This is a genomic window from Streptomyces sp. NPDC051214 (genome assembly GCF_040682375.1).
In the GTDB taxonomy this organism is placed as follows: Bacteria; Actinomycetota; Actinomycetes; order Streptomycetales; family Streptomycetaceae; genus Streptomyces.
The window spans coordinates 286,596-401,540 of the sequence record NZ_JBFBAT010000007.1; the positions used below are offsets into that span (position 1 = coordinate 286,596).

96 protein-coding genes (1 of these 96 cut by a window edge) are annotated in these 114,945 nt (G+C 71.3%); 42 read left to right on the forward strand and 54 right to left on the reverse strand.

Features of this window, described 5'->3' with window-relative positions; all coding sequences use genetic code 11:
- Positions 1-647, forward strand: partial view of a VCBS repeat-containing protein gene (locus AB0M70_RS20375; protein WP_365821358.1) — the 3' portion only. The gene continues 754 nt to the left of window position 1, outside the view; the window shows 647 of its 1,401 coding nt (coding positions 755-1,401); the start codon falls outside the window, past its left edge; the stop codon is at positions 645-647.
- A gap of 12 nt (positions 648-659) precedes the next feature.
- Here the strand turns inward: AB0M70_RS20375 and AB0M70_RS20380 are convergent, their stop codons facing one another.
- Genes AB0M70_RS20380 through AB0M70_RS20390 form a run of 3 tightly spaced genes read right to left on the reverse strand, consistent with a single transcriptional unit; the run spans position 660 to position 4,793 of the window.
- Positions 660-3,287, reverse strand: coding sequence for a bifunctional FO biosynthesis protein CofGH (locus AB0M70_RS20380; RefSeq protein ID WP_365821359.1), 2,628 nt, complete (start codon positions 3,285-3,287; stop codon positions 660-662).
- A gap of 42 nt (positions 3,288-3,329) precedes the next feature.
- Positions 3,330-4,214 (reverse strand): LLM class F420-dependent oxidoreductase, encoded by an 885-nt coding sequence (locus AB0M70_RS20385; RefSeq protein ID WP_365821360.1) that lies wholly within the window; start codon positions 4,212-4,214, stop codon positions 3,330-3,332.
- A gap of 39 nt (positions 4,215-4,253) precedes the next feature.
- On the reverse strand, positions 4,254-4,793 hold the full coding sequence (locus AB0M70_RS20390; RefSeq protein ID WP_365821361.1) for a hypothetical protein: 540 nt from the start codon (positions 4,791-4,793) through the stop codon (positions 4,254-4,256).
- Between the two features lie 133 nt (positions 4,794-4,926).
- Here AB0M70_RS20390 and AB0M70_RS20395 point away from each other — a divergent pair, with 133 nt between their 5' ends.
- From AB0M70_RS20395 to AB0M70_RS20410, 4 genes are all read left to right on the forward strand, one after another.
- Complete coding sequence (locus AB0M70_RS20395; RefSeq protein WP_365821362.1) at positions 4,927-5,343, forward strand: ankyrin repeat domain-containing protein; 417 nt, start codon at positions 4,927-4,929, stop codon at positions 5,341-5,343.
- A gap of 79 nt (positions 5,344-5,422) precedes the next feature.
- Positions 5,423-5,782: a hypothetical protein gene (locus AB0M70_RS20400; protein ID WP_365821363.1), complete on the forward strand. Its 360-nt coding sequence runs from the start codon at positions 5,423-5,425 to the stop codon at positions 5,780-5,782.
- 108 nt (positions 5,783-5,890) lie between these two features.
- Entirely contained in the window at positions 5,891-7,432 is a 1,542-nt protein-coding gene (locus AB0M70_RS20405; protein WP_365821364.1) for a CehA/McbA family metallohydrolase, read from the forward strand.
- A 117-nt stretch (positions 7,433-7,549) separates the two neighbouring features.
- Positions 7,550-8,383 (forward strand): hypothetical protein, encoded by an 834-nt coding sequence (locus AB0M70_RS20410; protein WP_365821365.1) that lies wholly within the window; start codon positions 7,550-7,552, stop codon positions 8,381-8,383.
- Between the two features lie 3 nt (positions 8,384-8,386).
- Here the strand turns inward: AB0M70_RS20410 and AB0M70_RS20415 are convergent, their stop codons facing one another.
- From AB0M70_RS20415 to AB0M70_RS20445, 7 genes are all read right to left on the reverse strand, one after another.
- The gene (locus tag AB0M70_RS20415) at positions 8,387-9,946 is read right to left on the reverse strand and encodes an APC family permease (protein WP_365821366.1); all 1,560 of its coding nucleotides are present in this window, start codon (positions 9,944-9,946) and stop codon (positions 8,387-8,389) included.
- A 240-nt stretch (positions 9,947-10,186) separates the two neighbouring features.
- A complete protein-coding gene (locus AB0M70_RS20420) occupies positions 10,187-11,680 on the reverse strand; it encodes an aldehyde dehydrogenase family protein (RefSeq protein WP_365821367.1) in 1,494 nt (497 codons plus the stop codon).
- Positions 11,677-13,416: a D-aminoacylase gene (locus AB0M70_RS20425; RefSeq protein WP_365821368.1), complete on the reverse strand. Its 1,740-nt coding sequence runs from the start codon at positions 13,414-13,416 to the stop codon at positions 11,677-11,679. Before AB0M70_RS20425 ends, AB0M70_RS20420 begins: the two co-directional genes overlap by 4 nt.
- 141 nt (positions 13,417-13,557) lie before the next feature.
- Positions 13,558-14,685 carry an LLM class flavin-dependent oxidoreductase gene (locus tag AB0M70_RS20430; RefSeq protein ID WP_363211823.1) on the reverse strand — a complete coding sequence of 376 codons (1,128 nt, stop codon included), beginning with the start codon at positions 14,683-14,685 and terminating at the stop codon, positions 13,558-13,560.
- 148 nt (positions 14,686-14,833) lie between these two features.
- Positions 14,834-15,619 carry a glucose 1-dehydrogenase gene (locus AB0M70_RS20435; RefSeq protein WP_365821369.1) on the reverse strand — a complete coding sequence of 262 codons (786 nt, stop codon included), beginning with the start codon at positions 15,617-15,619 and terminating at the stop codon, positions 14,834-14,836.
- A gap of 26 nt (positions 15,620-15,645) precedes the next feature.
- On the reverse strand, positions 15,646-16,605 hold the full coding sequence (locus tag AB0M70_RS20440) for an LLM class F420-dependent oxidoreductase (protein WP_365821370.1): 960 nt from the start codon (positions 16,603-16,605) through the stop codon (positions 15,646-15,648).
- Positions 16,606-16,827: 222 nt separating this feature from the next.
- Positions 16,828-18,060, reverse strand: coding sequence for an amidohydrolase family protein (locus AB0M70_RS20445; RefSeq protein ID WP_365821557.1), 1,233 nt, complete (start codon positions 18,058-18,060; stop codon positions 16,828-16,830).
- Positions 18,061-18,390: 330 nt separating this feature from the next.
- Here AB0M70_RS20445 and AB0M70_RS20450 point away from each other — a divergent pair, with 330 nt between their 5' ends.
- Positions 18,391-21,342 carry a BTAD domain-containing putative transcriptional regulator gene (locus tag AB0M70_RS20450; RefSeq protein ID WP_365821371.1) on the forward strand — a complete coding sequence of 984 codons (2,952 nt, stop codon included), beginning with the start codon at positions 18,391-18,393 and terminating at the stop codon, positions 21,340-21,342.
- Positions 21,343-21,548: 206 nt separating this feature from the next.
- Positions 21,549-21,725, forward strand: coding sequence for a sigma-like protein (locus AB0M70_RS20455; RefSeq protein ID WP_365821372.1), 177 nt, complete (start codon positions 21,549-21,551; stop codon positions 21,723-21,725).
- A gap of 1,506 nt (positions 21,726-23,231) precedes the next feature.
- On the opposite strand, the gene AB0M70_RS20460 is transcribed toward AB0M70_RS20455, so the two are convergent.
- On the reverse strand, positions 23,232-23,981 hold the full coding sequence (locus tag AB0M70_RS20460; RefSeq protein WP_365821373.1) for a hypothetical protein: 750 nt from the start codon (positions 23,979-23,981) through the stop codon (positions 23,232-23,234).
- A gap of 447 nt (positions 23,982-24,428) precedes the next feature.
- On the opposite strand from AB0M70_RS20460, the gene AB0M70_RS20465 reads away from it, so the two are divergent.
- Together AB0M70_RS20465 and AB0M70_RS20470 are read left to right on the forward strand one after the other, a co-directional pair.
- Positions 24,429-25,061 carry a DJ-1/PfpI family protein gene (locus tag AB0M70_RS20465; RefSeq protein ID WP_365821374.1) on the forward strand — a complete coding sequence of 211 codons (633 nt, stop codon included), beginning with the start codon at positions 24,429-24,431 and terminating at the stop codon, positions 25,059-25,061.
- Positions 25,062-25,144: 83 nt separating this feature from the next.
- A complete protein-coding gene (locus AB0M70_RS20470) occupies positions 25,145-25,825 on the forward strand; it encodes a hypothetical protein (protein WP_365821375.1) in 681 nt (226 codons plus the stop codon).
- 22 nt (positions 25,826-25,847) lie between these two features.
- On the opposite strand, the gene AB0M70_RS20475 is transcribed toward AB0M70_RS20470, so the two are convergent.
- Positions 25,848-26,846 (reverse strand): alpha/beta hydrolase, encoded by a 999-nt coding sequence (locus AB0M70_RS20475; protein ID WP_365821376.1) that lies wholly within the window; start codon positions 26,844-26,846, stop codon positions 25,848-25,850.
- 291 nt (positions 26,847-27,137) lie between these two features.
- Here AB0M70_RS20475 and AB0M70_RS20480 point away from each other — a divergent pair, with 291 nt between their 5' ends.
- On the forward strand, positions 27,138-27,518 hold the full coding sequence (locus AB0M70_RS20480) for a VOC family protein (RefSeq protein WP_365821377.1): 381 nt from the start codon (positions 27,138-27,140) through the stop codon (positions 27,516-27,518).
- 20 nt (positions 27,519-27,538) lie between these two features.
- Here the strand turns inward: AB0M70_RS20480 and AB0M70_RS20485 are convergent, their stop codons facing one another.
- On the reverse strand, positions 27,539-29,137 hold the full coding sequence (locus AB0M70_RS20485) for a FadD3 family acyl-CoA ligase (RefSeq protein ID WP_365821378.1): 1,599 nt from the start codon (positions 29,135-29,137) through the stop codon (positions 27,539-27,541).
- 138 nt (positions 29,138-29,275) lie between these two features.
- On the opposite strand from AB0M70_RS20485, the gene AB0M70_RS20490 reads away from it, so the two are divergent.
- The 3 genes from AB0M70_RS20490 (at position 29,276) to AB0M70_RS20500 (ending at position 31,727) form a co-directional block, all read left to right on the forward strand.
- Positions 29,276-30,427, forward strand: coding sequence for a lipid-transfer protein (locus AB0M70_RS20490; RefSeq protein WP_365821379.1), 1,152 nt, complete (start codon positions 29,276-29,278; stop codon positions 30,425-30,427).
- 83 nt (positions 30,428-30,510) lie between these two features.
- Positions 30,511-30,960 (forward strand): OB-fold domain-containing protein, encoded by a 450-nt coding sequence (locus AB0M70_RS20495; protein ID WP_365821380.1) that lies wholly within the window; start codon positions 30,511-30,513, stop codon positions 30,958-30,960.
- The gene (locus tag AB0M70_RS20500) at positions 30,957-31,727 is read left to right on the forward strand and encodes an enoyl-CoA hydratase/isomerase family protein (RefSeq protein ID WP_365821381.1); all 771 of its coding nucleotides are present in this window, start codon (positions 30,957-30,959) and stop codon (positions 31,725-31,727) included. Before AB0M70_RS20495 ends, AB0M70_RS20500 begins: the two co-directional genes overlap by 4 nt.
- Before the next feature lie 131 nt (positions 31,728-31,858).
- Here AB0M70_RS20500 and AB0M70_RS20505 read toward each other — a convergent pair whose 3' ends face one another.
- Entirely contained in the window at positions 31,859-34,216 is a 2,358-nt protein-coding gene (locus AB0M70_RS20505) for a PQQ-binding-like beta-propeller repeat protein (protein WP_365821382.1), read from the reverse strand.
- 384 nt (positions 34,217-34,600) lie between these two features.
- On the opposite strand from AB0M70_RS20505, the gene AB0M70_RS20510 reads away from it, so the two are divergent.
- A complete protein-coding gene (locus tag AB0M70_RS20510) occupies positions 34,601-35,248 on the forward strand; it encodes a TetR family transcriptional regulator (RefSeq protein ID WP_365821383.1) in 648 nt (215 codons plus the stop codon).
- Between the two features lie 168 nt (positions 35,249-35,416).
- Here the strand turns inward: AB0M70_RS20510 and AB0M70_RS20515 are convergent, their stop codons facing one another.
- Both AB0M70_RS20515 and AB0M70_RS20520 read right to left on the reverse strand, forming a co-directional pair.
- Positions 35,417-35,908 carry a nitroreductase family deazaflavin-dependent oxidoreductase gene (locus tag AB0M70_RS20515; protein WP_365821384.1) on the reverse strand — a complete coding sequence of 164 codons (492 nt, stop codon included), beginning with the start codon at positions 35,906-35,908 and terminating at the stop codon, positions 35,417-35,419.
- A 29-nt stretch (positions 35,909-35,937) separates the two neighbouring features.
- A complete protein-coding gene (locus AB0M70_RS20520; protein ID WP_365821385.1) occupies positions 35,938-37,197 on the reverse strand; it encodes an acyl-CoA dehydrogenase family protein in 1,260 nt (419 codons plus the stop codon).
- 276 nt (positions 37,198-37,473) lie between these two features.
- Here AB0M70_RS20520 and AB0M70_RS20525 point away from each other — a divergent pair, with 276 nt between their 5' ends.
- Positions 37,474-38,616, forward strand: a complete 1,143-nt coding sequence (locus AB0M70_RS20525; protein WP_365821386.1) for an acetyl-CoA acetyltransferase — start codon at positions 37,474-37,476, stop codon at positions 38,614-38,616.
- Between the two features lie 36 nt (positions 38,617-38,652).
- Here the strand turns inward: AB0M70_RS20525 and AB0M70_RS20530 are convergent, their stop codons facing one another.
- Positions 38,653-38,883 (reverse strand): hypothetical protein, encoded by a 231-nt coding sequence (locus AB0M70_RS20530; protein ID WP_363211843.1) that lies wholly within the window; start codon positions 38,881-38,883, stop codon positions 38,653-38,655.
- 252 nt (positions 38,884-39,135) lie between these two features.
- Here AB0M70_RS20530 and AB0M70_RS20535 point away from each other — a divergent pair, with 252 nt between their 5' ends.
- Entirely contained in the window at positions 39,136-39,876 is a 741-nt protein-coding gene (locus AB0M70_RS20535; protein ID WP_365821387.1) for a pyridoxal 5'-phosphate synthase, read from the forward strand.
- A gap of 2,163 nt (positions 39,877-42,039) precedes the next feature.
- On the opposite strand, the gene AB0M70_RS20540 is transcribed toward AB0M70_RS20535, so the two are convergent.
- From AB0M70_RS20540 to AB0M70_RS20550, 3 genes are all read right to left on the reverse strand, one after another.
- Positions 42,040-42,972 carry a GNAT family N-acetyltransferase gene (locus AB0M70_RS20540; RefSeq protein ID WP_365821388.1) on the reverse strand — a complete coding sequence of 311 codons (933 nt, stop codon included), beginning with the start codon at positions 42,970-42,972 and terminating at the stop codon, positions 42,040-42,042.
- Positions 42,973-43,126: 154 nt separating this feature from the next.
- Positions 43,127-43,669, reverse strand: a complete 543-nt coding sequence (locus AB0M70_RS20545) for a Zn-ribbon domain-containing OB-fold protein (protein ID WP_365821389.1) — start codon at positions 43,667-43,669, stop codon at positions 43,127-43,129.
- A gap of 149 nt (positions 43,670-43,818) precedes the next feature.
- Positions 43,819-44,271, reverse strand: coding sequence for a DoxX family membrane protein (locus AB0M70_RS20550; RefSeq protein WP_365821390.1), 453 nt, complete (start codon positions 44,269-44,271; stop codon positions 43,819-43,821).
- Between the two features lie 398 nt (positions 44,272-44,669).
- Between AB0M70_RS20550 and AB0M70_RS20555 the strand changes: the two genes are divergently transcribed.
- The 4 genes from AB0M70_RS20555 to AB0M70_RS20570 all read left to right on the forward strand — a co-directional run bounded on the left by AB0M70_RS20555 (position 44,670) and on the right by AB0M70_RS20570 (position 50,317).
- On the forward strand, positions 44,670-45,833 hold the full coding sequence (locus tag AB0M70_RS20555) for an NAD(P)/FAD-dependent oxidoreductase (protein ID WP_365821391.1): 1,164 nt from the start codon (positions 44,670-44,672) through the stop codon (positions 45,831-45,833).
- Between the two features lie 468 nt (positions 45,834-46,301).
- Positions 46,302-48,527: an acetate--CoA ligase family protein gene (locus AB0M70_RS20560; RefSeq protein WP_365821392.1), complete on the forward strand. Its 2,226-nt coding sequence runs from the start codon at positions 46,302-46,304 to the stop codon at positions 48,525-48,527.
- 85 nt (positions 48,528-48,612) lie between these two features.
- Positions 48,613-49,542, forward strand: coding sequence for an enoyl-CoA hydratase-related protein (locus AB0M70_RS20565; protein ID WP_365821393.1), 930 nt, complete (start codon positions 48,613-48,615; stop codon positions 49,540-49,542).
- A gap of 163 nt (positions 49,543-49,705) precedes the next feature.
- Positions 49,706-50,317 carry a flavin reductase family protein gene (locus AB0M70_RS20570; protein ID WP_365821394.1) on the forward strand — a complete coding sequence of 204 codons (612 nt, stop codon included), beginning with the start codon at positions 49,706-49,708 and terminating at the stop codon, positions 50,315-50,317.
- Positions 50,318-50,348: 31 nt separating this feature from the next.
- Here the strand turns inward: AB0M70_RS20570 and AB0M70_RS20575 are convergent, their stop codons facing one another.
- Positions 50,349-51,689 carry an MFS transporter gene (locus AB0M70_RS20575; protein ID WP_365821395.1) on the reverse strand — a complete coding sequence of 447 codons (1,341 nt, stop codon included), beginning with the start codon at positions 51,687-51,689 and terminating at the stop codon, positions 50,349-50,351.
- A 59-nt stretch (positions 51,690-51,748) separates the two neighbouring features.
- On the opposite strand from AB0M70_RS20575, the gene AB0M70_RS20580 reads away from it, so the two are divergent.
- Entirely contained in the window at positions 51,749-52,774 is a 1,026-nt protein-coding gene (locus tag AB0M70_RS20580; RefSeq protein WP_365821396.1) for a helix-turn-helix domain-containing protein, read from the forward strand.
- A gap of 144 nt (positions 52,775-52,918) precedes the next feature.
- On the opposite strand, the gene AB0M70_RS20585 is transcribed toward AB0M70_RS20580, so the two are convergent.
- Genes AB0M70_RS20585 through AB0M70_RS20595 form a run of 3 tightly spaced genes read right to left on the reverse strand, consistent with a single transcriptional unit; the run spans position 52,919 to position 56,210 of the window.
- Positions 52,919-53,989: a Zn-dependent alcohol dehydrogenase gene (locus tag AB0M70_RS20585; RefSeq protein WP_365821397.1), complete on the reverse strand. Its 1,071-nt coding sequence runs from the start codon at positions 53,987-53,989 to the stop codon at positions 52,919-52,921.
- A complete protein-coding gene (locus tag AB0M70_RS20590; RefSeq protein ID WP_365821398.1) occupies positions 53,986-55,290 on the reverse strand; it encodes an acyl-CoA dehydrogenase family protein in 1,305 nt (434 codons plus the stop codon). The genes AB0M70_RS20585 and AB0M70_RS20590 overlap by 4 nt, the downstream gene beginning before the upstream one ends.
- 8 nt (positions 55,291-55,298) lie before the next feature.
- The gene (locus AB0M70_RS20595; RefSeq protein WP_365821399.1) at positions 55,299-56,210 is read right to left on the reverse strand and encodes an SDR family NAD(P)-dependent oxidoreductase; all 912 of its coding nucleotides are present in this window, start codon (positions 56,208-56,210) and stop codon (positions 55,299-55,301) included.
- A gap of 159 nt (positions 56,211-56,369) precedes the next feature.
- Here AB0M70_RS20595 and AB0M70_RS20600 point away from each other — a divergent pair, with 159 nt between their 5' ends.
- Positions 56,370-57,290: a cyclase family protein gene (locus tag AB0M70_RS20600; RefSeq protein ID WP_365821558.1), complete on the forward strand. Its 921-nt coding sequence runs from the start codon at positions 56,370-56,372 to the stop codon at positions 57,288-57,290.
- Between the two features lie 393 nt (positions 57,291-57,683).
- Here AB0M70_RS20600 and AB0M70_RS20605 read toward each other — a convergent pair whose 3' ends face one another.
- From AB0M70_RS20605 to AB0M70_RS20620, 4 genes are all read right to left on the reverse strand, one after another.
- Entirely contained in the window at positions 57,684-58,187 is a 504-nt protein-coding gene (locus AB0M70_RS20605) for an ATP-binding protein (protein WP_365821400.1), read from the reverse strand.
- 442 nt (positions 58,188-58,629) lie between these two features.
- Complete coding sequence (locus tag AB0M70_RS20610; RefSeq protein ID WP_365821401.1) at positions 58,630-59,520, reverse strand: acyl-CoA dehydrogenase family protein; 891 nt, start codon at positions 59,518-59,520, stop codon at positions 58,630-58,632.
- An 8-nt stretch (positions 59,521-59,528) separates the two neighbouring features.
- The gene (locus tag AB0M70_RS20615; RefSeq protein ID WP_365821402.1) at positions 59,529-60,695 is read right to left on the reverse strand and encodes an acyl-CoA dehydrogenase; all 1,167 of its coding nucleotides are present in this window, start codon (positions 60,693-60,695) and stop codon (positions 59,529-59,531) included.
- A 1-nt stretch (position 60,696) separates the two neighbouring features.
- Positions 60,697-61,926: an amidohydrolase family protein gene (locus AB0M70_RS20620; RefSeq protein WP_365821403.1), complete on the reverse strand. Its 1,230-nt coding sequence runs from the start codon at positions 61,924-61,926 to the stop codon at positions 60,697-60,699.
- 173 nt (positions 61,927-62,099) lie between these two features.
- Between AB0M70_RS20620 and AB0M70_RS20625 the strand changes: the two genes are divergently transcribed.
- Entirely contained in the window at positions 62,100-63,680 is a 1,581-nt protein-coding gene (locus AB0M70_RS20625) for an AMP-binding protein (RefSeq protein ID WP_365821404.1), read from the forward strand.
- Between the two features lie 39 nt (positions 63,681-63,719).
- Here AB0M70_RS20625 and AB0M70_RS20630 read toward each other — a convergent pair whose 3' ends face one another.
- Positions 63,720-64,232 (reverse strand): EF-hand domain-containing protein, encoded by a 513-nt coding sequence (locus AB0M70_RS20630; RefSeq protein ID WP_365821405.1) that lies wholly within the window; start codon positions 64,230-64,232, stop codon positions 63,720-63,722.
- 268 nt (positions 64,233-64,500) lie between these two features.
- Between AB0M70_RS20630 and AB0M70_RS20635 the strand changes: the two genes are divergently transcribed.
- On the forward strand, positions 64,501-65,208 hold the full coding sequence (locus AB0M70_RS20635) for an ABC transporter ATP-binding protein (protein ID WP_365821406.1): 708 nt from the start codon (positions 64,501-64,503) through the stop codon (positions 65,206-65,208).
- On the forward strand, positions 65,205-67,478 hold the full coding sequence (locus AB0M70_RS20640; RefSeq protein ID WP_365821407.1) for an ABC transporter permease: 2,274 nt from the start codon (positions 65,205-65,207) through the stop codon (positions 67,476-67,478). Before AB0M70_RS20635 ends, AB0M70_RS20640 begins: the two co-directional genes overlap by 4 nt.
- A 2-nt stretch (positions 67,479-67,480) precedes the next feature.
- Here the strand turns inward: AB0M70_RS20640 and AB0M70_RS20645 are convergent, their stop codons facing one another.
- Positions 67,481-67,855: an STAS domain-containing protein gene (locus tag AB0M70_RS20645; protein ID WP_361832242.1), complete on the reverse strand. Its 375-nt coding sequence runs from the start codon at positions 67,853-67,855 to the stop codon at positions 67,481-67,483.
- A 247-nt stretch (positions 67,856-68,102) separates the two neighbouring features.
- Between AB0M70_RS20645 and AB0M70_RS20650 the strand changes: the two genes are divergently transcribed.
- Positions 68,103-68,702 carry a sigma-70 family RNA polymerase sigma factor gene (locus AB0M70_RS20650; protein WP_365821408.1) on the forward strand — a complete coding sequence of 200 codons (600 nt, stop codon included), beginning with the start codon at positions 68,103-68,105 and terminating at the stop codon, positions 68,700-68,702.
- Positions 68,699-70,030, forward strand: a complete 1,332-nt coding sequence (locus AB0M70_RS20655; RefSeq protein ID WP_365821409.1) for an MDMPI N domain containing protein — start codon at positions 68,699-68,701, stop codon at positions 70,028-70,030. The genes AB0M70_RS20650 and AB0M70_RS20655 overlap by 4 nt, the downstream gene beginning before the upstream one ends.
- Positions 70,031-70,066: 36 nt before the next feature.
- Here AB0M70_RS20655 and purU read toward each other — a convergent pair whose 3' ends face one another.
- Both purU and AB0M70_RS20665 read right to left on the reverse strand, forming a co-directional pair.
- Positions 70,067-70,939 (reverse strand): formyltetrahydrofolate deformylase, encoded by an 873-nt coding sequence (gene purU / locus AB0M70_RS20660; protein ID WP_365821410.1) that lies wholly within the window; start codon positions 70,937-70,939, stop codon positions 70,067-70,069.
- A 115-nt stretch (positions 70,940-71,054) separates the two neighbouring features.
- Positions 71,055-71,558, reverse strand: a complete 504-nt coding sequence (locus AB0M70_RS20665; protein ID WP_365821411.1) for a hypothetical protein — start codon at positions 71,556-71,558, stop codon at positions 71,055-71,057.
- 111 nt (positions 71,559-71,669) lie between these two features.
- Here AB0M70_RS20665 and AB0M70_RS20670 point away from each other — a divergent pair, with 111 nt between their 5' ends.
- Positions 71,670-72,950: an ABC transporter substrate-binding protein gene (locus AB0M70_RS20670; protein ID WP_365821412.1), complete on the forward strand. Its 1,281-nt coding sequence runs from the start codon at positions 71,670-71,672 to the stop codon at positions 72,948-72,950.
- A gap of 4 nt (positions 72,951-72,954) precedes the next feature.
- Here the strand turns inward: AB0M70_RS20670 and AB0M70_RS20675 are convergent, their stop codons facing one another.
- Positions 72,955-74,580 carry a hypothetical protein gene (locus AB0M70_RS20675; RefSeq protein WP_365821413.1) on the reverse strand — a complete coding sequence of 542 codons (1,626 nt, stop codon included), beginning with the start codon at positions 74,578-74,580 and terminating at the stop codon, positions 72,955-72,957.
- Here AB0M70_RS20675 and AB0M70_RS20680 point away from each other — a divergent pair, their 5' ends adjacent.
- Positions 74,581-75,753 (forward strand): hypothetical protein, encoded by a 1,173-nt coding sequence (locus tag AB0M70_RS20680; protein WP_365821414.1) that lies wholly within the window; start codon positions 74,581-74,583, stop codon positions 75,751-75,753.
- Here the strand turns inward: AB0M70_RS20680 and AB0M70_RS20685 are convergent.
- Complete coding sequence (locus AB0M70_RS20685; RefSeq protein ID WP_365821415.1) at positions 75,693-77,081, reverse strand: transcriptional regulator; 1,389 nt, start codon at positions 77,079-77,081, stop codon at positions 75,693-75,695. The genes AB0M70_RS20680 and AB0M70_RS20685 overlap by 61 nt on opposite strands.
- A gap of 298 nt (positions 77,082-77,379) precedes the next feature.
- Here AB0M70_RS20685 and AB0M70_RS20690 point away from each other — a divergent pair, with 298 nt between their 5' ends.
- The 4 genes from AB0M70_RS20690 (at position 77,380) to AB0M70_RS20705 (ending at position 82,396) form a co-directional block, all read left to right on the forward strand.
- Positions 77,380-78,027: a bifunctional DNA primase/polymerase gene (locus AB0M70_RS20690; protein WP_365821416.1), complete on the forward strand. Its 648-nt coding sequence runs from the start codon at positions 77,380-77,382 to the stop codon at positions 78,025-78,027.
- 121 nt (positions 78,028-78,148) lie between these two features.
- Entirely contained in the window at positions 78,149-78,949 is an 801-nt protein-coding gene (locus tag AB0M70_RS20695; RefSeq protein ID WP_365821417.1) for an ABC transporter ATP-binding protein, read from the forward strand.
- Positions 78,946-80,553 (forward strand): transporter, encoded by a 1,608-nt coding sequence (locus AB0M70_RS20700; RefSeq protein ID WP_365821418.1) that lies wholly within the window; start codon positions 78,946-78,948, stop codon positions 80,551-80,553. The genes AB0M70_RS20695 and AB0M70_RS20700 overlap by 4 nt, the downstream gene beginning before the upstream one ends.
- 457 nt (positions 80,554-81,010) lie before the next feature.
- Positions 81,011-82,396: a PAS domain-containing protein gene (locus AB0M70_RS20705; protein WP_365821419.1), complete on the forward strand. Its 1,386-nt coding sequence runs from the start codon at positions 81,011-81,013 to the stop codon at positions 82,394-82,396.
- A gap of 274 nt (positions 82,397-82,670) precedes the next feature.
- Here AB0M70_RS20705 and AB0M70_RS20710 read toward each other — a convergent pair whose 3' ends face one another.
- Genes AB0M70_RS20710 through AB0M70_RS20725 form a run of 4 tightly spaced genes read right to left on the reverse strand, consistent with a single transcriptional unit; the run spans position 82,671 to position 86,189 of the window.
- On the reverse strand, positions 82,671-83,909 hold the full coding sequence (locus tag AB0M70_RS20710) for an ABC transporter permease (RefSeq protein WP_365821420.1): 1,239 nt from the start codon (positions 83,907-83,909) through the stop codon (positions 82,671-82,673).
- Positions 83,906-84,607 carry an ABC transporter ATP-binding protein gene (locus tag AB0M70_RS20715; RefSeq protein WP_365821421.1) on the reverse strand — a complete coding sequence of 234 codons (702 nt, stop codon included), beginning with the start codon at positions 84,605-84,607 and terminating at the stop codon, positions 83,906-83,908. Before AB0M70_RS20715 ends, AB0M70_RS20710 begins: the two co-directional genes overlap by 4 nt.
- Positions 84,604-85,671, reverse strand: a complete 1,068-nt coding sequence (locus AB0M70_RS20720; RefSeq protein WP_365821422.1) for a peptidoglycan-binding protein — start codon at positions 85,669-85,671, stop codon at positions 84,604-84,606. The genes AB0M70_RS20715 and AB0M70_RS20720 overlap by 4 nt, the downstream gene beginning before the upstream one ends.
- Complete coding sequence (locus AB0M70_RS20725; protein WP_365821423.1) at positions 85,668-86,189, reverse strand: hypothetical protein; 522 nt, start codon at positions 86,187-86,189, stop codon at positions 85,668-85,670. Before AB0M70_RS20725 ends, AB0M70_RS20720 begins: the two co-directional genes overlap by 4 nt.
- A gap of 143 nt (positions 86,190-86,332) precedes the next feature.
- On the opposite strand from AB0M70_RS20725, the gene AB0M70_RS20730 reads away from it, so the two are divergent.
- Both AB0M70_RS20730 and AB0M70_RS20735 read left to right on the forward strand, forming a co-directional pair.
- Positions 86,333-87,001 (forward strand): response regulator transcription factor, encoded by a 669-nt coding sequence (locus tag AB0M70_RS20730; RefSeq protein ID WP_363211881.1) that lies wholly within the window; start codon positions 86,333-86,335, stop codon positions 86,999-87,001.
- A 110-nt stretch (positions 87,002-87,111) separates the two neighbouring features.
- Positions 87,112-88,314: an ATP-binding protein gene (locus tag AB0M70_RS20735; protein WP_365821424.1), complete on the forward strand. Its 1,203-nt coding sequence runs from the start codon at positions 87,112-87,114 to the stop codon at positions 88,312-88,314.
- A gap of 1 nt (position 88,315) precedes the next feature.
- Here the strand turns inward: AB0M70_RS20735 and AB0M70_RS20740 are convergent, their stop codons facing one another.
- The gene (locus AB0M70_RS20740; RefSeq protein WP_365821425.1) at positions 88,316-89,080 is read right to left on the reverse strand and encodes an SIS domain-containing protein; all 765 of its coding nucleotides are present in this window, start codon (positions 89,078-89,080) and stop codon (positions 88,316-88,318) included.
- Positions 89,081-89,358: 278 nt separating this feature from the next.
- Between AB0M70_RS20740 and AB0M70_RS20745 the strand changes: the two genes are divergently transcribed.
- Together AB0M70_RS20745 and AB0M70_RS20750 are read left to right on the forward strand one after the other, a co-directional pair.
- Positions 89,359-90,051 (forward strand): metal-dependent transcriptional regulator, encoded by a 693-nt coding sequence (locus tag AB0M70_RS20745; RefSeq protein ID WP_361832210.1) that lies wholly within the window; start codon positions 89,359-89,361, stop codon positions 90,049-90,051.
- Between the two features lie 587 nt (positions 90,052-90,638).
- Entirely contained in the window at positions 90,639-91,523 is an 885-nt protein-coding gene (locus tag AB0M70_RS20750) for an alpha/beta hydrolase (protein WP_365821426.1), read from the forward strand.
- Between the two features lie 27 nt (positions 91,524-91,550).
- Here the strand turns inward: AB0M70_RS20750 and pdxH are convergent, their stop codons facing one another.
- On the reverse strand, positions 91,551-92,225 hold the full coding sequence (pdxH, locus tag AB0M70_RS20755; protein WP_365821427.1) for a pyridoxamine 5'-phosphate oxidase: 675 nt from the start codon (positions 92,223-92,225) through the stop codon (positions 91,551-91,553).
- 375 nt (positions 92,226-92,600) lie between these two features.
- Between pdxH and AB0M70_RS20760 the strand changes: the two genes are divergently transcribed.
- Entirely contained in the window at positions 92,601-93,701 is a 1,101-nt protein-coding gene (locus AB0M70_RS20760; protein ID WP_365821428.1) for a citrate synthase 2, read from the forward strand.
- 89 nt (positions 93,702-93,790) lie between these two features.
- On the opposite strand, the gene AB0M70_RS20765 is transcribed toward AB0M70_RS20760, so the two are convergent.
- The 10 genes from AB0M70_RS20765 to AB0M70_RS20810 all read right to left on the reverse strand — a co-directional run bounded on the left by AB0M70_RS20765 (position 93,791) and on the right by AB0M70_RS20810 (position 105,057).
- The gene (locus AB0M70_RS20765) at positions 93,791-94,399 is read right to left on the reverse strand and encodes a TetR/AcrR family transcriptional regulator (protein ID WP_365821429.1); all 609 of its coding nucleotides are present in this window, start codon (positions 94,397-94,399) and stop codon (positions 93,791-93,793) included.
- On the reverse strand, positions 94,387-95,121 hold the full coding sequence (locus AB0M70_RS20770) for an enoyl-CoA hydratase family protein (protein WP_365821430.1): 735 nt from the start codon (positions 95,119-95,121) through the stop codon (positions 94,387-94,389). Before AB0M70_RS20770 ends, AB0M70_RS20765 begins: the two co-directional genes overlap by 13 nt.
- Positions 95,122-95,150: 29 nt before the next feature.
- Positions 95,151-96,329 carry an acyl-CoA dehydrogenase family protein gene (locus AB0M70_RS20775; protein WP_365821431.1) on the reverse strand — a complete coding sequence of 393 codons (1,179 nt, stop codon included), beginning with the start codon at positions 96,327-96,329 and terminating at the stop codon, positions 95,151-95,153.
- Entirely contained in the window at positions 96,326-98,266 is a 1,941-nt protein-coding gene (locus tag AB0M70_RS20780) for a biotin carboxylase N-terminal domain-containing protein (RefSeq protein WP_365821432.1), read from the reverse strand. Before AB0M70_RS20780 ends, AB0M70_RS20775 begins: the two co-directional genes overlap by 4 nt.
- A gap of 7 nt (positions 98,267-98,273) precedes the next feature.
- Positions 98,274-99,881, reverse strand: coding sequence for a carboxyl transferase domain-containing protein (locus AB0M70_RS20785; protein ID WP_365821433.1), 1,608 nt, complete (start codon positions 99,879-99,881; stop codon positions 98,274-98,276).
- Positions 99,878-101,701 (reverse strand): acyclic terpene utilization AtuA family protein, encoded by a 1,824-nt coding sequence (locus AB0M70_RS20790; protein WP_365821434.1) that lies wholly within the window; start codon positions 101,699-101,701, stop codon positions 99,878-99,880. The genes AB0M70_RS20785 and AB0M70_RS20790 overlap by 4 nt, the downstream gene beginning before the upstream one ends.
- Positions 101,698-102,495: a TIGR03084 family metal-binding protein gene (locus AB0M70_RS20795; protein ID WP_365821435.1), complete on the reverse strand. Its 798-nt coding sequence runs from the start codon at positions 102,493-102,495 to the stop codon at positions 101,698-101,700. Before AB0M70_RS20795 ends, AB0M70_RS20790 begins: the two co-directional genes overlap by 4 nt.
- Before the next feature lie 76 nt (positions 102,496-102,571).
- Positions 102,572-103,561: an EamA family transporter gene (locus tag AB0M70_RS20800; protein WP_365821436.1), complete on the reverse strand. Its 990-nt coding sequence runs from the start codon at positions 103,559-103,561 to the stop codon at positions 102,572-102,574.
- Positions 103,562-103,735: 174 nt separating this feature from the next.
- Positions 103,736-104,515, reverse strand: coding sequence for a GntR family transcriptional regulator (locus AB0M70_RS20805; protein ID WP_365821437.1), 780 nt, complete (start codon positions 104,513-104,515; stop codon positions 103,736-103,738).
- A complete protein-coding gene (locus AB0M70_RS20810) occupies positions 104,512-105,057 on the reverse strand; it encodes a UTRA domain-containing protein (protein ID WP_365821438.1) in 546 nt (181 codons plus the stop codon). The genes AB0M70_RS20805 and AB0M70_RS20810 overlap by 4 nt, the downstream gene beginning before the upstream one ends.
- Positions 105,058-105,222: 165 nt before the next feature.
- Here AB0M70_RS20810 and AB0M70_RS20815 point away from each other — a divergent pair, with 165 nt between their 5' ends.
- Positions 105,223-105,633: an ATP-binding protein gene (locus AB0M70_RS20815; RefSeq protein WP_365821439.1), complete on the forward strand. Its 411-nt coding sequence runs from the start codon at positions 105,223-105,225 to the stop codon at positions 105,631-105,633.
- A 127-nt stretch (positions 105,634-105,760) separates the two neighbouring features.
- Positions 105,761-106,804: a hypothetical protein gene (locus AB0M70_RS20820; RefSeq protein ID WP_365821440.1), complete on the forward strand. Its 1,044-nt coding sequence runs from the start codon at positions 105,761-105,763 to the stop codon at positions 106,802-106,804.
- Between the two features lie 207 nt (positions 106,805-107,011).
- Here the strand turns inward: AB0M70_RS20820 and AB0M70_RS20825 are convergent, their stop codons facing one another.
- Positions 107,012-109,831, reverse strand: a complete 2,820-nt coding sequence (locus AB0M70_RS20825) for an FAD-binding and (Fe-S)-binding domain-containing protein (RefSeq protein ID WP_365821441.1) — start codon at positions 109,829-109,831, stop codon at positions 107,012-107,014.
- A 97-nt stretch (positions 109,832-109,928) separates the two neighbouring features.
- Between AB0M70_RS20825 and serC the strand changes: the two genes are divergently transcribed.
- The gene (serC, locus tag AB0M70_RS20830) at positions 109,929-111,047 is read left to right on the forward strand and encodes a phosphoserine transaminase (protein WP_365821442.1); all 1,119 of its coding nucleotides are present in this window, start codon (positions 109,929-109,931) and stop codon (positions 111,045-111,047) included.
- 79 nt (positions 111,048-111,126) lie between these two features.
- On the opposite strand, the gene AB0M70_RS20835 is transcribed toward serC, so the two are convergent.
- The gene (locus AB0M70_RS20835; RefSeq protein WP_365821443.1) at positions 111,127-111,972 is read right to left on the reverse strand and encodes an ABC transporter permease; all 846 of its coding nucleotides are present in this window, start codon (positions 111,970-111,972) and stop codon (positions 111,127-111,129) included.
- Positions 111,969-112,994 (reverse strand): ATP-binding cassette domain-containing protein, encoded by a 1,026-nt coding sequence (locus tag AB0M70_RS20840; RefSeq protein ID WP_365821444.1) that lies wholly within the window; start codon positions 112,992-112,994, stop codon positions 111,969-111,971. The genes AB0M70_RS20835 and AB0M70_RS20840 overlap by 4 nt, the downstream gene beginning before the upstream one ends.
- Positions 112,995-113,125: 131 nt before the next feature.
- On the opposite strand from AB0M70_RS20840, the gene AB0M70_RS20845 reads away from it, so the two are divergent.
- Positions 113,126-113,920 carry a TetR/AcrR family transcriptional regulator gene (locus AB0M70_RS20845; RefSeq protein WP_365821445.1) on the forward strand — a complete coding sequence of 265 codons (795 nt, stop codon included), beginning with the start codon at positions 113,126-113,128 and terminating at the stop codon, positions 113,918-113,920.
- An 11-nt stretch (positions 113,921-113,931) separates the two neighbouring features.
- Here the strand turns inward: AB0M70_RS20845 and AB0M70_RS20850 are convergent, their stop codons facing one another.
- Positions 113,932-114,921, reverse strand: a complete 990-nt coding sequence (locus AB0M70_RS20850) for a WD40 repeat domain-containing protein (RefSeq protein WP_365821446.1) — start codon at positions 114,919-114,921, stop codon at positions 113,932-113,934.
- Between the last annotated feature and the right edge of the window lie 24 nt (positions 114,922-114,945).

The window sequence follows — 114,945 nt, forward strand, 5'->3', positions numbered from 1 at the left end:
TCATCGCCGACGTGGACAAGGACGGCTACGGCGACCTCGTGGCCCGCGAGGTCGACGAGGTGTCCGAGATGCAGGTCTACGACGCCGGCGCCGTCCGGGTCGTCTACGGCTCCGCGTCCGGCTTCTCCAACCGCACCGCGAAGATCACGCAGGACACGGCCGGCGTCCCCGGCGTGGGCGAGCAGGGCGACCCCGACCTGAACGACAGGGGCGACCAGTTCGGCTACTCGCTCTCCGCGGGCGACGTCACCGGCGACGGCTACCCGGACATCGCGGTCGGCGTGCCCGGCGAGGACGTCGACTCCGCCGGGGACACGGGCGCCGTCGTCCTCCTCAAGGGCGGCGCGAACGGCCTGACCGGCACCGGCGCCCAGGCCTTCAACCAGAGCACGGCCGCCGTCCCCGGCGTCTCGGAGGGGAACGACAACTTCGGTGAGGAGGTCAAGCTCGCCGACGTGAACAAGGACGGCCTCGCCGACCTGACCGTGGGCGTGCCGCAGGAGGACGGCACGACCAAGGACTCCGGCGCCGCCTGGCTGTTCCGCGGCGCGAAGACCGGCCTGACGACGACCGGCATCACGTCGTTCAGCCCGTCCTCGCTGGGCACCCCGGAGGCCGGCGCCTACTTCGGCGCCGACATCTCCTGACCCCCTAGGGGGCTACTCCAGCACCGGAAGCAACTCCGGGAGGTGGCCGTCCGAAGCGGCGGCCGCCTCCTGGCGCTCCACCGGCACCTCTCCGTACAGCGTGGTGCGCGGTTTCGCCGGGCGCCCCGCCTCCTCCGCGATCGCGACGAGATCCTTCACCGAGCGGTACGAGCCGTAACTGGAGCCCGCCATCCGGGAGATGGTCTCCTCCATCAGCGTGCCGCCCAGGTCGTTCGCGCCCGAGCGCAGCATCTCCGCCGCCCCCTCCGTGCCCAGCTTCACCCAACTGGTCTGGATGTTCGGGATGTACGGGTGGAGCAGCAGCCGCGCCATCGCCACCACCGCGCGGTTGTCGCGGGTGGTCGGCCCCGGCCGTGCGATGCCCGCCAGATAGACCGGCGCGTTCGTGTGGATGAAGGGCAGCGTCACGAACTCCGTGAAGCCCTCCACGCCCTTGGCCAGCGCGTCCCGCTGCATCCCGGCCAGCGTGCGGAAGTGCCCGAGCCAGTGCCTGGGCTGGTCCACGTGCCCGTACATCATCGTCGACGAGGAACGGATGCCCAGCTCGTGGGCCGTGCTCACGACCTCGATCCACGTCGCCGTCGGCAGCTTGCCCTTCGTCAGGACCCAGCGCACCTCGTCGTCGAGGATCTCCGCGGCCGTCCCGGGGATCGAGTCCAGGCCCGCTTCCTTCGCGGCGCTGAGCCAGTCCCGTATCGAAAGGCCGGTCCTGGTCGCGCCGTTCACGACCTCCATCGGCGAGAACGCGTGCACGTGCATGCCCGGCACGCGCTCCTTCACGGCCCGCGCGATGTCGAAGTACGCCGATCCGGGCAGGTCCGGGTGGATGCCGCCCTGCATGCACACCTCGGTGGCACCGACCTCCCACGCCTGCTGGGCCCGGTCGGCGACCTGGTCCAGGGAGAGCGTGTAGGCGTCGGCGTCCGTGCGGCGCTGGGCGAACGCGCAGAAGCGGCAGCCGGTGTAACAGACGTTCGTGAAGTTGATGTTGCGCGTGACGATGTACGTGACGTCGTCGCCGACCACGGACTTGCGCAAGTCGTCCGCGATGCCGCACAGCGCGTCCAGGGCGGGCCCGTCCGCGTGCAGCAGCGCGAGCGCCTGCTCGTCCGTCAGGCGCGTCGGGTCGTCGGCTGCCGTCTTCAGGGCCGCCCGTACGTCTCCGTCGATGCGCGAGGGGACCATGCCGGGCGCGGCCTGCTCCCGCAGGGCCTCCCAGTCGCCGTACACCTCGTCGAAGTCGTCGCGCCGGTCCGACGTGCGGCCCGTCGTGTCGATCGTGCGGTGCAGGTCCGTGCGCCCGGACGAGGCGACGTAGCCCTCGTCGGGCTCCTGCCAGGGCAGGCCGCTCGGCCGGGCGTCGGGGTTCGCGAGGCCCGTCTCCGGGTCGACGAGGGCGCGCACGTGCGGCAGGAGGCGCGGGTCGAGCCAGGGCTCGCCGCGCTCGATGAACTCCGGGTAGATCGTGAGGCGTTCACGCAGCTCGAAGCCCGCGTCGGCGGTCCTGGACGCCAGCTCGTCGATGTGCGGCCAGGGGCGCTCGGGGTTCACGTGGTCGGGCGTGAGGGGCGAGACGCCGCCCCAGTCGTCGATGCCCGCGCCGATCAGGAGGGCGTACTCGGCGTCCACCAGGTTCGGCGGCGCCTGGATGCGGGCGCTCGGGCCCAGGATGTGCCGCGCCACCGCGATGCACGCGGCGAGCTCCTCCAGCTCGGCGTCCGGCATGCCGCGCATCGCCGTGTCCGGCTTCGCGCGGAAGTTCTGCACGATGACTTCCTGGATGCCATGGTACGAACGCTGCGTCGAGCGCAGGCGGAAGAGCGCGTCCGCCCGCTCCTCGTACGACTCGCCGATGCCGATGAGGACACCGGTGGTGAAGGGGACGTTCGAGCGGCCCGCGTCCTCCAGGACCCGCAGCCTGACCGCGGGCTCCTTGTCGGGCGAGCCGTGGTGCGGGCCGCCCGGCTCGCTCCACAGCCGGGTCGCCGTCGTCTCCAGCATCATGCCCATGGACGGCGCGACGGGCTTGAGCCGCTGCAGGTCGGTCCAGGTCATGACGCCCGGGTTGAGGTGCGGGAGCAGGCCCGTCTCCTCCAGGACACGGATCGCCATCGCGCGGACGTACGCGAGGGTGTCGTCGTACCCCTCCGCCTCCAGCCACTCGCGGGCCTCGGGCCACCGGTCCTCGGGCCGGTCGCCGAGCGTGAACAGGGCCTCCTTGCAACCCATCTCGGCGCCGCGCCGGGCGATGTCGACGACCTCGTCCGGCGAGAGGAACATGCCGTGGCCCTCGCGCCGCAGCTTGCCGGGGACGGTCACGAACGTGCAGTAGTGGCACTTGTCCCTGCACAGCCGCGTCAGCGGGATGAAGACCTTCTTCGAGTACGTGATGACGCCGGGCCGCCCGGCCGCGGCGAGGCCCGCGTCACGCACCCGCGCGGCGGACGCGGCGAGGTCCTTCAGGTCGTCGCCGCGCGCCTGGAGCAGCACGGCGGCCTCGGCGGTGTCGAGCGCGACGCCGTCCCTGGCGCGTTTGAGCGCGCGACGCATGGCGTTCGCGGTGGGCCGTGTCGGCGTCGGCCCCTGGGGTGCTTTGTCCTGCGGCGCGCTGTTGGTCATCCTCCGAGCATACGAGCGACCGCTCGGAGAAACAGCTACAGGTCAGTGCGGGTTGGCGGGGGCGGGTGTGAGGTGCACGTATCGCTGGAACCCGTCGAGCGCGCGCAGCACCTCCGCCTCTCCGCGCGCCGGGAGCTGCACGATGACCTCGTCCACGCCGAGCTCCGCGTAGTGGGCGAGCTTGCCCTCGGTCGGCTCGACGGCGGACAGCGCCACATACAGGTCGGCGGGGTCGCGGCCCGCGTCCGCCCAGGCGGTGCGGAGTCCGGGGAGCGCGTCGCGCAGACCGCCGCCGCCGATGGGCAGCCAGCCGTCGGCGTACTCCGCGATGTGCGCGAACAGCTTGGGCCCGGCGGCCCCTCCGATGAGGGTGCGGGGGCCGTACAGCGCGCCGTCCTTCCGCGTGCGGGGAGCGCGCACCGGCTTCGGGTGCGCCTCACTGGCACGCACCCTCCCGAACTCCCCTTCGTACGCCGTCGGGTGCTCGGCCCACAGGGCCCGCATGACCGCCATCCGGTCCCGCACGAGGGCGCGCCGCGTGCGCCACTCGACGCCGTGGTCGGCGGCCTCCTCCTTGTTCCAGCCGTATCCGATGCCGAGGGTGAACCGGCCGCCGGAGAGATGGTCCAGGGTGGCGATCTGCTTGGCGAGGTCGATGGGGTCGTGCTGCCCGACGAGCGTGATGTTCGTGCCGAGCCCAAGGCGTCGCGTGACGGCGGCGGCCTGGGCGAGGGCGACGAACGGGTTCAGCATGCGAGCGCACTCGGGCGGCAGTTCACCGCCGGGGTACGGGGTTTCGCGGGACACCGGGATGTGGGAGTGCTCGGGCAGGTACAGCGCCGCGAAGCCCCGCTGCTCAAGTTCCTGGGCCAGGCGGATCGGCGTGATGGTCTCGTCGGTGAGGTAGAGGGTGGCGGCAACTCGCACGGGAGGGCCTCCTGTTGTCACTGCTGTCGCTGGCGGGGCTCACTTACTAGCCGTCAGCGGCGCAGGAGTCCATGCCGTACCCGCACCTCGCGTCCGCCGCTTGTGGTACGCGACGGTCACCGCGAGGAGCAGCGGAGCCCACAGGAGCAGCGGCGCGTAGCAGACCACCAGGAGCGTCTGCTTGGCCACGCTGTCCGTGACGCCGGGCCCCAGATCCGCGACCGCGGCGTACACGAACCAGCCGGTGATCAGAAACAGCCCGGCGGCCCCGAGCAGCGCCGGCACCACCGCGGCGAGCGGCCGCACCCGGCGCCCACCGAGCAGCGGAACCCACCCCGGCACGACCTCACCCCACCCCCGCACCAGGCCGAGCGTCAGCAGGGCGAGGCACTCGGAGACGACGCTGAGCCCCAGGACGTAGACCATCTCGCCCCAGCCCTCCACCGGCATGTCGGCCACGGGAAGCCCGGCGACCAGGGCAACACGCCACAGCCCCGACGGCAGGGTGGCCAGTGGCACGGCGTGGGCGGCGAGTACGGCCCACCGGGGAACACCGGGCAGAGCGCTCATCTTCAGCATGGACCTCATGCTGGCCGCGACCGCGGCCCCGTCACATCGGCGTACGGTCCGATCACGGGCACCGGTCCTCCGCCGCACGGGGGAGCAGAAAATCCGACCACCTAGCGCGGCTCCCGAACTACCCTGGCGCCCGATGAGCAGAAGACGACGCAAGAAACAGACACAACAGCTGGTCATGGCGGCGCAACTGGGCTGGACCGGGCAGGTCAAGGCCCTGCTGCGGGCCGGGGCGAACCCCAAGGCCCCCGACCCCGACGGCACGACACCGCTGTACGGCGCGTCCGTCCACGGCGCGGCGCCCGTCGTCCGGGCGCTCCTGGAGGCGGGCGCCGACCCCGACGTGGAGAGCGGGCACGGAGACCAGGGGACGCCCCTGTGCGGGGCGGCGTGCTGGGGTCACACCGACGCGGTGCGCGAACTGCTCGCCCATGGAGCGGACCCCAACCTCCGCGAGGACCACGGCACCGGAAACTCCCCGCTGCGCTGGGCGACGCAGGGCTCCCACACGGAAACGGCGGACGTGCTGCGGGCCGCCGGTGCGGGCGCCTAGGCGTGGGGCTCTCGGTGGCCTAGGCTCCGCCTGAACCGGGGTATTCCGGCGAGTTCCGGGGGAATTGGGGGGCTCCATCATGCGACTTCGTCTGGCGACCGTGCTGGTCCTGCTCGGCGCGCTGCTGGGGGGCACGGCTTCTGCCGGGGCCCACGCGGCCGCTCCACGGACCGTGGCGGCCTCGGCCACGGCTGCTGCTTCTTCGGTTGCTTCTTCTTCGGGGGCGTACGCGACATCGGGGGCGTACGCGACCGGGGTCGTCACCGTCCGGACGGACACCAAGGCCGCGGACGAGGCGCAGTCCAAGCCCAAGAAGAAGAAAAAGAAGAAGTCCAAGGGCGGGATCGGGCTGATCATCGGGATCATCGCCGTCATCGCGATCATCATCATCGTCATGGTCGCCGTCCGCCGCGTACGCAAGGCCCGACACCACGGGTGAGCCCGACACCACCCGTAAGTCTGTCAATCGCCTTCCCTTGACGGGAAGTTCACGGCTCAATACCAGGGTTGCCCTGCAGTCCCTTCCGACACCCTGGGGAGCCGACACATGTGCGAGGACGAACACCACCGGGCCAGACCCGCCAACACACCCCTGAACCGGCGCGGTCTGCTCGTGACGGGAGCCGCCGCCGCGCTTACGTTGAACAGCGTGAGCTTCGCGAGCGCCGCAGGGCGTGCATCCGGAAGTGGCGACGAGACCAAGGTGGTGCGCGGCACGCTGCCCACCGGGTCACCCGACTTCGTGTACCTGCCGGTCGAAGTCCCGGACGGCGTACGGGAGATCCACGTCGCGTACACCTACGAGAAGGTCACGGTCCCCGCGGGCACGCAGGGCAACGCACTCGACATCGGCATCTTCGACCAGCGCGGCACCGCGCTCGGCGGCAAGGGCTTCAGGGGCTGGTCGGGCGGCGCCCGCACCGAGTTCTTCATCCGCGCCGACGAGGCGACGCCCGGCTACATCCCGGGCCCGGTCAAGGCGGGCACCTGGAACATCGCGCTCGGCCCGTACACGGTCGCCCCGCAGGGCCTGCCCTACGAGGTGACGATCACCCTCAAGTTCGGGGCGCCCGGCAAGACGCCCAGGCCCACCTACCCCCCGGAGCGGGCGAAGGGGCGGGGCCGCGCCTGGTACCGCGGCGACTGCCACCTGCACTCCTGGCACTCGGACGGCAGGCGCACCCCCGCCGAGATCGCGGCACTCGCGCGCGCCGCCGGCCTCGACTTCATCAACTCCTCCGAGCACAACACCCATTCCGCGCACGCCCATTGGGCCGAGCACGCGGGCGACGACCTCCTGGTGATGCTGGGCGAGGAGATCACCACCCGCAACGGCCACGTGGTCGCCCTCGGCACGGACCCCGGCACGTTCGTCGACTGGCGCTACCGCGCCCGCGACAACCGCTTCGGCAAGTACGCCCGCGAGGTCCGCGACGCGGGCGGCCTCGTCGTCCCCGCCCATCCGCATGCCACCTGCATCGGCTGCAACTGGAAGTTCGGCTTCGGCGAGGCGGACGCGGTGGAGGTGTGGAACGGCGCGTACACCCCGGACGACGAGATCTCCCTCGCCGACTGGGACAGCACGCTGGTCACCGCCGTCCGCGGCCGCAAGCCCTGGATCCCGGCCATGGGCAACAGCGACGCCCACCGCGACCCCGACCCCATCGGCACCCCGCAGACGGTGGTCCTCGCGGACGACCTGACCCGTGAGGCCATCCAGGCGGGCATCCGCGCGGGCCACAGCTACGTGGCCGAGTCCAAGAACGTCTCGCTCAAGTTCACCGCCACCGGCGGCAGGGGCAAGCAGGCGGGCATCGGCGACCGCCTCTACGTCGAGCAGGACGCCCCCGTCACGGTCCGCCTCGACGTCACGGGCGCCCCCGGCTGCACGATCCGCTTCGTCACGGACCAGGGCGTGCTCTTCACGGCCCCCGCGCTCCCCGCCTCCGGGAGCGGCACCGCGGAGTGGCGGACGACGCCTTCGTACGCGGCCTACGTGCGGGCCGAGGTCCGCAAACCCCCGACGGTTCCGACCCTCCCGGGCCCCCTGACGGCCTTCACGAACCCGATCTTCCTGGGCCGCGGCTGAGGACCGTCCGACAGCTGACGCCCCCCCCGGCCCCGCCCCTGACCAGGGGCGGGGCCGTCCTTCGCGGGGCAGGCGCATAGGGTCGGTCGACCACCAGCAACCCTGGAGAGCCGTTCCATGCCGTCCGCCAAGCCCCGCCTCCTGCTCGTCACCGACCTCGCCTACGAGGCACGGGGCCGCCGCTACTGCGACGAGGACATCGCACTCGCCTCCCGCCTGCGCGAGGACTTCGACACGGCGCTGTGCCATCCCCTGGACGCGGCCGCGCTGACGGACTCCTTCGACGCGGTGCTGATCCGCAACAGCGGCCCGGTCCTGCACCATCAGGCGGCGTTCGACGCCTTCCGCGCCCAGGCGCTCGCCTCGGGCACCCGCGTCTACAACCAGCTGACCGGCGGCGCGGACATGGCGGGCAAGCAGTACCTCGTCGATTTCACGGCACAGGGCCACCCGGTGATCCCCACCGTCGACCGCCTCACGGACCTCGAAAAGCTCCCGGACACCGCCGAGTACGTGATCAAGCCCAAGCAGGGCGCGGACTCGATAGGCCTGAAGATCCTGACCCGGGCCGAACTGCCGGAGCACGTCGGCGCCGGGGACACCTTCCTCGTCCAGCCGCGCATCGACTTCACGTACGAGGTGTCGTTCTACTTCATCGACGACACCTTCCAGTACGCCCTGCACGCACCGCACCCCGACAAGCGCTGGGTCCTCGAGCCCTATACCCCGGCCTCGGCCGACCTGGTCTTCGCCCAGCGCTTCATCGACTGGAACACCGTCACCCACGGCATCCAGCGCGTCGACGCCTGCCGCACCCGGTCGGGAGAGCTGCTCCTGGTCGAACTGGAGGACCTCAACCCGTATCTGTCCCTGGACCTCGTCCCCCGGGAACGCCGCGACGCCTTCCTCACGAACCTGAAGGCGTCGCTGCACAAGCTGCTCGCGGGCTGAGGGTCAGTCCGCGACGACCAGCGCCGGAGTGTCCCGCTTCAGGACCTCGCCGCGGAAGAACGCCGGGCTCTTGCGGCCCATCGCCAGCATGATGACCACGCCGAGCAGCAGCAGGCCCACGCCGATCACGAAGACCGAGCCGACGCCGAAGACGGAGGATCCGCTGCCGTAGGCGGGGTTCCACATGTCGACGAGGGTCTTGAAGAAGACCGCGGTCAGCAGGATGCCGCCGAGCACCGGGAAGAAGCCCTTGAAGGCGAAGTCCCGTGCGGACGAGAACAGTTCGCGCCGGAAGTACCAGGCGCAGGCGAAGGCCGTGAGCGCGTAGTAGAAGCAGATCATGAGGCCGAGCGCGTAGATCGTGTCGACCAGGACGTGCTCGGAGACCAGCGTCATGACCGTGTAGAAGACGCCGGTGGCGACCCCCGCGACGATCGTGGCGCGGCCGGGGGTCTTGAACCGGGGGTGCACGCGCGCGTAGGACGGCGGCAGCGCCTCGTACGTCGACATGGCGAGGACCGTGCGGGCCACCGGGATGAACGTGGTCTGCAGGCTCGCGGCGGCCGACGCGAGGACGGCGACGAAGAGCAGGATGCCCAGGCCGTTGCCCATGATGGGCCCGGCGAGCGCGGCGAAGACGTTGTCGGACGTGTCCGGGTTGGCGAGGCCGAGCCCCGTGTCACCGGAGCCGACGGCCATCTGGGCGGCGATGCCGGTGGCGAGGTAGGAGCCGATCAGGACGACCATCGAGATGAGCGCGGCGCGGCCGGGGGTCTTCTCGCTGCCGGTGGTCTCCTCATTGGCGGTCAGGCACGCGTCCCAGCCCCAGAACATGAAGATCGACAGGGAGAGACCGGCCGTGAAGGCGCCGAAGGACTGGACGGAGAACGGGTTCAGCCAGGACCAGGAGAAGTCCATGGACCCGGCGATGTCACCACTGTCGGCCTTGCCCAGGGCCATCACGACGAAGAGCGCGAGGACCACGAGCTGCAGGCCGACCAGGAGGTACTGCACGCCCTTCGTGGCCGTCATCCCCCGGTAGCTGATCGCCGTCGCCGCGGCGATCAGGGCGAGGCACGTGAGGATGTGGACGGCCTTGTTGTCGTCCAGGGCGGCCACGGAGTCGCTGCCCGTGATCTCGCCCGCCAGGAGCCAGAAGTACGAGGTCGCCACACCCGCCAGGTTCGACAGGACGATGATCGTGGCGATGACCAGGCCCCAGCCGCACATCCAGCCGATCCGCGGGCCGAAGGCCTTGACCGTCCAGGTGAAGGACGTGCCGCAGTCCGGCATGGCCTTGTTGAGCTCCCGGTAGGCGAACGCCACCAGGAGCATCGGCAGGAAGCCCGCGAGGAAGACCGCGGGCATGGCGAGGCCGACCTCGCCGGCGGTGGAGCCGAGGGTCGACGTCAGGCAGTAGACGGGGGCGACGGTGGAGATGCCGATGACCGCGCTGCCCATGAGGCCCACGGAGTTCCCGCCGAGGCCTTTGGCGCGCACGCCCCCGTCGGGGGCGCCGCTTACCGTGTCTCCGGCCTGTGGCCGTACGTCCAACTGGGTCATGAACAGGACGTTAAGTCCTGCGGTTTCCATATACGGAGGATGAAGATCCGGATCTTATGGCTTGCAATCGACGGAGCAACCAGGGCAACCGCCATCGATTGAGCCCCCGACAACAGCGCGCACTCATTCATTGCCAGGCAAAAGCCAGACCGTCCGGTATGCGGGAACCGTAGCCCTGTCCGTTTTGCCCCAGTTCTAAAATTTCCCGTGCCGCTTCCCCCGTGTCACATACCGGACGCCTCAGCCCGGCCACACGATCGACTGCAGCTCGCTGTACGCGTGCAGCGCGTACGAGCCCACGTCCCGGCCCACCCCGCTCTTCTTGAACCCGCCGAACGGCGCCTCCATGTTCCGGGCGATCGTGTTCACGCCGACCCCGCCCGCGCGCAGCCGCCGCGCGACCCGGAAGGCGCGCGCCACGTCGCCCGACCAGACGTAGTCGAGAAGGCCGTAGTCGCTGTCGTTGGCCAGCGCGATGCCTTCCTCCTCGTCATCGAAGGGGACCACCACCACGACCGGGCCGAAGATCTCCTCCCGGACCACCCGCATGTCGTTCGTGCAGTCCGCGAGCAGCGTCGGGGCCACGTAGAAACCGCGGTCCAGGCCCGGCCCCGCCGGGCGCTCGCCACCCGCGACGACCCGTGCGCCTTCCTTGCGCCCCAGCTCGACGTACGACTCGATGCGGTCCCGGTGGGCCGCCGAGATCACCGGGCCGACGATCGTCCCCTTCTCCCGGGGGTCCCCCACCTTCATGAAGCCGATGTAGCCGGTCAGCTTCTCGACGAGGGCGTCATGGATCGCGCGGTGCGCGATCACCCGGGTCGGGGCCGTGCAGATCTGCCCGCTGTAGAAGGAGAACGTCGTCCCGATGCCCGCCACCGCCGCGTCCAGGTCCGCGTCCTCGAAGACGAGCGCCGCGCCCTTGCCGCCCAGCTCCATCAGCTGACGCCGCATGTCACGGCCGCACACCTCGGCGATCCGCTGCCCCACCGCCGTCGAGCCGGTGAAGCTCACCATGTCGACATCCCCCGAGTCCACGGCCGCCTCGCCCACCTCGGGCCGCGCGCCGCTCACCACGTTCACCACCCCCGGCGGAGCCCCGGCCTCCTCGAGCGCCGCCGCCATCCGGTACACCGACAGCGGGTCCTGCGGGGCGGGCTTCACCAGGACCGTGTTGCCCATGGCCAGGGCGGGCGCCACCTTGCCCGCCGGGTTGGCCCACGGGTTGTTGTACGAGGTGATGCAGGTGACGACCCCCACCGGCTGGCGGACGGTGAGCGCCCCCACGACGCCCGCCTTCCCCATCGGCCCCGCCTCGTTGATCTGCGGGGGCAGACCCGCCTCGACCGGTTCCAGCGCCCCCTTCGCGTACCTCTGAAAACGCGCCACCGACACCGCGACCTGCATCCCCCGCGCCGTGCCGGTCGTCGCGCCGCTCTCGGCCTGGGCGAGCTCCGCGTACGCGCCCAGGTCGCGCCGCATGATCGACGCGGCGCGGTCCAAAACCGTGGCCCGCTCCTCCGGGGCCGTACGCGACCAGGTGGCGAAGGCCTCACGGGCGGCGCCGGCCGCCGCGTGCACCTGCTCGCGGCTCGCCTCGGGAGCGAGCCCGACCACACCTTCGGTGGCCGGATTGATCACCTCGTAGTGCCCACCGGCGGGTTCGACCCACTCGCCGCCGATGAACAGCCGCTGCTCCTGCGCCCGCTGCCCCTCCGGGGGTCCGCCGCTCACTTGGTGCTCACCGTCCTGGTGTCGCGGCCCGAACGCAGCACCGTGCCCGGGGTCGCACCCGTCACGCGGTCCTCACGGATGGCCTCGACGCCGTTGACCCAGACGGCGTTGATCCCGATGGCCTTGGAGTCCAGGCGCGGACTGTCACCGGGCAGATCGTGCACGAGGGTGGCCTTGCCCGCGTCGATGCGCTCGGGGTCGAAGAGGACGAGGTCGGCGTGGAAGCCCTCCTCGATACGGCCCCTCTCCCGCAGCCCGAAGAGCTGCGCCGGATCATCGGTGAGCATCTTCACCGCCTCCTCGAGGCCCACCAGCTTCCGGCCGCGCAGACAGTCCCCGATGAAGCGGGTCGTGTACGGGGCTCCGCACATGCGGTCCAGGTGCGCGCCCGCGTCGGAGCCGCCCAGCATGACGTCCTCGTGCTGCCAGGTCTCCTGGCGCAGGGCCCACGAGTCGGGGTCGTTGTCGGAGGGCATCGGCCACAGGACCGTGCGCAGGTCATCGTTGGCGCAGATCTCGACGAGGCACTGGAAGGCCTCCTGCCCGCGCTCGGCGGCGATGTCGGCGACGACGCGGCCGGTGAGGCCCTCGTTCTCCTTGGAGTACGTGTCGCCGATGACGTACCGGTCGAAGTGCGCGAGCCGCCTGAAGACCCCGGCCTCCTTGCTGTCGGCGCGCCGCAGCATCTCGCCCCTGACGTCCGGGTCGCGCAGCCTGGCGATGCGCTCGGGCACGGGCAGGCCCAGTACGTCTCCCCAGCCGGGGATCAGGTTCAGGGCGCAGAAGGTGCCGAGCGACATGTTCATGGGGGTGAGGATCGGCATGGTCAGGGCGACGATCCGGCCGCCGGCCTCCCGGGCCCGCTCACTGGCGACCAGCTGGCGTGGCACGCGTTCGGGCACGGCGGCGTCGATGGTGAGGACGTTCCAGTTCAGCGGCCGGCCAGCGGCGGCGCTCATCTCGACGAACAGATCGATCTCGTCGTCGCTGAACTGATCCAGACAGCCCGCGACGATGGCCTCCAGCTGCGTGCCCTCGTGCTCGGCGACGGCCCGGCTCAGCGCGAGCAGCTCGGCGGGCTTCGCGTGCCGGGAGGCGACCGGCTGCCCGTCACCGTCGGAGTGCGTGGACGACTGCGTGGTGGAGAGCCCCCAGGCCCCGGCGTCCATGGCGTCATGGAAGAGCCGCAGCATCGCGTCCAGCTGCTCGCCGGTCGGCTGCCCGCCCACCGCGTCCGCGCCCATGACGTACCGCCGCAGCGCGCAATGCCCCACCATGAACCCGGCGTTGACGGCGACGCGCCCCTCCAGGGCGTCCAGGTACTCGCCGAACGAACTCCACGACCAGGGCGCACCCTCTTCGAGGGCCACCAGGGACATGCCCTCGACCTTCGACATCATCCGCCGCGTGTAATCGGCGTCCTCGGGACGGTCGGGGTGCAAGGGCGCCAGGGTGAACCCGCAGTTGCCGCCCGCGACGGTGGTGACGCCGTGGTTCAGGGAGGGCGTGGCGTACGGGTCCCAGAAGAGCTGGGCGTCGTAGTGCGTATGGGGATCGACGAACCCGGGAGCCAGCACGCGCCCCCGGGCATCTTCACTGGACCGGGCCTCTTCGGCCGCGGCCCCCGGCTCGGCAATGACGGCGATACGCCCGCCCCGGATACCGACGTCGGCGGTGTAGGCGGGGGCGCCGGTTCCGTCGACGACGGTCGCGCCTTTGATGAGGTGATCGAGCATGGCGGGAGAGGTCCCCCTTCGGAGAGCGGGTGGGTGGGCGGGAAACAGCCCGTCCGGCGCTTGAGGACACGCCCGAAGGGCGAAGAGGGGCACCCCGGCCTCCGTCCGGGAGGGGAGGCCGGGGCAGTCAGTGGTGACGGCTCAACCGCCGGAGGCACCCCGCATGCGGGACGTCCGATGCACGGGGTCCGTGTCAATCTTCGGAATCACATGCTCACCGATCAACTTGATCGTGTTCTTCGTGTCCTCGGGCGAAATCCCGATCGGCAGCCCGAAGCTGAGCTGATCCGCCCCCGCCTGCTCCCACCGCTTGCACTGCGTCAGCACCTCGTCCGGGTCGCCGCAGATCATCAGCTCCTCGGCGATGAGCAGCTCGATGATCTCCTCGGTGTACTCGGGGAGCAGCTCGGGCCACTCGGGGATGCCCTCCGGCCGCGGGAAGGTGTCGTGGTACCGGAAGAGCAGCGACTGCAGATAGTTGAGCCCGCCGCTGACGGCGATCTCCACGGCCTTCTTGTGGGTCTCGGCGCAGATCGCGGTGGAGGTCACCATGACGTTGTCGTTGACGAAGTCACCGACCGGCTCGGCGTTCTTCACGGCCGTCTTGTAGGACTCCAGGACCCACTCCATGTCGGAGACCTTCTGCACGCTGAAGCCGAGTACCCCGAGTCCCTTCTTGCCTGCCATCGCATACGAAGGGGGGGACCCGGCGGCGTACCACATGGCCGGGTGCGACTTCCCGTACGGCTTGGGCAGGACCTTGCGGGGCGGCAGCGACCAGTGTTTGCCCTGGAAGCCGACGTACTCGTCCTGGAGCCACATCTTGGGGAACTCGGCGATGGTCTCTTCCCAGAGTTCCTTGGTGTGGTTCATGTCGGTGATGCCCGGCATGAAGCCCAATATCTCGTGCGACCCGGCCCCGCGGCCCGACCCGAACTCGAAGCGCCCCTCGGAGAGGTGGTCGAGCATGGCGACCTTCTCGGCGACCTTGACCGGGTGGTTCACCGGGGCGAGCGGGTTGAAGATCCCGGAGCCGAGGTGGATGCGGTCGGTCGCGTGGGCGAGGTAGCCGAGGAAGACGTCGTTGGCGGAGAGGTGGGAGTACTCCTCCAGGAAGTGGTGCTCGGAGGCCCAGGCGTACTTGAAGCCGGACTTGTCCGCCTGGATGACGTACTCGGTCTCCTCGATGAGCGCCTTGTGCTCTGCTTCGGGGTCGACCTTGGCCCGCTTGGCGGGCACGTATCCCTGTACAAAGAGACCGAATTCCAAGGAGGTTCACCATCCTCGTGAGTATCTTCGAGTGACGAGTTTCTGACGAACCGTCAGATCGTGATGCGTCGACTGTTCCACCGGCCGCGGGGACCGTCAATACCCGCGGACGTCGATACTGACGTCCCGTCAGTTTCAAGTGCCTGCGTCAGACGATGCTGACCCCCGCGAGCCACCCGCCGTCGATGACGAACGGCTGCCCGGTGATGTATGCCGAGTCGCCCCCGGTCAGGAAGAGCGCGAGCGCCGCCACCTCCTCGGGCCTGCCGATCCGCCCGAGCGGCACGAGCTTCTTGTAGAGCTCCGCGACGGCATCGCCCGCCTCGGCGGGGTCGGCGGTCGGGTCGAGCTGCGCGGGATTGGTCATCGGGGTGTCGACCGCCCCCGGGCAGACGGCGTTGACGCGGATGTTCTTGTCCGCGAGCTCCAGCGCGGCGACCCGGGTGAGCCCGAGGATGGCGTGCTTGGTCGCGGCGTACGCGCCGACGTACGCCATGCCCGTCATCGCCGTGTACGAGGCGGTGTTCACGATGGTCCCGCCGCCGGCGGCGGCGATCTCGGGGGCGACGGTGCGGATACCGAGGAAGCAGCCGACCTGATTCACCTGGATGATCTGCTGGAACTCGTCGAGCGGGGTGCTGACGAGTTCGTTGAACCGCAGGATTCCGGCGTTGTTGACGAGGCCGTCGATCTTCCCGAAGGCGCCGTTGGCGGCGGACACGGCCGCTCCCCAGTCGGCCTCCTGGCTGACGTCGAGGTGCACGTACTTGGCGACGTCACCGCCGAGTTCCTTGGCCAGGGCCTCGCCCTGGTCGTCGAGCACGTCACCGATGACGACCCGCGCACCCTCGGCGGCGAAGAGCCGCGCCTCCTGCTCGCCCTGCCCGCGCGCGCCACCGGTGACGATGACGACGCGACCGTCCAGCTTTCCCATACGAGTCTCCTCAGTCGAGCCGTGCGTCAGTTGAGGTGCGGTGCGACGTCGGCGGCGAACGCCGCCATCTGGTCGGTGAGTTCGCTGCGCCCGCGGCTGCGGAAGCGCACCTGGATCTGCTGCACGCCCATCGCGCCGTACGCGCGCAGCGACTCGGCGAGGGCGTCCGGCTTCCCGCTCAGGGTGCGGCGCCCCACGGACCAGCCGGGCTCCCCCACGTACAGGGGCTCGGCGATCGCCCCCACGACGATCGGCTCCTCGACCCCCGCCTCCTCCCGCAGCCGCTTGAGCCGGGCGATCTGCGCGGGCAGCTTGTCGCGCGGGTCGCCCTGCGGCAGCCACCCGTCGCCGCGTACGGCGGCCCGGCGGACGGCGGCGAGCGAGGAGCCGCCCACCCAGATGGGCACGTGTTCCTGCGCCGGGCGCGGCAGCTGACCGAGGCCGCTGAAGCCGTAGCGCTCGCCGTGGTGTTCGGGATACTCCTCGGGGCCGAGAGCGGCCTTCAGCGCGTCGATGCTCTCGTCGAGCACGGGCCCGCGCCGCTCGAAGTCGGCGCCGACGGCATCGAACTCCTCCTCCACGTGCCCGGCCCCGACGCCGAGGATCAGCCGCCCGCCGCTGAGCCGGTCCAGGGTGGCGTACTGCTTGGCGGTGACGAGCGGATGCCGGAGCCCGACGACGGCGACGTGACTCATCAGCCGTACGTTCTCGGTGATCCCGGCGAGGAAGGAGAGCGTGGCCACCGGGTCGTACCAGACGGTGCTCATGGTGTCGGCGAGCCGCCGCGGGATGGCCACGTGATCACATCCGGCGACGTACGTGAAGCCGCCGCGGTCGGCGGCGCGGGCGATCTCGGCGAGGTCATCGGCGGTGGCGTCGGCCTCCCACGCCTCGGCGTAGATGACGCTCTGCGACTGGACCGGGAGCTGCATCCCGTAGACCAGCCGCCCCTGCGGGAAGATATGCGCCAACGCGTTGGCCACCATGAGAACCCGACCCCTCACCTAGATCTGACGGCGCGTCATTTAAGGATGACGGCATTCATCGTCGTAGCTGACGGTGCGTCAGGCAAGGGGTGGGAGGCGGCTGTTCGTCGGGCGGGAGAGCGCGGGCCACTGCCCCCGACGCATGCAGCGGGCCGCTGCCCCAAGGCGTGCGGACGCAGGCCGCCGCCGGTCAGGGAAGCGGCCCACGCGTATCGGCCCCGCCTACGCCCCCGCCCCCGGCCCCGCCCACAGCCCCTCCGCCGTCAGCCCGAGCAGATCGATCGCGTTGCCCCGCACGATGCGGTCCACGACGTCCGGCGCGAGGTGGCCCATCTGGGACTCGCCCACCTCCCGCGACTTCGGCCAGGTCGAGTCGGAGTGCGGGTAGTCGGTCTCGTAGAGCACGTTCCCCACCCCGATCGCGTCGAGGTTCTTCAGCCCGAAGGCGTCGTCGAAGAAGCACCCGTACACGTGCTCGGTGAAGAGCTCGGACGGCGGCCGGTGCACCTTGTCGGCGACCCCGCCCCACCCCCGGTTCTCCTCCCAGACCACGTCCGCGCGCTCAAGGATGTAGGGAATCCACCCGATCTGCCCCTCCGCATACATGATCCTGAGATTCGGGAAGCGCTCGAACTTGCCGCTCATCAGCCAGTCGACCATCGAGAAGCAGCAGTTGGCGAAGGTGATGGTGGACCCGACCGCGGGCGGCGCGTCCGCGGACGTGCTCGGCATCTTGCTGCTGGACCCGATGTGCATGGCGATGACCGTGCCGGTCTCGTCGCACGCGCGCAGGAAGGGGTCCCACTCGTCGGTGTGGATGGAGGGGAGGCCCAGGTGGGGCGGTATCTCGGAGAAGGCGACGGCACGCACCCCGCGTGCGGCGTTGCGCCGGACCTCCGCGGCGGCGAGCTCCGCGTCCCAGAGCGGAATGAGGGTGAGGGGGATCAGCCGGCCCCGCGCCTCGGGCCCGCACCACTCCTCCACCATCCAGTCGTTGTACGCGCGGACACCGAGCAGACCCAGCTCACGATCCTTGGCCTCGGTGAACGTCTGCCCGCAGAAGCGGGGGAACGTGGGGAAGCAGAGGGCGGACTGGACGTGGTTGACGTCCATGTCGGCGAGACGGTCGGGCACGCTGAAGGACCCCGGCCGCATCTGCTCGTAGGTGATGACCTCCAGCTTGATCTCGTCCCTGTCGTACCCCACCGCGGTGTCGAGACGGGTGAGGGGCCGGTGCAGGTCTTCGTAGACCCACCAGTCCCCTATGGGTCCATCGTCCCCTTTCGCCCCCATCACCGGGGCGAACTTACCGCCCATAAAGGTCATTTCCTTCAGGGGCGCCCGGACGACGCGCGGCCCGCTGTCCTGGTACTTCGACGGAAGGCGGTCCCGCCAGACATGCGCGGGCTCAACGGTGTGGTCGTCCACCGAGATGATCCTCGGGAACGTCGGCAAGGTCTCAGTGGTCTCCATGCGCTCCACGGTAGCGCTGATCTGACGACCCGTCAGCTCCCTGTCGGGCACGAGTACGCGAGCTGTCGCCCGGCCCCTGTGTGCGTGGACCCTGTGAGAGCCGTCTCGCACGGCTGACGTATCCGCCATGAACAAGGCAAACTGGCGGGCAGCAAGAATCAGGTAAAGAACGGAACCTGAGAAAGCACAGAAAGTACGGAAGCAACCAAGGCTCAGAAAGCACGGAAAGCACGCACATCGCGGGCAGGGCAGACCCGCGGAGCACTACCAGGCACGGTGACGGCCGGGCACGTCAGGGCAGCAGGGGGAGCGATGGACGGTGTACCGCGAGTACCGGACCAGCGGCGTCCGGCCCCGGGGAACGCCCCCGAGGAACTGAGACCGCACTTCAGCGTGCTCGGCCCCGTACGCGCGTGGCACGGCGCCGAGCAGCTGTCCATGGGCTCACCGCAACAACGCGCGCTCCTCGCGGCGCTCCTGTTGCGCGCCGGCCGCACGGCCACCGCACACGAACTGATCGACGCACTCTGGGGCGACGAACCGCCCTCGCAGGCCCTGGCCGCGGTCCGCACGTACGCGTCCCGGCTCCGCAAGGTCCTGCCCGCGGGAGTCCTGGTCAGCGAGGCGGGCGGGTACGCGATCGCGGTGGCCGAGGGCGCACTCGACCTCTCCCTCGCGGAAGACCTGTCGACGGAAGCAGAGAAAGCACGCAGCGTCGGCGACCTCTGCCAGGCCCGCTCCCTGCTGAACAAGGCACTGAGCCTCTGGGACGGCGAACCCCTCGCCAACGTCCCCGGCCCCTACGCGGAAACGGAACGCACCCGCCTGGAGGAATGGCGCCTCCAACTCCTCGAATCCCGCCTGGACATGGACCTGGAGGTCGGCTGCCACGCGGAGGCCGTCTCCGAACTCACGGCCCTCACCGCGGCACACCCCCTGCGCGAACGCCTGCGCGAACTCCTGATGCTGGCGCTGTACCGCAGCGGACGCCAGGCCGAAGCCCTCGCGGTGTACGCGGACACCCGCCGCCTGCTCGACGACGAACTGGGCGTGGACCCACGCCCCGGCCTCAAGGAACTCCAGCAACGCATCCTCCAGGCGGACCCGGCCCTGACGGAACCCTCCGCGGCAGCCCCCGAACCAGCGGCGACGGTCGTACGCCCCGCCCAGCTCCCCGCGACCGTCCCCGACTTCACCGGCCGCGCATCCTTCGTCGCCGAACTGAGCGACATCCTCTCGGCAGCCGAAGGCCGGGTCATGGCCGTCTCGGCACTCGCGGGCATCGGAGGCGTCGGCAAGACGACCCTCGCCGTCCACGTCGCCCACGTGGCACGAACGTACTTCCCCGACGGCCAGCTGTACGTGGACCTGCAAGGCGCCGGCGCGAGAGCGGCCGAACCGGAAACAGTCCTCGGCGCGTTCCTCCGCGCCCTCGGCACCCCGGACTCCTCGATCCCGGACTCCCTGGAGGAGCGTGCAGCCCTCTACCGCTCGGTCCTCGACGGCCGCCGCGTCCTGGTGGTCCTGGACAACGCACGCGACGCCGCCCAGGTACGCCCCCTGCTCCCGGGCATGGAAGGCTGCGCGGCCCTGGTGACCAGCCGCATCCGCATGGTGGACCTGGCAGGCGCACACCTCGTGGACCTGGACGTCATGTCCCCCGAGGAAGCCCTCCTCCTCTTCACCCGGATCGTCGGCGAGGAACGCGTCACCTCGGAACGCAAGGCCGCACTCGACGTCGTGGCGGCCTGCGGCTTCCTGCCCCTCGCCATCCGCATCGCGGCCTCCCGCCTCGCCGCCCGCCGCACCTGGACGGTCTCCACCCTCGCCGCGAAACTGGCGGACGAACGCCGCCGCCTCGACGAACTCCAAGCAGGCGACCTCGCGGTCAAGGCCACCTTCGAACTCGGCTACGGCCAACTGGAACCCTCCCAGGCACGCGCCTTCCGCCTCCTCGGCCTCGCAGACGGCCCAGACCTCTCCCTGGCAGCAGCAGCAGCCGTCCTCGACCTCCCACTGGAGGAAACAGAAGACCTACTCGAATCCCTGGTCGACACATCCCTGGTCGAATCCGCGGCCCCCGGCCGCTACCGCTACCACGACCTGGTCCGGCTCTACGCGCGTGCGTGCGCAGAACGCGACGAACAACCGCCCAGCGAGAGGGGGGCGGCCATGTCGCGGCTGCTGGACTTCTATCTGGCGACGGCGGCGGGGGTTTATGCGCTGGAGCGGCCGGGGGACCGGACCGTGGACCACCTGGAGGTCACCGAGCGGGTCGGCCTCGACTTCACCGACGGCGCCAAGGCCTTCGACTGGCTGCACGCGGAAGCCTCCTGCATCCTGGCGTGCGTCCAGCACTCGCTCAGCAAGGAGGGCCTGCGACGCGCGGTGGACCTGCTGCTGGCCGCGAAAGACCTCGCGGAATCGGGAGCCATCTCGTACCGGTACGAGATGGCGACGCGCGCCGCATGCGAGGTCGCCGCCTCAGTGGGCGACGCACGCGCCGAAGGTCGCGCAAGGGTGAGCCTGGCCCAAGTCCTCAACAAGGTCGGCCGCTTCGACGACGCCGCCGTCGAACTGGAACGCGCCGCCGCCCTCGCCACGGACTCCGGAGACCCCTGGACCACCGGGAACGCCCTCAACGAGCAGGGAATCATCAACAACTGCATCAACCGGCCCGCGGTGAGCGAAATCCATCTGCGCAAGGCCATCGACGTCTTCCGGGCCGACGGCAACCGCCACAGCGAGGCGAGCGCCCTGTGCAACCTGTCCCGGGCCCTCCTCGCCATGGGACGCACCACCAAGTCGATCGACCTCGCCCAGCAAGGGATCGCCATATACAGCGATCTCGGGGTCACCTTCCGGCTGGCGAACGCGAAGTACGCGCTCGGCCTCGCCCTGAGCGGCGCGGACCGCCGCCCCGAAGCCCTGGACCAGCTGAACGACGCGCTGCAGATCTTCGCCGAGAACCGTCAGCGCCTGTGGGAGGGGACGACGCACTACCGCATCGCCCAGGTGTATCTCGCGGACTGCCATGCGGCGCAGGCGGCCCAGCACTCCGAACAGGCCCTCGCCATCGGGTGCGTCGGCGGCGAGTGGATGCGGGCCAACGTCCTGACCCTGCTGGGAAGGTCTCTCGTGGACCTGGGCCAGGTCGACCGCGCACAGGCCTGCTGGCGCGAAGCACTGGCCATCCACGAGGAAGCGGGCGCGCCGGAAGCCGCTCAGGTGAGGCAGCTCCTCGCTCCGGTCACCGCCGCCTGACCACGCCCGAAGCGGCGTTCATCGAACGTTTATGAGTGGCTGCCACTCTCATGGAGTCGATCCGTCGCGTCGGGGGGCAGACGGGTCGCACGGGCCCTACGGATAAGGTAAGCGGCCCCATACGCCCGTTCGGCGATCCTCGGGGGAGTTGCCGAACGGGCGTATCCGATCCCGAAGCCCCGCCCAGAGCTTAGGAGTTGTCTCATATGAGCGAAATCGACAAGAACACCGGCATCACCACCATGGGCGAGGGCCACACGCCCGCCCCGCCGAAGGACGGCACAGCCACCACGCAGGGCGAGGGCCACACACCCGCCCCGCCGAAGGACGGCACGGCCACCACGCAGGGCGAGGGCCACACGCCCGCCCCGCCGAAGGACTGACCCAAGCCACACATCCCGACGGGGGATCGATCGGCCGCGGCGGCGCGGAGGGGGAGCCGCCGCGGCCGATGCATGTCCGCCGACGGCCCGACCGGCATCCCCACGAGGCAGTGCCCCCCTTGAAGCGGCGCCGAGAGTTGGCTTCCGCGGCACGGCGGGCGTCGCCATGAGGCAGTGCCCACGAAGCGGTGTCGAGTATCCGCTTCCAGGGCACGACGGGCGTCGCCATGAGGCAGTGCCCCACGAAGCGGTGCCGAGTATCCGCTTCCAGGGCACGACGGGCAGGGCCGCCGACGGCGGCGGGGTGACCCGTGCCCAGTTGCAGTGCACCCTGGAGCGGCCGGATCAACCACAAGTGGTGGCCGGCCCGCGACGTCCCGCTCGATGGGAGCGGGTTCGCCGGGTGCGCCGGGAGTGCCGGGACCGCGGAGGTCACCGTGATCACCGGGATCGATGGGATCGCTTGGATCGCGAACACGCTGCTCTACGCCGGTGGCCCCGTCCCGCAACGGGAACGACCCCACCCCGCACAAGGCCGCGCCCACCTCATACGCCACGTAAAGAGCAAGGCACCGAACCACCCGCGCGGGTTGGGGCGAGGGGTGTACGCGCCCGCTTCGCTCCCGCCTCCCTGCCCCAGCCCCGTATCGGACTGACCGCTGAGCTGAGGTGAGTGCGGGCTGGGGGATGGAGTGACTCGCCGCGCACTCACGGCTCACCCACCGGCCCCACTTACCGGGCATTACGGGCGGCTGGGACCTTACTTCGGCCCCGTACGCAAATCTCTCCCACCCCCCCAACCACCCGCACCGGCCCCCCGCGGGATTCCTCTGCAACCCGCCCCTCCCTGACGCCTCCACACCGCCCCCCCCACGCCCCAGCCACCGTGGCAGCCCCCAACCACCCCACCGCCCGAACACCCACGCGCCACCCCAACTCCCCGCCCGCCCTGGCCAGCCCCTCCCCCTGACGCCCGCCCCGGAAGAACCAGTCCGCACCCGGCAGCGAGACCCTCGCCGCCACCGGAGCCGAGCCGCTCGGCCAGGCGGCACCATCCCCCCCGTGACGTCCGCCCCGGAAGAACCAGTCCGCACCCGGCAGGAGACCTGGCTCCGCCACCGGCCGCAGCCCTACGCCCCGCCCCGGCCGCCCGGTACACGAAGCCCTTGCGGTGGAGGTGGGGCAGTCAAGGGTGGAGCGCAGCGGAATCGGCGTAGCCGACGCGACGTAGGAGCGCCCTTTACTGGCCCGCCGGAACCGCCACACTCCGGAGCACCGGGCGGCCCCGGCCACCACCCGACCCCGGCACGCCAACGCCCCCGGCCCGTCCTTCGGCCCCCAAGGCTTCCGCCACCACCCGGCCCCCGCTCCACCGAGGCCCCCTCCCCCCTCCCCTCCCTCCCCCACCCCACCCCCGCCAACATCAACCGCCCCCTCGCCTCACCCTCTCCACCCCCAAGCGCGCTCCACCCCCGTACGCTGCCCTCACCCCACCCCACGCACCCCTCACCCCAGCCGCACCCCCGCCCCCACCCGCACCCCCTCCACCGCCGCCCGCACCCTCCCCACAAACGCGTCCGGTGCCGTGAAGACCTCCTCCGCCGCGAAACGGAGGACCGCTCTGACCTCGGGGCAGGACGACAGGTCGTTGTAGCGGGACCGGTCTCGGCGGTGGGCCTCCTTGGTGCCGTGGTAGGCGTAGCCCTCGATCTCGACCACCACGCCCTCCTCGCGGAAGAAGAAGTCCGGGCGCAGGAGGCGGCCCGTCGGCGTCAGAATCCTTGCCTGGGATTCCGGGCGCAGGCCCGCGTCCCGCATCCGGAGCCGGGCCACTGTTTCCGCCGGGGAGCCTGCCTCAGCGTCGGCCAGCGTCAGCCACCGGCGCGCCCTCACCGCCCCCGCCGACCGCGCCACCGGCGGGGAATCCAAGGCCGCGGCCACCGTGTCGAGGCCGCCGATCAGTGGGCCCCGCCACTGACGACCCCCGTAACGGCGGCTGCTCAGCGCCGAGTCGAGGGCCACCACGGCGTCCTCTCGAGGGCCGCGGCGCAACAGATCCGCCAACGTACGCGCGACCGTCGTCACCCGTAGGTCCCCCACCACGGTGATCTCCGCAGGCGGCAGCGGAAGCCAGTGGACGCGCGCCCCCGTCTTGCGGCCGGCGCCCAGCGGGTCGGTGAACTCCAACTCCTCCCGTAGGACTTCGATACCCCACAACCTCGCCGCCGACCGGTGGCTCGCCACCAGTCCCGGCATCGTCAACTGCCCCGCCCAGACACGTAACGTCAGGTCGAGCGCCCGCCCCGGCTCCGCCCAACCACCACCCGGGATACGCGTCCACCCCTCCGCGGCCAAGCTCCTGGACAACGTGCTCCTCGGCCAGCCCGCCTCCCTGGCCCAACAGGTGAGCAGCACCCCCTCCACAGCTAACTCCCGCAGCTCACCCCCCTTCCTCGCACCTCTCGACCCTCCCGGCCCTCTCGAACCCCCCATGGCCTCAGGCTGCCGCACATCGGCCGCGCGCGTTTCAGCCTGTGGATAACCCATCCCATGGGGATAACTGGCCTCATGCGGACGACCGGCCCACTCCACACGCTCTCCATGGCAGTAAAGGTGGGCTGCTCGTCATTGCGGACATTCCCGACCGGCTGAAGACTTGGGCCCACGACCATGACCACAAGCTCAACGAGGAAAGGGACCCCCATGCAGATCGCGATCCTGCTCTACGACAAGTTCACCGTCCTCGACGCGATAGGCCCCTACCAGACCCTCTCCGGGCTCCCCGGCGCCGAAGTCGTCTTCGTCGCCGAGCAGGCCGGGCCCGTTCTCGACGACAACCGCAGTCTCTCCCTCGTCGCCACGAAATCCCTCGCCGAGGTCAGCAGTCCCGACATCGTCGTCGTGCCCGGCAGCCCCGAGCCCGACCTGAGGAACGAGGCCGTGCTCAGCTGGCTGCGCGCCGTCGATGCCGGCACCACCTGGACGACATCCGTCTGCACCGGGTCGCTCATCCTCGCCGCCGCCGGGCTCCTCAAGAGCCGTCGCGCCACCTCCCATTGGCTGGCGCTCGAACAGATCAAGCAGTTCGGGGTCGAATCGACCGGGCAGCGCGTCGTCTTCGACGGGAAGTACGTCACCGGCGCCGGCGTGTCCGCCGGGATCGACATGGGCCTCACCCTCGCCGGGAAGATCGCGGGCGACGAGCACGCGCAGACCGTACAACTCCTCATCGAGTACGACCCCCAGCCGCCGTACGACGCCGGCTCCCCGGAGAAGGCCCCCGCCGCACTGGTCGACAAGTTCCGGGGCCAGGCCGACACCCAGACCGTGTCCTAGCCGTATCCCGAGCGGGCCGTATCCCGAGCGGGCGTATCCCGAGCGGGCCGTGCACGTCCCGCAGTCGTGGCAGAGTCACCGGCATGGTCCGCTCAAGACGCACCTCCGCACACACGCTGGGCAGGGGCACCGCGATGCGGCGCCACCTGCTCGCCCCCGCGTTCGCTCTCCTCGTCTGCACCGCCACCGCCTCGCTCACCGGCTGCGGCGAGCAGCGGCACGGCACCGCGGCGAACCCCTCCACGGCCGGCGCCCCCACCACCATCAGTTCCACCCCTGCCCCGAGCACCCCTGCCCCCACCCCGTCCGCCCCCGGCGCCTCCCCCTACGTAGAACCCGGTGTCGTCGACGGCGCCCCCCACAACGGGGACAACAACGCCTACCGCAGGCCCGGCGACATGTCCGCGGCGAGCGAGGAAGCCGCCGAGGCCGAGGCCGCTCGCATCAGGCCCGTGCTCAAGCGGCTGCACGCGAAGAAGCAGTGGGACGAGGAGAGTGTGCGCGCGGCCCTCACCGGTGAGCTCGGGTACAAGATCGAGAAGTACGACGGCAAGGGCAGGATCCTGAGCGGCGAACTCACCGTCCAGGACATGCGTGCGCGCTACGAGAACGGCGCGTACGTCACTCCCGAAGGGGCCATGATCGGCCTGCGCGTACGCGATGACGCCTGCGTCACCGCCTTCGTGCAGCCGACCAACTACGAGGCGCTGGCCAACGGGCCCTTCATGGAGACCGGTTGCCTCGCTCCCCCCACCGGCCACTGATGCCCCGGGTCGCACATGCGGGTCACGTCGTACCCAGCCCCCGCAGCCACCCCACCAACAGCCGATTCACCTCAAAAGCCCGCTCCTGCTGCAGCCAATGCCCGCACCCCTCCAGGATGTGCGAGGACACCAGGCCCGGCAGCGTCTGGGGGAAAGCCTTGATCGCGTCCGCCAGCCACGTCGTCGACGCGTCCTGGTCGCCGCCGATGAACAGTGACGGCTGGGTGATCGGGGCTCCGTCCCACTCGGCCAGGTCCTCCCAGTCGCGGTCGACGTTGCGGTAGCGGCTGAGGGCTCCGGTCAGGCCGGTCCGCTCGAACTCCTCGGCGTAGAAATCGAGATCGGCCTCGGTGAGCCAGGAAGGCAAGGTAAGGGGCGCCGACAGCTTCCCCTCCGGCGCGAAACGGTCCGACATCCTCCCGCCCCGCGCCACGAAGTGCAGGCCCGGCCCGCCGTCCGGCTTCGGCATCGTGTCCGCCGAGAGCCCCGCGTAGAACCCCGCGAGCCAGCCGCGCACATCGGGCTCGATCTCCGCCTCGGCTCTCCCCTCCTCCTGGAAGTAGCTGACGTAGAACTCCTCGTCGCCCCCGATCATGGCGAACGCGTCCGTGGGGCGGAGGCCGTTGCGGGGTGCGTACGGAACGCTCAGGAGGCCCACCGCCGTGAAGACGTCCGGTTGGAGCAGCGCGGAGTTGGCGGCGATGGTCGAGCCCCAGTCGTGGCCCACGATCGTCGCGGTCTCCTCGCCCAGGGCGCGTACGACGGCGACGTTGTCGGTCACGTGAGCCGTCATCCGGTACGCCTCCACCTCGCGCGGCTTCGACGAGCGTCCGTATCCGCGCACGTCGATCGCCACCGCGCGGTAGCCCGCCTCGGCGAGCACCGGCATCTGGTGGCGCCACGAGTACCAGGACTCGGGGAAGCCGTGGACGAGGAGCACGAGGGGGCCCTCCCCCTGTTCCACCAGGTGAATCCGGCCTCCGGGGACATCGACCAAGCGGTGCTGCGTGGCGTGCGGCATATTTACTCCCATACCTGGATGTAAAAGACGGGGCGTACCGAACATGTACGTACGTACGTCATGATGCCGATGTACGCCACCATGCCGACGCACCTCGTGACACCGACGTACCTCGTGACGCCGACGTACCTCATGATGCTGTCCCCCCACGTCCCCCACCCGCGAGAAACTTTGCCGACCCGGCACATCGGCACATCGGCACATCGGCAAACCGGCACATCGGCAGACCAGCGGTTGGCCCGCCCATAATCCGGTGGACACCCCCCACCCCCCACCCCGATAGTGCCGCCCATGACCTCTCTGGTGCGCCACCTCACCTTCGACTGTTCCGACGCCTACCGTCAGGCCACCTTCTGGGCGGAGGTACTCGGCGGGAAGATCTCCGACGAGGACTTTCCCGGCGACCCCGAAGCCCTGGTCACCGCCGAGGGCATGACGCTGCTCTTCGTGACCGTGCCCGACGCCAAGTCCGTCAAGAACCGGGTGCACGTCGACCTTCAGCCGCAGGACCGCACCCGCGACGAGGAGGTCGAGCGGGTCGTCGGGCTCGGCGCCAAGATAGTGGGCGACCACCGGAAGCCCGACGGGCGCGGCTGGGTCACCCTCACCGACCTGGAGGGCAACGAGTTCTGCGTCGAGCGCAGCGCCGCCGAGCGGAGCTCCGCCGAGTAACGCGCCCCCGTCAACCAGGCCTAACGCGACCGCAGTTCCCTCTTCAGGACCTTCCCGCTCGCGTTCCTCGGCAGCTCGGTGACGAACTCGATTTCCCTGGGGACCTTGTAGTTCGCCATCTCGCGGCGTGACCAGGCGATCAGGTCGTCCGAGGTGAGGACCGCCCCCGGGCGGCGTACCACGTATGCCTTGCCCACTTCGCCGAGGCGCGGGTCGGGTACGCCGATCACCGCCACGTCCGCCACCTGGGGGTGGACGCCGATGAGTTGCTCTATCTCGGCGGGGTAGGCGTTGAAGCCGCCGACGATGAACATGTCCTTGATCCGGTCCGTGATGCGGAGGTTGCCGGCTTCGTCCAGGACGCCGACGTCGCCGGTGCGCAGCCAGCCGTCCGGTGTGACGGTTTTCTTCGTCTCGGCCGGGTCCTCGAAGTAGCCCTGCATGACGTTGTGTCCGCGTACGAGGATTTCTCCGGGGTGGCCCGGTGAGAGTGCCTCGCCTGCGGGGCTCACCACGCGTACCTCTGTGTCCGGGATGGCGCGGCCCGAGGTGGAGGCGATGACGCGTGCGGGGTCTCCTTGGCGGCACATGGTGACGATGCCGCTCGCCTCGGAGAGGCCGTATGCGGTCAGGACGGTGGCGATGTGCAGTTCGGTGCGCAGGCGTTCGACGAGTTGCAGGGGGACCACCGCCGCGCCCGTCACCACGAGGCGCAGGGCGGACAGGTCGTGCTGGTCGCGGGCGGGGTGGTCGAGGAGGGACTGGTGGAGGGTGGGCGGGCCGGGGAGGACGGAGATGCGTTCGGCCGCCACGTTCGCGAGGACGGTGTCCACGTTGAAGACCGGCTGCGGGATCATCGTGGCGCCGCGCATGAGGCAGGCGATGATGCCCGCCTTGTAGCCGAAGGTGTGGAAGAAGGGGTTGACGATGAGGTAGCGGTCGCCTTCTCGCAGGCCCGCGAGTTCGCTCCAGACGTCGTAGCAGCGCAGGGTCTGGGCGTGGGTGATGACGGCGCCCTTGGGGCGGCCTGTGGTGCCCGAGGTGTAGATGATGTCCGAGGGTGTCGCGCCGTCGACGCTTTCCGCGCGTGTTCGTACGTCGCCGCTGGTCACGCCGTCGCCGCTGGCCACGAAGTCCTTCCAGGTGCGGAAGTCCTCGGGGGCGTCGTCGGAGAGGACCACCACTTGTTCGAGGTGCGGGAGGCCGGGCAGCGGGCCGTCTCCCTTGCCCTCCTGGGTGGCGCGGCGCAGTGAGGCGACGTACGACGTGCCGAGGAAGGTGCCTGTCACGAAGAGCAGTTTGGCGCGGCTGCGTCGCAGTACGTAGGACGCTTCCGTGCCCTTGAAGCGGGTGTTGAGGGGGACTAGGACCGCACCGGCCGATACGGCGCCGAGCGCGGAGACGATCCAGTCCAGGGTGTTGGGGGCCCAGACGGCCACTCTGTCCCCGGAATTGACGCCGTTGGCCATGCAGGCGGCGGCGGCCCGCTCCACGCGTCGGCCGAGTTCCGCGTACGTGACGCGGGTGCGGCCCTCGACGACCGCTTCCCGGTCGGCGTACCGCTCGGCGGCCGCCCGGACAAGTCCCGGGATGCTGCCCCACTCCAGGTCGCCGCGCATCGCAAGCCCCTCCGCCGCAGTAGCTGACTATCCGTCAGATTAGCTGTAACCTGACGCGCTGTCAGCAGTCGGGACGACGTATGGCGAAGGCCCGGAGCCTCGCCACTCGCGGAGGTGCCGTTGCCCATGCCGTTGCCCATGGCCTCACTCAAAGACGCTACAGCGATAGTCGGGATCGGACAGACCGCGTTCGCGAAACAACTGGCCGAGGACGAGAAGACGTTGGCGTGCCGGGCGATCGTCGCCGCCCTCGACGACGCGGGCATCGCCCCGTCCGAGGTCGACGCCTTCGCCTCGTACACGATGGAGGAGACGGACGAGGTCGAGGTCGCCAAGGCGATCGGCGCCGGTGACGTGACCTTCTTCAGCAAGGTCGGCTACGGGGGCGGCGGTTCCTGCGCGACCATCGCGCACCTGGCGGCGGCCGTCGCCACCGGACAGGCGAGCGTGGGCGTCGCCTGGCGGTCCCGCAAGCGGGGCAGCGGGCCGCGCCCCTGGAAGAACACCGCGGTCCAACTCCCCACCCCGGGCCAGTGGACGCGCCCCTTCGGCCTGCTGCGGCCCGCGGACGAGATCGGGATGCTGGCCCGCCGCTACATGCACGAGTACGGCGCCACCCGCGACCACCTCTTCAACGTCGCCCTCGCGTGCAGGAACCGGGCCAACCAGAACCCCGCCGCGATGATGTACGAACGCCCGCTCACCCGCGAGATGTACATGTCCTCGCGCTGGATCAGCGAGCCGCTCTGCCTCTTCGACAACTGCCTGGAGACGGACGGCGCGTTGGCGTGCGTCATCGTCTCCGCCGAGCGGGCTCGGGACTGCCGCCAGAAGCCCGTGTACGTCCATTCCGTCGCCCAGGGGCTGCCCGCGCAGCACCACGGGATGGTCAACTACTGGAACGACGACCCGCTCACCGGTCCGGCGTGGACGGCGGCCCGACACCTGTGGAAGCAGGCGGACTTCGCGCCGGAGGACGTGGACGTGGCGCAGATCTACGACGCGTTCACCCCTCTCATCCCGCTGTCCCTGGAGGGGTACGGCTTCTGCGGCCGCGGCGAGGGCGGCGCGTTCACGGAGGGCGGCGCGCTGGAGAGCGGTGGCCGCCTGCCGATCAACACCGGGGGCGGCGGCCTGAGCGAGGCGTACGTCCACGGCTTCAACCTCATCAACGAGGGCGTGAAGCAGCTGCGGGGGACGAGTACGGCTCAGGTGCCGGACGCGGCGACGTGTCTGGTGACGGCCGGCGAAGGAGTCCCGACGTCGGCGGTATTGCTGCGGGCCCCTTAGGGGCGCGAGGAACTGCGCGAGGAACTGCGCGAGGAACTGCGCGAGCAACCACAGCAAACCCGCACCCGGAAGAGGACAACCACATGGCAGACGCGACGACCGAGCCCCTACTGACGCCCACGATCGACACGGACGGCGCCCCTTTCTGGGAGTACGCCGCCCAGGGCGAGCTGAGGATCCAGGCCTGCACCGCCTGCGGCGAGCTCCGCTTCCCGCCCAGGCCCTGCTGCCCCCACTGCCAGTCCTTCGACTCAGAGTGGCGGCGCATGGCCGGGCGGGGCCGCATCTGGTCCTACGTGCGACCGCACCCACCCCTGCTCCCCGGCTACGCGGCACACGCCCCGTACAACGCGATCATCGTCGAGCTGGCCGACGCCCCCCGCATCCGTCTCGTCGGCAACCTCGTGGCCGCCCCGGACGCCCCGCTGGACTCCGTCGAGCCCGAGCGGCTGCGCATCGGCGCGAAGGTGCAGGTCGCGTTCACCGACGTGGGCGGGGTCGCGATGCCCCGCTGGCTCCTGGAGCGGCCATGAGCGTGCGCACGCAGACCGACAAGGACACGGGCGTCGCGGTCGTCACGCTCGACCGCCCCGCACGGCACAACGCCATCGACCTTGAGTCGGCCGAGCAACTCTGCCGCGTCTGGCGGGAGTTCCGCTTCGACGACTCCGTGCGGGCGATCGTCCTGACCGGGGCAGGGGAGAAGGCGTTCTGCACCGGCATCGACCGTGACGCCACCGTCCCGCAGCCCGGCTCCCCCTACTCGATGGACGATCCGCTCCTGACCGTCGGCCCCAAGGCCAACGACCTGTGGAAGCCGGTCATCGCCGCCGTCAACGGCATGGCGTGCGGCGGCGCCTTCTATCTCCTGGGCGAGGCGGAGTTCGTGATCGCCGCCGAGCACGCCACGTTCTTCGACCCGCACACCACCTACGGCATGGTCAGCGCCTACGAGGCGATCCTGATGGCGCAGCGCATGCCGCTCGGCGAGGTCGCCAGGATGTCCCTGATGGGCACGGCCGAACGGATCTCGGCCCGGCGGGCGTACGAGGTGGGCCTGGTCTCCGAACTCGCCGCGCCCGCCGAGCTGTTGACGGCCGCCGTCCGCGCGGCCGAGGTCATCGCCGCGTACCCCACCGAGCCGGTGCAGGGGACCGTACGCGCGCTCTGGGCGGCGAAGGAGACGGCCCGTGCCCAGGCCCTGGCCCAGGCGCCGCACCTCATCGCGCTGGGCAATCTGCCCCCGGAGCGGCAGGCGGGACTCTTCACGGGGCGGGGCAGCGGCTTCCGTACCAGGTAGGCGCCAAAAACCGCCGCCTCGCGCAGTTCACGCGGTCGGCGTAACGTCACGAGTGGACGGCCGCCGTCCGGAGCCCCTTCCAAAGCTGGTGCGACGGCCGTCACGAGGCGACCCCGCGCGCCACCGCGGACTCAGGACCGGGCCGTGCCCGTCCCCCGCTCCGCGTCCAGCGCGTACACGCAGCGGTCCTTGCTGCACGCGTACACGACGCCGTCCCGCACCACCGGTGCCCCGGTGATCTCGCCGCCGGTGGCCAGCTTCCAGCGCAGGCGGCCGTCGTCCGCCTTGAGCGTGTAGAGCAAGTGGTCCGTCGAACCGAAGTGGATCCGCCTGTCCGCCACGACGGGCGTGCCGACGACCTCGCCGCCCGCCTGGAAGCGCCACTTCGGTGTGCCCGTCACCGCGTCCAGGGTGTAGAGCCCCTTGCCGCTGCCCACGTGCACATGGCCGTCGGCGACCAGGACCGGCTCGATCGAGGCCCGGGACTCCGTGGCGATGCGCCACCGGTCACGGCCGTCCGTGGCGTCGAGGGCGTAGACGGTGCCCAGGTAGTCGGCGAGGTACACGCCGCCGCCGGTCACCGCGGGCCCCGGCGCGAACGCGGGCGGACACAGGAACGCGGCGGGCGCCTCGAAGTGCCAGCGGACGTGGCCGCCCGCCACGTCGATGGCGAGGACCCGGGAGCCCGCGGACACGTACACGTACCCGTCCTGGGCGGGCGCGAGGCGCACCGGGACGCCGCCGCAGGAGGCGGCGTCGCCGATGGGGTACGACCAGCGCTCGTCGCCCGTGCGGGCCTCCAGGGCGCGCAGGCGGGCGTTCTGCCAGACGTAGACCGTGCCGTCGTGGACGACGGGCCCGGCCTCGGGGGTCTCGAAGTCGGTCTGGGCCCCGGTGATCTCCCAGAGCTTCTCGCCGTTCGCGGCCTCCCAGGCCTGTACGCCGCCGCCGCGCGTGCCGGTGACGACGGTGCCGCGGTCGGCCTGGAGGGAGTACACCCAGGCGTCGGTGTTCAGGCGCCACAGGTCGGTGCCGTCGGCGCCGTCCAGGGCGTAGAGCGTGGGGCCGTCGGAGGCGTGGATACGTCCGTCGGCGACGCCCATGGACCAGGCGACGTCCCGCGTCTTGAAGCTGCGGCGGCCCGTGCCGACGTCCAGGGCGTGCACCTCGAAGGACGTGACGTACACGAGGTTGCCCGCCACGGCCGGCGTACCCCACACGTCGTTGGACATCCGGAAGCGCCACGGGCGCCACGCGGCCCCCGCGTCCGGCGCGGCGGCGGGGGCGGGCACCACGGGGTCGGCGCCGTTCGCCGCGGCCTTGGACCGCGACCAGGAGGCGGCGAGGCCGGTGTCGGCGGGCACCGCGCCCACGGCGGCACGGGCGTCGGCCACCCGCGGGCCCGGCCCGATCGGCACCTTCGCCCCGGCGAGGTGCACGGGGCCGGCGTCCGGCACGCCTCCGAAGGGCGGCGGCTGCGTGGGCGGGGGCGGCGGCGCGTGCTGCGGAGGGGGCGGTGCGACGGCGGGGGCGCCACCGCGGCCGCCACTGCGCCCGGAGGAGGCGAGCGCGGCCCGCGCGGGCGGACGGCCGCCCCGGCGGGACTCGATCAGGGCCACGGCGCGCTCCGGGAGCCACGCGGATGCGGTGCCGCTGTCGCCGTCCTCGCTCTCGGAGGCGAAGAGGTGCGGGGCGAGCTGGGCCTGGAGGTCGGCGGGGCTGGGCCGCAGCGGGGCCTCCATCTGCATGCACGTCTCGATGAGCGGACGCAGCTCGTCCGGGAGTCCCTCCAGGTCAGGGCCCTCGCGGAGCAGCATGAAAACGGTCTCGACGGGGTTCGCGCCGTGGAAGGGCGCGTGCCCGGTGGCGGCGAAGACGAGCATCGAGCCGAGCGAGAAGACGTCACTGGCGCCGGTGACGCTGCGTGAGTCCTTCGCCTGCTCGGGCGACATGTACGCGGGCGTGCCCACGGCGACGTTCGTCATGGTCAGGCGGGTGTTGGAGACGCCGGACGCGATACCGAAGTCGATCACGCGCGGGCCGTCCTCGACGACGAGGACGTTCGACGGCTTGAGGTCACGGTGGACGAGGCCCGCGCCGTGGATGGACTCCAGGGCCTCGGCGACGCCCGCTGCCAGCCAGCGCACGGCCTGGGTGGGCAGCGGCCCGTGCTCGTTCACTATTTCCTCGAGCGAGGGAGCGGGCACATAGGCGGTGGCCAGCCACGGCACGGCCGCGCGCGGGTCGGCGTCGACGACGGCGGCCGTGTAGAAACCGGACACCGCCCGTGCCGCCTCGACCTCACGCGTGAAGCGGACGCGGAACAGCTGGTCCTCGGCGAGCTCGGTCCTGACCGTCTTGATCGCCACGCGCCGCCCTGACGCGGAGCGCGCGAGGTAGACAAGGCCCATGCCACCGGCTCCGAGCCGGCCGAGCACCTCGAACGGGCCGATCCGCCTCGGATCGTGCTGCGTCAGCTGATCCACCACTTGCCCTGCCACCTCCCCGTACCCGGGCGCCGTATGAGCGGCCCCGTGCAGCGTCTCACCACCGAGCCGCTACGGCGGCACGCACCCTGATTCTTCCTGTCCGGGGCGGTGGTTGCGAACCCGGGGCGGGATCGGGGTGTTGTGGGACAAAGAAGACGCAAGAAGAAGGAGATATGTGAGCGAAACCCGATCCGAACAGTTTTTCGAATGTGTGAGCGATTCAATTTCCGGCCACCGCGTCCGCCGGGAGGGGCGTCCGACCCGGCGCCCATCGACCGCACGACCGGCGCCCGACCGGCGTACGGAATCGCAAGGAATACGGCCCCCAACCCCATTTGCACTCGGCCGAATCGCGCTCCGATCACCCCTCGGTAAGCTGACGGCATGACAGGACAGGTACGTACCGTCGACGGCCGCGTGGCCGGTCGGCGCGGTCAGGCGACGCGTCAGAAGCTGCTCGACTGCCTCAGCGAGATGCTCAGCTCCTCGCCCTACCGGGACGTCAAAGTCATCGACGTCGCCCGGAAGGCGGGGACTTCACCCGCGACCTTCTACCAGTACTTCCCGGACGTCGAGGGCGCCGTCCTGGAGATCGCCGAACAAATGGCCACCGAGGGCGCCGAGTTGACCCAGCTCCTCGACGGCCGCTCCTGGGTCGGCAAGGCGGGGTGGCAGACCGCACAGGAGCTGGTCGACGGCTTCCTCGACTTCTGGCGCAAGAACGACGCGATCCTCCGGGTCGTCGATCTGGGCGCCGCCGAGGGCGACAAACGCTTCTACAAGATCCGCATGAAGATCCTGAACTCGGTCAACAACTCCCTTACGGACACGGTCAAGGAACTCCAGGCCAAGGGCAAGGTCGACAAGGACGTGAACCCGGCGGCGATGGCGGGCTCCCTGGTCGCCATGCTCGCCGCGGTCGCCTCGCATCAGCGGGGTTTCCAGACCTGGGGCGTCAAACAGGCCGAACTGAAGCCTAATCTCGCACTGTTGGTACATCTGGGCGTAACAGGCAAGAAGCCGACGAAGTAGAGCATTCAGCACGACTCCGGCGTCGCGAACGACGCCTCTTCTGACGCTTCGCTTTCCCAAGTCCTGTCACCACAGCGGCGGATCACGGTGTTCCAGTGATCCGCCGCTGTGTTCCCCGGGCACGGGCCGTTGCCCTGATACGCGCCTTCCCCGGGTACGTAACCGCCTCTAGCCCTGACGTCGCTCCAGGCGGAACAGGCGGATCTCCCGCTCCACGCGGGACTGGTACGTCGCGTACGGGGGCCAGAACTTCAGCGCCGCCTCCCAGGCCGCAGCCCGCTCGTCCCCCGCCAACAGCCGCGCCCTGACCGGAATGTCCGCGCCCTGCCAGTTGACGTCGGCATCCGGATGGGCGATGAGGTTGCCGGTCCAGGCGGGATGCCCCGGGCGCCCGAAGTTGGAGCCGATGAGGACCCAACTCCCCGCCTCTTCCGGCATGCAGGCCAGGGGGGTACGCCTGGGGAGCCCGCTCTTGGCCCCGCGCACCGTCAGGATCACCCCCGGCAGCATCTTCGCGCTGAGCAGCACCTTGCCGCGGGTGAGGCGGTGCACCGTGCGGTCCATCGCGGGGATGAAATGCGGGGCGACCTTCGCGAAGGCCCGGGTGGACGAGACCTTTTGCATGAGACGGACGCCGGGGGCCTTCGGGTTGGGGGCCATCGGACCGGGGGTTTTCGCGCCGGGGGCCATCAGACGGCCGCCGTCGGCTGCGGAGGAGTAGGCGACGGCACGGACGCCGTCGGTTGCGAAGGGACAGGCGCCGGCGCGGCCGCCACGGTGAACAGCTCGGCCCGTTCCGCAGCGCGCGCCCGCAGCCTATGCACGGGCCCGAAGAGCAGCTCGTCGCTCGACGCCCGCTTGAAGTACAGATGCGCCTCGTGCTCCCAGGTGAACCCGATGCCGCCGTGCAACTGCACGGCCTCCGACGCGGCGGTCCGCAACGCGTCGAGCGACTGCGCCAGCGCGAGTCCCCCGACCAGCTCGGAGTGCGCCCCCGTGGCCCACGCCGCGTAGTACGCCGCCGACCGGGCGGCCTGCACCTGGACGTACACGTCCGCCAGGCGGTGCTTGACCGCCTGGAAGGAACCGATCGCCCGCCCGAACTGCTCGCGCTGCTTGACGTATTCGACGGTCCGTTCAAGGGCGCGGTCCGCCGCGCCCACGGCCTCGGCGGCGAGCACGGTCGCGGCGACGTCACCGACGGCGGCGAGCGCGCCCGGCACATCGGCGTCGTCGGCGGCGCCGAGCAACTCGGCCTGCACGTCGCGCAGTTCGACGCGCGCCTGCGGCCGGGTCTCGTCGAGGGAGGTCTGCCGGGTGCGCACGAGCCCGGCGGCGCCCTCGCGCACCAGATAGAGGAGCGTACGAGAACGGGCGAAGCCCCCCGTGTGCGCGGCCACGACGAGCAGCCCCGCGCTGTGCCCGTCGAGGACCTGCTCGGCCTGACCGTAGAGGCGCCAGGCCCCGTCGTCCGCGAGCTTGGCCTGCACGCCGCCCGCGCGGCCGCCGCCCGACCAGTCACCGAGGTTGTCGCCGACCAGGCCGAGGGCGGTGTCGAGCCCGGTGCCGGGCACGGCGAGCGCGGCGGTGAGGCCGCCGGTCGCGATGCGCGGCAGGAGCTCCGCGCGCTGTTCTTCGGTGCCGAGGCGCTGGATGAGCGGGGCGACGAGGGCGGCGGTGGCGAAGAGGGGTGAGGGGGTCAGGGCGCGGCCCAGCTCTTCGCTGCCGAGGGCGAGCTCCGCGGAACCGCACCCCACGCCCCCGTACGCCTCGGGGACGGCGATGCCGGGCAGGCCGAGCTGTTCGGCGAGGGCGGACCAGAGGGCGACGTCGTACCCGGCAGGGGTGCGGACCGCGGCTTTCACCTCGTCGGGCCCGCAGCGTTTGGTGACGAGCTCACGAAGGGTGCGGCGAATTTCTTGCTGCTCCGCGGTGAAGGCGGCGTCCATCGGCGGGCTCCTCCCCCGGGTCGCGGCCGTTCCCCTCGGCGCCGTGCACGAGGGCGGGCCGACCCGGATCTGACGGGCCGTCATGCTAGGACGGAGCCCGCCAGATGCACAGGCCCGCGACGCCACGTAACACCTGCCTGCACCCGCTACATCTGATGTACCGTCAGATTCATGCCAACTCCCCTCTCCACAAACCCTGGTGAGACACCGGCCAACCCTCGCAAGTCAAGCAAGCCACCCAAGCCATTCAAGCCATCCAAGTCACGCAAGGTGGCGGTGGTCGGCATATCCCTCTCCGACTGCGGCCGGGTCGACGAGGCCACCGCCTACGCCCTGCACGCGCAGGCGGCCCGCCGAGCATTGGCCGACTCGGGCCTAGGCCGCGAGGTCATCGACGGCATCGCGTCGGCGGGCCTGGGCACGCTCGCCCCGGTCGAGGTCGCCGAGTATCTGGGCCTGAAGCCGCGCTGGGTCGACTCCACCTCCGTCGGCGGAGCCACCTGGGAGGTCATGGCGGGTCACGCGGCGGACGCGATCGCGGCGGGCCGGGCGAACGCCGTGCTCCTGGTCTACGGCTCGACGGCGAGGGCGGACATCAAGGCGAAACGCCGCACGTCGAACCTCTCCTTCGGCGCGCGCGGCCCCCTCCAGTTCGAGGTCCCGTACGGGCACTCCCTGATCTCCAAGTACGCGATGGCGGCGCGCCGCCACATGCACGAGTACGGCACGACGCTCGAACAGCTCGCCTCAGTGGCGGTTCAGGCACGCGCGAACGCGGCGACGAACCCCGACGCGATGTACCGCGCCCCGATCACGGTCGACGAGGTCCTGGGCGGCCCGATGATCGCGGACCCGTTCACGAAACTGCACTGCTGCATACGTTCCGACGGGGGCTGCGCGGTGCTCCTTGCGGCGGAGGAGTACGTGGCCGACTGCGCCTCCACCCCGGTCTGGGTGCTCGGCACGGGTGAGCATGTCTCGCACACGACGATGTCGGAGTGGGAGGACTTCACGGTCTCCCCGGCGGCGGTGAGCGGCCGCCAGGCATTCGAACGGGCCGGGGTGCGCCCCGAGGACGTGGACATCGCCCAGATCTACGACGCCTTCACGTACATGACCCTGGTGACGCTGGAGGACCTGGGGTTCTGCGCGAAGGGTGAGGGCGGCGCGTTCGTGGAGAAGGGCCGCCTGCTGCGGGACGGCGAACTGCCGACGAACACGGACGGCGGCGGCCTCTCGGCCCAGCATCCGGGGATGCGGGGCCTGTTCCTGCTGGTGGAGGCGGTACGCCAACTACGCGGCGAGGCAGGCGCTGCCCGCCAGGTCCGCAAGGCGGGAGGGCGCCTGCCGGAGGTGGCGGTGGCGTCGGGGACGGGCGGCTGGTTCTGCTCGTCGGGGACGGTGGTGCTCGCCCGGTGAGGCCTGCGGGGGCGGCGAGCGCCGCCCCTGGCCCCCCTAGGAGACGTACAGCTTGTAGTAGCCGGTGCCGCCGGGCTTCGGGTCGCACCGGTAGTTGTTGAAGCCCTCACGGACGTACTGCTGCCCGGCGTCGATGCACTTGCTCTGGCTCGAGTAGGTGGCGATGTAGGTCCAGGCCTCGGCCTGAGCCTGCGCACCGGTGGCCCCCAGGCCGACCAGAGCGGCGGCTGCGGCGCCTGTGGTCAGAAGTGCGGCGAGCTTGCGCATGGTGTTCTTCCTTCCCGTGCGGTCAAGGCGGTGGAAGTGACGCAAGGGGATCCTGTTGAAGAAGCGACGGACGCGCAACGCTTTCGCGAGATCGGCGAAGGAAAGTCCAAGTGCGCTTGGATTAAAGGGGGGTTGCCCGCCCGGGCGGGGTGCACCAGCACCCGAGGTGTCACCGGGGGCTCCGCCGTCCACGACGCACACCCACACCCACACACCGACACCCACACACCCACACCCCCGTAGATTCACCGAATGGCCAACACAGACAACCAGCACGCCCCCCAGGCCCACGCCCCCCAGGCCGACGATGCGACCGCCCGTGGCCGGCCCCTACTGCGTACCCTCCGCGTCTGGGACACGGACCTGCCCCCGTTCGACCTGGAGGCAGCCCCTGACCGGCCGCTGCCCCTGTTCTGGCGATGGTTCGTGGACGTGGCCGAGGCGGGGCAGGTGGAGCCGCACACCATGAGCCTGGCGACGGTCGACGAGTCGGGCCGCCCGGACGTACGGACGCTGATGCTGCACGACGCGGACGAGGCCGGCTGGCACTTCGGCTCGCACGCGGGCAGCGCGAAGGGCCGCCAGCTCGCGACGCACCCGGAGGCGGCGCTCGGCTTCTACTGGCCCGCACAGGGCCGCCAGATCCGGGTACGCGGCCACGTCACGGCAGCGAGCCCCGAGGCAAGCCGCGCCGACCTAGCACACCGCTCGACGGGAGCCCTGGCCTCGGCCCTGGTAGGCAGACAGAGCGAAGTCCTCCCGTCATACGACGACTTGATGACCGCAAGCCAGTCAGCCTGGGACCGCGCCCAGTCAGACCCAAACGCCCCAGCCCCGACCTGGACGCTGTACGTCCTCGCCCCAAGGGAGATCGAATTCTTCCAGGGAGACATCCGACGCCGACATGTACGGCTGCGGTACCGGAGGGAGACGGGGACGGGGTCGGGCGGGGCAGGGGATGCGGGGTGGGTGAGGGAGCTGCTTTGGCCGTGAGGACACCTGGCAGGAACTGGCTCGGGGCGGGGGCTGTCGAGGGGGCGTGGCGGGGACATCAGCCCCTTGTTGGGGGGTAGCCGCGGGGTGCGGGCACGGTGAGGGCGGCTGCCGCGAAGGGTGCCGGGCAGGGGCGGCTGTCGCGAGGGGCCCTGCGGTGGCATCAGCTTGCGGTGGACGGCGGCCGCGGGGGGGGGCACCTGCACGTAAATCCCGGCGGGCGGCGCGGCAGGGTGGGATTTTGGTGCGGGCGGCTGTCGCGAGGGGCGCTGGGTGAGCGCGAGCCGGGGGCGAACGGGAGCCACGGGGCCGCCAGCCTCCGGTGGACGGCAGCCGCGGGGTGCGGGCACGGTGAGGGCAGCCATCGCGAAAGGTGCCGGGCGGGTGTGGACGGCTGACGCCAGCGGCACCGGGCGAGCGCAAGCCGGGGGCGAACGGGAGCCGCGAGGACGCCGCGGGGTCATCGGCCCCCAGTGGACGCCAGCCGCGGGGTGCGGGCACGGTGAGGGCGGTTGTCGCAAAAGCTGCCGGGCAAGCATGGGTGGCTGACGTGAGGGGCGCTGCGGTGGCACCAGCTTCCGGTGGCCGGCAGCCGCGGAGGACGGCACGTGCACGTAGATCCCGGCAGGCGGCGCGGCAGGGTGGATGGAAGCTCGGTGCAGGCGGCAGCCGCAAGGGACACCTCGCGACGTCGGACCCCGTCGGACGGCAGCCGCGGAGGGCGGCAACTGCACGTAGATCCCGGCAGGTGGCACGGCGGGGTGGGAGTTTGGTGCGGGCGGCTGTCGCGAGGGGCGCCGCGCGCGTCGCCCGCCGCCGGACGGCACCTGCGCGTCGGCCCCTGGGAAGCCACGGGGTGTGATTTTGGTGCGGGTGGCTGGTGTGAGGGGCGCCGGGTGAGTACGACCCGGGGACGGACGGGAGCCTCGAGGGGCGCCGTGGGGACGTCGGCCCCCGGTGGACGGCAGCCGCGGGGTGCGGGCTCGGTGAGGGCGGCTGCCGCGAAGGGCGCCGGGCAGGTGCGGACGGCTGGCATCAGGGGCGCCGGGTGAGCGCGAGCCGAGGCGGATGGGAACCGCGAGGGACCCCGCGGGGCGTCAGCCTCCGGCGGGCGGCAGCTGCGGGGTAGGAGTTGGGTGCAGGCGGCAGCCGCTAGGGACACCGCGCCACATGAGCCCCTACTGCCCAGCAGCCGCGAAGGGCGGTACATGCAGGTCGGCCCCCGCCTGGCGGCAACCGCTAAGGACGGCACCTGCACGTCGACTACGGCATGCGGCAGCCGCAGGGCAGGAGTTCGGTGCAGGCGCAGCCGCGAAGGCCCCGTGAGGGCGCCACCCCTAGTGGGCGGCAGCCGCGAAAGCGGGTACCTGCACATCGATCCCAGCATGCGGGCGGCAGGGCCGGAGATCGGTGCGGGCCCGGCGACTGCCGTGAGGGGCGCTACTGGGACACGCCCCCCTGCCGAACGGCGACCGCGCAGGGGGCCACGCACCCGTCCGCCCCGGCCGACGGCAGGGTGGGAGCTCGGTGCGGGCGACTGGCGCAGGTGCACCACGTGCACGGCAGCCCCGGTCGGACGACGAACGCGCAGGGCGGCACGCGCCACACCCATCCCGCCACACGCCAGCCACTGAGCGGGGCTCGGCGCGGACAGCAACCGCAAAAGCCGCCGCGCGCACGTGGCCCCTGCCCGACGGCACCCACGTAAGGCACGTCGACCCCGCCACACGGCAGCCGCAGAGTGGGAGCTTCGGTGCGGACGGGAGACATGAGGGGCGCCGGTGGGACGTCGGGCCCAGGCGCGCGGCATCCGCCGCACCTGCTCGTCAGGCACACGGCAGCCATGGGAGCTTGGTGCAGGCGGCCGCCGCGAGGGACGCCTCGCGCACGTCGGGCCCCCTCGGACGGCATCCGAGGAGGGCCGCAACTGCACGTAAATCCCGGCAGGTGGCGCGGCGGGGTGGGAGTTTGGTGCGGGTGGCTGTCGCGAGGGGCGCCGTGAGGATGTCGCCCCCTGCCGGATGGCTACCACGAAACGCGCGGCAGGCCGCAGGGTGGGAGTGGGTGCGGGCGGCTGCCGCGAGGGGCCTTGGGTGTGCGGCGGACCCTGCAGGGCGGTAGTTGTGGAAGGTGTCCGGCAGGGGGTGTGGTCGTGGGTCGGGGTTAGTGCGTGAAGGTGTATTGGGTGAAGTCTTGGAGCGGGCGGTAGCCGAGGCGTTGGTACAGCGCGTTGCTTGTGGGGTTGTCGGCGTCGGTGAAGAGCAGCACCTCGTCCGCGCCCGCCGCCAACGCCGCACGGCTCACCTCGGCGGTGACCGCGCCCGCGTAGCCGCGTCCCCGCAGGTGGGCCGGGGTGTAGACCGGGGCGACCCGGACCTGGCCCGCGACCCGGCGGGTGTTGCCCGCCATGGCGGCAGGGGTGCCGTCGGGCGTCTCCCAGAGGGTGACGCCCCCGTAGGCGATCCGGGCATCGGCCCACTCGCCGGCGCCCATCGCCCCCTTCTCCCCGAGTGCCTCGTGGAACTCCCCGTGCCAGCGCATGAGCAACTCCCGGTCCGTGTCGGTGGCGACACGCGCGCCACCTGCCGGAGCGGGCTCGGGTGGGGTCAAGGTGCCGAGCCGGTACAGCCGCTGGGGGTAGTTGACGGTGGCGGTGGCCTTCGTCCGCCGCTCCCAGGCCGCCGCGAACCTGGCTGCCGTGGCGCTCTCCGCTCCCACCCCGGCCGGTTCGAAACCCGCGTCCGCGAGCACCCCGGCGAGCTCTTCAGCAGCGGCCTCGTCAGGGAGCGGGCTCAGGGCGAGCAAGTGCGGCGGGGTCCACAGGAACGCCCCGGTCACCTTGCCGGCCATGGCTGGGTTGGCTGGCTTCGGCGGCTTGGCTGGCCTGCTTGCCTCGCCGGGCCCGGCGTCCGTGTGGATTCCGAAGAGCGGGGCCTTCTCCCCGTACACATGCAGCCCGCGCACCCGCAGCGTGTCGCTGACGCTGAGCAGCGCGGTGTGCAAGGCGGGCGCCGAGTGCAGGAAGGCCGCCGCGCGGGAGAGGAACTCGTCGAGGTCAGAGGTCAACTGCCAGCCGGCGTACGGAGAGAAAGCCATGGGCCATGATCCCCCGCACCGCTCCGTCGGCAGAAACGATTTACGGAGCGTGGGGAGGAGCGGGGTATGGGGTGCGGTGCCGGGTATGGGGTGCGACGCGGGGTGCGGTATGGAGTGCGGTTCGGCGTACGGGGGCACTCAGCATCCCGCCGCCTCACACCCCCCGCCGGAACACCGGCACCGTAATCCCCTCGGCGCCCTCGACGCTCCCCTCCTCCCGCCCCGACCCACGGAACGCGACCTCAAGCGGCATCCCGATCCGCAGCTCGCCCTCCTCGCAGTCCACGATCTCCGTCATCATGCGCGGGCCCTCGGCGAGGTCGACGACGGCGGCCACGTACGGGACGCGGGAGCCGAACGGCGGCAGGTCGTTCCGGTGCACCACGGACCAGGTGTAGAGCGTCGCGGCGCCGCTCGCCCGCTCCCAGGTGACGTCCTCGCTCCAGCAGTACGGGCAGAACTCCCGCGGATAGTGGTGCGCCTTGCCGCAGCCGCCGCAGCGGCGGATCAGGAACTGCCCGTCGGCCGCCGCGTCCCAGTAGGGGCGGGTGAACGCGTCGGGCTCGGGGAGGTCGAAGCGCGGGGCCGGGGCCGGAGCTGGGGCGGGAGCTGAGCCTGGGGCTGGGGCTGTGCCTGCGGCTGGAGCTGGGGCCGGGGACGAGGACGTGCCCGAGGACGAGGACGAGCCCGGGGACAAGCCCGAGGCCGAGGACGCGCCCGGAGACGAGGACGAGCCCGGCGACGACCCCGGGGCTCGGGCCGACGACGAACCCGCGGACGAACCCGAGGACGAGCCCGGTGGCGAACCCGGCGACGAGCCCGACCACGACCCCAGCGACCCGCCGCTCACAGAAACAACCCCAACGCCTCGTCCACCGACCACGCCTGCCACGACATCGCGAACAGCGCGACGAGCGAGATCAGCGCCATCATCGCGTTCTGCCCCTGCTCGGCCCAGTCGTGGATCATGAGGACGAGGTAGAGGAGATTGAGCAGCAGGCCGCCGACCAGCGCTATGGGGGTCAGGAAGCCGACGATCAGGCCGAGCCCCAGGGCGAGTTCGGCGTACACGACCACGTACGCCATGGTCTTGGGGCGCGGCGCGACCACCGTCGAGAAGCCGCTGCGGACCGCGTTCCACTTGTGCTTCTGCGCCACATCCGCCGCCCAGGCGATCCCCGTACCCCGCTCGAACCAGCCCTTCTTGTCCTTGTGCCGCCAGCTCTCCAACCACCACAGGCCGAGGCCTATACGCAGCACGGCCAGCCATTCGGCACCGGTGAGCCAGATCGTGTCCATACGGCGGCTTCTCCTAATCCGGTTTCAGGTTTCCGGGTTCCGGGTTCCGGTATTCGGCATTCGGCATTCGGCATTCGGCATCTGATATTCAGTCGCCGGTACGGGCCCGGAGCGGGGCACCAGCACGCAACCCCAACCCCCGCTAACGGCACGGCTACCCGAGCACCCGCCATCCCTGACGACCCATCAACCCACCCACACCTGACGGTACGTCAGTTCAGCGCATGCCCGCCGCCTGCGCAAGGGGCGTACGCAAGAGGGCGTACGTCACGCGGGCCCGCCGACGTGCCGCGCGACCCATGGACGCAGGGCGCGCCGCGCATACCCGTGATCAATTCGCAACCGGTTTGGGGCTTGACCGTCCCCCATCAAGTGACCACGTGATTACTCTCAGATTCATGGCCGACACCACTCCCCCACAAGCGCCACAACAAGACCGCCCTGTGTACGTCGTCGGCGGCGGACCCGGCGGGCTCTCCGTCGCGGCCGCGCTGCGTGCCCGCGGCGTACGCGCGGTCGTGCTCGAGAAGTCCGACCGGGTCGGCGCCTCTTGGCGCGGGCACTACGACCGCCTGCACCTGCACACCACACGCCGCCTCTCCGCCCTGCCCGGCCTCGCGATACCCCGCTCCTTCGGACGCTGGGTGTCACGTGACAACGTCCTGCGCTACCTGGAGAAGTACGCGGAGTTCCACCAGCTGGAGATCGTCACCGGCGTCGAGGTGTCCCGCCTGGAGCGCTCCGCCGACGGCCACGGCTGGCTGCTGCACGCCACCGGCGGCCGCGAGCTGACCGGCAGCGCGGTGGTGATCGCCACCGGGTACAACCACACGCCCCACGTACCGGACTGGCCCGGCCGCGACACGTACGCGGGCGAGCTCGTGCACGCGAGTGCCTACCGCGAGCCCAGCCCCTACGCCGGCAAGGACGTCCTGGTCGTGGGCGTCGGCAACACCGGCGCCGAGATCGCCGTCGACCTCGTCGCGGGCGGCGCGGCCCGCGTCCGTCTCGCGGTGCGCACCGCCCCGCACATCATCCGCCGCTCCACGGCTGGTTGGCCCGCCCAGCGCACCGGAATCCTGTGCCGCAGGCTGCCCGTCCGCCTCGTGGACCGGCTCGCGGGGCCGATCGCGAACGTGAGCGTCCCCGACCTGTCCGCGAAGGGTCTGCCCCGCCCGGACACGGGCCTGTACTCACGCGTGAAGCAGGGCGCGATCCCGGTCCAGGACGTGGGTCTGATCGACGCGGTGCGCAAGGGCAAGGTCGAACCGGTCGCGGCGCTCGACTCCTTCGAGGACGGCAAGGTCGTCCTTGCCGACGGAACGCGGATCGGCCCCGATGCGGTCATCGCGGCCACGGGCTACCGCCGCGCCCTCGAACCGCTCCTCGGCGACCTCGCCGTACTCGACGAGAAGGGCGCCCCGCTGGTCCGCGGCGCCCGTACGTCCAAGTCGGCCCCCCAGCTGTACTTCACCGGCTTCACGAACCCCATCAGCGGAATGCTCCGCGAGATGGCCCTGGACGCAGAGAAGATCGCAAAGGCAATCGCAAGGACCGCCTGAGGCAAGGTGGGGGGCCTGAGGCCAGGTAGGGGGCCTGAGGCCCCGCAAGGGGCGCGGGGAACTGCGCGCCCAGCCCCTACGGCGCCGCAGACACCCGGCTGACACCTCGCGCCCCACAGGGGCGCGAGGAACTGCGCGCCCAGCCAAAACCAGCCCTCCCCAACCGCTCCCTAACCACTCCCCAACCCCGCACCAACCCCATAACCCCCACCAACCCCACAACCCCCCACATAACCCCCAATGGCCGGTACTCCCCCCTCCCAGCACCCCCACCCCCGGAGGGGGAGTAACCCCCCAGCCCACCTGGGTAGGCCTGCACCTGCATACCCGGGTGCACCTGGGAACCGCCAAAGGGCCGCCCCCACTCTTTGCATGCAGCCCTGTTCCTGACACAGCGTCAGTTCAGTAATCTGACTATGCGTCAGTTGCACTGCACTGCATTGCTGTCACACAGGAGCGGGCGGACCGATGCTTGGATCGACTTACGGCACCTTCACCACCGACCCCCGCCGCGCGCGTGTTGTGGCCTGCGGCGAAGCCCCGGCACCCGCCGTCCACGGACACGCCGGCACGGCGGACGACCTGGACGTCAGCGGGCGCCCCCTGCACGCCGACATACCGGATCTGGACCGGTTCTTCCGGCCCGAGTCCGTCGCCGTCGTCGGCGCGTCGGACGCCGAGGGGCGGCCGAACACCGGCATCACGCGCCAGCTCATGGACTGGGCCGAGCGGTGCGGCGCACGGCTGCATCCCGTGCATCCCACCCGTCAGACCGTTTTCGGCACCCCCTGTTTTCCGTCCGTCGCGGACCTGCCGGAGCAGGTGGATCTGGCCGTACTCCTCGTCAGTGACCCCCTTCCGGTGATCGAAGAACTCGCCGAGTCCAAGGTGAAGTTCGCCGTCGCCTTCGCCTCCGGCTTCGCGGAGACCGGTGAGGAGGGCGCGGCCGCCCAGGCCCGCCTGGCCGCCGCCGTGGAACGCTCGGGCCTGCGGCTGCTCGGGCCCAACACCAACCTCAACGCCTTCGAGAAGTTCCGCGACGACCTCGAGGGCCCCGCCATCGCCCTGATCACCCAGTCCGGCCACCAGGGGCGCCCCGTCTTCACGATGCAGGAGATCGGCGTACGCCTCTCGCACTGGGCGCCCACCGGGAACGAAGCCGATCTGGAGACCTCCGACTTCATCTCCTACTTCGCCGAACGCCCCGAGGTCGGGGCCATCGCCTGTTACGTCGAGGGGCTCAAGGACGGCCGCTCCTTCCTGCTCGCCGCCGATCGCGCCGCCCAGCGCGGCGTACCCGTCGTCGCGGTCAAGGTGGGCCGCACCGAGACCGGCGCCCGCATGGCCGCCTCACATACCGGCAAGCTCACCGGCGCCGACACGGTCGTCGACGCTGCGATGCGGCAGTACGGCGTGATCCGGGTGGACGGTCTCGACGAACTCCAGGACACCTCCGCCCTGTTGGCGCGCGCGAGGCCTCCCCAGGCCGAGGGGGTCGTCGTGTATTCGATCTCGGGCGGCACGGGCGCGCACTTCTCGGACCTGGCGACCGAGGCGGGGCTGCGGCTTCCGCCGCTCTCGGACGCCAAGCAGGCGGAGCTGCACCAGTGGATACCCGACTACCTGAACGTCGCCAACCCCGTCGACAACGGCGGCCATCCGGTGGGCGACTGGCGCGGCCGGAAGATCATCGACGCGATCCTGGACGATCCGGAGGTGGGGGTGCTGATCTGCCCCATCACCGGCCCCTTCCCGCCGATGAGCGACAAGCTGGCGCAGGACCTGGTGGACGCGGCGGAGCAGACGGACAAGCTGGTATGCGTGGTGTGGGGCTCGCCCGTCGGCACCGAGGAGGCCTACCGCACGACGCTCCTCGGCTCGTCGCGCGTCGCCACCTTCCGTACCTTCGCCAACTGCATCACGGCGGTGCGGGCCTATCTCGACCACCACCGCTTCACGACCCGCTACCGCTCCCCCTTCGCCGAGGCCCCGCGCACGGCCTCGCCGTCCTTCCGCAAGGCCCAGGCCCTGATGCGGTCCGGCCAGCAGTTGAGCGAGCACGCGGCGAAGCAGTTGCTGCGCGCGTACGGGATTCGCGTACCGCGCGAGCAGTTGGTGACCAGTGCGGCGGCGGCCGTACGGGCGGCGGGGCTCGTCGGCTACCCGGTGGTGATGAAGGCGTCCGGGGCGCGGCTCGCCCACAAGAGCGACCTGGGCCTGGTGAAGGTCGGGCTGACCTCGGCGAGCCAGGTGCGGGACGCCTATCGGGATCTGACCGACATCGCCCGCTACGAGGGCATCGCGCTTGACGGCGTGCTGGTCTGCCAGATGGTGGAGCGGGGCGTCGAGATGGTGGTGGGCGTGACCCAGGACGAGCTGTTCGGGCCGACGGTGACCGTCGGGCTCGGGGGTGTGCTGGTCGAGGTGCTGCGGGACGTGGCCGTGCGCGTGCCGCCCTTCGGGGAGGACCAGGCCCTCGCGATGCTTTCCGAGCTGCGCGGGCGGCCCTTGCTCGACGGGGTGCGCGGAGGGCCGCCGGTCGATGTGGATGCGCTCGTCGAGGTGGTGCTGCGGGTCCAGCGGATGGCTCTTGAGCTGGGCGACGAGTTGGCGGAGCTGGACATCAACCCCTTGATGGTGTTGCCACGGGGGCAAGGGGCGGTCGCCTTGGACGCCTTGGCCGTCTGCCGGTGAGGGAGCCCTCGCGGCACCGCTTCGCGGCGCGTCCCTCCCACCTGCCCGCCTGAACACCCCGCAGCGAAATGGAGTACGCAGCCCCATGACACCCCCCTCCCCCGAAAACGAACCCGAAACTGAAACTGAAAACGAAAACGAAACTGAAAACGCAGCCGGAACTTCTCCGACCCATCCGGCCCATCCGACCCATCCGACCCATCCGACCGCCTCAACCGATCCCCTCGACTCATTGGTACTCCACGCCACTGACAACGGCGTCTCGTGGATCACGCTCAACCGGCCCGAAGCCATGAACGCCGTCACCTGGGACCAGCGCGAACGCGTCATCTCACTCCTCGCGGACGCCTCCGCCGACCCCCGCGTCCGCGCCGTCGTCATCACCGCAACCGGCAAGGGATTCTGCGCGGGCGCGGACCTGCGCGGGGCTCCCGGCGGGGGCGCCGAGCGCGTGCCCGGCGACGTGGCCCGCGTGATCAGGCTGGGCGCCCAGCGCCTGATCGCCGCCGTCCTGGACTGCGAGAAGCCGGTCATCGCGGCGGTCAACGGAACCGCCGCCGGCATCGGCGCGCATCTCGCGTTCGCCTGCGATCTCGTCATCGCTGCCGAACAGGCCAAGTTCATCGAGGTGTTCGTGCGCCGGGGCCTGGTGCCCGACGGTGGCGGCGCCTATCTCCTCCCTCGCCTCATCGGCCCGCAGCGGGCCAAGGAGCTGATGTTCTTCGGGGACTCCGTGCCGGCCGCGGACGCCGAACGGCTCGGCCTCGTCAATCGCGTCGTACCGGCGGACGAACTGGAGAAGACGGCCCGCACCTGGGCGGAACGCCTCGCGACCGGACCGACCCGCGCCATCGCCATGACCAAGCAACTGGTCAACGCTTCCCTCGAATCGGACCGCGCGACCGCCTTCGCGGCGGAGGCCGCGGCCCAGGAGATCAACATGACGACGAAGGACGCGAACGAGGGCGTGACCAGCTTCGTAGAACGCCGCACACCTGCATACGAAGGCCGCTGACACCTCGACTACGACCCAACAGGCCCCAGAGGCACCCTCAGCCCTTCACCAGCTGCGCGATCTCGGGGGCGCCGCTTCGGGGGCACACGGGCCGGCACACCGCCAACGCACGGCCTCCACCCCCTTCCTATCTGACGCCCCGTCAGCTTCAATGGTTGGCGTGATGGGACATGCGGGGATGGCGGCCACCGTCGTTCGATATCTGAGGTCGGTCGGAGCGCCGACCACCAGTGGGTCTGTTGAGGCTCTTCCGCGGCCGCAGTTGCGGGCCGTCGGTGATGATGAGCGGGCGCCGCTCGGTGCGGGTGAGTTCCGGCGGGTGCTCGGGAACTTCGCGACCGGCGTGACCGTTGTCACGGCACCGGCATCCGAAGGGGAGGAAGGCCCGGCGGGGTTCGCCTGTCAGTCCTTCTCCTCGCTCTCCCTCGACCCGCCCCTGGTCTCCTTCATGGTCGCGCGTACGTCGACGACGTGGCCCCGCATCGCACGCGCGGGCGTCTTCTGCGTCAACATCCTGGGCGCCGACCAAGGGGACCTGTGCCGCGGCTTCGCGGTGAGCGGCGCCGACAAGTTCGCGGGGGTCGTGTACGACGCGGCGCCCGTCTCCGGCTCGCCCCGCCTGGCCGGCGTGCCGGCCTGGATCGACTGCACGATCCAGGCGGTGCACACCGGGGGCGACCACCTCATCGTCGTCGGCCGGGTGGACGCCCTGGACGCCACCGACGACGGTGAACCGCTCCTCTTCCACCGGGGGAAGTTCGGCAGGTTCAGCTAGTTCGGCAGGTTCGGCAGGTTCGGCCCGTCCGCTACGTGAGCGCGGCCCCCGGCCCCGCCACCTTCTCCTCGTCCCCGGCCCGCCGGATCACCAGCGCCATCAGCGCCGCCGCCGCGCACAGCGCCCCCGAGGCGATCCACATCACGTCGTACGACCCGAAGGCATCGCGCACGACGCCTCCGATGACGGCCACGAGCGCGGCTCCCACCTGGTGCGAGGCGAGTACCCAGCCGAAGACGATGGCACTGTCGTCGCCGTACTGCTCGCGGCACAGGGCCAGGGTCGGTGGCACGGTCGCCACCCAGTCGAGGCCGTAGAAGACGATGAAGAAGATCATCGGCGGGTGCACGGTCGGCGCGAGCAGCAGCGGCAGGAAGAGGAGCGAGATGCCGCGCAGCGCGTAGTACACGGCAAGGAGCCGGCGCGCGTCGAAGCGGTCCGTGAACCAGCCCGAGGCGATCGTGCCCACGACGTCGAAGACGCCGATGACGGCGAGGAGTGACGCGGCCACCCTGACCGGCATGTGTTCGTCGTGCGCGGCGGGCACGAAGTGCGTCTGGATCAGGCCGTTCGTCGAGGCGCCGCAGATGGCGAAGGTCCCGGCGAGCAGCCAGAACGGCCCGGTGCGGGCCGCCTTGAACAGCACGGTGACCGCCCGCCGCGCGGCCCCCGTAGCGGGCGGCGGCTTCTCCACGAACTCAGCGGATCCGTACGGCTTCAGGCCCACGTCCGCCGGGTGGTCCCGCAGCAGCAGCCACACGAACGGGACGACGGCGAGCGCGGCCAGGGCGACGGTCACCGCGGCGGGCCGCCACTTGTACGACTCCACCATCCAGGAGAGCAGCGGCAGGAAGATCAGCTGCCCGGAAGCGGAGGCCGCCGTCAGGATGCCGGTGACGAGCCCGCGCCGCGTCGTGAACCAGCGGTTGGTGACGGTGGCGGCGAAGGCGAGCGCCATGGACCCCGAGCCGAGCCCGACGAGCAGCCCCCAGCACAGAAGGAGCTGCCAGGCGTGCTGCATCCACACGGTGAGGCCGGAGCCGAGCGCGATCACGACGAGCGCGACGGCGACGACCCTGCGGATGCCGAAGCGGTCCATCAGCGCGGCGGCGAACGGCGCGGTGAGCCCGTACAGCGCGAGGTTGATGGAGACCGCGAGGCCGATCGTGCCGCGTGACCAGTGGAACTCGTCGTGCAGCGGGTCGATGAGCAGGCCCGGCAGGGAGCGGAAGGCGGCGGCGCCGATGATCGTCACGAAGGTAACGGCGGCGACGAACCACGCCCGGTGGATACGGCGGCGGCGCCTCTGCAGCACCTCCAGGGGCGGCTCGACCGCCTGATTCACGTCTGTCTGGGTCACGACAACCAGCATCGGGACACGACCATGCCCGAACGAGTGGCCCGAAGGACAGCATTGGCTAGGATCGGGCCATGACCTCAGCCACCAGCGTCCCCGGAGCGCCTGCCGCCGCGCGTCACCGCGTGGTGGTCCTGGCCCTGGACGGCGTCATCCCCTTCGAGTTCGGCATCCCGCAGCGGATCTTCGGCCGCGCGCGGAACGCTGACGGCGCGCTTCTGTACGAGGTCCTGACCGCCTCCGTCCGCGAGCCGGGCCCGGTGCGTACGGACGCCGACTTCTCGATCCTCGTGGAGAACGGCCCGCAGGTCCTGGCCACGGCCGACACGGTCGTGATCCCCGCGTCGTACGAGCTCGGCCCGGTCTACGAGGAAGGCCGCCTGACCGGCGAACTGGCGTCGGCCCTGGCCCACATCCGGCCGGGCACCCGCATGATCTCCATCTGCACGGGCGGGTACGTCCTGGCCGCCGCGGGCTATCTCGACGGCCGCACGGCGACGACGCACTGGGCGTCGGCGGAGCACTTCCAGCGGCTCTTCCCGCGGATCACGGTGGACCCGGAGGTGCTCTTCATCGACGACGGTGACGTGCTCACCTCGGCGGGTGTGGCGGCGGGCCTCGACCTCTGCCTCCATGTCGTGCGCGGCGACCACGGATCGGCGGTCGCCAATGATGTCGCGCGCCGTACGGTGGTGCCGCCGCACCGGGACGGAGGCCAGGCCCAGTACATCGAACGCCCGGTCCCCGAGCCCCAGTTCGCGACGACGACGTCCGCTCGGGCGTGGGCCCTCGCCCGCCTCCACGAGCCGATCCAGCTCCGTGACATGGCGGACCAGGAATCCATGTCCGTACGCACTTTCACGCGCCGTTTCCGCGAGGAGGTGGGCATCAGCCCCGGCCAGTGGCTCGCCCAGCAGCGGGTCGAGCGGGCCCGCCACCTCCTGGAGTCGAGCGATCTCTCCGTGGACCGGATCGCGCGGGACGCGGGCTTCGGTACGGCGCAGTCCATGCGGGGGCACTTGCAGGCGGCTCTGGGGGTGACGCCCACCGCCTACCGCCGGACGTTCCGCGCGGGGGCGCTGGCCGGGCCCGGGCGGTGAGCCCCCGGGCGCCTGTCGTCCCCTTACCGAACAAGCCTGCCCCGCCCACTCAACCGATCACCCCGCAGCACCACCCGAACGAACAGACCCCAACTAAAAACCCCCAACTAACAGACCTCTCGTGCACGCAAAGACCAACCCCCCTCAGAACGTCAGCACCCCCCGCGCCACCCGCCCCGCCTCCGCGTCCCCCACCGCCTTCGCGAAGTCCTCCACCGGGTACGTCTCCGTCACCAGCTCGTCCAGCAGTAGGCGCCCCGCCCGGTACAGCTCCGCGTAGAGGGCGAAGTCCCGTTGGGGGCGGGCCGAGCCGTAGCGGCAGCCCAGGATCGACTTGTCCAGGAACAGGGACGACACCAGGAATGACGCCTCGGCCGTGGCCGGCGGCACCCCGAGGAGGATCGCCTGACCGTGCCGGTCCAGGAGGTCGATCGCCTGCCGGATCAGCTCGACCCGGCCCACGCACTCGAAGACGTGGTCCGCCCCCGTCGGCAGCAGTTCCTTCACGCCGTCCGCTGTCGCCGACGAGAAGAAGTGCGTCGCGCCGAACTGCCGTGCCACCGGCTCCTTCGCGGGGTTCGCGTCGACCGCCACGATCCGCGTCGCACCGGCGATCCTCGCCCCCTGGAGCACGTTCAGGCCGATGCCACCGGTACCGATCACCACGACGCTGTCCCCGCGGTCGACCTTCGCCCGGTTCAGCGCGGCGCCCACCCCCGTCACCACCCCGCAGCCGATCAGCGCGGCCGACGTCAGCGGAATGTCCTCCGGGATCTTCACGGCCTGCACGGCCTTGACCACCGTGCGTTCCGCGAACGCGGAGTTCGCCGCGAACTGGTAGATGGGTTCGCCGCCCCGCGAGAACGGCTGGTCCGGCATCCCGATCGCCCGCCGGCACATGGTCGGCCGCCCCCGGTTGCACTCCCCGCACGCCCCGCAGCTCGCGATGGTCGACAGGGCGACGTGGTCACCGGCCGCCACATGGGTCACCCCGGCGCCGACCGCCTCCACCACCCCCGCCCCTTCGTGCCCGAGCACCACCGGCGAGGGGAAGGGAATCGTCCCGTCGATCACCGACAGATCGCTGTGGCACAGGCCCGCGGCCTTGACGCCGACCAGCACCTCCCCCGGCCCCGGGTCCCGTATCTCGAGGTCGTCGACGACCTCGACCCTGCTCCCCTCGGCCCTGCTCCTGTCGAAAACGACACCCCTCATCGCGACTCCCTCGGCAGGCCGAGCACGCGCTCGGCGATGATGTTCCGCTGAATCTCGTCCGAGCCGCCATAGATGGTGTCGGCCCGTGTGAAGAGGAAGAGCCGCTGCAGCGCGTCGAGTTCGTAGGGTGCGTCTTCGCTCCAGTCCCCCGGGCCGACCGCCCCCGCGGCTCCCCGCACCGCCATGGCCAGCTCGCCCAACCGCTGATGCCACCCGCCCCACAGCAGCTTGGCCACACTCGGCGCGCCCGCACCCGCGCCCGTGCCGTTACCGACGCCGCCCGAACTCCCCAACGTACGCAGCGCGTTCCACCGCATGACCCGCAACTCCGCCCACTGCCGTACGAGCCGGTCCCGCAGCACGGGGTCTGCCACGGCGCCGCTCGCGACGGCCTCCCGGAGGACGCCTCCCAGTTCCTCCGCGAAGCCGATCTGCTGCACGAGCGTGGAGACGCCTCGCTCGAAGCCGAGCAGGCCCATGGCGACGCGCCACCCGTTGCCGGCGCCGCCCACCACGTGCGAGGCCCGCGCGATCGCTCCGTCGAAGAACACCTCGTTGAACTCGCTCGTGCCCGTCAACTGCCGTACGGGCCGCACCTCGACGCGCCCCGGCTGGTCCATCGGCACCAGCAGGAAGGAGATTCCGCGGTGCCCGGCGGACCCCGCCTCCGTCCGCGCGAGGACGAAGCACCAGTCCGCCTCGTGCGCGAGGGAGGTCCAGATCTTCTGCCCGGTGACGCGGTACACCTCGCCGTCCCGCACCGCCGACGTCCGCAGCCCCGCCAGGTCCGACCCGGCCCCGGGCTCGCTGTAGCCCTGGCACCACAGCGCCTCGCCGCGCGCGATGGGCGGCAGGAACTCGTCCCGCTGCTCCTGTGTGCCGTAGGCCAGGAGGGTGGGGGCCAGCAGGTTCTCGCCGATGTGGCCGTAGCGGCCGGGCGCCCGCACGCGCGCGTACTCCTCGGCCCAGACGACCTGCTGGGTCAGCGTCGCCCGCCTGTTCCCGTACGCACCACGACCCGACCCCGAACCAGTCCCCGACCCCGGGCCAGCCCCCGCCCCCGAACCCGAGCCGCCCCCCGAGCCCGCACCCTCACGCTCCCCCGCATCCCACCCCAGGCCAATCCACCCACCCCGCCCCAACTCCCGCTCCCAGGCGCGCCTTTCCGCCGCCCCCTCATGCTCGCTGCCGGGCCCGCCACGCCCCGTCGCCCCGGCGAACACCCCCGTCAGGTGCTCGTCGAGCCACGCCCGTGCCTCCGCCCGGAACTCCTCGTCCCGCGGGCCGAATCCGAACTCCACCGCCCGGCCTACGCGTTCGGCCGGTCTTTGGCGGCCGCGGCCTTCGCCATCGCCTCCAGCTGGGCCAGCATCGGCATCGGGTCGACCCCCACCGTCCCCGGCAGGAAGTCGGCGATCTTCTCCGGGGTCCAGCCGCCCTCGACATACCCGGCACGCAACTCACGGGGCTGGGCCCATACGGCGATCTTCGGCCCGGCGACCGTGTAGACCTGCCCGGTGATCTTCTCCTCCCGGGCCCGCTCGCTCAGCAGATACGTGACCAGCGCGGCCACGTCCTCCGGCTCCCCGATCTCCTTCAGCTCCATGGGCACGTTGGCCGACATCCGCGTGCGCGCGACGGGAGCCACCGCGTTGGCCGTCACGCCGTACTTGTTCAGGCCGAGGGCGGCGCTGCGCACCAGCGAGATGATGCCGCCCTTGGCCGCGCTGTAGTTGGCCTGCGCCACGGAGCCCTGGTGGTTGCCGCTGGTGAAGCCGATCAGCGTGCCCGTGCCCTGCTTGCGCATGACCGCCGACGCGGCCCTGAAGACGGTGAACGTGCCCTTCAGGTGCGTGGCGACCACCGGGTCCCACTCCTGCTCGGACATGTTGAACAGCATCCGCTCGCGCAGGATCCCGGCGACGCAGACCACGCCGTCGATGCGCCCGTACTCGGCGAGCGCGATGTCGACGATCCGCTGCCCGCCCGCCATGGTGGAGATGTCGTCGGCGACGGCCACAGCTTCGCCGCCCGCCGCCTGGATCTCCTTGACCACGCCGTCGGCTATCTCGCTGGTCGGTTCTGCGCCCTCCATGGAGACGCCGAAGTCGTTCACGACGACCTTCGCCCCCTCGGCCGCGGCGGCGAGCGCGACCGCTCTGCCGATGCCGCGCCCGGCACCGGTCACGGCCACCACCTTGCCTGCCAAGAAGTTCCCCACGTCCGGCCCCTTCCCGCGATTTCTGACGGACCGTTAGATTCTATGACCCGTCAGATACCTGAAGACAAGACCCGCGGAGGACCCATGTCAGACTCGGCACCGACCGGCCCGGCATCCACAGGCGCCGCGCAGCCGACCGAATCAACCCCGCGATCAGCCCTGCCGCCCGAGTTCTTCGACATCGCCAAACGCGTGAACAACTGGGGCCGTTGGGGTGCCGACGACGAGATCGGCACGCTCAACCTCATCACCGACGCAGTCGTCCGCGAGGCCGCCGCGTCCATCCGCACCGGCCGCCGCGTCGCGCTCGCGCTACCCCTCAAGGAGGACGGCGTCCAGACGGGCCTGATACCCGGCCGGGCCAACCCCCTGCACGCGATGGTGCAGATCAACCAGGAGCTCTTCGGCCCCGGCACCGTCGCCACCAGTGACGACGCCGTCACGATGGGCCTGCAGGCGGCCACCCACTGGGACGCGCTCACCCACGTGTCGCACTCGGGAAAGATCTACAACGGCCGCCCGGCGGACACCATCACCGCCCACACCCGCGCGCAGTTCAGCGGCATCGACAAGGTGCCGCACCTGGTCTCGCGGGGTGTGCTCCTTGACGTCGCCCGCGCCAAGGGTGTGGACCGGCTGCCCGGCGATCACGCGGTCACCCCCGAAGATCTGGCGGAGGCCGAGGAGTTCGCGGGGCTCACCGTCCGTGCCGGCGACATCGTCCTCGTACGCACCGGCCAGATCCAGACGTATCTGGCGGGCGACAAGCACGCCTACGGGTATCCGTCCCCCGGGCTCTCGGTGCGCACCCCCGAGTGGTTCCACGCGCGGGATGTCGCGGCGGTCGCGAACGACACCCTCACCTTCGAGATCTTCCCGCCGGAGATCGAGAACCTCTGGCTGCCCGTACACGCGCTCGACCTGGTGGAGATGGGAATGCTGCAGGGCCAGAACTGGAATCTGGAAAAGTTGTCCACAGCCTGTGCAGAAGTTTCCCGCTACAGCTTCCTTCTCTCCGCGATGCCCGAGCCGTTCGTCGGCGGCACGGGGACGCCGGTCGCGCCGGTCGCGGTGTTGTGAGCGGGTCCTGAGCGGGTCGTGAGCGGGTCCTGAGCCTTCGGATGGCGGCGCTGCGGCTCTCGCCCCGAACGCGTTGCCGCGCGCCGCCATCCGGCTCCGGCGCCCCGGTCCTGCCCTACTCGGCCACGAAGGGACCGACGCCGACGGCGACTCACATCTCGCCGAGGTCCGGGTCACAGGTCACCGTCCCTCGACGTCCCCTCGCGGCGAATCGCTGCACACAAGCGTGATCAATCGGACACGGTACGTCAACACCCGTCCGGTGATTAATGAATTATGCCGCTTATGTACCGGCCGCGCACGGCCGCGCATCGTGGCACGTGACGGCGCATGCGGGCGCCCGGGGCCACCGTGCGGGGCTCCGGACCGTCAGGCAGGGCTACGTGGCGGGGCTCAGACCGCCTCGTACGCCACGTCCTCGTAGGTCGTCCCGTCGAACGCGACCGCCGCGACCCCCGGCTCGCACCGGTCCACCTCGCACCAGATGCTCTTTCCCGCACCCTCGGCCTGCCAGCCCCAGCGGTCGGCGAGGCCGTCGACGAGTTCCAGGCCCCGGCCATTGGTGGCGTCGCCGTCGGCGTGCCGCTGCTTGGGCGGACGCGCGCTGGCGTCGGCGACCTCGACCCTGACCGTGCCCGCCGCCGTGCCCGCTCCCGCGTGCGCGGCTTCGTCGGGCACGTCCGGGAGGTCGGGGAGCCGCATGCGCAGCACGGCCGGACAGCCCGTGTGCACGACCGCGTTGGTGACCAGCTCCGAGATCAGCAGGATCAGCGTCTCGGCCAGCGGCTCGTCGACCCCTATCCCGGAACCGGCGAGCCGTGAACGCGCCCACCTCCGGGCCCGCCCCACCTCTGCGGGGTCGGGCCTGACCTCCAGCTGAACTTGAAGCACCTGCACCGCTCACACCATCCGAACCGGCGGACACATCGCCTCGCGACTCCACGGGGTCACGGAACGTGATCCCCTTGAGAGACAGCATGGTTGACGTTCAGTCACCCCAACAAGCGCTTCAGGCATATTCCAGCGCGAAGGAGTACGCGTGCGGCATACTGTGCGACGCGCGCTGCGGGGGGTCGAACAGGTGGGCATGAAGCCCCTTCCTGCACTGCGAGCGGCATGCATTGTCGGCTCCGGCGCCGCCTCAGGGGCAACACCGGCATGGCTCGACCTCAGAACCACTCGCATCTGACACAAGGTACCGGAGCGGAAGCCCGACTCCATGCCGTGACGAGTCACGCATAGGACACAACCCGGTATCGACGCTCGGATATCGACGCTCAGTAGCCTCCCCCCACTTCGGGAACTTCACAAGTCGATCACTCTGCGCGTCCATTCGGGCTCACAGGGCCGCCGCCAGCTCCTCCTCGGCCCGCGCGGCCGACTGCCCGAGGCCGGCCCGCACCCAGGCCCGCTTCAGATGCAGGTGTACGTCGGCCTCCCAGGTGAAGCCCATTCCGCCGTGCACCTGGAGGCAGTCGCGCGCGCCGCGTACCGCCGCGTCGTCGGCGAGCAGCTTGGCCGCCGCGATCTCCGTGGCGTCACCGGTGACCGACGCCGCGTACACGGCGGCGCGGGCGAGCTCCGTGCGGACGAGCATCTGTGCGCAGAGGTGCTTGACGGCCTGGAAGGACCCGATGGAACGCCCGAATTGGGTACGTTCTCGGGCATACCGGACCGCCATCTCGCAGGTCCGGCCCGCGCTGCCGAGCTGTTCCGCGGCGAGCAGCAGGTCAGCCTCCGAGGCCGCTGGGTCCTCCGAGGCCGCCGCACCGTCCGTCCGTTCACCCGGCACCCGGTGCAGCGGCGTCAGCGGGTCCACCGACCGCAGTGGCAGGGCCCCGGAGGCATCGCCGTGGACCACGTCCGCCGCGTCGAGCCAGGGGACGAGGCCGCCGGACACGGCCGTCACCACGGTCGTCCCCTGGGCGGCTCCCTGGACGTCGGGCGCCGCGAGGAACGTGGCCACAAGCGGCCCGGGGAGCAGCGCGCGCCCCGCCTCCTCGAACGCCAGGACCGCTTCGGGCAGTCCGAGTCCGACCCCGCCCTCCGCCTCCGGCACCCGCAGCGCGAAGAACCCGGCGTCCCCGAGCTCCCGCCACAGGGCCCGGTCCAGCGAGGGCGCCCCGGAGTCCGCGGCCTCCCGCAACGCGGCCCCGTCGAACCGCCCCTCCAGTACCTCGCGCACCCCGCCCCGCAACGCCACTTGATCTTCCGTGAGTTGGAAGTCCACGCGTGCCCTCACCGCCCCTTCGGGAGGCCGAGTATCCGCTCGGCCACGATGTTCTGCTGGATCTGCGAGGTCCCGGCGGCGATCGTGTACGAGAGCGAGGAGAGCCGGTCCAGGGTCCACTCGTGGCCGAGGTCCAGCGCGCCGGGCCCGAGGACCTCGCCGGCCGCCTCGTACAGCTCCTGGCGTGCGTGCGAGTAGCACAGCTTGAAGACGGAGCCGCCGATGCCCGGCACGCCGGTCCCTGCCCGCTGGGACTCGCTGACGTTCCACTGCGTGAGCCGCCACAGCGCCCCGAACTCGGCGCTGAGCCTGCCGAGCCTGCGCCGGAGCACCGCGTCGTCCCAGCGGCCGTTCTTGCGGGCCTCGCGGGCCAGCTCGGCAAGGACCCGGCGGCAGGCGACGACCTCCCCCACGAAGGCCGTCCCGCGTTCGTAGGACAGCGTCACCATCGTCACGCGCCAGCCGTCGTTCTCGGCGCCGACGCGGTTGGCGACCGGCACCCGCACCTCGTCGAGGAACACCTCGGCGAACTCGGTCGATCCGGCGAGCGTGCGCAGGGGGCGGACGGTGATGCCGGGGGCGTCCATCGGCATCGCGAGCCAGGAGATGCCGCGGTGCTTGGGCACGTCCTCGCTGACCGGCGTCGTCCGCACGAGCAGCTCGCACCAGTCGGCGACCTCCGCGTGCGAGGTCCAGATCTTGGAACCGCTCACCACGTAGTCGTCGCCGTCCCGCCACGCGCGCGTGCGCAGCGACGCGAGGTCGGAGCCCGCGTCGGGTTCGCTGAACCCCTGGCACCACACCTCGTCGCCGCACAGCACGGGCGGCAGCCACCGGGCCCGCTGTTCGGCGGTCCCTTCGGAGGCGATGGTCGGGCCCGCGTGCAGCAGGCCGACGAAGTTCGCGCCGACGTAGGGGGCGCCCGCCTTCTCGGTCTCCTCCAGGAAGATCAGGTGCTGGGTGGGGGTGGCTCCTCGGCCGCCCGCGTCGACGGGCCAGTGCAGGCCCGCGTATCCGGCGTCGTACAGCCTGCGCTGCCATCCCATGTCGTACGCCCGGCGTCCCGGCCAGTCCAACGGGTCGGGGCGCGGCGGCAGTTGGGGAAGGGTGCGGTCGAGCCACTCGCGCAGGCCCGCCCGGAAGGATTCCTCCTCCTGCGTGTAGGTGAGGTCCACGTCAGGCCCGCTTGTCCTGGCCCAGGTCGCGGTCCAGGTCGCGGTCCAGGTCGAGGCCGAGCATGCGGATGGCGTTGCCGCGCATCAGTTTGTAGATGGTCTCGTCGTCGAGGCCCTTGACGTGGTCGAGGGCGACTTCCTTGGTGTGGGGGAAGGTCGAGTCGACGTGCGGGTAGTCGGTCTCGAAGGTGGCGTTGTCGCGGCCGACGACGTCGAGCGAGGCGACGCCGTGCTTGTCGCGGAAGAAGCAGCAGAACATCTGCCGGTAGTAGTACGTGGAGGGCGGCTCGGGGATCAGGTCGCGGACGCCGCCCCAGGCGCGGTGCTCCTCCCACACGTCGTCGGCGCGTTCGAGGGCGTACGGGATCCAGCCCATCTGGCCCTCGCTGTAGGCGAGTTTGAGGGCGGGGAACTTGACGAGGACCCCGCTGAAGAGGAAGTCCATCATGGAGGCCATCGCGTTGTTGAAGGAGAGCGCGGCCTGGACGGCGGGCGGGGCGTCGGGGGAGGCGGCGGGCATCTGGGAGCTCGACCCGATGTGCATGTTGACGACCGTGCCGGTCTCCTGGCAGATCGCGAAGAACGGGTCCCAGTAGCCGGAGTGGATCGAGGGCAGTCCCAGATAGGTGGGGATCTCGGAGAAGGTGACCGCCCTGACGCCGCGCGCGGCATTCCGCTTGATCTCGGCGACGGCGAGGTCGATGTCCCACAGGGGGATGATGCAGAGCGGGATGAGGCGGCCGCCGCTGTCGCCGCACCACTCCTCGACCATCCAGTCGTTGTAGGCGCGCACGCAGGCAAGGGCGACCTCCTTGTCGTGCGCCTCGGCGAAGGTCTGGCCGCAGAACCGGGGGAAGGTGGGGAAGCAGAGGGACGCCTCGACGTGGTTCAGGTCCATGTCCTTGAGGCGTTCGGCAGGGTCCCAGCAGCCGCGGCGCATCTCGGCCCGGGTGATTCCCTCAAGGGTCATGTCGTCGCGGTCGAAGCCGACCGCCGCGATGTTCCGCTTGTACGGGAACTTGAGGTCCTCGTAGATCCACCAGTCGGTGGGCGGGCCGTCCGGGTCCATCGTGATCTGGTACTTGCCGGCCACGTAGGCGAGTTCGCCGATGCCGGCGGTGAGGGGCTTGGGGCCGCGGTCGCGGTATCGGGCGGGCAGCCAGGTGTCGAAGAGATGCGGGGGCTCGATCACGTGGTCGTCGACGCTGACGATCCGGGGAAGGTCGGTCATGGTGTCCTGCCTTTCAAGGGGCCTCCGGTCATCTCTCCGGTCCCTCCGGGCTATCTGATGACCCGTCAGATAGCAGGCTAGCCGCGCACCCCTGGACCGACAAGGCGGTGAGGCTTACGCTCTCGGCACGATCTGACTGGCCGTCAGTTCCCGTGCTGCCGTGAGGGGATCGCATGAGGACCTCGGAGAACGAGACCGCGTACGAGCTGGGGGCGTCCCGCACCCTCTGGGAGCTCATCGAACGGCGCGCCCGGCTCACTCCCGAGGCGCCCGTCCTCATCCAGGCCGCGCCCGACGCCGCCGACGACCGGACCCTGACCTTCGGCGAGCTGCGCGAGCGTGCCGAGCGGGTGGCCGCGGGCCTGTACGCGAGGGGCGTGCGCCCCGGCACCGTGGTCGCCTGGCAGCTGCCCACCCGCATCGAGACCGCCCTGCTCTCCTTCGCGCTCGCCCGCATCGGAGCCGTCCAGTCACCGGTCATCCCCTTCTACCGCGACCGCGAAGTCGGCTTCGCGCTACGGGAGTCGAAGGCGGAGTTCTTCGCCGTGCCGGGCGTGTGGCGCGGCTTCGACCACACCGAGATGGCGCGGCGGCTCGGCGCGCGGGGCGTCTTCGAGGCGTACGCGGACGACGACCTGCCCGACGGCGACCCGTCCACGCTGCCCCCGCCGCCCTCGGACGGCACGTCGGTGCGCTGGATCTACTGGACGTCGGGCACGACGTCCGACCCCAAGGGCGTGCTGCACACGGACCGTTCACTCATCGCGGGCGGCTCGTGCCTCGCGCACGCGCTGCACCTCTCCGCGGACGACATCGGCTCGATGGCGTTCCCCTTCGCGCACATCGCGGGCCCCGACTACACGGTGATGCTGCTCCTGTACGGCTTCCCCGCGGTGATGTTCGAGACCTTCGCGCTGCCCGACGCGCTCGACGGCTACCGGCGGCACGGCGTGACCGTGGCGGGCGGTTCGACCGCGTTCTACTCGATGTTCCTCGCCGAGCAGCGCAAGCTGGCGCCGGGCGAGCGGCTCATCCCGACCCTGCGGCTCCTGGCGGGCGGCGGCGCGCCGAAGCCGCCGGAGATCTATCATGCCGTCGTACGCGAGATGGGCTGCCAACTGACCCACGGGTACGGCATGACCGAGGTGCCGATGATCACCATGGGCGCGCCGGACGACACGGCGGAGAACCTGGCCACGACGGAGGGAAAGCCGCCGGAGGGCATGGAGATCCGGATCACGGACGCCGAGGGCAAGGAGGTGCCGGCCGGGATCGACGGGGACGTGCGGCTGCGCGGGGAGGCGGTCTGCCAGGGCTATCTGGACCCCGAACAGAGCGCGGGGGTCTTCGACGCGGACGGCTTCCTGATCACGGGCGACCTGGGGCACCTGCGGCCGACAGGACACCTGGTCCTGACCGGCCGGGCCAAGGACATCATCATCCGCAAGGGCGAGAACATCTCCGCGAAGGAGATCGAGGATCTGCTGCACCGGCATCCGGCCGTCGGCGACGCGGCGGTGATCGGCCTTCCGGACCCCGAACGGGGCGAGCGGGTCTGCGCGGTGATCGAGCGCCGGCCGGGGGACCACGAGGCCGAGGACCTGACGCTCGACTCCCTGACGGCGTATCTGCGCGGGGAAGGGCTCTCCACGTACAAGCTGCCGGAGCAACTGGAGCTGGTGGAGGCACTCCCCCGCAACGAGACGCTGCGCAAAGTGCTCAAGTACAAGCTGAGGGAGCGGTTCGCGCGCTGAGCGGCGGGTGGCTCAGCGGCGGGTGGCTCAGCGGGTGGCTCACTCAGGGACCGTGAAGTACGCCGAGAACGCCGCGACGATCTCTTCCTCCGTCACACGCCCGTCCCCGTCGGTGTCGAGCGAGCCGCCCGCGGCGCTCGCGACGTCCGCCGGGACGCCGAGGGCCTTGAGCACGCGCTCGACCTCCTGCGGGCTGACCGCGCCGTCGGCGTCGCCGTCCGCGACCGAGATCACGGCGTCCAGGAACGGCCGCGCGATCTCCGCGAACCGGGCCGGGTTGTCCCGCAGCCGCTTGACCGCGCCGCCCACGAACTCCGGCTTGGTGATCCGCTGGTCACCGTCACGGTCGGCGATCCCGGCCATGCCCTGCCAGAAGGCCTCGGCCCCGATGTAGAGGGCCTGCCCCTTCTCGGAGCGTGCCGTGGCGCCGAACTCGCTGAGCAGGGCGGCGGTCGCCGTGCTGAAGTCCTCACGGGAGATGTAGCCGTTGCCGTCCTGATCAAAGCTGGCGAAACGGGCCGCGATCTTACGCTCGTACTCGGCACTGTCCATGGTGTTCGGGCCGCCTCACTTCTGCGGTTGGGTGCGTGTGCACAGGGGGTCCCCTGGGTGTCTCTGGCAGCGAGCGTACGTGTTCGGCGACCGCCCGGAGGCCGGAAGCCGACGCTTGTGCCAAGACCGGGACAAGAGAGGTTGTACCAGGAGCCCACCCTTGGTGATCTTTTGGGTCTCCCTTGACTCCGTGATTCAAACTTCCCGGTTGGCATGCTGTTACGCATGCACACCGGGCCCGGACCCCCGCTCCGGGCCCTTCGTCTTCTTGGGGGAAGCGATCAGTACGTCGAGCAGCACGTCAGAAGTTCTCAGCGCCACGGGAGTCGACCTTTCCTACGGCTCCACTTCCGCCGTCCGTGATGCCCATCTGTCGCTGGCGCGGGGTGAGATCGCGGCGATCACCGGGGCGAGCGGCTCCGGGAAGTCCTCGCTGCTGTACTGCCTCGCCGGTGTGCTGCCGGCCGCGCGCGGTGAGGTGCGGTTCGAGGGGCGGGCGTACGGCGAGCTCGACGACGAGGGCATCAGCGCGTTGCGCCGCGAGCGTTTCGGCTTCGTCTTCCAGTACGGCGAGCTGCTCCCCGAGCTGACCATCGAGGAGAACACCGCGCTGCCGCTGCGTCTGGCCGGACAGCGCAAGCGCCCCGCGCTCAAGGCCGCCGCCGAGGTACTAGACCGGCTGGGGATCGCCGACCTGCGCGAGCGCAGGCCCTCGCAGGTGTCGGGCGGGCAGAGCCAGCGCGTCGCCGTGGCGCGGGCCTTGGTGCACCGGCCCGCGGTCGTCTTCGCCGACGAGCCCACCGGCTCGCTCGACAGCGCCAACGCCGCCACCGTCCTCAAGGAGTTCCTGGGCCTCGCCCGTTCACAGGGGACCTCCGTCCTGCTCGTCACGCACGATCCCACGGTCGCCGCCCAGGCCGACCGCAACTACTCCATGGCCGACGGAGTGCTCACCGCGAAGGGCGCGTCCGCATGAGCGAGTTCCTGCTCGGCCTGCGGCTGCTCTTCGGCTCCGGGCGCGGCACCCGCGTACGTTTCCTGCTGATGACCCTCGGCGGCTCCCTCGGGGTCTGCTGCCTCGCGCTCGTCCTGACGATCCCCTCGATCCTGGGCGCCCACGACGGACGGGCCGCCGACCGCGACCCCCAGGTCTTCGCCGGTCAGCGGTCTGGGCAACCCACCCTCGTCCTGGAGCGCACCGACCCGCACGGCTCGAAGCCGTTCAGCCGCGTCTTCCTCGCCCCCGGCAAGGATGCCGACAGGGTGCAGCCTCCACCCGGGCTGAGCGGACTCCCCGCTGCCGGCGAGGTGTACGTCTCCCCCGCCCTGCACGCTCAGCTCCGCCGCGAGCCCGGCCTGAAGGGGCTGCTCCCCGGTGAGGAGAAGGGCCTGATCGGACCCTCCGGCCTGACCGACCCGAACGAGCTCTACGCCTACGTCGGCACCACGAGGTCCGACCTCGCCGACGACGCACGCGCGTTGAAGAGCTTCGGCTCCGAACACCCGCCCACCACGGCCGTGGAGAAGTCCACCCTCGACATCCTGCGCTTCACCCTCGCCGCCCTCGTGCTGCTGCCCCTCGGCGTCTTCCTCTCCGTCTGCGCCAAGCTGTCCGCCGCCAGCCGCAACCGCCGGCTCGCCGCGCTGCGCCTCCTCGGCCTGAGCGCCAAGGGCACGCAACGCGTGAACGCCGCCGAGACCGTCGTCGCCGCCTTCCTGGGGGCGCTGCTCGGGCTCGGCGAGTTCTGGCTCCTGAACCAGATCATGGCGCGGACCGGGCTACCGGGCCTCAAGTGGTACCCGGCCGACGGCGCGCTCTCCGCGTCCACCGTCGCCGTCTGCCTGATCGGCTGCACCGCGCTCTCCTGGTTCGTGGGCCGGGCGAGCGCCCGCGCGGCGGCCACCAACCCGCTGAGCACCCGGCGCACCGCAGCCCCGCGCGCGCCCCGCGTCTGGGGCGGCCTGCTGCTGGTCACCGGGCTGGGCATCGTCATCGGCTACTGCGCGACCGGCCTCACCGACAACCCCGCGCAGAGCACCGGCATCAACTCCCTTCTGGTTCCCGGTGGCGTCCTCCTCACCGGGCTCGGCCTGGTGCTGGTCATGCCGCTGCTCTCGTACGGCATCGCCACGCGCCTCGCCCGCTCCGGCAACCTCGCCCTGAGCCTGGCCATGCGCCGCAACGAGGTCGAGCCGGGCAGCGCGATGCGCGTGGTCACGGGACTCGTCCTGCTGGTGTTCTCGGCGTCGCTCGCCCAGGGCGTCCTGGTGGAGGAGCAGCAGATCACCCGCTCCGACTCGCCCGTCCAGGAGTACGGCCTGCGGCTCTCGCAGCTCAGCGAGGAGCAGCAGGGGAAATTGCGGAACATCCCCGGGGTACGCGCTGACGCGATCGTGATGGAGCCGCGCACCGACCCGGCCAAGGAGGGCGGCGACTGGCAGGCCCCCGCCCTGGTCGCCACCTGCGCACAGCTCGCGAAGCTGGTGGAGCACTCGGCGGGCTGCGAGGACGGCAAGGTGCTCCGGCTCCAGGACCCGAACGTGTCCGAGTCTCCGCTCAAGGCCTCGACGTACGTGCTGAAGCAGCAGGACGGCAAGCGGACCTCGCTGAAGGTGAAGGTGCCGAGCGCCACCGTCCTGTTCGACGGGTACGAGGTCACCAACCTGCCGAGCCCCGGCCTCCTGGTGCCGCCCTCAGAGCTCCCGGCGCACGCCCTGCCCGCCGCGGCCACGCTGGTCCTCACGAGCGGCTCGGAGCCCGGCACCGTACGCGACGTCCTGGACCACATCGGCGCCGTCGCGCCCACGGCGGACGTCGACCCGGCGGGCATCAACATCGACGGCCTCCAGCAGATCACCGTGATCGAGACGCTGCTCGCGCTCGGCATGGTGATGGGCCTCGTCATCGGTGTCGCGGCGTTCCTGGTCTCCGTCACCGACCGAGCCGTGGAGCGCCGCCCCCAGGTCACGGCGCTCTCCTTGATCGGCGCGCGGGCCCGCACTCTGCGTCTCGTGCAGTGCACGCAGGTCGTCCTGCCGCTGGCCGTGGGCCTGCTGCTCGCCCTCGTCGCGGGGAAGCTGGCGGAGTCCGCCTATCTGGTCACCGGCGGCGGCGAGATCTTCTGGGACGGGGCCGGGGTTCCGCTGCTGGTCGCGGCCATGGCAGGGGTGCTCGTCCTGGCGGTCGTGGGGACGCTGCCGCTGGTGGGGCGGCGCATCGACCCGGAGCTGATCCGGCGGGACTGAGCTCAGGCGGAGAGGGGGATCGCCTCGTCGTCCACCGCTGCCGCGACGTCCGGGAAGACCTCGAAGAGCCTGCGTACGCCGAGGGCCGCGAGGACGCGGTTCACGTGGGAGCCGTCCTCGGCGCCCTTGGCGGGCAGTATCAGGCGCAGTCGGCCCTGGCAGGAGCGGAAGAGGCGGCGGGTGGCGATCAGCACGCCGACGCCGCTGGAATCGCAGAACAGCACGTCGGAGAGGTCGAGGACGAGGCTGTGCCGGCCGTCGGCCACGGCGTCGTGCACCCGCTGGCGCACGACAGGCGAGGTCACGAGGTCCATCTCGCCGGACACCCGCAGGACGGCCCAGCCGTCCTGCTCGTCCACGGCCACCTGCAGCGTCACTCGCACGCCTCTCGCTCGCTGATACCGCTCGCTCGTAGCTCGCCGATGCGGAAGCCTTCCCTACGCTTCCTACGTCGCGGCTGCCCCAGCTCCTCTCCATGAAACACCAGGGCCTCCGCTCCCTATCATCGGAGGCCGGGGGCATGCGTACTTTGCCGCAAAGGGAGTGCGTTGTCCGTGGTGGCGACTACATTCGACAGAGGGTTTCAAGAGAAGAGCAACAAACGGCACGCGCAGAGGGGGTCGCATGGCGAAGGACGCGCCGCGCCGCTGGGACCGCCGCATGCAGCAGCGGCTGGCGCACGGGGAGGCGGCCGCGCTCGGCGAGTTGTACGACCACTTCGCCTCGCTCGTGCACGGCCTCGCCCACCGCGTGCTCGGTGACGAGGACGCCGCCGACCGCATAACCCGCGAGGTCTTCGCCCACATCTGGGAGAACCCCGACGCGTACGACCCGAAGCAGGGCCCCCTGCGCTCCTGGGTCGCCACGCTCACCCACCAGCGGGCCGTCCGGCGGCTGCGCCAGACCGAGTCCGCCGCCCTGGCCCGCGGCGGCGAAGGAACCGCGGAGGACCTGGAGCGCAAGGTCCGCCGCGCCTCGGCCGCCGCCCGCGCGGACTACATCGTCACGGCCATGCCCGCCCCGCTGCGTGCCGCCCTGGAGCTCGCCTACTTCCAGCGGCGCGACTACCGCCAGACGGCGGCCGACCTCGGCGTGACGGAGGACGAGGCGCGCCGCCGCCTCCGTCTCGGCCTCCAGCTGCTCTCCACCGCGAACGACGCGGCGGGCCCCGCGGAGCCGCACCCCGCGCCAGGGGCCCGGCCCGGGTACGGGAGAGCGCTGTGAAGGGGCCCGGCCGGCAGGACCCCTTCGAGGAACCGGACCTCCCGGAGAACGGCGGCGGTGCGGGCGGGCCCAGCGGTCCCGGTGGCGCGGACAGTCCCGGTGACGGGAACTCCCGCCGGCCGCCCCGCATACCGCTGCCCCGCGCCTCCATAGAGGACACGGGCCACCCGCTGCCCGACCCTCCGCTCGCCCTCGACCACCGGGTCCTGAAGTCCCTGCTCGGGGCCTGGGCGCTCGCCGCCTGCTCGGTCGACGAAGCCCTCGCCGTCGAGGTGCACCTGGGGCACTGCGGCCCCTGCGCGGAGGAGGCGCTGCGGCTGCGCGACGCGGTGGGGCTGCTGCACCAGGAGGAGAGCCTCGATCTCGACCCGGGCCTGCGCAACCGCGTCATCGAGAACTGCCTCGGGCGGCGCCCGCCCCGTATCCCGGTCCCCGAGTGGGCCATTCCGTACGACGCCGAGACCGCCCGGCTCGACGCGCTCCTGAGGGACATCGGTGATTCGGAGTGGCACGCTCCGGTGCGTCTGCGGTGGTTCGACGAGGACCATCCGGTCAGCCGCAAGACGACGGTGGCCGGGGTGATCGCGCACCTCCTCGCCGTCGACGGCCTGGTCGCGCTTGCCCTCGGCCTCGACGACCCGCTCGGCAGGGACGCGCCACCGCAGTCCGACCCGGGCCACCGCACCGAGTCGTACTGGCGCGCCTCGTACTTCCCGCCCACGCGCGCGGTGCGCGGGCCCTGGCGCGAGCAGTCCCACGAGCTGATCCGCACGGTGTCCTTCACGGCGGGCGGCCCGCACGGCTCAGGCTCCGGCGGCCTCACCGTCCCCTACAGCGCCCCGGACGAGCAGGGCCGCCGCGTCGAACTGCCGCTGCGGGACTCCATGCTGGACCGCGCCTTCGAGTGCTGGATCCACGCCGGTGACATCGCGGAGGCGGTCGACTATCCGTACGAGCCGCCGTCGCCGCGCCATCTGCACCGCATGATCGACCTCGCCGCCCGGCTGCTCCCCGGCACGCTCGCCGAGCGCCGCCGCTCGGGACTCGCGGCCCCGGCGCACGGCCTGGTGGCGGCGGGCGCCCCGGGCCGCAGCCTGCGCCTGGAGGTCGAGGGCATGGGCGGCGGAGAATGGTTCATCCCGCTCGACTCCCCCGGCGCAAGCGCGTCGGCGGACCGTGAGGTGGCCCATGTCGCGCTGGACGGCGTCGAGTTCTGCCGCCTGGCCGCGGGCCACGTGTCTCCGGAGGAGGCGGCTGCGGGTCAGGTCGGGGACCGCCAGGCGATCAGGGACGTGCTGTTCGCGGCGGCGTCACTGAGCCGGATGTGAGTCCCGCGCAGGGCCCGTAAGCAGTGACCGCGGCGGTCAGGCGAAGACGACCGTGCGGTGACCGTTGAGCAGGATCCTGCGCTCGGCGTGCCACTTCACGGCGCGCGCGAGCGCCTGGCACTCCACGTCCCGGCCGATCGCGACCAGCTGGTCCGGCGTGACGCCGTGGCCGACGCGCTCGACCTCCTGCTCGATGATCGGGCCCTCGTCGAGGTCCGCCGTCACATAGTGCGCGGTCGCGCCGATCAGCTTCACACCGCGCGCGTGCGCCTGGTGGTACGGCTTCGCGCCCTTGAAGCTCGGCAGGAAGGAGTGGTGGATGTTGATGATCCGGCCGCTGAGCTGCTTGCAGAAGTCGTCCGAGAGGACCTGCATGTAGCGGGCCAGGACGACGAGCTCCACGTTCTCCGCGCGCACGAGCTCCAGGATCTGCGCCTCGGCCTGCGCCTTGTTGTCCTTCGTCACCGGGACGTGGTGGAAGGGGATGTCGTACGAGGCGGCGAGCTCGGCGAAGTCCGTGTGGTTCGAGACGACCGCGGCGATCTCGACCGGCAGCGCGCCGATGCGCGAGCGGAAGAGGAGGTCGTTCAGGCAGTGCCCGAACTTCGACACGAGCAGGACGACGCGCATCTTGTCGTCGGCGCGGTGCACCTGCCAGTCCATGTGGAAGGAGTCACCGATCGCGGCGAAGCTCGCCCGCAGCTTCTCGACCGTCACCGGCGGCTCCGCCGAGAAGTGGACGCGCATGAAGAAGAGCCCGGTGTCGTGGTCACCGAACTGCTGGCTGTCCTCGATGTTGCAGCCGGTCATGAAGAGATAACTCGACACGGCGTGCACGATGCCCTGCTTGTCCGGGCAGGAGAGGGTGAGGGCGTACTGCTCAGCGGGGGCGGGGACCTTCTCGTTCATGCGCCCAAGGTTCCCACAATCGCGGCACCCCACGGGACCACGGTCCAAGCCCCGGACGGGAGAAAGGTTCGTGCCCGGGGCGGGGAAGTGGTCAGCTCGCGGGGCGGGGAAGTGGTCAGCTCGCCGAGCGGGTCAGGATGCGCAGGACCTCGAGCGTCCGGGGAGCCTCGTCGGGGTCCTCGCCGTCGCTCACGGCGAGCCGCACATGGGCCTCGCGCGCGGCGCGGACCGCATCCGGCCATCCCGGGTGGTCGAGATAGGCGGACACCAGCGCGTCCGGCCCCACCTCGTGCATGATCCGCAGGACCCGCAGCACCGCGGTGTCGACCAGGGCCGCCTCCTCCGCGTCACGGAAGATCGTCCCGACGTACTTCTCGGCGGACCAGTTGTCGAGCCACGTGTCCTCGACCAGGCGGTACACGGCGTCGGTCACGTCCCCGTACTCCTCGCGCCCGGCGAGCCAGCACTCACGCTGGAACCCCGGGTCGGAGAGCATGTGAAGAGCCGAGCGCACGTTGCTGCGCCAGCGCCACCATGGCATGTCGTTCGTTGGCATGCCGCCCATGGTGCTTGAGCGACGGCCACGACGGGAAGAGTTCTCCGAACCTTGCACGGTCATCGATCGTACGTTCCCCCTCGACGCAGCCGAATCGGCCCCTGTCATTCACCTTCTTGTCACCATGCGTTGAGAGCGCGTCACTCCATGGTTGGCACTGCGGCGGAATCGTGCATGACCATGCCCGTCTCGCGACGCACCTTGCTCCCCCGCCCCTCCAAGACCGCACTGCTCACCGCGGCCGCCCTGGTGGCGGCGGGTGCGTCCTTGACCACCGCGTGCGGGGTCGTCCCTGGTTCCACGGGGGGATCCAGGGAAGACCCCGTGACCGTCATGACCTGGGCCCCCGAGAAGACCAAGGCCACGAACAAGCCCGGCATCCCCGCGATGGCGCAGGCCTACGCGCGCTGGGTCAACGCGAACGGCGGCCTCGACGGCCGCGAGCTCAAGGTCATCACCTGCAACGACCACAACGACCCGGTGGGCGCCGCCGACTGCGCCCGCAAGGCGGTCGACGAGGAGGTCGCCGCCGTCGTCGGCTCCTACAGCCAGCACGGCCGCTCCTTCCTCTCCCCGCTCGAAGTCGCCGGCATCCCCTACATCGGCGGGTACGGCGTCACCGACGAGGAGTTCAGCAGCCCCCTGTCGTACCCCGTCAACGGCGGCGAACCGGCGCTCATGGCGGGCAACGGCCGTCAGCTCGCTGGCCGCTGCGAGCGCGTCTCCCTCGTACGCCCCGACACGATCGCCGGCGACGACCTCCCCGGACTCCTGGACGCGGGCCTCGCCGAGGGCCGCCACAAGCCCGCCGCCGACATACGGGCGCCCGAGGACGGCACGGACTTCACCGCGCAGGCCGAGCAGGCGCTGGAGCGGGCGGGCACGGGTGGCTGTGTGACGGCGGCGCTCGGCGAGCGCACGGACACCTTCTACGACTCCTACCGGCGCACCGAGGACGCGTACCCGACCGCGAAGATGTCCTCCGTGCTCGGCAGCGTCGACCAGTCCCTCGTCGACCGCACGGGCGGCGGCAACGGACCGTACGAGGGCGCCTACCTCACCGGCTGGTATCCGGCGGCCAGTGATCCCCGCTGGGACGCCATGCGTGAGGTCATCCGCGAGCAGGCGTTCGGCGACAACCGGGTCGACCCGACGGACGCGGGCGTGCAGACGACGTGGATCGCCTACACCGTCCTGAAGCGGACCGTCGAGTCGCTCGACGGCGGCGAGGTCTCGTCGCGGACCCTGCGGCGGGCCCTCGACGAGGGGCTCAAGGTGCAGACGGGCGGGCTCACGCCCACCCTGAGCTGGCGCTTCAAGGACATGCTCGCGGCCAGCGACTTCCCTCGCCTGGTCAACGCCGACGTCACGTTCCAGATGGTGCGCGACGGCCGCCTCGTGCCGGCGCGCAAGGGCTTCGTGAACGTCTCGAAGACGCTGGAGCAGGTCACGTGACCCGCTAGAGCTGTGACTTGTCGCGCGTGGTGAGCCCGTACTGCTTGGCGATGGCGTTCCACAGCCCGGCCGCTTCCTGCTTGGCCGTGGTCGCCTCGCCGCTCGACTTGTTCGCGGCGACCGCCTGCGGCGTGGTGCGGGCGTGGCCCTTCTTGCAGCCCTTCTTGCCCGCGACCTGGCCCGCCCAGGCGGCGTAGTGGTTGTCGGCCGCGGCGGACGCCTTCCACGCCTTGGTGAGGGAGGCCGTCAGCTGGGCGTTGGCCGGGAGCTTGTCCACGGAGAGCTGCGAGAGGCGGGTGACCAGGCCGTTGCGCTGCTTGGCCGCGTTGCGCAGATCCGTGGCCGACTGGGCGAGGTCGGTGCACTTTCCGACGTTGCGTACGGCGCCGATCACCGAGTCGCGGCTGTTGTTGCTGTCGGCCAGGAGCTTGTCCAGGGCGACGGCCTGCTCCTTGGCGGGGTCCACGGAGGGCGAGGGTTTGTCGTCGGCGGGCGCGGACTCGGAGACGGTCTGCGGGCTGTCCTTCTCCTCGTCGCCGCCACCGCCGCTGAGGAGGGCGCCCGCTCCGACGCCGACCAGCGCGATGACGACTCCTACGGCCGCGAAGAGCGGCACCTTCGAGCCGGTGCGGCCTCCGCCGCGGGACGCGGGGGCCGCGGCGGCGGCGCGGCGTGCGGCCCGTCCCCCGCCGTCTCCGCCGCCCTGGCCCGCGGGCTGCGGCGGCTCGAAGCGGGGCATCTGCTGGGTGGACGCGGGGCCTTCGTCCTCCCCCGCCTCGGTGCGGAAGAGGCTGTCGAACTCGGCGGGCGGCTGCCGGTCGCCCGGGGCGCCGGGCCGTATCCCGAAGGGTGCCTTGCCGGGCTCGGCGGGCACGGGGGCGATGAACTGCGTGGGCTCGTTGTCGGAACCGGCCGCCGGGGGCATCGGCGTACGCCCCAAGAACTGCGTGGCCTCCCCCGCGGGCGCCTCGGGCGGCAGGGCGCCGGGGGCGACGGGGGGTATGTACTGGGTGGCCCCTTCATCGACGCCTGCGCCTGCGGCGGGCGTGGCGGGTATGTACTGCGTCGCGTCGGCGTCCCCCGCACCACCGGCGGCAAGCGGCGCGAGACCGCCGGCGACGGGAGGCAGGGGGGCGCTCGCCTGCGCGGCGGGCGGAAGGGGGCTCGCCTGCGCGGCGGGCGGAAGGGGGCTCGCCTGCGCGGCGGGCGGAAGGGGGCTCGCCTGCGCGGCGGGCGGCAGCTGACTCGCCTGCGCGGCGGGCGAAAACGCCCCGGCTCCTCCGGCCTGCCCGGCCTGCCCGGCCGGGGGAAGCGGCTGGCCCGATTGCCCGGGGTACGAGGAGTTGGCCGCCCGCCCGAGGTACGAGGCATCGGGCTGACCGGGGTAGGAAGCGTCGGCGGGCTGACCGGGGTAGGAGGAGACGTCGGCGGGCTGCCCGGCGTGGGCGCCACCGGCCGCCTGTCTCGCGTGCGTGCCACCCTGCGACTGGGCCGCGTGCTGACCGCCCTGCGGCTGGCCTGCGTGCTGGCCACCCTGGGACTGACCTGCGTGCTGGCCGCCCTGCGACTGCCCTGCGTGCTGGCCACCCTGCGGGGGACCCGCGTGCTGACCGCCCGGCGTGGGGCTCACGTGCTGGCCGCCCTGGGGCTGGCCCCCGTACTGACCGCCCTGCGACTGCCCGGCGTGCTGACCGCCCTGCGGCTGGCCCGCATGCTGGCCGCCCTGGGACTGACCCGCATGCTGGCCGCCGTGGGACTGGCCCGCGTGCTGACCGCCCTGAAGCTGCCCCGCGTTCTGCTCACCCTGCGGCTGACCCGCGTGCTGGCCACTCGAAGCGTGGCTCACGTGCTGGCCACCCTGCGGCTGCCCTGCGTACTGGCCGCCCTGGTGCTGGCCCGCGTGCTGGCCGCCCTGCGGCTGACCCCCGTGCTGCCCACCCTGAGCGTGCCCCGCGTACTGCCCACCCTGAGCGTGCCCCGCGTTCTGGCCGCCCTGGGGCTGCCCCGCGTACTGCCCGCCCTGAGCCTGACCCCCATACGCTGCGCCCGCGCCCTGTGCCGACCCGTAAGAAGCGTCCTGCGGCTGGCCCCCGTAAGGGCCGCCCTGAGCCTGGCCGCCGTACGGCCCGCCCTGCGCCTCGCCGCCGTACGGCCCGCCCTGCTGCTGACCCCCGTACGTACCGCCCTGCTGCTGGCCCCCGTACGCGCCGCCCCCGCCCCCGTACGAAGCCTCCTGGCCGTACGTCTGGTGCTGGGGGGAGTTCCAGGGGTGGCCCGTGCCGGGGGGTGGGTCCGTCGGGGCCGGGCCCCAGGGCTGGCCCCAGGGGCTGCCGCCCGCGGGGGCCACGTGGTCGCCGGTGGTGCCGGGCATCAGGGGCTCGCTTCCGTCGGCAGGCAGCACGATGCCTTCGTGCGCGTGCCGGTCCGCGGAATGCGGATCGGAGGAAGCGGCACCCTGCCCGCTCTGCTGCGTCACCGGGACTCCTACGAATGGGGGACCTACGGAACCGTCGGCTCACGCTACCGGGTCGCCACAGCCGTCTGCCACGCAGCTCAAACCTCCGCGGCCGCATCAATCGCGGAAGTAACAAAAGCTCTCCGCGAAACGCTGATTACGTCACCAGGGAGTTTCGGACGCGCACGGGAGTTGCCGTTCACGGTGCGGAAAGGGCTGGGACGGGCCGCGTTCACCGGAGCGCGACACACGTCACAAACCCTTCACGCACCCGTTCCCGCACTCCCTCACGCCGCCTGGATGTCCATCCGCGCCCCGAACTCCCGTACCACCGGCTCCTCGCGGTAAGGATCGAGCCGCTGCTGGAAGTCCTCCAGATACTCGGCACCGCGGTTCGACCGCAGCGTGCCGAGCAGTTCGACCGCCTTCAGACCCGTGTGGCACGCCTGCTCGATGTCCCGCCGCTGCACCTGCGCCGTGGCGAGCAGGACCAGGCCGATCGCCCGCCGCCGCGCCCGTGTCTCCGGATGCCCCGCGAGGGACTCCTCGGCACTGCGCGCCGCCGCGTCCGCCTGCCCCAAGTCACGGTGGCAGTGCGCCAGTTCGTCGGCGAGATAGGCGTGGTCGAAGTGCCTGATCCACACCGGGTCGTCGCCCGATTCCGCATCCCCGGACGCCCGGTCCATCGCCTCGACCGCACGGCCCGCGACGGCCTGCGTCGAGCGCCCGTCGCCGAGCAGCGCGTGTCCCCTGGCCTCGGCGGCGTAGAACATGGCCTCCGCGCGCGGGGTGACCCGCCCGCGCGTCCCCTCCTGGGCCGCCCGCGCCAACTGCGCGATCTCCCGCGGGTTCCCGAGCTGGGCCGCGAGGTGGCTCATGGACGCGGCCAGTACGTAGCCGCCGTATCCGCGGTCGCCCGCCGCCTGAGCGAGGCGCAGCGCCTGGATGTAGTAGCGCTGGGCCAGGCCCGGTTGGCCCGTGTCCACCGCCATGTACCCGGCGAGTTCCGTCAACCGCGCGACGGCGGCGAACAGTTCGCGCCCCACCGCCTCGCGGTACGAACCGGCGAGCAGTCCCGACACCACGCTGTTCAGGTAGTGCACGACCACCGGCCGCACATGCCCGCTGCCGTACTGGTGGTCGAGTTGCGTCAGCGCCTCCGTCATGGCCTTCACGGCCGCCACGTCGGAGAGCCCGACCCGCGGCCCCGCCATCCGGCCGACCTGCGCGTCCGGCGACGAGATCAGCCAGTCGCGGCTCGGCTCGACGAGTGCGGAAGCGGCGACGGACGAGCCGGACAGGAAGTCCCGCCGCCCCACGTCGCTGCGCCACAGCTCGCAGACCTGTTCGATGGCGCCGAGCACGGTGGGCGAGAACTGCAGGCCGACGCCGGAGGCGAGGTTTTTGCCGTTCGCCATGCCGATCTCGTCGATCGTGACGGTCCTGCCGAGCTTGCGGCCGAGCGCCTCCGCGATGATGCCGGGCGCCCTGCCACGCGGCTGCTGACCGCGCAGCCACCGGGCGACCGACGTCTTGTCGTAGCGCAGATCGAGACCGTGCTCCGCGCCGCACATGTTGACCCGGCGGGCCAGGCCCGCGTTCGAGCAGCCCGCTTCCTGAATGAGTGCCTGCAGCCTTTCGTTGGGCTGCCGCGCGACGAGCGGCCTTGCGGCCATGGCGTACCCCCTGATGTGCACCGTGGTTCATCTGGACGGAGGGACCGGATTCGGCCACCCCAGATGATCAATGCCCTTGGGACAAACGGAAGATGCACCACAAACGGACCATAAGTCGGTAACTGGGCTTCTTCGGAGTGCCCCAGCCTTGGCTACCCGCACATGGAACCCATTCCCCATGCGCGCCCCCGCCCGTGCACCCATGCGCCCCACATGCAGGATCGATGCTCCGCCCCCGCGCACGCGACAGCCGTAACCGTAGGTGGCGGGCGGAGTTGAGAAGTCCGTGGAAGAGACCATGGGAGTCACGTCAGCCGCGCACATCCCGAAGCAGCGCGGAGAATCCTTGCTGGACACGGCCGTGCGATACGCGGAAGAGCGCCACTGGGACGTGTTCCCCGGGACGTGGCTCGAGTCCGTCGAGGGGGCCGAGATCTGCTCGTGCGGTGACGCCGCGTGCACGGCGCCCGGTTCGCACCCGGCGCGCGAGGACTGGGCGACACAGGCGACGGGCAGCGCGACCGTCGCCAGGCGGCTCTGGAACAAGCAGCCGAAGTCGTCGATCCTGCTGCCGACGGGCCGTACGTTCGACGCCATCGACGTGCCCGAGACGGCCGGGTTCCTCGCCCTCGCCCGCATGGAGCGGATGGAACTGACGCTCGGCCCGGTGACCTGTACGCCCGACCGCCGCATGCAGTTCTTCGTCCTCCCCGGCGCCACCGCCAAGGTCCCTGACCTGGTACGCAAGCTGGGCTGGCCGCCCGCCGCGATCGATTTGGTCTCGCTCGGCGAAGGGGCGTACGTCGCCGCGCCGCCGACCCGCTTCGGCGCGACCGGCGCCGTGCAGTGGGCCTGCCGCCCCACCGCCGCCAACCGCTGGCTCCCCGACGCGGAGGAGATCATCTCGCCGCTCGCCTACGCGTGCGGGCGCGAGGCACGGCGGTAGCGGAGTCCTGAATCTCAGCCCGTCCGGCGTGTGAGGACGAACTCGGCGAAGCCGGTGATGACGGTGCCCGCGACGTATCGTGCACAGTCAAAGGCGGCGACGACAAAGGGCGGCGGGCATCGTGACCGAGGCAGAACCGGCGGCGGCACCCGTACCCGCGGCGGTACGGGTGCAAGGACTCTGGAAGGCCTTCGGCCAGCAACTCGCCGTCGCCGGGATCGACCTCACCCTCCCCGCGGGCAAGTTCATCGGCCTCGTCGGCCCGAACGGCGCGGGCAAGACCACCACCCTCTCGATGGTGACCGGACTCCTGCGCCCCGACCGGGGCACGGTCGAAGTCGTCGGCCACGACGTATGGTCCGACCCCGTCCAGGTCAAGGCCCGCATCGGCGTCCTCCCCGAAGGACTGCGGCTCTTCGAACGCCTCTCGGGACGCGAACTCCTCGCGTACACCGGACGCCTGCGCGGGCTCCCCGGCGACGAGGTCGACAAGAGAGCCACCCAGCTCCTGGACGTACTGGACCTCGCCGGCGCCCAGCACAAACTCGTCGTCGACTACTCGACCGGCATGCGCAAGAAGATCGGCCTCGCCGCGGCCCTGCTCCACAACCCCGAGGTCCTCTTCCTCGACGAACCCTTCGAAGGCGTCGACCCGGTCTCCGCGCAGACCATCCGCGGCGTCCTGGAGCGCTACACCGCCTCCGGCGCCACCGTCGTCTTCTCCTCGCACGTCATGGAACTCGTCGAATCCCTCTGCGACTGGGTCGCCGTGATGGCCGCGGGCCGCATCCGCGCCCAGGGCACCCTCGCCGAGGTGCGCGGCACGTCCCCCTCACTCCAGCAGGCGTTCCTCGAACTGGTCGGCGCGGGCGGCCGCGACACCGGATCCCACCTCGACTGGCTGGGCGGCGGCACCCGATGAGCACGCCCCCCTTGGCCGCGGCCGCCCCCTCCATCACCCCGGTCTTCGTACGCCTGAAGCTGTCCCTCCTGCGCAACGGCCTGCACCAGTCCACCGGCCGCCGCGCCGCCTACATCGCGTCCGTCGCCGCCGCGCTCCTCGTCGCCGCCCTCCAGCTCATCGGCCTGATCGCCCTGCGCGGCAACGAACACGCCGCCACCGTCTCCGTCCTGCTCACCGCCGTGCTCGCGCTCGGCTGGGCGGTGATGCCGCTGTTCTTCCCCAGCGGCGACGAGACCCTCGACCCCACCCGCCTGGTGATGCTGCCGCTGCGCCCCCGCCCGCTGGTCCGCGCGCTCCTCGTCGCCTCACTGGTCGGCATCGGCCCGCTCTTCACCCTGTGCCTCGCCCTCGGCTCGGTCATCGCACTCGCCCACGGCGCCACGGCCGCCGTCACCGGCGTCCTCGCCATCGCCCTCACCCTGCTCATCTGCGTGGCCCTCGCGCGCACCGTCGCCGCCGCCAACATCCGCCTCCTTACCAGCCGCAAAGGACGCGATCTGGCCGTCCTGAGCGGTCTGCTCATCGCGGTCGGCGCCCAGGTCGTCAACTTCGGTGCACAGCGCCTCGGTTCGTCGGGGCTCTCGCAGCTCGACCCGGCGGCGGACGTCGTCCGCTGGATTCCGCCCGCGTCGGCGATCGGCGCCGTCGACTCCGTGAGCGAGGGCTCGTACGCCATCGGGGCCGCCCAACTCGCCCTGAGCGCCGCGGCCCTCGCCGGCCTCCTCGCCCTCTGGCAACGCAGCCTCACCCACCTCATGACCACGCCCGACGGCTCCACCCTCACCGCGGCGGAACCCACCAAGGCACGCGCGGCACACGGCCTGGGACGCCTGCTCCCCGGCGGCCGCACCGGCACGGTCATGGAACGCAGCCTGCGCTACGTGTGGCGCGATCCCAAGACGAAGGCCGCCTGGGTGACCTCCCTGGCCATCGGCCTCATCGTGCCGCTCTTCAACGCCCTGCAGGGCACCGGCTCCATCTACTTCGCGTGCTTCGCGGCCGGAATGCTCGGCGTCCTGATGTACAACCAGTTCGGCCAGGACACCTCGGCGTTCTGGATGGTCGCCATGACGATCTCCTCGACGCACGACGCGTACATCGAGATCCGCGCCCGCGCCCTGGCCCTCCTCGCCATCACCCTCCCGTACGCGACGCTGGTGACGGTCATCACGGCCGCCGTGCTCGGCGACTGGACCGGCCTCGCGGAGGGCCTCGGCCTCTCCTTCGCGCTGCTCGGCGCGATGCTGGCGACGGGCGCCTGGTCGTCGGCGCGCTTCCCCTACTCGATCCCGCAGGAGGGCTACAAGAACGTCGCCCCCGGTCAGGCGGGCCTGGCCTGGATCTCCATCTTCGGCGGCATGGTCGCCGCGGCCCTGCTCTGCGCCCCGGTGCTCGCCGGCACGATCTGGCTGCACGTCGCGGGTGAGAGCTCCTGGTCCTGGGTCCTGCTGCCGCTGGGCGGCGCCTACGGGGCCCTGATCACCTACTGCGGACTGCGGCTCGCGGCACCGAGGGTGGCGAGGCGGCTGCCGGAGATCCTCACGGCGGTCAGCAAGGGCTGAGGGGCGGCATCGCGGGGTGTCGGGACGCAGACGACCCGCGAGCCGTGGTCCCCGCCGTACGAGACGGCGGGAAGCCGGCCGGACTCACCGGCGGCTCGCGGGTCGGGTGACTGCTTGGGATTGGGCCGGTCGCACGCACATCACACGTGCTGGTCCGGCGCCGAAATCGAGTTGCGACGACGGGCCACTAGCCCGCAGTCACCTCACGCGTCCGGTTTCCATACATCTGCCGAACCACCTCCCTTCGTGTGTACGTGCCACCCTAGGAACGGCCCCGTCCGTCGCACAAGCGATTTATTCAGGGCTTTGCACAGGGCTTTGGGGGCAACGATTTCGTCCGACTTCTGGGAAGTGGCTGTGGGCTGCGTCACGTTCGAGTTCAATGATCTGACGTGCGGTATACGCGGAACTCGCAGAACATGCAGCTCATGAGGACACGGCCTGCAGGGGGTGCCAGGTGAGTGCTTCCCGGCGTAGTGGGACCACCGACGAGTTGGGGCCCGAAGAGCCTGAGCCCGGTGGGGCCGAATTGCTCGCGGCATTGCTGGACGGCATGGACGCCGCCCTGTGCGCGTTCGATGCCGATGGGGTGGTGACGCACTGGAATCGTGAGGCCGAGCGGATTCTCGGGTGGTCGGCGGCGGAGGCCGTCGGGCGGCAGGGGTTCGCGGGGTGGGCGGTGCGGACCGCCGACGCCGAGGAGGTCGAGGACCGGCTGATGTCGGCCATGGAGGCGCATGGGCGGCAGGTGCACGAGTTCGCGCTGCTCACGAAGGACGGCGGGCGGGTGCTCGTGCGGACGCAGTCCGCGGCCGTGCGGGGCGGGGACGGGAAGCCCGCGGGGGTGTACTGCGCGTTCAGCGAGGTGCATGCGCAGATCGACCTGGAGCGTTCCATCGCGCTGAGCGAGGCGCTGTTCGAGAACGCCTCGTGGGGGGTGGTGCTCGTCGACGCCGATCTGCGTCCCGCCGTGGCGAACGAACATGCCGCGCGGTCCTTGGGGATGGGGCGTACGGCGTTGCTGGGGCGGCCGCTCGGGGAGTTGCTCGGGCAGGGTGTGGAGGAGCTGGAGAGCGCGCTGAGTCATGTGCTCGCCGAGGGGGCGCCGCCCGCGCCCGCCGAGATGTGGGTGTCGGTGCGGGCCACGGAGAGCGGTGAGCCGGAGCGGCGTTGCTGGCGCAGCGGCTTTCTGCGTCTCGCGTCGCCGCTCACGGAGGAGCCGGTGCCGTTGGGGGTCGCCTGGCTCTTCCTCGATGTGACGGAGGCCAAGCAGACCGAGCAGGAGGCGGCGCAACTCCGTTTCCGTTCGCAGCAGTTGCATCGGGCGGCGCGGGCCGCGGGTGAGTGCGAGGATCCGATGGAGGCGGCGACGGTCCAGCTGGACTTCGCCCTTGCCGGGTTCGCCGACCATGCGTTGATCGATCTGGTGGCGGGGGCGGGAGATGCGGGGGGTGAGGAGCCGGTACGGCTGATTCGCGTCGCCGCCACTCCTGCCGGTGCTCCGGGGCCGTGCCTGCCGGTGGCCAAGGCGGGTCTTCCGGTGCGGTATCTGGAGGGCCACCCGGCCCCGCAGTGCGTGGACCGGGTGGGTTCCGTTCGGGCCAGCGCGGGCACCGCGACGCCGGAGCGTGCACGGGAGTGGGCGGCGGTCAGGCAGTGGCCCCAGGACACGGTGCATGCGTTGTGCGCGGTGCTGCGGAGCCGGGGGCGGACGTTGGGGGTGGTGACGTTCTTGCGGGGCGCGAGTCGCACTCAGTTCGAGCGGGCGGACGCGACGTATGCGGAGAGTGTCTCTGCGAGGGTTGCGGCCTCGCTTGACCTGGCCCAGGTTCTGGGCGGTTGACGGGTTCCCCCTGCCGGGGGGCGAGTCCCGCTGGGGGTGCGTGAGGCCGTTGCCGTCTGGCCGCCGGTGGTGGGTGTTCGGAGTCGCCGCTTCGCGGCGGATTTTTCCCGCCCACCCACCCGAGCACCCCGCGGTACATCGAGTGGGTGACCATCCGCTGCCGGGTGAACGGGTGGGCGGGTGGGGAAATCCGCCGCGAAGCGGCGGTCCAGAGCCCGCCCGGCAGCCGGGCCCCGGCGCCCAACGAACCCGCCCAGCGCAACCGCCCCGCCGGCTAAGCCGCGTGCAGCGCCAATGTCGGGGAGAGGCGTGCCGCCCGTACCGCTGGGTAGAGGCCCGCCACCGTGCCGATGGCCAGCGTTGCGCCGAAGCCGCCTGTCACCGCCCAGAGGGGGATCACCCAGGGGAGGCCGCCGGACACCGCGTACGCGGCCGTCGCCGCCGCGCCGAGGGCGATTCCCGCGAGGCCGCCGAGGCCCGACAGGAGGAGGGACTCCGTCACGAACTGGATGCGGATCTGCCCCTTCGTCGCGCCCATGGAACGGCGCAGGCCGATCTCGTAACGGCGTTCCAGAACCGAGATGATCATGGTGTTGGCCACGCCGACTCCGCCCACCAGCAACGCGATCCCGCCGAGGCCGAGCAGCAGTGTGGAGAAGGCGCCTTCCGTCGCCGCCTTCGCCTGTAGGGCCGAAGAGGGGTCCGTCACCTGGACGTTGCGCGGGTTCTCCGGGTCGATCGACGCGGCGAGCAGCTTGCGTACGTCGTGCACGGAGGCGTCGGTCGACCGTTCGTACACCGAGGTGGGGCGGCCGTCGAAGCCGAGCTCGCTCTTGGCGGCCGCCCAGCCGACGAGCGCCGAGCGTTCCACGTCGGGCGAGAGCGGCAGCGGGTCGAGGATGCCGACGACCGTGAAGTAGCGGTCGCCCAGCCAGACTTGCTGGCCGGGCCGCGTGATGCCGAGGCGGTCCGCCGCGACATGGCCGAGGACGATGGAGGGGTAGCGGCTGTTGGCGGCGTTGAACCACGTGCCGTGCCCCATCTCCCCCCGCAGTACCTTCAGCAGGCCCTCGGTGGCCGCCTTGACGGAGATGCCGCCGGTCTCGTCCTCGGGGATCTTCTCGCTGCGCCGCACGCTGTGGTCGAGGTCGCCGGTCGCGCCGACGTCCTGGACGCCCTCGATACGGGAGACCCGCCCGGCCGCGTCGCGCGGGAGCACCACCTTCTCGCCGGAGAACATGGGCTCCCCGGGGGCGGCCACCAGCATGTTCGTGCCCAACGCGTCCAGTTCCCGCATGAGTTGGGCCTTGCTGGAGGAGGAGACGCCGACCACCGCGATCATCGTGGCGATCCCGATGGCGATGCCGAGCGCGGAGAGCACGACCCGCACGGGGCGGCTGCGCAGGCCCGCGGAGCCGACGTGCAGGACGTCGCGCGGCCCGAGCCGCGCCGCCTTCAGGCGGGTGTTCCTCACCCGCAGCCGGGCGTTCTTCACTCGTTTCGTACGGGTCATCCCGCGCGCACCCCCTCGCGGGCCGCGGCGCGGACGTCCGCCACCACCTGCCCGTCGCGGATGCGCACCTGCCGTGGCAGCCGGTCGGCGATCTCCGTGTCGTGGGTGATGACGGCGATGGTGGCGCCCTCCGCGTTGAGGTCGTGCAGGAGTTCCATCACCGCCTCGCCGGACGCGGAGTCCAACGCCCCCGTCGGCTCGTCCGCGAGGAGCAGGTCCGGTGCACCGACCACCGCACGCGCGATGGCGACGCGTTGCTTCTGGCCGCCGGAGAGTTCGTGCGGGCGGTGTCTCATGCGGTCCGCGAGGCCGACGCGGTCGAGGGCGTCGGCGGCCCGCGCGCGGCGCTCCCCGCGCGAGAGGCCCGAGTACAGGAGCCCCTCCGCCACGTTGTCGCGCGCGCTGATCCCCGGCACCAGGTGGAACGCCTGGAACACGAAGCCGATGTGCCGTGCGCGCAGGGCGGACAGGCTGCGGTCGGCGAGCGTGGCGACGTCGTGTCCGGCGATGGCCACGGAGCCCTCCGAGGGGCGGTCCAGGGTGCCGATGATGTGCAGCAGGGTCGACTTGCCGGAGCCGGAGGGGCCGACGATGGCGAGGAGTTCGCCCTCCTCCACCGTGAGGTCCACGCCGCGCAGGGCGGCGACCCCGCCCGGGTACATCTTGGTGACCCCGGCCAACTCCACGACGGCGCTCATATCTTGGGCACCCCGACCTTCGTGCCGGCCTTGAGTCCGCCGCCGGTGACCTCGACGCGTCCCTGGCCGAACATGCCGAGTTCGACCTTCACCTGGCGGGCGCGGCCGTTCTCGACGACCTGGACGCCGTAGCCGCCGCCGGGCAGCGCGAGGAGGGCGTTGACGGGGACGGAGAGGACGTTCTCGCGGGTCTCACCGGTGAGGTTGACGGTGACCGGGGACTGGTCGAAGCCGTCGACCTTGCCAGGGTCGTCGAAGGAGACCGTGACCGGGATCTTGGGGGTCTTGTCGGCCGGGTCGTCGCCCGGTTTGGCGGTCTTGCCGACGGAGGTGACCTCGCCCTTGGCGGTCGTGCCGTCCGGCAGGTCCACGGTGACCTTGGTGCCCGCCTTGGCGAGCTTCCCCTCGGCGACGTCGAGCTGGAAACGTACGACTCGCTCGGCGCTCGTGGTGCCGAGCACCGGTTTGCCGGGCGCGACCTGGTCGCCGACGGCCGTCTCGGTGGACTTCACGCGGACGCTGCCGGGCGAGAAGGCGATCTGGTCGGGGCCGACGCGGCCCGTCTGCTTGTGGTCGTGTGCCTTCTGCCACTGCTTGACGGCGGCGGCGGTGCCGTCGGTGTACGCGTCGTCGACGGTGAGCCAGGCGCCGTACCCGAGCGCCTGGAGGTTCTCCTCGAGCTGGCGTACGTCGTTGCCCTCGTCGCCGCTCTTCAGCGTGCGGTACATGGGTTCGGTGCCGTACATGAGGCGCACCGGGTCGCCGTTGACCTCGTACAGGCGTCCGTCGCGCTTGATCGTCGAGCCGCTGCCCGTGGACCAGGTGAGGGTGCCGGTGGTGCCGGCGTTGACCTTGCGTTCCTTGGCGTAGCCGAGGGTGCCGTCGGCCTGGGTGCCGCTGCTGAGGTCGCCGCGTTCGACGGGGGCGGTGGCGGGCGGGAGTCCGGCGTCCTGGTGCGTGGCCCCGTCCTTGCCGTTGTCGGCGAGGGCGGTGACGGCGACGCCGCCGCCGGTGATCGCGAGGAGGGCGACGACGGTGGCGACGACGGCGGTGCGGCGCCTCACGCGACGATGTCCTTGCACGCCTTGGCGGCCTTCTCCATCTTCTTCGCCTCGGCGCCCTTGGGGATCTTCTGGGCTTCCATGGCGCCGCCCTCGAACTTCGGGTCGGGCATGTTGAAGCCGTTCTTGCGCATGCACTGGGCGTACTTGAGCATCTTGTCCTTGTCGGCCTGCGTGGGGCCGCTGCCGGACATGCCGCCGCCCTTGCCCGTGTTGCAGGCCTTCATGGCGGCCTCCATCTTCTCCTTGCTCATGTCGCCGCCGATGGTGATGCCGCGGGTGTCCTCGCCGGACTTGGGCTCGCTCACCTTGAGGCCGTGCTTGCGCAGGCACTCGCGCTCCTTGAAGGCGGCGTCGGCCTGCTTGCCCTTGCCGCCGTCGGCCTTGTCCTGGCTGCCGCTGCCGCTGTCGCCGCCGGATGAGCAGGCTCCGGTGAGCAGGGCGAGGGTGGCGATGCCCGTGGCGATGGCTGCCCCGCGCGTACGGGTCCTACGGGTCCTGAGAGTCCTACGAGTGCTCATGGCTTCCCCTTCACTTCCCACGTCTGCACTTCTCACGTCTCGCTGTCGCGTGACGCGGTCAGGCTGGCGGGAAGGGGGGTTTCGTTTCTCTCAACGGAGACGCTTACACCGACGAAAGGTGCACTTCAGGTACACAGGGCCGCATGCGCGTACTGCTGGTGGAGGACGAGGAATTCCTGGCCGAGATGATCGCCGTCGGGCTGCGCCGTGACGCGCTCGCGGTCGATGTCGCGGCCGACGGCCTGACGGCGCTGCGCAAACTCCAGCTGGGTGAGTACGACGTCGTGGTCCTGGACCGGGACCTGCCGGGGCTGCACGGCGACGAGGTGTGCCGCAGGGTGGTGGGGCAGCGGCTGCTCACGCGGGTCCTGATGCTGACGGCGTCGGCCACGGTCCGGGACCGGGTGGCGGGCCTCGGTCTGGGCGCGGACGACTACCTGACGAAGCCTTTCGCGTACGACGAACTCCTCGCCCGCGTTCTGGCCCTGGGCCGCCGCACGCGCCCCGCGCTCCCGCCGGTGATCGAACGGGCGGGCCTGGTCCTGGACACCGCGCGCCGGCAGGCGAGCCGGGACGGCCGGCACCTGGCGCTCTCCCGCAAGGAGTTCGCGGTCCTGGAGGCGCTGCTGCGGGCGGAGGGCGCGGTGGTCAGCGGCGAGGACCTGATCGAACAGGTCTGGGAGGAAGACACCAGCTACCGCACGAACGCGGTCCGCGTAACCCTCTCCAAACTCCGTACCAAACTGGGCGACCCCCCGGTAGTGGAAACAATCCCGGGCGCGGGCTACCGCATCGCGGGCTGGTCGGCGTGAGGGGGCGGGGCGAGGGCTCCGGCCGGAGTTTTTGTGTTGGGCGGGGCTGGGGGGCTCGTGGTGTGTGGCTCAGTGGTGAGCGGGGGCGGTTGACCGCGCTTTATGGCGGCATGCTTTTGCTGGCGGGGGCCTTGCTCACCGGGCTTGTCTACTTCTTGGTGCAGCAGGGGCTGTACTCCTCGATCAGCGCCGCCGTCACCACGGCCGTCCCCCGCAAGGTCGACCCGCCCTGGGTGCTGCCCACCCCGGCCACGTCCGCCATGCCGGCCCAGCGGGTCCCGTCCGACGCCGCCTCGACCCTCGACCTCACGCAAGGCCTCGCCGTCACGAAGATCAGTGACGTCGCCGAACAGGCGGCCCTGAACAGGCTGCTCACCGTGTCGGTGATCGTGCTGTTCGTCTACGCGGCGCTCTCCATCTTTCTCGCCTGGTGGATGGCGGGCCGCGTCCTGCGCCCGGTCGGCGTGATCACCGGCACCGCGCGGCGCCTGTCGGGCGAGAACCTGCACGAGCGGATCGCCCTCGACGCGCCGCCCGGCGAGCTGAAACAGCTGGCCGACACCTTCGACGAGATGCTCGGGCGGATAGAGCAGCTGGTCAGCGCGCAGCAGCGGTTCGCCGCCAATGCCGCGCACGAACTGCGGACCCCGCTCGCCGTCCAGCGGGCGGCCGCCGAGATCGGGCTCGCGGGTGAGCCCGACGCGGGGCAGGTGGCCCGCATCCGTACGAAGCTCATCTCCGTCGCCGACGACAGCGAACACCTGATCGAGGGGCTGCTGCTCCTCGCCACCTCGGAGCGGGGCCTCGAACTGCGGGAGCCCGTGGCCCTCGACGTCATCGCCGACGCGGTGACGGAAGGGCTCGCGGATCGGGCCGCCGAGCGGGACGTCACGCTGTCCCTGTACGCCGAGCCTCTCACCGTGACGGGCGACGGGGTGCTCCTCGACCGTCTCGTGCACAACCTGGTGGCGAACGCCGTGGACTACAACGTCAAGGGCGGCCGGGTCGAGGTGCGCACGGGCGGGGACGGCATCGAGGTCACCAACACGGGCCCGGTCGTCCCGCCGGACACCGTCCCGCACCTCTTCGAGCCCTTCCGGCGCCTTCGGGAACGTACGCACGCGCGTGGCGAGGGTGCGGGCCTCGGGCTGTCCATCGTGGCCGCGATCGCCCGCGCACACGGCGCCGAGGCGACCGCCGAGGCGAACGGGGAAGGGGGAGGGCTCTGCGTACGGGTGCGCTTCCCCCGCGGGGCTCACGGGGCTCGCGGGGCCCACGGGGCCCACGGGGCCCACAGGCCTCCACAGGGGTGACTCAGCGGCGGTAGAAGATCCGGTCGCCGTACTCGGCGAACACGCGCCCGTTCCACTCGTGCCCGCCGTCCACGTTCCCCGAGCGCAGCACCGGCGGCTCCACGCCCCGCGCGGCCAGCCGTTCGACCGCCGTCGCCATCATCGCCTGCATGATCGCGTTGGCGACCACGCTGGAGGCGGGTCCGAAGGGCGCGCCGACCGTGTCGAGGCCGAGCTCCGCGTCACCGACGGTGATCTTGGAGTCGATCACGACGTCGCAGTGGTCCTTGAGGAAGGTCCCGGACACGTGCCGCGACTTCGTCTCCGTCGCGTACGCCACCGACGTCACCCCGATGACCTTCAGGCCGAGCGCGCGGGCGTTCATCGCCATCTCCACGGGCAGCGAGTTGCGCCCGGAGAGCGAGATGATCACGACGACGTCGCCGGCGCGGGCCGGCGAGGAGTCCAGGACGGCGCCCGCGAGCCCGTCGACCCGCTCCAGGGCCGAGCCGAGCGTGGCGGGCATGACGTCGACGCCGACGACCCCGGGGACGGCGAGGAGGTTCATCAGGGCGAGGCCGCCCGCACGGTAGACGACGTCCTGGGCGGCCAGCGAGGAGTGCCCGGCGCCGAAGGCGAAGAGCCTGCCGCCGGCCTCGACCGCGTCGGCGAGCACCGTGCCCGCGGCGTCGACGTTGCCGCCCTCCTCGTCGCGCACCCGCCCGAGCAGGCCGATCGCGGCGTCGATGTACTGACCGGCCAGCTTGCTCTCGCTCTTCGAGCCCATGCGCCGAGGGACCTTTCCGGGTACGTATGTCGTGTACGTACTTTTGTCGTGTACGTATTTCCTGCTGCTGTCTGCACGTGATTCCCGCTGCTGCCTGCACGTGTTTCCCGTGTGCCGCGGATCACGTTGCGGTCTGGACCAGTGCCCTGTCAATACGGCCCGAGCACCCCGTCAAGGCCGCCTGGACCGGGTTTTCCCCTGGCGCGACCCGGTTGTCAGCGGTATGCGTCAGACTTGAGGGCAGGGCCGGCCGCACGAGCGAGATCTGAGGGGCACCCATGTCGGGGCTTATTGACACCACTGAGATGTATTTGCGCACCATCCTCGAGCTGGAGGAGGAAGGTGTGGTCCCCATGCGCGCCCGGATCGCCGAGCGTCTCGACCAGAGCGGGCCGACGGTGAGCCAGACGGTCGCGCGCATGGAGCGTGACGGCTTGGTGGCCGTCGCGAGCGACCGTCACCTGGAGCTGACCGAGGAGGGCCGCAGGCTCGCCACGCGCGTGATGCGCAAGCACCGCCTCGCGGAGTGCCTCCTGGTCGACGTGATCGGCCTGGAGTGGGAGCAGGTCCACGCGGAGGCGTGTCGCTGGGAGCACGTGATGAGCGAGGCGGTGGAGCGCCGCGTACTGGAGCTCCTGCGCCACCCCACCGAGTCTCCGTACGGGAACCCGATCCCGGGCCTGGAGGAGCTGGGCGAGAAGGACGGGGCCGACCCGTTCCTGGACGAGGGCATGGTGTCCCTGGTCGATCTCGACCCGGGCACGGAGGGCAAGACCGTGGTCGTGCGCCGCATCGGTGAGCCGATCCAGACGGACGCGCAGCTGATGTACACCCTGCGTCGCGCGGGCGTGCAGCCCGGCTCCGTGGTGAGCGTGACGGAGTCCGCGGGCGGGGTGCTCGTGGGCAGCAGCGGTGAGGCCGCCGAGCTGGACACGGAGGTCGCCTCGCACGTCTTCGTCGCCAAGCGCTGAGGCCCGCCGGACCAGGGTCCGGCGGGTTCCGGCCCCTGTTACCGAGAGTTCATGTCAACTGGCGGTAACGGTTGGGCAGTTGTGCGGACCCCGGGATCCGCGGGGGTCCAAGATTCAGTGTGCGGAATCGCAGCGCCCGGACGTTTTGCGTGCGAGGCTGTCGCGAGAGGCATATGACTTGAGGGCTCTTGCCGTGCCGGTGCCTGGTCGCCGCCACGGCCGTGGGAGGGGGCAGGAGGATGTGCCCATCTGGTGAGCGGGAGCGCGTACGCGGACGGTGCGCGTCATCGCCCCCTGAGCACGCAGAGGGCCCCGGCGCCCTTGAGCGCCGGGGCCTGTCCTCCCCTGTTCTGACCCGGAGCCCCGAGCTCCCAGGGTCATCCCCCTCGGACCGTTTTCCCCGAGCGGCCCGCCTCCCGATGAAGATCTCCCCTCGGCAGCCGCGGCCAATCCTTGAGTGTGGTCACTCGAATGAGGGGTGTTGGCGGCGAACTGGCCGCTTTCGAAAAAGAGTTCGATAGCGTGCGGGGGTGCGTGACGGAACCAGGCGTTCGGCCCGAGAGGATTCAAGGGGGGTGCCAGGAAACATGGTGCGGCGCATTGACGTGACAGGCGCGGGTGGCGTACGCCTCGCGGCCTGGGAGTTCGCCGATCCTCCCAAATCGAGGGAGACCGACGGTCCGCCCGGCGGCGTGCTCTTACTGCACGGTCTGATGGGCCGAGCGTCCCACTGGGCGGGCACCGCCCGCTGGCTCGCCGAGCGACATCGCGCGGTCGCACTCGACCAGCGCGCGCACGGGCAGAGCGACAAGCCCCCCGAGGGCCCCTTCACCCGCGATGCCTACGTGGACGACGCCGAGGCCGCGCTCGTCCAGCTCGGCCTCGCTCCCGCCGTCCTCATCGGCCACTCCATGGGCGCGCTCACCGCCTGGCAGCTCGCCGCGAAGCGCCCCGACCTCGTCCGCGCCCTGATCATCTGCGACATGCGTGCCTCCGCTCTCGGGGCCGCGTCGCAGCGCGAGTGGGAGGACTGGTTCAAGGCCTGGCCCGTGCCCTTCGCCACGCTCGCCGACGTACGGAAGTGGTTCGGCGAGGACGATCCCTGGGTCGAGCGGCCCAATCCCTCCCGCGGCGAGTTCTTCGCCGAGGTGATGACCGAGGGCCCCGACGGCTGGCGCCCCGTCTTCGACCGCGAACAGATGCTGAAGTCCCGCGAGACGTGGGTGTTCGACGCCCACTGGGAGGATCTGGCCCAGGTCCAGTGCCCCGCCCTGGTCGTCCGCGGCCTGGACGGCGAGCTGGGCCGTGCCGAGTCCCAGGAGATGGTCCGCGTGCTGCCCCGCGGGGCGTACGCGGAGGTGGCCGACGCCGGGCACCTGGTGCACTACGACCAGCCGGAGGCCTGGCGCGAGGCGATCCAGCCGTTCCTGGACGGCGTCCTGACGGGGCAGGGGCAGGACCTCACGGGCTGAGGCGGGCCTCAGGGGCCGAGGCGGGTCTCACGGGCTGAGGCGCTCCACCGTCCAGCCTGCGGCCGTGTCGGCGGCGGCCTGCTCGGTCCGTGCGTAGCGCAGGCGGTCGTGCAGGCGGTTCGCCCTGCCCTGCCAGAACTCGACGCTCTCGGGCACGACCCGGAAGCCGCCCCAGTGCGGAGGCGCCGGCACCTGCTCGCCCTCCGGGTAACGCGCCTCCAGGTCGGCGTACGCGCGGTCCAGTTCCTCACGCGTGGCGATGACCGAGGACTGGGCGCTGGCCCAGGCGCCGAGCTGCGAGCCGTGTGGGCGGGTGCGGAAGTACGCCACCGTCTCCTCGCGGGCGACGCGCTCCGCCGTGCCCGTGACGATCACCTGGCGGGCCATCGGGTGCCAGGGGAAGAGCAGCGAGATGTGCGGGTTCGCGGCCAGATCACGGGCCTTGCGGGACTCGTAGTTCGTGAAGAAGACGAAGCCGCGCTCGTCGTACCCCTTCAGCAGGACCGTGCGCGAGCCGGGGCGGCCCTCGGCGTCCACCGTCGAGACGACCATGGCGTTCGGCTCGTGCAGCAGGCCCGCCCCGGCCGCGGCGAGGGCCTGCGTGAACCACAGCGCGAACAACTCGACGGGCGTGGCGGGCGCCTGGGCCTCGGTGAGTCCGTCCATGCCGTAGTGGGCACGTATGGCGGCGGGATCGGACACGTCAGGGACGGGAGCGGCAGATGAGGAGGCTGATGCTGAGGCGTCGGCTCGATCGGTCACGCGGTCATCTTGCCGTATACGAAGGGCCGGGCGGCGGGCTGTCGTACGCCACGGGGAGGTGACGTGTGGCACTGAGTGCCGCTTGCCATCGCCAAGGGTGGCACCAAGGGATATCGTTCCGACGCCGAATCGGTTGGGTGACCACCAGCCGCACGGGGCATCACCGGGGTGTCCGATCCGGACCGCGAGTCGAAAGCCGGAAGCCGTCCACGCACCGGCAGACCGCGGAACCGGACCGAACACGCCCACTTCTGACACATGGTCACGAGCTGTCTGTCACCACCATCTGTCGTACACATCACGAGGAGCCGCCTGATGTCCGACTTCGTACCCGGACTTGAAGGAGTCATCGCGTTCGAGACGGAGATCGCCGAACCCGACAAGGAAGGCGGCGCGCTTCGCTATCGCGGCGTCGACATCGAGGATCTGGTCGGCCACGTCTCCTTCGGCAACGTCTGGGGCCTGCTCGTCGACGGCGCCTTCAACCCGGGCCTGCCGCCCGCCGAGCCGTTCCCGATCCCGGTGCACTCCGGCGACATCCGCGTCGACGTCCAGTCCGCGCTCGCGATGCTCGCCCCCGTGTGGGGCCTGAAGCCGCTCCTGGACATCAGCGAGCAGGAAGCCCGCGACGACCTGGCACGGGCCGCCGTCATGGCGCTCTCCTACGTCGCCCAGTCCGCCCGCGGCCAGGGCCTGCCGATGGTGCCGCAGAGCGAGATCGACAAGGCCGACACGGTCGTCGAGCGCTTCATGAAGCGCTGGCGCGGCGAGCCCGACCCCAAGCACGTCCAGGCCGTCGACGCGTACTGGACGTCGGCCGCCGAGCACGGAATGAACGCCTCCACGTTCACCGCCCGCGTCATCGCCTCCACGGGCGCGGACGTGGCGGCGGCGCTGAGCGGAGCCGTGGGCGCGATGTCCGGTCCCCTGCACGGGGGCGCGCCGTCCCGTGTCCTCGGCATGATCGAGGAGATCGAGCGGACGGGTGACGCGGTCGCGTACGTCAAGCAGGCGCTCGACAAGGGCGAGCGGCTGATGGGCTTCGGTCACCGGGTGTACCGGGCCGAGGACCCGCGCGCGCGGGTCCTGCGCCGTACGGCGCGTGAGCTGGGCGCTCCTCGCTTCGAGGTGGCGGAGGCGCTGGAGAAGGCGGCCCTCGACGAGCTGCACGCCCGTCGGCCCGACCGCGTCCTCGCCACCAACGTGGAGTTCTGGGCGGCAATCGTCCTCGACTTCGCCGAGGTGCCGGCGCACATGTTCACGTCGATGTTCACGTGCGCGAGGACCGCGGGGTGGTCGGCGCACATCCTTGAGCAGAAGCGGACGGGGCGGCTTGTCCGCCCCTCGGCGCGGTACATCGGGCCCGGTACGCGGGACCCGCGTGCGGTTGAGGGGTACGGGGACATCGCTCGGTAGGAGCGGTCACCGGCTTCGCCGAGTTCGTCCTCAAACGCCGGACGGGCTGGAATTCCAGCCCGTCCGGCGTTCTGGTTCCAGGGGAGAGCTCAGCGCAGCGCCCCCTCCACCAGCACCGTCCACTGGGCCACCACACGCTTTCGCCGCGCTCCGTCATCCGTCAGGAGATTGGCGAGGCCAAGGCCCCGCGCCATGTCCAAGAGGCCCTGGATGGCCTCCCGCACCCCCGGCCGCGACTCGTCCGCGTCCAGGAGCTGGACCGCGATCCGGTGCGTCTCACGGCCCACCCGGGCCTCCAGCTCCGTCACCCGGGAGCCCAGTTGCGGCTCGTTCGACGCCGCCACCCACAGATGCAGTGCCGCCCTGAACAAGGGCCCCGTGTACAGATCGACCAGGGCGGCCACCACCGACGCCCGGTCCTGGGCCGGGAGCTCCCGCAAGGCCGTGGACCGTTGCTCGGCAACGTACTCCACCGCCGCCGTGAAGAGGTCCTCCCGCGTCGGGAAGTGATGCTGGGCCGCCCCGCGGGAGACCCCCGCCCGCTCGGCGACCACGGAGACCGTGGACCCCGCCCAGCCGCTCTCGGCGAGGCACGCCACCGCCGCCTCCAGGAGCCGCTGACGGGTCGCACGGCTGCGGTCCTGCTTGGGCGAGCGGTCGGAACGGTCGGCCCTGTCGTCCGCGGTCACAGCACCCATGGGCACTCCCGTCGTTCGAGGAACGCCCCCATGCCCTCGCGCGCCTCCGCCGATGCGAAGAGCCGCGCGGACAGGGCGACGAGGGAGTCCGTGTGGTGGTCGAATGCGTCGAGCACCCTAGCCGTGAGCAGCTTCTTCGCCTCGGCCAGGGCCTGCGGCGCACCCTTCCGCAGCCCCTCCAGGAGGGGCGAGAGCTCCGCGTCCACGTCGTCCCCGGCCACCGTCACCAGGCCGATCCGTGCCGCCTCCGCCCCGCCGAAGCGCTCCCCGGTGAGGAAGTACCGCGAGGCGGCGCTCGGGTCGAGGCGGGAGAGGAGCGGCATGGAGATGACCGCGGGCGCCACCCCGATCCGTACCTCCGTCAGCGCGAACGACGCACCGGGACCCGCGGCCGCCATGTCGCACACGCCGAGAAGGCCGAGACCGCCCGCGCGCACATGCCCGTCCACCCGCGCCACCACCGGCTTCGGCCACTCCAGGATCTGCCGGAGCAGCCCCACGAAGACCGCCGGGTCCGGCGGCTCCCGCAGGTCGGCGCCCGAGCAGAACGTGGAGCCGGTGTGCGTGAGGACGATCGCGCGTACCTCGGGGTCCTTGCCGCAGTCGTCGAGCGCCTCCGCGAAGCCGTCCAGGAGCCCCGCCGAGAGGGCGTTGCGGTGGGCGGGGTTGTCCAGGGTGAACGTGACGATGCCGCGCTCCACGGAGGAGCAGACAAGACTCATGGGAACTCCAACTCTCCTCGCGAGACGGCTCAGTACGACTTCGGCAGGCCCAGCGTCTGGTGCGAGACGTAGTTGAGGATCATTTCCCGGCTCACGGGAGCGATCCGGGCCACCCGTGACGCCACGATCAGCGAGGCGAGGCCGAACTCCTTCGTCAGGCCGTTGCCGCCTAGCGTGTGCACCGACTGGTCGACGGCCTTCACGCACGCGTCGGCGGCCGCGAGCTTGGCCATGTTGGCGGCCTCGCCCGCGCCCATGTCGTCGCCCTCGTCGTACAGCCTGGCGGCCTTCTGCATCATCAGGCGGGCCAGCTCGATGTCGATGTGGGACTGCGCGAGGGGGTGCGCGATGGCCTGGTGGGCGCCGATCGGGCTCTTCCAGACGCTGCGTTCCTTGGCGTATCCGACGGCCCGGGTCAGGGCGAAACGTGCCATGCCGAGCGAGAACGCCGCCGTCATGATCCGCTCGGGGTTGAGGCCCGCGAAGAGCTGGAGCAGCCCGGCGTCCTCGTCTCCCACCAGGGCGTCGGCAGGCAGCCGTACGTCGTCCAGGGTCAGTTCGAACTGCTTCTCCGGAGCCTGGAGTTCCATTTCGATCCGGCGTCGATGGAAGCCCTCCGTCTCGCGCGGGACGATGAAGAGGCAGGGCTTGAGGTTGCCGGTGCGGGCGTCTTCTGTACGGCCCACGATCAGGGTGGCGTCGGCGATGTCGACGCCCGAGATGAACACCTTGCGGCCGGTCAGGAGCCAGTCGCCGCTCGCCTCGTCCTTGCGGGCGGTCGTGGTGATCCGGTGGGAGTTGGAGCCGGCGTCCGGCTCCGTGATGCCGAACGCCATCGTGCGGCTGCCGTCGGCGAGGCCGGGCAGCCAGGTCCGCTTCTGCTCGTCGGTGCCGAAGCGGGCGATGACGGTGCCGCAGATCGCGGGCGAGACGACCATCATCAGGAGGGGGCAGCCCGCGGCGCCCAACTCCTCGAGGACGATGGAGAGTTCGGCTATGCCGCCGCCTCCGCCGCCGTACTCCTCGGGCAGGTTCACGCCCAGATAGCCGAGCTTGGCGGCATCGGCCCACAGTTCGTCGGGGTGGCCCTCGCCCGCCACGATCCGGGACATGTAGTCGCGGCCGTAACGCTTGCCGAGCGCGGCGACGGCCGCGCGCAGGGCCTGGTGCTCTTCGGTCTCGAGGACGGTGCTCCGGACGGTGCTCATACGGATGGTTCCTCCTGTACGACGTCTACGACTGCGAGCAGGGCGCCGACCTCGACCTGGCGGCCGGGCGTGGCGTGCAGGGCGGTGAGCGTGCCGGAGGCGGGGGCACAGACGCGGTGCTCCATCTTCATGGCCTCCAGCCAGACGAGGGGCTGCCCGGCGGTGACCCGGGCGCCTTCCGTGAGCCCCTCTGCCAGGCGCACGACGGTGCCGGGCATCGGGGCGAGCAGGGAGCCGGGCTCCTGGCGCGTGGCCGGCTCGGGGAGCAGCGGGAGCGCCGTGAGGGCGGTGTTGCCGACGTACACGCGGTCGTCGCCGTACCGGCGCACGGTGAACTGCCTGCGCACACCGCCGACTTCGAGCGCGACGAGCTCGCGGGACACGGACAGCACCCGCACCCCTTCGGCCTCCCCTTCCGCGCTCAGCCCCTCCCGCGTGTGCCGGTAGCGCACCTCGTGCTCGGTGCCGTCCGGCTCGCTGCGATAGAGCTTGACCTGCGGCTGCGACGCGAGGTTGCGGAAGCCGCCGAACCGCGAGCGTCCGTGCGCGTCGGCGAGCGCGGCAGCCAGCGGGGCGTACGGGTCCGGGGCGGGGGCGGCGAGCTCGGCGAGGTGCCGGTCGTAGAAGCCCGTGTCCATGCGGGCCCCGACGAACTCCGGGTGCCGCAGGGACCGTACGAGCAACTCCCTGTTGGTGACGGGGCCGTGCACGACCGCGCGCTCCAGCGCTCCCGCGAGGCCGCGCAGGGCCTGCGCGCGCGTGGGGGCGTACGCGACGGGTTTGGCCAGCATCGGGTCGTAGTGCACGCCGATCGTGTCGCCGTCCACGTACCCCGTGTCGAGCCGCACGCCCGGCACGGACAGCCGGTGCAGGGTGCCGGTCTGCGGGGCCCACTGCGCGGCCGGGTCCTCGGCGTAGAGGCGGGCCTCCACCGCGTGGCCGCGTGCGGGCGGCGGCTCTTCCGCGAGCCGCTCGCCCTCCGCCACCTGGATCTGCAGCGCCACGAGGTCGATGCCGAACACGGCCTCCGTGACCGGGTGTTCGACCTGGAGGCGAGTGTTCATCTCCAGGAAGTGCGCCCGGTCGCCCGCGACCAGGAACTCCACCGTGCCCGCGCCGCGATACCCGGTCACGCGCGCCGCGCGTACGGCCTGCGCGTGCAGTTCGTCGACGAGTCCTGCCGTCAGGCCCGGTGCCGGGGATTCCTCGATGACCTTCTGGTGTCTGCGCTGGAGCGTGCAGTCCCGGGTGCCGAGCGCCCAGACGGTGTCGTGCGCGTCGGCCATGATCTGCACCTCGACGTGCCGGCCGCCCTCCAGATAGGGCTCGACGAAGACCTCGCCGTCCCCGAAGGCGCCGGCGGCCTCCGCACGCGCCGCCTCCAACTCACTCTTCAGGGCGCTCAGTTCGCGTACGACGCGCATGCCGCGTCCGCCACCGCCGGACGCCGCCTTCACCAGGACGGGGAGGTCGGCTTCGGTGACCGCGTCCACCGCCATCGGCGCGATGCCCATGAGTTCCTTGGCGCGCGTCTTGGACGCCATGGACTCGATGGCCTCGGGAGAGGGGCCGATCCACACGAGGCCGGCGTCCAGGACCGCGCGGGCGAAGTCCGCGTTCTCCGAGAGGAAGCCGTAGCCGGGGTGGACGGCGTCCGCGCCCGCCGCCTGCGCGGCCTTCACGACGAGTTCGCCGCGCAGGTAGGTGTCGGCGGGCGTCGAGCCCGGCAGCCGTACGGCGGAGTCGGCCTCGCGGACGTGCAGGGCGTCCGCGTCGGCGTCCGAGTAGACCGCCACGGTGGCGATGCCGAGGTCGCGGCAGGTGCGGAAGACGCGGCAGGCGATCTCGCCGCGGTTGGCGACGAGGACGCTGCTGATCGTTTTCGTCACGGGAGTCGTCACGGGGGTCGTCGTGGGGGTCGTCATGGGAGTCGTCATGGGGTCCTCACATCCGAAAGACGCCGAAGCCACCGCGCGCGCCCTCGTAGGGAGCGGTGTGGATCGCGGACAGGCACAGGCCGAGGACCGTGCGGGTGTCACGGGGATCGATGACGCCGTCGTCGTAGAGACGGCCCGAAAGGAACATCGGCAGTGACTCCGACTCGATCTGCTGCTCCACCATGGCGCGCAGTGCGGCGTCCGCGTCGTCGTCGTAGGGCTGCCCCTTCGCGGCGGCGGACTGCCGGGCCACGATCGACAGGACGCCGGCGAGCTGCTGCGGCCCCATGACGGCCGACTTGGAGCTGGGCCAGGCGAAGAGGAAACGCGGGTCGTAGGCGCGCCCGCACATGCCGTAGTGACCCGCTCCGTACGAGGCGCCCATCAGGACGCTCAGATGCGGCACCCGCGAGTTCGACACGGCGTTGATCATCATGGCGCCGTGCTTGATGATGCCGCCCTGCTCGTACTCCTTGCCGACCATGTAGCCGGTGGTGTTGTGCAGGAAGAGCAGCGGGATGTCGCGCTGATTTGCCAACTGGATGAACTGGGCGGCCTTCTGGGACTCCTCGCTGAAGAGCACGCCCTGCGCGTTGGCGAGGATCCCGATGGGATAACCGTGCAGGGAGGCCCAGCCCGTAGTGAGGCTCGACCCGTACAGCGGCTTGAACTCGTCGAAGTCGGAGGCGTCGACGATGCGGGCGATGACCTCGCGCGGGTCGAAGGGGACCTTGAGGTCGCCGGGCACGATGCCGAGCAGTTCGTCCTGGTCGTACTTGGGCGGCTCGACGACGGCGGTCGCGGCCGGATCGGCGTACGCCTTGCGCCAGTTGAGGCGTTTGACGACCCGTCGCGCCTGCCGCAGTGCGTCGCGCTCGTCCTCGGCGAGGTAGTCCGCGAGGCCGGAGGTGCGCGCGTGCATTTCCGCGCCGCCGAGCGACTCGTCGTCGCTCTCCTCGCCGGTGGCCATCTTCACCAGGGGCGGGCCGCCGAGGAAGACCTTGGCGCGCTCCTTGACCATGATCACATGGTCGCTCATGCCCGGGACGTAGGCGCCGCCCGCCGTGGAGTTGCCGAAGACGACGGCGACCGTCGGGACTCCGGCGGCCGACGACTGCGTGAGGTGCTTGAAGAGCGCGCCGCCCGGGATGAAGATCTCCTTCTGGGACGGCAGGTCGGCACCGCCGGACTCCACGAGGTGGATGGACGGCAGGCGGTTGGCGTGCCCGATCTCGTGCGCGCGAAAGGCCTTCTTCAGGGTCCACGGGTTGCTGGCGCCGCCGCGTACGGTCGGGTCGTTGGCGGTGATCAGACACTCCACGCCCTCGACCACGCCGATGCCGGTCACCATCGAGGCGCCCACGGGGTAGTCGCTCCCCCAGGCGGCGAGCGGCGACAGTTCGAGGAACGGTGTGTCGGGGTCGAGGAGCAGCTCGATCCGCTCCCGGGCGAGGAGCTTGCCGCGCTTCCGGTGGCGGGCCACGTACTTCTCGCCGCCGCCCTCGAGGGCCTTGGCCTGCTCGGTGCCGAGCTCGGCGAGCTTGGCCAGCATGGCCTCACGGTGCTCGGCGTACTCGGCGCTCGCGGGGTCGAGCGCGGACGCGAGGACGGTCACGGGAGTACCTCCGTCGGTGCGGTCACTTCTGCGGTCGCTTCTGCGGTCGCTTCTGCGGTCACTTCTGCGGTCGCTTCTGCGGTCACTTCTGCGGTCACTTCTATGAGTTCGGCCGGTACGTCGAGGTGGCGGGCGCGCAGCCACTCGCCGAGGCCCTTGGCCTGCGGGTCGAAGCGGGCCTGGGAGGCGACGCCCGCGCCGAGGATTCCCCCGACGACGAAGTTCAGCGCACGCAGGTTCGGCAGGAGGTGGCGTACGACGGTCAACTCAGCGGCCTCGGGGATGAGTTCGCGGAAGCGCTCGACGGTCAGCTCGTGGGCGAGCCACCGCCAGGCGTCGTCCGTGCGCGCCCAGACGCCGACGTTGGCGTCCCCGCCCTTGTCGCCGCTGCGGGCCCCGGCGACGAGGCCGAGGGGGGCGCGGCGGGTGGGGCCGGGCGGGAGGGGCGTGGGCAGGGGCGGCGGCTGGTCGAGGTCTTCGAGTACGCGGGTGGCGCCGGGGCCCTGGGCCTGGATCCGCTCACCGCCGGGCAGGACGGCCACGTGGTCGACGGTGGTGTGATCGACGTACGCGGCTTCGAAGACTCCGTAGGGTGCGCCCTTACCCGGGGGCGCCGTCACGTGGAAGCCGGGGTAGCTGCCGAGGGCCAGCTCGATCGCGGCGCCGCTCAGGGCGCGGCCGACGGGGTCCTGCTGCGGGTCGCGCACGACGAGGCGCAGGAGGGCGGATGCGGTCTCCTCGCTCGGGGCGTCGGGGCGGTCGGTGCGGGCGAGCTCCCACCGCACCTCCTGGGGGCGGGACTTGGAGCGCGTGAACGCGTCCTCGGCCTGGGCGCGGACGAGGGCGGCCTTGGCCTCCACGTCGAGCCCGGTGAGGACGAAGACGACTTCGTTGCGGAAGCCGCCGAGCCGGTTCAGGCCGACCTTGAGGTCCGGGGGCGGGGCCTCGCCGCGTACTCCGGTGACGCGGACCCGGTCGGGCCCCTCCTGCGTGAGGGTGACCGTGTCGAGGCGGGCGGTGACGTCGGGCCCGGCGTAACGGGCGCCGGAGGTCTCGTACAGCAGCTGCGCGGTGACCGTGCCGACGTCGACGAAGCCGCCGGTGCCGGCGTGCTTGGTGATGACGCTGGACCCGTCCTCGTGGATCTCGGCGAGCGGAAAGCCGGGCCGCAGCAGCGTGCCCTGTGGGTGCTCGCCGAAGAAGGCGTAGTTGCCGCCGGTGGCCTGCGTCCCGCATTCGAGGATGTGCCCGGCGACGACGGCGCCGGCGAGGCGGTCGTGGTCATCGTCGCTCCACCCGAAGTGGGCGGCGGCGGGCCCGGTGACGAGGGCGGCGTCGGTCACGCGCCCGGTGACGACGATGTCGGCGCCCGCGCGCAGGCAGGCGGCGATTCCGGCGCCGCCGAGGTAGGCGTTGGCGGTGAGCGCGTCCGGGAAGCGGGCTCCGAGGTCGTCCCCCTCCACATGCGCGACCCGCACACCGATTCCGAGCCGCCCGGCCAACTCCCGCACAGCCTCCGCGAGCCCGGCGGGATTGAGCCCCCCGGCATTGGCGACGACCTTGACCCCCCGCTCCTTGGCGAGCCCGAGACACTCCTCCAACTGCCGCAGGAAGGTCTTCGCATAGCCGCGAGCGGGGTCTTTGAGCCGATCACGTCCAAGGATCAGCATGGTCAGCTCGGCGAGGTAATCACCGGTGAGAACGTCGAGGGGGCCGCCGGTGAGCATGTCGCGCATGGCATCAAAACGGTCACCGTAGAAGCCGGAGGCGTTGCCGATGCGGAGGGGGGTGGAGGGTAGGGAGGGATGTGGGCCGGTCATCGCTCGCCGCCCTCCTTCGCCGGGCGGCCCGGCCCCGGTGGGCCCGCGAAAGCCTGGGCGATGGTGAGCCAGCGGTCGGCGTCGGCGCCTTGCGCCCGTACGCCGAGGTCGTCGCGGTGGGCGCGTTGGGTGACGAGGAGGCAGAAGTCGAGTGCGGGGCCGGTCACCCGCTGGGCGGCGTCCTCGGGGCCGCTGGTCCATGGCTCACCGGAGGGCAGCCGCAGCTCGACGCGGAAGGGGGATGCGGGTGCGTCGAGGCCCCGTACCCCGAAGGAGAAGTCCCGGGCGCGCACCCCGATGTGCGCGATATGCCGCAACCGGTCGGTCGGCGCCCGTTCGACGCCGAGCGCGTCGGCGACGTCCTGGCCGTGGGCCCACGTCTCCATCAGCCGGGCCGTCGCCATGGAGGTGGCCGACATGGGCGGCCCGTACCAGGGGAAACGGGTGCCGCGCGGGGCAGCCGTCAGGGCTTTCAGCAGGGCGTCACGCCCGGCGCGCCACTGGGCGAGCAACTCGCCCGGGGGCTGCGCGGCCCCCTCCTCGGCCCCCGCGTCGACGAACGAGTCGGGAGCGGCGAGGGCCTCCTCGACGAGCCGGGCGAAGGCGTCCCCGTCGGTGACGGCGGTCAGTGCGGCGCGGTCGGTCCAGGCGAGATGGGCGATCTGATGGGCGACGGTCCAGCCGTCGGCGGGGGTGCCGAGCGCCCAGCGCTCCGCACCCAACCCCCCTACCAGCTGGTCGAGTTCCTCGCTCTCACGGCGCAGATCATCGAGTACGGGCACAGCTTCGGACACGGAGCGCTCCCCTCGGGGCACGGCGGTGTGCCCCGGAGCATGGCAGCGCTCAGAGAAACAAGCAAGCGTGCTTGCATTACTTTCGCGACGTCTCCGGGAGCGACTCCTCGGGGGCGGGAGCGAGCACGGCGTCCGGGGTGGCCCCCGACACGACGTCCCCGTCCCCCGGCTTGCGGGCCCGCCCCCGCCCGACCTGGGTCCGTACGGCGCCCATGCTGGCGGCGATGACGAGCGAGATGGCCAGCGCCTCGTTGACGGAAAGCGCCTGGTTCAGCACCAGGAACCCGGCGACCGCGGCGATCGCGGGCTCGAGGCTCATCATGATCGCGAAGGTGGAGGCGGGCAGGCGGCGCAGGGCGAGCAGTTCGAGCGTGTACGGCAGCACGGAGGACATCACGGCGACGGCCGCGCCGAGCGCGAGCACCTCGGGCCGCACCAGCTTCTCCCCGGACTCGATGAGGCCGAGCGGCAGGAAGAGGACGGCCGCGACGACCATCGCGAGGGCGAGCCCGTCGGCCTGCGGGAAGCGACGCCCCGTACGGGCGCTGAACATGATGTACGTGGCCCACATGGCACCGGCACCGAGGGCGTACGCGACGCCGACGGGATCGAGCCCGCTGAAGCCACCCCCGCCGCCCAGCAGGAAGACACCGCACAGCGCGAGTCCGGCCCACACCAGATTCACGGCACGCCGCGAGGCGAAGACGGAAAGGGCAAGCGGCCCGAGCACCTCAAGCGTCACAGCGGGCCCCATCGGAATCCGGGCGACGGACTGATAAAAGAGCCCGTTCATCCCGGCCATGGCCACACCGAAGGCGACGACGGTCCCCCAGTCGGCACGGGAGTGCCCGCGCACCTTGGGGCGGCAGACGATCATCAGGACCAGCGCGGCGAAGGCGAGCCGCAGGGTGACGATGCCGAGGGCTCCGGCCTTGGGCATCACACTGACGGCGATGGCCCCGCCGAACTGGACGGAGACGCCTCCCGCGAGCACAAGCCCGACGGGCCCGAGGGCACCCCACCGCCCACCGGATGCCGCCTCCTGGCCACTCCTCGACGCGTCCACAGCCAACCCTTCCACTTCCTGAGCCTCAACCAGTCTCTACCAGTCCACTCACCTGAACTACCTCGTCCAAGGTAGTAGACCACGTCAGGATTGTGGAGCCCTTTTACTGCTGTACGCAAACCGGGTCCACATGGCGGCCGACGGTGGAGCCCGGGTCGCGCCCGAGCGGGCTGCTCAAGCCGGCGTGAACTCGTACTGCAGCTCGTAGAGATGGCCCGCCTTGACCATCACCGTCGCCTCGATGGGTCTGTCCGCATCGCTGTAGACGACCCGCAACGTACGCAGCACCGGAAGGCTCCCGGGTAGCTGGAGAGCGGTGTACTGCTCCTGGGTCGGCACGCGCGCCGAGACACGGTCGACACTGACTTTCGGGGGAAAGCCGAGATCGGACAGGAGCACCGGCGTCCCGCCGCGGATCTTGCGATGCTCGGTGATCGGAGTGCCCTCGGCGATCTCCACCGGATAGTACGAGGCCACCAGCTCCACGGGCTCGTCGTCGATGGTGAGCAGCTGGCGGCGCAGTACGGCCGTTCCGCTGTCGGCAAGTCCCAGCGCCGCCGACACGTCCGCCGGCGGGACCACCTCCGCCACCTCCAGCAAGGTGCTGCGAGGGTTCGTGCCGTGCTCCACGGTCTCGGTGAGCCAACGGTAGGGGCTTCCGGCACCGGCGGGAGCCATGTACGCCGCTGGACGCAGCGTCCGCTGCCGGTGCTCCCGGACAGTGACGGCCGCCCCCGCACGGCCCACTGCGAGACCCTCGTCCTTGAGCAACTTCAGGGCCTTCTGCACGGTCGCGCTCGACGCATCGAATCTAACCTTGAGCTGCGTCGTCGACGGGAGTTTCGCGCCCGGCGCCATCTCACCGCTCATGATCTCGTCCCGCACATCCGCGGCAATCCGTTCGTGCAAGGCCCGGCGGTCGGCTGCGTCGGCTTCGTTACGGGGCACGGTCATCCGATCCTGATCTCGTAGCGCAGCCGCTGGCGGGTTGCGGGCATGGTCATCAGGTCCGCCTGGACGGGGCGTCCCTCGTCGTCCAGGGTGACCCGGGCCAGCCGTAGGACGGGCTCGTCAGGACCGATGCGCAGTACGGCCCGTTCCTCCTCGCTCGGCATACGGGCGGTGACGTCCTCCCGAACCGTGACGCCGGCATGGCCGAGCTCCGCGAGCAGCGTCACGGCACCTCCCCGGATCTTGGCGGTGGCGGCAAGGGCGGTCCCCCGGGCGATCTCGACGGGGTAGTAGGTGTCCGTCAGCTCGTTCGGTTCACCGTCGAGTTCGATGACCCGGCGCCGAACGACGACCGCGTCGCCTTCGGCCACGCCCAGCAGCGGTGCGAGCTCCTTGGATGCCGGAACTTCACCGGCCTGAACGATGCGCTGAGTCCCCCTGCGTCCGGCCGCCGCCGCTTCAGCGCCCCAGGCGTCACCACTCGCCCGCCCCCGTGGCGTCAGGTACGGCATCGACGTGCTGACCCAATCCCCGTTGTCGCTCATGTTCAACTCCCGTACGCCGGAGGGCTTCTTGCGGCGTTGCGCCGCGTTCGTACCGTAGCCAACTCACCCTGAGTCGCCACTTTGGCCCAACCTTGCTGCTATTCACGAATAGCAGTACGGTCCTCCTCGATCGTACAACCTCCCGGCACAAGGCGGTGGTTCACTGTGCGTCTCTCACAGCAACGGCTATTCCCCCGGTCCCCCAGATCTGTCGGGGCGGCCCGCGCCTTCGCCATCGGCGCCCTGACCGCCTGGGGCATCACCGACCGGCACGACGACATCAAGCTCTGCGTATCCGAGCTGGCCACGAACGCGCTGTTGCACGGAGTTCCCCTAGGACGCGAATTCGAGCTGAGGCTCTCGATCTCGACCGATGAGGCGGAACTTCGTATCGAGGTCCGGGACAGTGGCGGCGGCCATCCCACGGCATCCGCCCCCACCTTCGATGACTGCACCGGCCGAGGCCTGCTTCTCGTGGGCGAACTGGCCGACGACTTCGGGGTCGTCGAGCACGTGGTGGGCAAGACGGTCTGGCTCACTTTCAAGGCCTCAGGCCTGTCCGAAGTGCCGCGGTGAAGGGGCAGCCTGGCGGCTGGGACCACGGTCGCCCTTTCCGTGGAACCCCCCACACCCCGCCCCGCGTCTTGGGTGCAGTCACCACGGGTGCAGTCACCACGGAACCGTACGGAAGTCAGGTCAAGGCATGGCGCGCGAGGGAAATCAGGCAACCGAGCGGCTGGGCGGCGGCCACCGCAGCTACCGAGGTGCGGTGTACGGCTTCGTCCTGTGGGTGTCCGGTCTGACGGTGCTCCTGGGCTGCGCGGTCCTGGCCGGGGGGTTCGCGGCGGCGTGGGACACCTTCGAGGGGGTGCGGGACTACGCGGACCGCAACATCGCCAACGAGGACTCCTACGTGGCCTACGCCGACGGCGGCTGGTTTCCGCTGGTGAGGGTCGGCCTCGTGGTGTCGCTGCTGCTGATCGTCCTCGGACTTCTCGTCGTGTCCGCCCTTCACGCCGCGTACGCCGTCGCCGAGTCCCACGCCACGCGCGAAGGCGACGGCGACGACGGGCCACTGACCGTCCGCGAGCTGTGGCGGCGTACCCGCAGGCGCTTCCCCGCCGCCCTCGCGGTCAACGCGCTGAGCGGGCTGCCCGTGGGCGCCATGGCAGTCGCGAGCTACATGCTGTGGATGACCGTCGAGCGCGGCGAGGTGCCCGGCGTCGAGCCCACGCCCATCGGCGAGACCGCGACCCCGCTCTACACGCTGGTGGGCTGGGTGCTGCCGATCGCCGTCATGTGCCTGGGCCCGCTGCTCTACTTCCGCCTGTCGCTGGCCACCGCCGAGACGGTGCTGGAGGGCCGCTCTCCGTTCGTGGCCCTGTACCGCTCCTGGGTGCTGACCCGCCGGGCGCGTATGCGCACCCTCGGCCTCGGCACGCTGTCCGTCGCGGGCGCCGCACTCGTCGTCCTCCTGGCCGGGTACGCGGCCGCCCCCCTCGCCCACTACGCCGGGCTCGGCATGTTGTGGCTCAGCGATGACAACGTATGGATCACCGGCGTACTGGTGCAGATTTTTCCCACGACCGTGGCCCTGCTCCTGCTCCCTCCGCTGGTCATGCCCCTGGTGTGCGGGACGTCGGCCCGCTTGTACTGGGAGTTGCGGGCGGGCGAGGCGGACGCGAGGGGCGCGGAGACGGGCGCACCGCGGGCCGGCACCGCGGGCCGGCAGCGCGGCTGGCGGTGACGGCTGGCGGTGACGGCTGGTGACGGCTGGGGCTGAGGGTCACAGGGTTCTCTGGCGCGGGGGCGGGCCGGTGACGCCCGGCCAGGCGGGGGCGGGTGGGTGGGGGCGAGGCCTCGCCGCGTGATGCCGGAGCTCCGGCGTCGTGGGCGGCACCCCGGCCCCGTGACCCGGCCGCCCCCGTCCGGAATGTGTGACTCCCGCGCCCCCTCAGCCCCCGTCCAGCCCCTCCGCCAGCACCTCCGCCAGATGCCGCCCCCGTGACCCCTCCCCCAGCTGTTCCAGCTGGGTTCGGCAGGAGAAGCCGTCCGCCAGGATCACGGGGCCGCCCTCCGGCTCCGGGGCTGCGCTTCGTACCGCCGGGAGCAGTTGTTCCTCCGCGCAGGCCACGGAGACCTCGTAATGGCCCGCCTCGAAGCCGAAGTTGCCCGCGAGTCCGCAGCAGCCGCCGCTCAACTCGCCCACCAGGCCCGCCTTCTCGCGCAGGCGTCGTTCCGCAGCGTCGCCGAGCACCGCGTGCTGGTGGCAGTGCGTCTGACCCACCACCGGGCGGCCGATCCGCGGCGGCGACCACTCCGGTGCCAGTTCCTCCAGGACCGACGCGAACGTCCGTACTCGGGCGGCCAGTTCGCCCGCTCGCTCGTCGCCGGGCAGCAGTTCCACCAAGTCCGACTTCAGCGCCGCCGCGCAGCTCGGTTCGAGGACCACCAGCGGCGCGTCCGAGTCGAGGAGCGGTCCCATCCGGTCCAGGGTCCTCCGCATCACCGTGCGGGCGCGGTCCAGTTGCCCCGTCGACACGTACGTCAGGCCGCAGCACACGTCCCCCGGCGGCACCACCACCCGCAGCCCCGCGTCCTCGAGGACCCGCACGGCCGCCCGGCCCACCGCCGGTGACAGGTGGTCCGTGAACGTGTCCGGCCAGAGCACGACCGTCGGCCCCTCGGGAGCCGTGGCGGGACGCCTCTCCCGGAACCATCGGCGGAACGTCTCGCCCGCGAGGCGCGGGATCTCCCTCTCCGGTGCGATCCCGCCCACCCTCTTGGCCAGCGACGCCAGCACCCCCACCCCGGCCAGCGCATTGGCGGCCCCCGCCGTCCGCGTCCGCGAGGCCAGACGCAGCCACAGCGGCAGCCAGCCCATCGCGTAGTGCGCCGCGGGGCGCCTGCGGCCCTCGTAGTGGTGGTGCAGGAACTCCGCCTTGTACGTGGCCATGTCCACGCCCACCGGACAGTCCGACCGGCAGCCCTTGCAGGACAGGCAGAGGTCCAGCGCGTCCCGTACCTCCTCCGAGCGCCAGCCGTCCGTGACCACGTCGCCCGCGAGCATCTCGTGCAGGAGGCGCGCCCGGCCCCGCGTGGAGTGCTCCTCCTCGCCCGTCGCCCGGAAGGACGGGCACATCACCCCGCCCCCCGAACCGGCGGACGTGGTGCGGCACTTGGCGACGCCCACGCACCGCCGCACCGCCGCCGAGAAGTCCCCGCCGTCATGCGGGTAGCCGAAGGCCACGTCCACCGGCTGCCGCGGCAGCGGGTCGAACCGCAGGTTCGAGTCCAGCGGCGCGGGCCGCACCAGCATCCCCGGATTCAGCACGTCCGCCGGGTCCCACACCCCCTTCACCCGCTCGAACAGCCGGACGAGGTCAGCCCCGTACATCGTGGGAAGCAGCTCGGCCCGCGCCTGGCCGTCCCCGTGCTCGCCCGACAGCGAGCCCCCGTGCGCGACCACGAGCAGCGCCAGGTCCTCGGAGAAGCGCCGGAAGCGGCGCACGCCCACCTCGCTCATCAGGTCGAAGTCGATGCGTACGTGAATGCAGCCGTCCCCGAAGTGTCCGTACGGGGTGCCGCGCAGGCCGTGCTCGGCGAGCAGCCCCCGGAAGTCCCGCAAGTACGCCCCCAGTCGGGCCGGAGGCACCGCGCAGTCCTCCCACCCCGGCCACGCCTCGCTGCCGTCCGGCATCCGTGTCGCCGTCCCGCTGGCGTCCTCACGGACCCGCCACAGCACGCGCTGTCCCGCCGGGTCCGTCACGACCACCGAGTCCACCGTGTCCCCGGCGACCGCCCGCGTGATCGCCTCCGCACGCGCGCGTGCCTCACTCTCGCTCGCGCCGCCCGTCTCCGCGAACAGCCAGGCGCCGCCCTTGGGCAGCCCCTCGGACCCCCGTACGAGGTCGGCCGCCATCCCCTCCACCGTCAGCGGCCCGTACGGCAGCAGCCCGGCCGCGGCCTCCGCCGCCGCGCTCTCGTCGGCGTACCCGAGGACCGCGAGGGCACGCGCGCGTGGCGAGTCGACGAGGCGTACGACGGCCTCCGTGATCACGCCGAGCGTGCCCTCGGAGCCGCAGAAGGCGCGGGCCAGGTCGACGCCCCGCTCGGGGAGCATGGCGTCGAGCGCATAACCGGAGATACGGCGAGGCAGCTCGGGGAAACCGGTGCGCAGGAGCTCCAACTCCCCCTCCACCAGCGCCCGCAGGCCCTCCGGAGCACCGGTCCAGCCCTGCCCCAGCGTGAGCCGCTCGCCCGCGCCGCTGACGACCGAGAGCGAGGCGACGTTGTCGGCGGTCGTGCCCCAGGCGACCGAGTGCGAGCCGCAGGAGTTGTTGCCGATCATGCCGCCCAGGGTGCAGCGGTTGTGGGTGGACGGGTCGGGGCCGAAGGTCAGGCCGTGCGGGGCCGCCGCTCCCCGCAGGCCGTCGCAGATGACGCCGGGCTGGACGACCGCGGTCCGCGACTCGGCGTCCAGGGACACGATCCGGTTCATGTGCCGCGTGAAGTCGAGGACGAGCCCCGTGCCGGTCGCCTGCCCGGCGATGGACGTGCCGGCGCCGCGGGCCACGACCGGCACCCCGCGCTCCCGGCACACGGCGAGCGCCGCCGCCACGTCGTCCGCGTCGCGCGGGGCGAGGACGCCGAGCGGCACTCTGCGGTAGTTGGACGCGTCCATGGTGTTCAGGGCCCGCGCGGTGACGGAGAAGTCCACCTCCCCCCGCACGGCTCCCCGCAGTTCCTCTTCCACGCCTCCGAGATCACTCATGCCCCTATCCATGCCCTCAATATGCATCCGCGAAGGCGGCGGTCTCACCGGACGGACACCGGAAGGCCACGGCGCCGTAAGCCGTTAGGCTCCTCCCGTGGCTGAGATCCAGATTCCCGCTGACATCAAGCCCGCCGACGGACGTTTCGGCGCGGGCCCCTCCAAGGTGCGCACGGAGGCGCTGGACGCGCTCGCCGCCACCGGTACCTCTCTGCTCGGCACCTCCCACCGCCAGGCCCCGGTCAAGAACCTGGTCGGCAAGGTGCGCGAGGGTGTGCGCGACCTCTTCTCCCTCCCCGAGGGGTACGAGGTGATCCTGGGCAACGGCGGCTCCACCGCCTTCTGGGACGTCGCGACGCACGGCCTCATCGAGAACAAGTCGCAGCACCTCACGTTCGGTGAGTTCTCCTCCAAGTTCGCCAAGGCATCGAAGCTCGCCCCGTGGCTCGCCGAGCCCACGGTGATCTCGAGCGAGCCGGGTACGCACCCGGAGCCGCAGGCCGAGGCGGGCGTGGACGTCTACGCCTTCACGCACAACGAGACCTCGACCGGCGTCGCGGCCCCCGTCAAGCGGGTGGCAGGCGCGGACGAGGGTTCGCTCGTCCTGGTGGACGCCACCTCCGGCGCGGGCGGCCTGCCGGTCGACATCGCCGAGACGGACGTCTACTACTTCGCCCCGCAGAAGTCCTTCGCGTCGGACGGCGGCCTGTGGATCGCGGCGTTCTCCCCGGCGGCCATCGAGCGTGCGGAGCGTATCCACGCGAGCGGGCGGCACGTCCCGGAGTTCTTCAGCCTGCCCACGGCGATCGACAACTCCCGCAAGAACCAGACGTACAACACCCCGGCGCTCGCCACGCTCTTCCTGCTCGGTGAGCAGCTGGACTGGATGAACTCGCAGGGCGGCCTGGAGTTCACGACCGGCCGCACGGCCGCCTCGTCGCAGGCGCTGTACGGGTGGGCCGAGGAGTCGAAGTACGCGACGCCGTTCGTCTCGGACCCGGCCAAGCGTTCGCAGGTCATCGGCACGATCGACTTCGCGGACGAGATCGACGCTGCCGCTGTGGCGAAGGCTCTGCGTGCGAACGGGATCGTGGACACCGAGCCGTATCGCAAGCTGGGCCGCAATCAGTTGCGGGTGGCGATGTTCCCGGCGATCGACCCTGCGGACGTCGAGGCGCTGACGAAGTGCATCGACTACGTCATCGAGAAGCTCTGAGGTCTCACTGTCACCTGCGGGTGCTTTGTGGCTGGTCGCGCAGTTCCCCGCGCCCCTTCGGGCGCGGGGAACTCTGCTTTCACCTGCTCAGCTGCTTGAACTTGCGTACCGCGAGCGGCAGGAACAGGAGTGAGATCGCGAGGGGCCAGAGCACGGCCATCAGGACCGCGTTCTGCTCGACCCAGCTCGCCCCGCCGGCCCCGGGGTTGCCGAACAGTTCGCGTGCCGCCGTGCCCGTGGAGGAGACCGGGTTCCAGGCGGCGACCGGCGCGAGCCAGTCCGGCATCAGCGAGGGCGCGACGAAGACGCTGGAGATCATGGTGAGCGGGAAGGCGACCGCGTAGAGCCCGCCCGCCGCTTCGGGGGTCGGCACCACGAGGCCCAGGAACACGCCGACCCAGATCAGGCTGAACCGCAGAAGGAGCAGCAGCGCGAAGGCGGCCAGGGTCTCGGGCAGTCCGGCGCTGGAGCGCCAGCCGATCGCGAGCGCGGTCAGCGCGAGGATCGTCAGCTCGGCGCAGGCCACGATCAGGTCGGCGAGCCCGCGCCCCGCGGCGACCGCAGACGGCGCCATCGGCATCGAACGGAAGCGGTCGATGACGCCCTTGGTGGAGTCCGTGACGACCGCCATCGCGGTGTTCATGAAGCCGAAGGCCATGGTCATCACGAACATGCCGGGCATCAGGAACTGCTTGTAGTCGCCGTCGTCGCCACCGCCGGGCACCTTCATGGCCTCGCCGAAGACGAAGCCGTACAGGAGCACGGAGATGATCGGGAAGCCCAGCTGCCAGGCGATGTTGACGGGCTGGCGCTGGAAATGGGTGAGGTAGCGGCGGGTGACGTTCCAGGTGTCGGCGAGCGCCCAGTAGAGGCGTCCGCGCGAGGTGTCGGCGGCCAGTGGTTCCGATGCCAGTACGGCGCTCATGCCGCGGCTCCCGTCTTCTCGTCGATGCGTGCGGCGGCTTCCGCGGGAGCGGCCGCGCCCGTCTCGGCTTCCGTGCGGTGTCCCGTCAGGCGCAGGAACACGTCGTCGAGGCTCGGCCTGCGCAGTCCGATGTCCTCCACGGCGACGCCCTGCTCCTGCAAGGTCCGCGCCACGTCCGTCAGGGCGGCGACCCGGTCGGTGACGGCCGCCTGGACGCGGCGCTCCAGGTCGACGGACTCGGGCACGCCCTCGGCGACGCGGGCGACGGCCTTCAGGGCCGCGGGCAGGTCGGCGGTGTCGCGGACCACGACCTCCAGGTAGCTGCCGCCCACCGTGTTCTTCAGGCCGTCCGGGGTGTCGTCGGCGATGGCGCGGCCCTGGTCGATGACGGTGATCCGGGAGGCGAGCTTGTCGGCCTCCTCCAGGTACTGCGTGGTGAGCAGGACGGTCGTGCCGTCCGCGACCAGCTTCCGTACGGTGTCCCAGACCTCGAGGCGGCTGCGCGGGTCGAGTCCGGTGGTCGGCTCGTCCAGGAAGAGGACGGCGGGCGCGAGGATCATCGAGGCCGCGAGGTCGAGCCTGCGCCGCATGCCGCCGCTGTACTGGCCCGCTCCCTTGTCCGCCGCGTCCACCAGGTCGAACTGTTCGAGGAGTTCCTGGGCGCGCCGCCGTGCCCGCTTGCCGCCGAGGTGGAAGAGGCGGCCGAACATCTCCAGGTTCTGCCGCCCGGTGAGGACCTCGTCGACGGCCGCGTACTGGCCGGTCAGACCGATGCGGCCGCGCACCACGTCGGGCTGTCGCACCACGTCGGCCCCCGCGACCTCGGCCCGGCCGCCGTCGAGGCGCACCAGCGTCGAGAGGATGCGTACGGCGGTGGTCTTGCCCGCGCCGTTCGGGCCGAGCAGTCCGTGCACCGTGCCGCGCGCCACGCGCAGATCGAAGGCGTCCAGGGCCTTCTTCTCGCCGTAGCGCTTGTCGAGCCCCTCGGCCTGTACCGCGTAGTCGTTCGTCGTCTCGCTCACTGCCCCTCCAACTCTTCCCGCGCCCCGTCCGCGCCCCTTTGGGTACGCCGTACTCAATAGAGAGTACACCGTACCCAGTTTTTTCGGGTACACCGTACCCAATTTCTGGTCCGGCGATTAGGCTGAGCGTCATGACGAGCACGAACGGCGGTTCCGGCGACCCCACCCAGCGCACCGGCAGCGACATCGCCCACAGCCTGGAGCTGCTCTGGGGTGAGGGCGAACGCCCCACGCGCGGCCCCAAGCCCGGCCTCACCCTGGACCGGATCGTCACCGAGGCGGTGCGGCTCGCGGACGCCGAAGGGCTCACGGCGGTTTCCATGCGCCGCCTGTCCACGGAACTCGGCACCGGCACGATGTCCCTGTACCGCTACGTCCCGGGCAAGGGCGAACTGCTCGACCTGATGCTGGACCGGGTCTACATGCCGGCCCCCGACGCCGCGCCCCCGACCGGCGGCTGGCGCGAGGCCGTCGAGGCGTACGCCCGCGAGACACTCGTCCTCTACCGCGAACACCCCTGGCTGCTCCAGGTCAACCAGGCACGCCCGGTGCTCGGCCCCGGCTCGGTCGGCGGCCTCGAACTGACCCTGGCCGGGATCAAGTCGATGGGCCTGACCGACCCCGAGCTGATCGGCGTGATCATCATGGTCGAGGGGTACGTCACCGGGGTCGCCCGCACCCAGGTGCACGAGGTGGAGGCGGTCAAGAAGACCGGCCTGACGGACGAGGCGTTCTGGGAGGCGCAGCAGCCGACCCTCGAACGCATCATGACCAGCGGCCGCTACCCCCACCTCGCCGGTCTCTCCGACGACGCGTTCGGCCCGCAGTTCGACCACTTCGAGTTCGGCCTGCAACGCCTGCTGGACGGCCTCGACGTCCTGGTGGCCCGGCGCGAGGAGGAGACGGGCGCCGCCAAGCAGGCGTGAGGCCCGGCCCGCTACTTCCGGCGGAACACCCGCTTCAGCGCGAAGAAGGCCACGAGCACGGCGGCCAGCGCAAGCCCGCCCACCTTGAGGTCACCGTCGAGCCCGGAGCCGTCCCCCGACTCACCGGAACTCCCGCCGCCTGACGCGGAGTCGTGGCCGCCGCCCGCTCCCTCGACCTCGACGGGCTCGACCTCGCTCTGCCCGCCCTCGGAGCCGTACAGGATGGTCGTCCCGTCCAGGGTGTACGTCGCGGACTCGCCCTGCCGCTGCAACGGCACGCTCAGCCGCCCCTCGCGCTCGGGCTTCTTGCCCTCGCCCTTCCAGGTGTACGAGACGCCGCCGAGATACCCGCGCAGGGCGAGCTGCTTCCCGTCGGGCGAGAAGGCGCCGTCCGTGGTCCAAAGGCCGGTGGTGCCCAGGCGCTTGAAGACGTTGACGCCGGAGGAGGACATCTGGGCGGGCCCCTCGTACAGCGCGCCGCCCTCCTCCTTCTTGTCGGCGATGTAGATGCGGCCGGTCTTCGGGTGGACCATCAGGGCCTCGGCGTCGCGCGCGCCGTCCTCGTACTTCACCGTGTACTGCGTGGCGCGCACGGTCCGGTCGCCGAGCTTCTTCGGCTCGGGCAGCTTGTAGATCCACACGTGGGACCAGGTGCCGCCGAGGTTGTCTCCGATGTCGCCTACGTAGATGTTGCCGTCCGCGCCGACGGAGACGGCCTCCACGTCGCGGGGCTTCCCGACGCCGGTCATGGTGATCGTGGCGACGGTCTCGCCGGTCTTGCCGTCCACCGCGTAGAGCAGCGCGCCGTTCTTGTCCTGGTCGTTGTGCGTCCAGTGGACGCCCGGGTGGGCCCGGGAGGCGGCGAGGCCGCTGGACTCGATGATGCGGGGGTCCTTGATGGTGAACCCGTCGTGGCTGTCGTCGGCGGCGGCGGGGCCGGCGGCACTCAGCAGGACCAGGCACCCGGCGGCGGCACCCATCGAAGAACGCAGTGAACGCATGGCCCAAGCCTGCCACCCCCGCGG

Bases quoted from the DNA above. Each gene is read 5' to 3' on its own strand.
- AB0M70_RS20740 (WP_365821425.1), bottom strand. From the start codon at position 89,080: ATGGGCTCGAAGAGCGAGAGCAAGCTGGCCGGTCAGTACATCGACGCC.
- AB0M70_RS20490 (WP_365821379.1), top strand. From the start codon at position 29,276: ATGGCCTCACTCAAAGACGCTACAGCGATAGTCGGGATCGGACAGACC.
- AB0M70_RS20640 (WP_365821407.1), top strand. From the start codon at position 65,205: ATGAGCGAGTTCCTGCTCGGCCTGCGGCTGCTCTTCGGCTCCGGGCGC.
- AB0M70_RS20395 (WP_365821362.1), top strand. From the start codon at position 4,927: ATGAGCAGAAGACGACGCAAGAAACAGACACAACAGCTGGTCATGGCG.
- AB0M70_RS20665 (WP_365821411.1), bottom strand. From the start codon at position 71,558: ATGACCGTGCAAGGTTCGGAGAACTCTTCCCGTCGTGGCCGTCGCTCA.
- AB0M70_RS20625 (WP_365821404.1), top strand. From the start codon at position 62,100: ATGAGGACCTCGGAGAACGAGACCGCGTACGAGCTGGGGGCGTCCCGC.
- AB0M70_RS20380 (WP_365821359.1), bottom strand. From the start codon at position 3,287: ATGACCAACAGCGCGCCGCAGGACAAAGCACCCCAGGGGCCGACGCCG.
- AB0M70_RS20555 (WP_365821391.1), top strand. From the start codon at position 44,670: ATGGCCGACACCACTCCCCCACAAGCGCCACAACAAGACCGCCCTGTG.
- AB0M70_RS20805 (WP_365821437.1), bottom strand. From the start codon at position 104,515: ATGACCGTGCCCCGTAACGAAGCCGACGCAGCCGACCGCCGGGCCTTG.
- AB0M70_RS20520 (WP_365821385.1), bottom strand. From the start codon at position 37,197: ATGGACGCCGCCTTCACCGCGGAGCAGCAAGAAATTCGCCGCACCCTT.
- AB0M70_RS20500 (WP_365821381.1), top strand. From the start codon at position 30,957: ATGAGCGTGCGCACGCAGACCGACAAGGACACGGGCGTCGCGGTCGTC.
- AB0M70_RS20780 (WP_365821432.1), bottom strand. From the start codon at position 98,266: ATGACGACTCCCATGACGACCCCCACGACGACCCCCGTGACGACTCCC.
- AB0M70_RS20560 (WP_365821392.1), top strand. From the start codon at position 46,302: ATGCTTGGATCGACTTACGGCACCTTCACCACCGACCCCCGCCGCGCG.
- AB0M70_RS20450 (WP_365821371.1), top strand. From the start codon at position 18,391: ATGGACGGTGTACCGCGAGTACCGGACCAGCGGCGTCCGGCCCCGGGG.
- AB0M70_RS20485 (WP_365821378.1), bottom strand. From the start codon at position 29,137: ATGCGCGGCGACCTGGAGTGGGGCAGCATCCCGGGACTTGTCCGGGCG.
- AB0M70_RS20845 (WP_365821445.1), top strand. From the start codon at position 113,126: ATGACGAGCACGAACGGCGGTTCCGGCGACCCCACCCAGCGCACCGGC.
- AB0M70_RS20400 (WP_365821363.1), top strand. From the start codon at position 5,423: ATGCGACTTCGTCTGGCGACCGTGCTGGTCCTGCTCGGCGCGCTGCTG.
- AB0M70_RS20390 (WP_365821361.1), bottom strand. From the start codon at position 4,793: ATGCTGAAGATGAGCGCTCTGCCCGGTGTTCCCCGGTGGGCCGTACTC.
- AB0M70_RS20735 (WP_365821424.1), top strand. From the start codon at position 87,112: ATGCTTTTGCTGGCGGGGGCCTTGCTCACCGGGCTTGTCTACTTCTTG.
- AB0M70_RS20835 (WP_365821443.1), bottom strand. From the start codon at position 111,972: ATGAGCGCCGTACTGGCATCGGAACCACTGGCCGCCGACACCTCGCGC.
- AB0M70_RS20540 (WP_365821388.1), bottom strand. From the start codon at position 42,972: ATGGCTTTCTCTCCGTACGCCGGCTGGCAGTTGACCTCTGACCTCGAC.
- AB0M70_RS20620 (WP_365821403.1), bottom strand. From the start codon at position 61,926: ATGACCGACCTTCCCCGGATCGTCAGCGTCGACGACCACGTGATCGAG.
- AB0M70_RS20570 (WP_365821394.1), top strand. From the start codon at position 49,706: ATGGGACATGCGGGGATGGCGGCCACCGTCGTTCGATATCTGAGGTCG.
- AB0M70_RS20715 (WP_365821421.1), bottom strand. From the start codon at position 84,607: ATGAGCGCCGTCGTGGAGTTGGCCGGGGTCACCAAGATGTACCCGGGC.
- AB0M70_RS20745 (WP_361832210.1), top strand. From the start codon at position 89,359: ATGTCGGGGCTTATTGACACCACTGAGATGTATTTGCGCACCATCCTC.
- AB0M70_RS20495 (WP_365821380.1), top strand. From the start codon at position 30,511: ATGGCAGACGCGACGACCGAGCCCCTACTGACGCCCACGATCGACACG.
- AB0M70_RS20425 (WP_365821368.1), bottom strand. From the start codon at position 13,416: ATGCTCGATCACCTCATCAAAGGCGCGACCGTCGTCGACGGAACCGGC.
- AB0M70_RS20475 (WP_365821376.1), bottom strand. From the start codon at position 26,846: ATGCCGCACGCCACGCAGCACCGCTTGGTCGATGTCCCCGGAGGCCGG.
- AB0M70_RS20440 (WP_365821370.1), bottom strand. From the start codon at position 16,605: ATGGTGGCCAACGCGTTGGCGCATATCTTCCCGCAGGGGCGGCTGGTC.
- AB0M70_RS20760 (WP_365821428.1), top strand. From the start codon at position 92,601: ATGTCCGACTTCGTACCCGGACTTGAAGGAGTCATCGCGTTCGAGACG.
- AB0M70_RS20565 (WP_365821393.1), top strand. From the start codon at position 48,613: ATGACACCCCCCTCCCCCGAAAACGAACCCGAAACTGAAACTGAAAAC.
- AB0M70_RS20790 (WP_365821434.1), bottom strand. From the start codon at position 101,701: ATGACCGGCCCACATCCCTCCCTACCCTCCACCCCCCTCCGCATCGGC.
- AB0M70_RS20725 (WP_365821423.1), bottom strand. From the start codon at position 86,189: ATGAGCACTCGTAGGACTCTCAGGACCCGTAGGACCCGTACGCGCGGG.
- AB0M70_RS20460 (WP_365821373.1), bottom strand. From the start codon at position 23,981: ATGCCGGGACTGGTGGCGAGCCACCGGTCGGCGGCGAGGTTGTGGGGT.
- AB0M70_RS20530 (WP_363211843.1), bottom strand. From the start codon at position 38,883: ATGCGCAAGCTCGCCGCACTTCTGACCACAGGCGCCGCAGCCGCCGCT.
- purU (WP_365821410.1), bottom strand. From the start codon at position 70,939: ATGAACGAGAAGGTCCCCGCCCCCGCTGAGCAGTACGCCCTCACCCTC.
- AB0M70_RS20775 (WP_365821431.1), bottom strand. From the start codon at position 96,329: ATGAGCACCGTCCGGAGCACCGTCCTCGAGACCGAAGAGCACCAGGCC.
- AB0M70_RS20510 (WP_365821383.1), top strand. From the start codon at position 34,601: ATGACAGGACAGGTACGTACCGTCGACGGCCGCGTGGCCGGTCGGCGC.
- AB0M70_RS20765 (WP_365821429.1), bottom strand. From the start codon at position 94,399: ATGGGTGCTGTGACCGCGGACGACAGGGCCGACCGTTCCGACCGCTCG.
- AB0M70_RS20465 (WP_365821374.1), top strand. From the start codon at position 24,429: ATGCAGATCGCGATCCTGCTCTACGACAAGTTCACCGTCCTCGACGCG.
- AB0M70_RS20415 (WP_365821366.1), bottom strand. From the start codon at position 9,946: ATGACCCAGTTGGACGTACGGCCACAGGCCGGAGACACGGTAAGCGGC.
- AB0M70_RS20670 (WP_365821412.1), top strand. From the start codon at position 71,670: ATGACCATGCCCGTCTCGCGACGCACCTTGCTCCCCCGCCCCTCCAAG.
- AB0M70_RS20850 (WP_365821446.1), bottom strand. From the start codon at position 114,921: ATGCGTTCACTGCGTTCTTCGATGGGTGCCGCCGCCGGGTGCCTGGTC.
- AB0M70_RS20685 (WP_365821415.1), bottom strand. From the start codon at position 77,081: ATGGCCGCAAGGCCGCTCGTCGCGCGGCAGCCCAACGAAAGGCTGCAG.
- AB0M70_RS20650 (WP_365821408.1), top strand. From the start codon at position 68,103: ATGGCGAAGGACGCGCCGCGCCGCTGGGACCGCCGCATGCAGCAGCGG.
- AB0M70_RS20690 (WP_365821416.1), top strand. From the start codon at position 77,380: ATGGGAGTCACGTCAGCCGCGCACATCCCGAAGCAGCGCGGAGAATCC.
- AB0M70_RS20455 (WP_365821372.1), top strand. From the start codon at position 21,549: ATGAGCGAAATCGACAAGAACACCGGCATCACCACCATGGGCGAGGGC.
- AB0M70_RS20550 (WP_365821390.1), bottom strand. From the start codon at position 44,271: ATGGACACGATCTGGCTCACCGGTGCCGAATGGCTGGCCGTGCTGCGT.
- AB0M70_RS20405 (WP_365821364.1), top strand. From the start codon at position 5,891: ATGTGCGAGGACGAACACCACCGGGCCAGACCCGCCAACACACCCCTG.
- AB0M70_RS20535 (WP_365821387.1), top strand. From the start codon at position 39,136: ATGGCCAACACAGACAACCAGCACGCCCCCCAGGCCCACGCCCCCCAG.
- AB0M70_RS20750 (WP_365821426.1), top strand. From the start codon at position 90,639: ATGGTGCGGCGCATTGACGTGACAGGCGCGGGTGGCGTACGCCTCGCG.
- AB0M70_RS20515 (WP_365821384.1), bottom strand. From the start codon at position 35,908: ATGGCCCCCAACCCGAAGGCCCCCGGCGTCCGTCTCATGCAAAAGGTC.
- AB0M70_RS20470 (WP_365821375.1), top strand. From the start codon at position 25,145: ATGGTCCGCTCAAGACGCACCTCCGCACACACGCTGGGCAGGGGCACC.
- AB0M70_RS20700 (WP_365821418.1), top strand. From the start codon at position 78,946: ATGAGCACGCCCCCCTTGGCCGCGGCCGCCCCCTCCATCACCCCGGTC.
- AB0M70_RS20575 (WP_365821395.1), bottom strand. From the start codon at position 51,689: ATGCTGGTTGTCGTGACCCAGACAGACGTGAATCAGGCGGTCGAGCCG.
- AB0M70_RS20770 (WP_365821430.1), bottom strand. From the start codon at position 95,121: ATGAGTCTTGTCTGCTCCTCCGTGGAGCGCGGCATCGTCACGTTCACC.
- AB0M70_RS20730 (WP_363211881.1), top strand. From the start codon at position 86,333: ATGCGCGTACTGCTGGTGGAGGACGAGGAATTCCTGGCCGAGATGATC.
- AB0M70_RS20820 (WP_365821440.1), top strand. From the start codon at position 105,761: ATGGCGCGCGAGGGAAATCAGGCAACCGAGCGGCTGGGCGGCGGCCAC.
- AB0M70_RS20810 (WP_365821438.1), bottom strand. From the start codon at position 105,057: ATGAGCGACAACGGGGATTGGGTCAGCACGTCGATGCCGTACCTGACG.
- AB0M70_RS20480 (WP_365821377.1), top strand. From the start codon at position 27,138: ATGACCTCTCTGGTGCGCCACCTCACCTTCGACTGTTCCGACGCCTAC.
- AB0M70_RS20710 (WP_365821420.1), bottom strand. From the start codon at position 83,909: ATGACCCGTACGAAACGAGTGAAGAACGCCCGGCTGCGGGTGAGGAAC.
- AB0M70_RS20585 (WP_365821397.1), bottom strand. From the start codon at position 53,989: ATGAGGGGTGTCGTTTTCGACAGGAGCAGGGCCGAGGGGAGCAGGGTC.
- AB0M70_RS20825 (WP_365821441.1), bottom strand. From the start codon at position 109,831: ATGAGTGATCTCGGAGGCGTGGAAGAGGAACTGCGGGGAGCCGTGCGG.
- AB0M70_RS20630 (WP_365821405.1), bottom strand. From the start codon at position 64,232: ATGGACAGTGCCGAGTACGAGCGTAAGATCGCGGCCCGTTTCGCCAGC.
- AB0M70_RS20580 (WP_365821396.1), top strand. From the start codon at position 51,749: ATGACCTCAGCCACCAGCGTCCCCGGAGCGCCTGCCGCCGCGCGTCAC.
- AB0M70_RS20435 (WP_365821369.1), bottom strand. From the start codon at position 15,619: ATGGGAAAGCTGGACGGTCGCGTCGTCATCGTCACCGGTGGCGCGCGC.
- AB0M70_RS20410 (WP_365821365.1), top strand. From the start codon at position 7,550: ATGCCGTCCGCCAAGCCCCGCCTCCTGCTCGTCACCGACCTCGCCTAC.